This is a genomic window from Kribbella sp. NPDC054772, assembly GCF_053611945.1.
Genome location: NZ_JBSHBJ010000019.1, coordinates 1 through 90,400, shown reverse-complemented (window position 1 = coordinate 90,400; position 90,400 = coordinate 1). Strand labels below are relative to the sequence as shown.

General features: G+C 69.0%; 82 protein-coding genes. 41 read left to right on the top strand and 41 right to left on the bottom strand.

Annotated features, from left to right (window positions below; genetic code table 11):
• Positions 1 to 97: 97 nt before the first annotated feature.
• Both ACWGID_RS26390 and ACWGID_RS26385 read right to left on the bottom strand, forming a co-directional pair.
• Positions 98 to 1,597 (bottom strand): ABC transporter ATP-binding protein, encoded by a 1,500-nt coding sequence (locus tag ACWGID_RS26390; protein ID WP_452200880.1) that lies wholly within the window; start codon positions 1,595 to 1,597, stop codon positions 98 to 100.
• A 93-nt stretch (positions 1,598 to 1,690) separates the two neighbouring features.
• The gene (locus ACWGID_RS26385) at positions 1,691 to 2,770 is read right to left on the bottom strand and encodes a BMP family lipoprotein (RefSeq protein ID WP_452200878.1); all 1,080 of its coding nucleotides are present in this window, start codon (positions 2,768 to 2,770) and stop codon (positions 1,691 to 1,693) included.
• A gap of 296 nt (positions 2,771 to 3,066) precedes the next feature.
• Between ACWGID_RS26385 and ACWGID_RS26380 the strand changes: the two genes are divergently transcribed.
• The gene (locus ACWGID_RS26380) at positions 3,067 to 4,248 is read left to right on the top strand and encodes an amidohydrolase (protein WP_452200876.1); all 1,182 of its coding nucleotides are present in this window, start codon (positions 3,067 to 3,069) and stop codon (positions 4,246 to 4,248) included.
• Positions 4,249 to 4,399: 151 nt separating this feature from the next.
• On the opposite strand, the gene ACWGID_RS26375 is transcribed toward ACWGID_RS26380, so the two are convergent.
• Positions 4,400 to 5,974, bottom strand: a complete 1,575-nt coding sequence (locus ACWGID_RS26375) for an acyl-CoA mutase large subunit family protein (RefSeq protein ID WP_452200874.1) — start codon at positions 5,972 to 5,974, stop codon at positions 4,400 to 4,402.
• 150 nt (positions 5,975 to 6,124) lie between these two features.
• Here ACWGID_RS26375 and ACWGID_RS26370 point away from each other — a divergent pair, with 150 nt between their 5' ends.
• From ACWGID_RS26370 to ACWGID_RS26360, 3 genes are all read left to right on the top strand, one after another.
• Positions 6,125 to 9,217, top strand: coding sequence for a M14 family zinc carboxypeptidase (locus ACWGID_RS26370; protein ID WP_452200872.1), 3,093 nt, complete (start codon positions 6,125 to 6,127; stop codon positions 9,215 to 9,217).
• Between the two features lie 210 nt (positions 9,218 to 9,427).
• Positions 9,428 to 10,552 carry a glycosyltransferase family 4 protein gene (locus ACWGID_RS26365; RefSeq protein WP_452200870.1) on the top strand — a complete coding sequence of 375 codons (1,125 nt, stop codon included), beginning with the start codon at positions 9,428 to 9,430 and terminating at the stop codon, positions 10,550 to 10,552.
• Positions 10,549 to 11,778 (top strand): glycosyltransferase, encoded by a 1,230-nt coding sequence (locus ACWGID_RS26360; RefSeq protein WP_452200868.1) that lies wholly within the window; start codon positions 10,549 to 10,551, stop codon positions 11,776 to 11,778. The genes ACWGID_RS26365 and ACWGID_RS26360 overlap by 4 nt, the downstream gene beginning before the upstream one ends.
• A gap of 108 nt (positions 11,779 to 11,886) precedes the next feature.
• Here ACWGID_RS26360 and ACWGID_RS26355 read toward each other — a convergent pair whose 3' ends face one another.
• Positions 11,887 to 12,702: an MBL fold metallo-hydrolase gene (locus ACWGID_RS26355; protein WP_452200866.1), complete on the bottom strand. Its 816-nt coding sequence runs from the start codon at positions 12,700 to 12,702 to the stop codon at positions 11,887 to 11,889.
• Between the two features lie 223 nt (positions 12,703 to 12,925).
• Between ACWGID_RS26355 and sdhC the strand changes: the two genes are divergently transcribed.
• From sdhC to ACWGID_RS26330, 5 genes are all read left to right on the top strand, one after another.
• Positions 12,926 to 13,303 (top strand): succinate dehydrogenase, cytochrome b556 subunit, encoded by a 378-nt coding sequence (gene sdhC, locus ACWGID_RS26350; protein WP_344237808.1) that lies wholly within the window; start codon positions 12,926 to 12,928, stop codon positions 13,301 to 13,303.
• A 1-nt stretch (position 13,304) separates the two neighbouring features.
• Positions 13,305 to 13,772: a succinate dehydrogenase hydrophobic membrane anchor subunit gene (locus ACWGID_RS26345; RefSeq protein ID WP_452200865.1), complete on the top strand. Its 468-nt coding sequence runs from the start codon at positions 13,305 to 13,307 to the stop codon at positions 13,770 to 13,772.
• Between the two features lie 10 nt (positions 13,773 to 13,782).
• The gene (gene sdhA, locus ACWGID_RS26340; RefSeq protein WP_452200863.1) at positions 13,783 to 15,525 is read left to right on the top strand and encodes a succinate dehydrogenase flavoprotein subunit; all 1,743 of its coding nucleotides are present in this window, start codon (positions 13,783 to 13,785) and stop codon (positions 15,523 to 15,525) included.
• A complete protein-coding gene (locus ACWGID_RS26335; protein WP_387663305.1) occupies positions 15,525 to 16,229 on the top strand; it encodes a succinate dehydrogenase iron-sulfur subunit in 705 nt (234 codons plus the stop codon). Before sdhA ends, ACWGID_RS26335 begins: the two co-directional genes overlap by 1 nt.
• 107 nt (positions 16,230 to 16,336) lie before the next feature.
• On the top strand, positions 16,337 to 17,497 hold the full coding sequence (locus tag ACWGID_RS26330; protein ID WP_452200860.1) for a WD40/YVTN/BNR-like repeat-containing protein: 1,161 nt from the start codon (positions 16,337 to 16,339) through the stop codon (positions 17,495 to 17,497).
• A gap of 3 nt (positions 17,498 to 17,500) precedes the next feature.
• Here ACWGID_RS26330 and ACWGID_RS26325 read toward each other — a convergent pair whose 3' ends face one another.
• Entirely contained in the window at positions 17,501 to 17,923 is a 423-nt protein-coding gene (locus ACWGID_RS26325; RefSeq protein ID WP_452200858.1) for a DUF2000 family protein, read from the bottom strand.
• A gap of 482 nt (positions 17,924 to 18,405) precedes the next feature.
• A complete protein-coding gene (locus tag ACWGID_RS26320) occupies positions 18,406 to 19,233 on the bottom strand; it encodes a M55 family metallopeptidase (RefSeq protein WP_452200857.1) in 828 nt (275 codons plus the stop codon).
• A 23-nt stretch (positions 19,234 to 19,256) separates the two neighbouring features.
• On the opposite strand from ACWGID_RS26320, the gene ACWGID_RS26315 reads away from it, so the two are divergent.
• Positions 19,257 to 20,048, top strand: coding sequence for an AraC family transcriptional regulator (locus ACWGID_RS26315; RefSeq protein ID WP_452200855.1), 792 nt, complete (start codon positions 19,257 to 19,259; stop codon positions 20,046 to 20,048).
• On the opposite strand, the gene ACWGID_RS26310 is transcribed toward ACWGID_RS26315, so the two are convergent.
• The 3 genes from ACWGID_RS26310 to ACWGID_RS26300 form a co-directional block, all read right to left on the bottom strand.
• Complete coding sequence (locus ACWGID_RS26310) at positions 20,020 to 20,256, bottom strand: SCO4848 family membrane protein (protein ID WP_452200853.1); 237 nt, start codon at positions 20,254 to 20,256, stop codon at positions 20,020 to 20,022. The genes ACWGID_RS26315 and ACWGID_RS26310 overlap by 29 nt on opposite strands.
• The gene (locus ACWGID_RS26305; protein WP_452200851.1) at positions 20,257 to 23,019 is read right to left on the bottom strand and encodes an AAA family ATPase; all 2,763 of its coding nucleotides are present in this window, start codon (positions 23,017 to 23,019) and stop codon (positions 20,257 to 20,259) included. It lies immediately after the preceding gene.
• A 230-nt stretch (positions 23,020 to 23,249) separates the two neighbouring features.
• Positions 23,250 to 23,984, bottom strand: a complete 735-nt coding sequence (locus ACWGID_RS26300; protein WP_452200849.1) for an amino acid permease — start codon at positions 23,982 to 23,984, stop codon at positions 23,250 to 23,252.
• A gap of 168 nt (positions 23,985 to 24,152) precedes the next feature.
• Here ACWGID_RS26300 and ACWGID_RS26295 point away from each other — a divergent pair, with 168 nt between their 5' ends.
• The 5 genes from ACWGID_RS26295 to ACWGID_RS26275 are packed head-to-tail and all read left to right on the top strand — an operon-like array spanning position 24,153 to position 29,036.
• Complete coding sequence (locus ACWGID_RS26295) at positions 24,153 to 25,499, top strand: glutamine synthetase family protein (RefSeq protein WP_452200847.1); 1,347 nt, start codon at positions 24,153 to 24,155, stop codon at positions 25,497 to 25,499.
• On the top strand, positions 25,480 to 26,187 hold the full coding sequence (locus ACWGID_RS26290) for a gamma-glutamyl-gamma-aminobutyrate hydrolase family protein (RefSeq protein ID WP_452200845.1): 708 nt from the start codon (positions 25,480 to 25,482) through the stop codon (positions 26,185 to 26,187). The genes ACWGID_RS26295 and ACWGID_RS26290 overlap by 20 nt, the downstream gene beginning before the upstream one ends.
• Positions 26,184 to 27,530: an aldehyde dehydrogenase family protein gene (locus ACWGID_RS26285; RefSeq protein WP_452200843.1), complete on the top strand. Its 1,347-nt coding sequence runs from the start codon at positions 26,184 to 26,186 to the stop codon at positions 27,528 to 27,530. The genes ACWGID_RS26290 and ACWGID_RS26285 overlap by 4 nt, the downstream gene beginning before the upstream one ends.
• Positions 27,531 to 28,307 carry a 3-oxoacyl-ACP reductase gene (locus ACWGID_RS26280; protein WP_452200841.1) on the top strand — a complete coding sequence of 259 codons (777 nt, stop codon included), beginning with the start codon at positions 27,531 to 27,533 and terminating at the stop codon, positions 28,305 to 28,307. It begins immediately after the preceding gene.
• A gap of 9 nt (positions 28,308 to 28,316) precedes the next feature.
• Positions 28,317 to 29,036 (top strand): FadR/GntR family transcriptional regulator, encoded by a 720-nt coding sequence (locus ACWGID_RS26275; protein ID WP_452200839.1) that lies wholly within the window; start codon positions 28,317 to 28,319, stop codon positions 29,034 to 29,036.
• 8 nt (positions 29,037 to 29,044) lie between these two features.
• On the opposite strand, the gene ACWGID_RS26270 is transcribed toward ACWGID_RS26275, so the two are convergent.
• The 6 genes from ACWGID_RS26270 to ACWGID_RS26245 form a co-directional block, all read right to left on the bottom strand.
• Positions 29,045 to 29,956, bottom strand: coding sequence for a carbohydrate ABC transporter permease (locus ACWGID_RS26270; RefSeq protein WP_452200837.1), 912 nt, complete (start codon positions 29,954 to 29,956; stop codon positions 29,045 to 29,047).
• On the bottom strand, positions 29,953 to 30,876 hold the full coding sequence (locus ACWGID_RS26265; protein ID WP_452200835.1) for a carbohydrate ABC transporter permease: 924 nt from the start codon (positions 30,874 to 30,876) through the stop codon (positions 29,953 to 29,955). The genes ACWGID_RS26270 and ACWGID_RS26265 overlap by 4 nt, the downstream gene beginning before the upstream one ends.
• Positions 30,876 to 32,213, bottom strand: coding sequence for an ABC transporter substrate-binding protein (locus tag ACWGID_RS26260; RefSeq protein WP_452200833.1), 1,338 nt, complete (start codon positions 32,211 to 32,213; stop codon positions 30,876 to 30,878). Before ACWGID_RS26260 ends, ACWGID_RS26265 begins: the two co-directional genes overlap by 1 nt.
• 20 nt (positions 32,214 to 32,233) lie before the next feature.
• The gene (arfA, locus tag ACWGID_RS26255) at positions 32,234 to 33,736 is read right to left on the bottom strand and encodes an arabinosylfuranosidase ArfA (RefSeq protein ID WP_452200831.1); all 1,503 of its coding nucleotides are present in this window, start codon (positions 33,734 to 33,736) and stop codon (positions 32,234 to 32,236) included.
• Between the two features lie 123 nt (positions 33,737 to 33,859).
• Complete coding sequence (locus ACWGID_RS26250; protein WP_452200830.1) at positions 33,860 to 36,073, bottom strand: twin-arginine translocation signal domain-containing protein; 2,214 nt, start codon at positions 36,071 to 36,073, stop codon at positions 33,860 to 33,862.
• Positions 36,074 to 36,204: 131 nt separating this feature from the next.
• Entirely contained in the window at positions 36,205 to 37,206 is a 1,002-nt protein-coding gene (locus ACWGID_RS26245; RefSeq protein WP_452200828.1) for a LacI family DNA-binding transcriptional regulator, read from the bottom strand.
• Positions 37,207 to 37,393: 187 nt separating this feature from the next.
• Between ACWGID_RS26245 and ACWGID_RS26240 the strand changes: the two genes are divergently transcribed.
• Both ACWGID_RS26240 and ACWGID_RS26235 read left to right on the top strand, forming a co-directional pair.
• Complete coding sequence (locus ACWGID_RS26240) at positions 37,394 to 38,338, top strand: zinc metalloprotease (protein ID WP_452200826.1); 945 nt, start codon at positions 37,394 to 37,396, stop codon at positions 38,336 to 38,338.
• Between the two features lie 77 nt (positions 38,339 to 38,415).
• Positions 38,416 to 39,576, top strand: a complete 1,161-nt coding sequence (locus tag ACWGID_RS26235) for a D-alanyl-D-alanine carboxypeptidase family protein (protein ID WP_452200824.1) — start codon at positions 38,416 to 38,418, stop codon at positions 39,574 to 39,576.
• On the opposite strand, the gene ACWGID_RS26230 is transcribed toward ACWGID_RS26235, so the two are convergent.
• The 7 genes from ACWGID_RS26230 to ACWGID_RS26200 all read right to left on the bottom strand — a co-directional run bounded on the left by ACWGID_RS26230 (position 39,573) and on the right by ACWGID_RS26200 (position 45,764).
• Entirely contained in the window at positions 39,573 to 40,634 is a 1,062-nt protein-coding gene (locus ACWGID_RS26230) for a YihY/virulence factor BrkB family protein (protein WP_452200823.1), read from the bottom strand. The genes ACWGID_RS26235 and ACWGID_RS26230 overlap by 4 nt on opposite strands.
• A 29-nt stretch (positions 40,635 to 40,663) precedes the next feature.
• Complete coding sequence (locus ACWGID_RS26225; protein WP_452200821.1) at positions 40,664 to 41,176, bottom strand: 2'-5' RNA ligase family protein; 513 nt, start codon at positions 41,174 to 41,176, stop codon at positions 40,664 to 40,666.
• A gap of 6 nt (positions 41,177 to 41,182) precedes the next feature.
• Positions 41,183 to 42,238, bottom strand: a complete 1,056-nt coding sequence (gene trpS, locus ACWGID_RS26220; RefSeq protein WP_452200819.1) for a tryptophan--tRNA ligase — start codon at positions 42,236 to 42,238, stop codon at positions 41,183 to 41,185.
• 146 nt (positions 42,239 to 42,384) lie between these two features.
• On the bottom strand, positions 42,385 to 42,801 hold the full coding sequence (locus ACWGID_RS26215) for a hypothetical protein (protein ID WP_452200817.1): 417 nt from the start codon (positions 42,799 to 42,801) through the stop codon (positions 42,385 to 42,387).
• A 56-nt stretch (positions 42,802 to 42,857) separates the two neighbouring features.
• On the bottom strand, positions 42,858 to 43,547 hold the full coding sequence (locus ACWGID_RS26210; protein ID WP_452200815.1) for a hypothetical protein: 690 nt from the start codon (positions 43,545 to 43,547) through the stop codon (positions 42,858 to 42,860).
• A 48-nt stretch (positions 43,548 to 43,595) separates the two neighbouring features.
• Complete coding sequence (gene ngcE / locus ACWGID_RS26205; RefSeq protein WP_452200813.1) at positions 43,596 to 44,939, bottom strand: N-acetylglucosamine/diacetylchitobiose ABC transporter substrate-binding protein; 1,344 nt, start codon at positions 44,937 to 44,939, stop codon at positions 43,596 to 43,598.
• Positions 44,940 to 44,978: 39 nt separating this feature from the next.
• A complete protein-coding gene (locus tag ACWGID_RS26200; protein ID WP_452200811.1) occupies positions 44,979 to 45,764 on the bottom strand; it encodes a sugar isomerase domain-containing protein in 786 nt (261 codons plus the stop codon).
• 212 nt (positions 45,765 to 45,976) lie between these two features.
• On the opposite strand from ACWGID_RS26200, the gene ACWGID_RS26195 reads away from it, so the two are divergent.
• Positions 45,977 to 46,957, top strand: a complete 981-nt coding sequence (locus tag ACWGID_RS26195; RefSeq protein ID WP_452200809.1) for an N-acetylglucosamine kinase — start codon at positions 45,977 to 45,979, stop codon at positions 46,955 to 46,957.
• Here the strand turns inward: ACWGID_RS26195 and ACWGID_RS26190 are convergent.
• On the bottom strand, positions 46,943 to 47,326 hold the full coding sequence (locus ACWGID_RS26190) for a YciI family protein (RefSeq protein WP_452200807.1): 384 nt from the start codon (positions 47,324 to 47,326) through the stop codon (positions 46,943 to 46,945). The genes ACWGID_RS26195 and ACWGID_RS26190 overlap by 15 nt on opposite strands.
• 139 nt (positions 47,327 to 47,465) lie before the next feature.
• Here ACWGID_RS26190 and ACWGID_RS26185 point away from each other — a divergent pair, with 139 nt between their 5' ends.
• From ACWGID_RS26185 to ACWGID_RS26175, 3 genes are read left to right on the top strand one after another with little or no spacing between them, the layout of a single operon-like run.
• Positions 47,466 to 48,446 (top strand): serine/threonine-protein kinase, encoded by a 981-nt coding sequence (locus tag ACWGID_RS26185; protein ID WP_452200805.1) that lies wholly within the window; start codon positions 47,466 to 47,468, stop codon positions 48,444 to 48,446.
• A 51-nt stretch (positions 48,447 to 48,497) separates the two neighbouring features.
• Positions 48,498 to 49,115 carry an ArsR/SmtB family transcription factor gene (locus tag ACWGID_RS26180; RefSeq protein ID WP_452200803.1) on the top strand — a complete coding sequence of 206 codons (618 nt, stop codon included), beginning with the start codon at positions 48,498 to 48,500 and terminating at the stop codon, positions 49,113 to 49,115.
• A gap of 4 nt (positions 49,116 to 49,119) precedes the next feature.
• The gene (locus tag ACWGID_RS26175) at positions 49,120 to 50,379 is read left to right on the top strand and encodes an MFS transporter (protein WP_452200801.1); all 1,260 of its coding nucleotides are present in this window, start codon (positions 49,120 to 49,122) and stop codon (positions 50,377 to 50,379) included.
• Here ACWGID_RS26175 and ACWGID_RS26170 read toward each other — a convergent pair.
• Positions 50,324 to 51,652, bottom strand: coding sequence for a hemolysin family protein (locus tag ACWGID_RS26170; RefSeq protein WP_452200799.1), 1,329 nt, complete (start codon positions 51,650 to 51,652; stop codon positions 50,324 to 50,326). The genes ACWGID_RS26175 and ACWGID_RS26170 overlap by 56 nt on opposite strands.
• 167 nt (positions 51,653 to 51,819) lie before the next feature.
• On the opposite strand from ACWGID_RS26170, the gene galT reads away from it, so the two are divergent.
• Together galT and galK are read left to right on the top strand one after the other, a co-directional pair.
• Positions 51,820 to 52,866 (top strand): galactose-1-phosphate uridylyltransferase, encoded by a 1,047-nt coding sequence (galT, locus tag ACWGID_RS26165; RefSeq protein WP_452200797.1) that lies wholly within the window; start codon positions 51,820 to 51,822, stop codon positions 52,864 to 52,866.
• Positions 52,863 to 53,990: a galactokinase gene (gene galK, locus ACWGID_RS26160; RefSeq protein ID WP_452200795.1), complete on the top strand. Its 1,128-nt coding sequence runs from the start codon at positions 52,863 to 52,865 to the stop codon at positions 53,988 to 53,990. The genes galT and galK overlap by 4 nt, the downstream gene beginning before the upstream one ends.
• Before the next feature lie 9 nt (positions 53,991 to 53,999).
• Here galK and ACWGID_RS26155 read toward each other — a convergent pair whose 3' ends face one another.
• On the bottom strand, positions 54,000 to 54,812 hold the full coding sequence (locus ACWGID_RS26155) for a DeoR/GlpR family DNA-binding transcription regulator (protein ID WP_452200793.1): 813 nt from the start codon (positions 54,810 to 54,812) through the stop codon (positions 54,000 to 54,002).
• A gap of 78 nt (positions 54,813 to 54,890) precedes the next feature.
• On the opposite strand from ACWGID_RS26155, the gene ACWGID_RS26150 reads away from it, so the two are divergent.
• The 6 genes from ACWGID_RS26150 (at position 54,891) to ACWGID_RS26125 (ending at position 61,540) form a co-directional block, all read left to right on the top strand.
• Positions 54,891 to 56,018 (top strand): GNAT family N-acetyltransferase, encoded by a 1,128-nt coding sequence (locus ACWGID_RS26150; RefSeq protein ID WP_452200791.1) that lies wholly within the window; start codon positions 54,891 to 54,893, stop codon positions 56,016 to 56,018.
• A 147-nt stretch (positions 56,019 to 56,165) separates the two neighbouring features.
• On the top strand, positions 56,166 to 56,828 hold the full coding sequence (locus ACWGID_RS26145) for a GNAT family N-acetyltransferase (protein ID WP_452200789.1): 663 nt from the start codon (positions 56,166 to 56,168) through the stop codon (positions 56,826 to 56,828).
• 95 nt (positions 56,829 to 56,923) lie between these two features.
• The gene (locus ACWGID_RS26140) at positions 56,924 to 57,739 is read left to right on the top strand and encodes a CAP domain-containing protein (protein WP_452200787.1); all 816 of its coding nucleotides are present in this window, start codon (positions 56,924 to 56,926) and stop codon (positions 57,737 to 57,739) included.
• 209 nt (positions 57,740 to 57,948) lie between these two features.
• Positions 57,949 to 58,938 carry a CAP domain-containing protein gene (locus tag ACWGID_RS26135; protein ID WP_452200785.1) on the top strand — a complete coding sequence of 330 codons (990 nt, stop codon included), beginning with the start codon at positions 57,949 to 57,951 and terminating at the stop codon, positions 58,936 to 58,938.
• Positions 58,939 to 59,176: 238 nt separating this feature from the next.
• Positions 59,177 to 61,204, top strand: a complete 2,028-nt coding sequence (locus ACWGID_RS26130; RefSeq protein ID WP_452200783.1) for a CAP domain-containing protein — start codon at positions 59,177 to 59,179, stop codon at positions 61,202 to 61,204.
• Between the two features lie 75 nt (positions 61,205 to 61,279).
• Positions 61,280 to 61,540, top strand: a complete 261-nt coding sequence (locus ACWGID_RS26125) for a hypothetical protein (protein ID WP_452200781.1) — start codon at positions 61,280 to 61,282, stop codon at positions 61,538 to 61,540.
• On the opposite strand, the gene ACWGID_RS26120 is transcribed toward ACWGID_RS26125, so the two are convergent.
• Complete coding sequence (locus tag ACWGID_RS26120) at positions 61,516 to 62,469, bottom strand: GlxA family transcriptional regulator (protein WP_452200779.1); 954 nt, start codon at positions 62,467 to 62,469, stop codon at positions 61,516 to 61,518. The two genes, ACWGID_RS26125 and ACWGID_RS26120, sit on opposite strands and share 25 nt — an antisense overlap.
• Positions 62,470 to 62,551: 82 nt before the next feature.
• Between ACWGID_RS26120 and ACWGID_RS26115 the strand changes: the two genes are divergently transcribed.
• Both ACWGID_RS26115 and ACWGID_RS26110 read left to right on the top strand, forming a co-directional pair.
• Positions 62,552 to 63,310: an MBL fold metallo-hydrolase gene (locus tag ACWGID_RS26115; protein WP_452200777.1), complete on the top strand. Its 759-nt coding sequence runs from the start codon at positions 62,552 to 62,554 to the stop codon at positions 63,308 to 63,310.
• A gap of 116 nt (positions 63,311 to 63,426) precedes the next feature.
• A complete protein-coding gene (locus tag ACWGID_RS26110; protein ID WP_452200775.1) occupies positions 63,427 to 63,897 on the top strand; it encodes a lamin tail domain-containing protein in 471 nt (156 codons plus the stop codon).
• Here the strand turns inward: ACWGID_RS26110 and ACWGID_RS26105 are convergent, their stop codons facing one another.
• Positions 63,898 to 64,746 carry an MOSC domain-containing protein gene (locus tag ACWGID_RS26105; protein ID WP_452200773.1) on the bottom strand — a complete coding sequence of 283 codons (849 nt, stop codon included), beginning with the start codon at positions 64,744 to 64,746 and terminating at the stop codon, positions 63,898 to 63,900.
• Positions 64,747 to 64,804: 58 nt separating this feature from the next.
• On the opposite strand from ACWGID_RS26105, the gene ACWGID_RS26100 reads away from it, so the two are divergent.
• Positions 64,805 to 65,323, top strand: coding sequence for a helix-turn-helix domain-containing protein (locus ACWGID_RS26100; RefSeq protein WP_452200771.1), 519 nt, complete (start codon positions 64,805 to 64,807; stop codon positions 65,321 to 65,323).
• Here the strand turns inward: ACWGID_RS26100 and ACWGID_RS26095 are convergent.
• The 3 genes from ACWGID_RS26095 to ACWGID_RS26085 are packed head-to-tail and all read right to left on the bottom strand — an operon-like array spanning position 65,286 to position 67,205.
• On the bottom strand, positions 65,286 to 66,092 hold the full coding sequence (locus ACWGID_RS26095; protein WP_452200769.1) for a spermidine synthase: 807 nt from the start codon (positions 66,090 to 66,092) through the stop codon (positions 65,286 to 65,288). The two genes, ACWGID_RS26100 and ACWGID_RS26095, sit on opposite strands and share 38 nt — an antisense overlap.
• 16 nt (positions 66,093 to 66,108) lie before the next feature.
• Entirely contained in the window at positions 66,109 to 66,390 is a 282-nt protein-coding gene (locus ACWGID_RS26090; RefSeq protein ID WP_452200767.1) for a glycerophosphodiester phosphodiesterase family protein, read from the bottom strand.
• Positions 66,366 to 67,205: a glycerophosphodiester phosphodiesterase family protein gene (locus ACWGID_RS26085; protein ID WP_452200765.1), complete on the bottom strand. Its 840-nt coding sequence runs from the start codon at positions 67,203 to 67,205 to the stop codon at positions 66,366 to 66,368. Before ACWGID_RS26085 ends, ACWGID_RS26090 begins: the two co-directional genes overlap by 25 nt.
• A 169-nt stretch (positions 67,206 to 67,374) precedes the next feature.
• On the opposite strand from ACWGID_RS26085, the gene ACWGID_RS26080 reads away from it, so the two are divergent.
• A complete protein-coding gene (locus tag ACWGID_RS26080) occupies positions 67,375 to 68,367 on the top strand; it encodes a malate dehydrogenase (RefSeq protein ID WP_452200763.1) in 993 nt (330 codons plus the stop codon).
• 57 nt (positions 68,368 to 68,424) lie between these two features.
• On the opposite strand, the gene ACWGID_RS26075 is transcribed toward ACWGID_RS26080, so the two are convergent.
• The 4 genes from ACWGID_RS26075 to ACWGID_RS26060 all read right to left on the bottom strand — a co-directional run bounded on the left by ACWGID_RS26075 (position 68,425) and on the right by ACWGID_RS26060 (position 74,229).
• A complete protein-coding gene (locus ACWGID_RS26075) occupies positions 68,425 to 71,673 on the bottom strand; it encodes a S8 family peptidase (protein WP_452200761.1) in 3,249 nt (1,082 codons plus the stop codon).
• Positions 71,674 to 71,747: 74 nt separating this feature from the next.
• Positions 71,748 to 72,458, bottom strand: a complete 711-nt coding sequence (locus ACWGID_RS26070; RefSeq protein WP_452200759.1) for a transporter substrate-binding domain-containing protein — start codon at positions 72,456 to 72,458, stop codon at positions 71,748 to 71,750.
• Between the two features lie 53 nt (positions 72,459 to 72,511).
• Positions 72,512 to 73,753: a hypothetical protein gene (locus ACWGID_RS26065; RefSeq protein WP_452200757.1), complete on the bottom strand. Its 1,242-nt coding sequence runs from the start codon at positions 73,751 to 73,753 to the stop codon at positions 72,512 to 72,514.
• 29 nt (positions 73,754 to 73,782) lie between these two features.
• Positions 73,783 to 74,229 (bottom strand): GNAT family N-acetyltransferase, encoded by a 447-nt coding sequence (locus ACWGID_RS26060; protein ID WP_452200755.1) that lies wholly within the window; start codon positions 74,227 to 74,229, stop codon positions 73,783 to 73,785.
• 69 nt (positions 74,230 to 74,298) lie between these two features.
• On the opposite strand from ACWGID_RS26060, the gene ACWGID_RS26055 reads away from it, so the two are divergent.
• Complete coding sequence (locus ACWGID_RS26055; RefSeq protein WP_452200753.1) at positions 74,299 to 74,937, top strand: phosphotransferase; 639 nt, start codon at positions 74,299 to 74,301, stop codon at positions 74,935 to 74,937.
• On the opposite strand, the gene ACWGID_RS26050 is transcribed toward ACWGID_RS26055, so the two are convergent.
• A complete protein-coding gene (locus ACWGID_RS26050; RefSeq protein ID WP_452200751.1) occupies positions 74,925 to 75,845 on the bottom strand; it encodes a helix-turn-helix domain-containing protein in 921 nt (306 codons plus the stop codon). The genes ACWGID_RS26055 and ACWGID_RS26050 overlap by 13 nt on opposite strands.
• 71 nt (positions 75,846 to 75,916) lie before the next feature.
• Here ACWGID_RS26050 and ACWGID_RS26045 point away from each other — a divergent pair, with 71 nt between their 5' ends.
• Positions 75,917 to 76,228: a cupin domain-containing protein gene (locus tag ACWGID_RS26045; RefSeq protein ID WP_452200749.1), complete on the top strand. Its 312-nt coding sequence runs from the start codon at positions 75,917 to 75,919 to the stop codon at positions 76,226 to 76,228.
• Here the strand turns inward: ACWGID_RS26045 and ACWGID_RS26040 are convergent.
• A complete protein-coding gene (locus ACWGID_RS26040; RefSeq protein ID WP_452200747.1) occupies positions 76,225 to 77,214 on the bottom strand; it encodes a pirin family protein in 990 nt (329 codons plus the stop codon). The genes ACWGID_RS26045 and ACWGID_RS26040 overlap by 4 nt on opposite strands.
• Positions 77,215 to 77,381: 167 nt before the next feature.
• Between ACWGID_RS26040 and ACWGID_RS26035 the strand changes: the two genes are divergently transcribed.
• From ACWGID_RS26035 to ACWGID_RS26020, 4 genes are all read left to right on the top strand, one after another.
• Entirely contained in the window at positions 77,382 to 79,457 is a 2,076-nt protein-coding gene (locus ACWGID_RS26035; RefSeq protein WP_452200745.1) for a glycosyltransferase family 39 protein, read from the top strand.
• Positions 79,458 to 79,871: 414 nt separating this feature from the next.
• Complete coding sequence (locus ACWGID_RS26030) at positions 79,872 to 80,729, top strand: bifunctional methylenetetrahydrofolate dehydrogenase/methenyltetrahydrofolate cyclohydrolase (RefSeq protein ID WP_452200743.1); 858 nt, start codon at positions 79,872 to 79,874, stop codon at positions 80,727 to 80,729.
• A 37-nt stretch (positions 80,730 to 80,766) separates the two neighbouring features.
• Positions 80,767 to 81,036: a DUF3017 domain-containing protein gene (locus ACWGID_RS26025; protein ID WP_452200968.1), complete on the top strand. Its 270-nt coding sequence runs from the start codon at positions 80,767 to 80,769 to the stop codon at positions 81,034 to 81,036.
• A gap of 44 nt (positions 81,037 to 81,080) precedes the next feature.
• Positions 81,081 to 81,302: a hypothetical protein gene (locus tag ACWGID_RS26020; RefSeq protein WP_452200742.1), complete on the top strand. Its 222-nt coding sequence runs from the start codon at positions 81,081 to 81,083 to the stop codon at positions 81,300 to 81,302.
• 61 nt (positions 81,303 to 81,363) lie between these two features.
• Here ACWGID_RS26020 and purH read toward each other — a convergent pair whose 3' ends face one another.
• From purH to ACWGID_RS26005, 3 genes are read right to left on the bottom strand one after another with little or no spacing between them, the layout of a single operon-like run.
• Positions 81,364 to 82,923, bottom strand: coding sequence for a bifunctional phosphoribosylaminoimidazolecarboxamide formyltransferase/IMP cyclohydrolase (purH, locus tag ACWGID_RS26015; protein WP_452200741.1), 1,560 nt, complete (start codon positions 82,921 to 82,923; stop codon positions 81,364 to 81,366).
• Positions 82,920 to 83,561 carry a phosphoribosylglycinamide formyltransferase gene (purN, locus tag ACWGID_RS26010; protein WP_452200739.1) on the bottom strand — a complete coding sequence of 214 codons (642 nt, stop codon included), beginning with the start codon at positions 83,559 to 83,561 and terminating at the stop codon, positions 82,920 to 82,922. The genes purH and purN overlap by 4 nt, the downstream gene beginning before the upstream one ends.
• A 10-nt stretch (positions 83,562 to 83,571) precedes the next feature.
• Positions 83,572 to 84,822 (bottom strand): cell division protein PerM, encoded by a 1,251-nt coding sequence (locus tag ACWGID_RS26005; RefSeq protein ID WP_452200737.1) that lies wholly within the window; start codon positions 84,820 to 84,822, stop codon positions 83,572 to 83,574.
• A gap of 185 nt (positions 84,823 to 85,007) precedes the next feature.
• Here ACWGID_RS26005 and ACWGID_RS26000 point away from each other — a divergent pair, with 185 nt between their 5' ends.
• Positions 85,008 to 86,342, top strand: a complete 1,335-nt coding sequence (locus tag ACWGID_RS26000; protein WP_452200735.1) for a hypothetical protein — start codon at positions 85,008 to 85,010, stop codon at positions 86,340 to 86,342.
• Between the two features lie 60 nt (positions 86,343 to 86,402).
• Here ACWGID_RS26000 and sucD read toward each other — a convergent pair whose 3' ends face one another.
• Entirely contained in the window at positions 86,403 to 87,293 is an 891-nt protein-coding gene (gene sucD / locus ACWGID_RS25995; protein ID WP_452200734.1) for a succinate--CoA ligase subunit alpha, read from the bottom strand.
• Positions 87,294 to 87,307: 14 nt separating this feature from the next.
• On the bottom strand, positions 87,308 to 88,480 hold the full coding sequence (gene sucC, locus ACWGID_RS25990) for an ADP-forming succinate--CoA ligase subunit beta (protein WP_452200732.1): 1,173 nt from the start codon (positions 88,478 to 88,480) through the stop codon (positions 87,308 to 87,310).
• 127 nt (positions 88,481 to 88,607) lie between these two features.
• Here sucC and ACWGID_RS25985 point away from each other — a divergent pair, with 127 nt between their 5' ends.
• Complete coding sequence (locus ACWGID_RS25985) at positions 88,608 to 90,269, top strand: glycoside hydrolase family 13 protein (RefSeq protein WP_452200730.1); 1,662 nt, start codon at positions 88,608 to 88,610, stop codon at positions 90,267 to 90,269.
• The last annotated feature ends 131 nt before the right edge of the window (positions 90,270 to 90,400 follow it).

Genomic DNA, 90,400 nt, shown 5'->3' with positions numbered 1-90,400 from the left:
ACCGGCGGGGGGGGGGCGCCCACACGGCTCAGTGACAGCGCCCCACACCGCGCGCACCCAGGGGGGTCGGTTTCGTTCGCGCGGGGTCGTCGCCGGCTTACAGCGGCGCCCCGGCCATCATCAGGCCCAGTTCGTCGCGCGGGGTATCCGACGGTACGACGCCGACCACCTTGCCGCGGTACATCACCGCGACCCGGTCCGCCAGCGCGGCGATCTCGTCCAGCTCCGTGGACACGATCAGGACCGCCGTACCGCGGTCGCGCTCCTCGACGATCCGGCTGTGCAGGAACTCGATCGAGCCGACGTCGACGCCGCGGGTGGGCTGCGAGGCGACCAGCAGCTTCAGCGGGCGGGACAGCTCGCGGGCCAGCACGACCTTCTGCTGGTTGCCGCCGGACAGCGACGACACCGGCAGGTGGATGCCCTGGGTGCGGATGTCGAACTCCGCCACCCGGGCTTCGGCGTTCTTGTCGATCTCGTCGGTCCGCAGGGCCGGCCCGTTGCCGAACGGGGCCTTCCGGAACAGGTCGAGGATCAGGTTCTCGGCGACCGTGAACGAGCCGACGAAGCCGTCGTGCGCCCGGTCCTCAGGGACGTACCCGATGCCGGCCTCCAGCCGGTACCGGGTGGACTTCCCGGTCAGGTCCTGACCGTCCAGGCTGATCCTTCCGGCTGCGATCTGCGTCAGCCCGAGCAGGGCCTCGGCGAGCTCGGTCTGGCCATTGCCCTGGACACCGGCCACCGCGAGGATCTCACCGCCCCGGACCTCCAGGTCGACCTCGTCGACGGCGGTGAACCCGCGCTCGTCGATCACGGTCAGGCCTTCGACCCGCAGTACGGCGTCCTTCGGCTCGGCCGGCTCCTTGTTCACCACCAGGTCGACCGCACGGCCCACCATCAGCTCGGCGAGCTCCGCCTCGGACGCCGACGGCTCGGCCTGGCCGACCACCTTGCCGCGGCGGATCACGGTGATCTTGTCCGCGATCGCCTGCACCTCTTTGAGCTTGTGGGTGATGAAGACGATCGACGTACCGTTCTCCTTGAGCTGGCGCATCACGCCGATCAGCTCGTCGATCTCGGCCGGCGTCAGCACCGCGGTCGGCTCGTCCAGGATCAGCACGCTGGCGTTGTTGGTGAGCGCCTTGATGATCTCCACCCGCTGCTGGACACCGACCGGGATGTCCTCGACCAGCGCCTCGGGGTCGACCTCGAAGCCGTACCGGTCGGACATCTCGGTGACCAGCGCGTGCGCCTTCTTGCGGTCCAGTACGCCGGCGCCGCGGGTGTTCTCGCGGCCGAGCATGATGTTCTCGGCGACCGTGAACACCGGGACCAGCATGAAGTGCTGGTGCACCATGCCGATGCCGTGCCGGATCGCGTCGCTCGGCGAGGTGATCGCCACCTTCTCGCCGTCGATCACGATCTCGCCCGAGTCGGGCTGCAGCAGCCCGTAGAGCATGTTCATCAGGGTGCTCTTGCCGGCCCCGTTCTCACCGAGCAGGCAGTGGATCTCGCCCGGCTCGATCACCAGGTCGATGTGGTCGTTGGCGACCAGCGAGCCGAAGCGCTTGGTCAGCCCGGAGAGCTCGAGATGCATGCGGGAGCCTTCCCTTCAGACGGCGAGCCAGGAAGGCCGGACCTGTGGGTCTGCCTTCCTGGCTCGCACCGTACTACGCCTGTGTGCGACGGTTCAGGATGCCTTGGGCTGAACCTTCGACTCGATGGTGATCTTGCCGCTGATGATGTCGGCCTTGATCTGGTCCAGCTCCGACTTCACGTCGGCCGGGACCTTGCTGTCGAAGTCGTGGAACGGCGCGATCGCCGTACCGTTGTTCTGCAGGGTGCCGGTGAACTGGGTGTTGTCGAACTTGTTGTCGACCACCGAGACCACCGCGTCCTTGACGGCGACGTCCATACCCTTCTCGACGCTGCTCATCAGGACGGAGCAGTACTCCTCGGCGCTCACGCAGCCGTCGGTGTCGACCCAGATCGCGTTCACCTTGCCGTTGCTGGCCTTGGCCGCCTGCAGGCCACCCAGACCCGACGGACCGGCCACCGGGAAGAGCACGTCAGCGCCCTGGGTGATCAGGTTCTGGGCGTTGTTCTGGCCCTTCGCCTTGTCCTCGAAGTCGCCGGTGAACAGGCCCTTCTGCTTCTGGTCGTCCCAGCCGAGCACCTGCACGTTCTTGCTCTTCTGCGTGTTGTAGTACCGCACGCCCTGGGCGAAGCCGTCCATGAAGATGGTCACGGTCGGGATCTGCAGACCACCGAACGTGCCGACCTTGCCGGACTTCGTCATCGCGGCGGCCAGGTACCCGGCCTGGAAGCTGGACTGCGCGGTGTTGAACAGCAGCGGCTTCAGGTTGGCGATCGGGGCCTTCGGCGCCGAGTCGACGATCGCGAACTTGATGTTCGGGTTCGCCTTCGCCGCCGCCTCGGTGGCGTCTTCGAGCTTGAAGCCGACCGCAACGATGACGTTGCACTTGGCGCTCACCATCGCGGTCATGTTGGTCGTGTAGTCGTTGTCCGACTTCGACTCGGCCTTGACCTCGGTCAGGCCCTTCTCCTTGACCGCGTCCTGCAGACCCTTGTACGAGGTCTGGTTGAACGACTTGTCGTCGAAGCCCCCTGAGTCGGAGACCATGCAGGCCTTGAAGTCCTTGTTGGCACTGCTGCCGCCTGCGTTGTTATCGGTCGGCTTGCTGCCACAAGCGGCAACGGCGAGCGTCAGCACGCCCACGATCGCCGTTCCCCGCACGTACTTCTTCACCGGACGTCTCCTTCGTCGACCAGATACGTTTACGGGCACGCCTTCCCCCGCGTGCCATTCGCAGACTATAGGGCGCGTCCCGGCCCGGATTGAACGTCGAGCGGACCTCGATACCGGAAAGTGACCGGCGTTTGCGTCACATTTCGACAACTTCTCCGGTACGGTCACCGCCCGCGCTGCCGAGATCACGGTGAGCACTCTCCGTGGCGACTTTCACCGAGCGTGTCCGTAATCCCGTCGTGATCCGCCTCGGCACTCTGCGCGGGCCCCCGGTCTCCGGGTGCAACAATCGCGGGATGAGTCATCAGTTGCTGGTCGCGGACATCCTGGCGCGCGTCGAGGCGGTGCGCGAGGACATGGTCGGCGTACGGCGCGACCTGCACGCCCACCCGGAGCTCGGGTGGCACGAGGTCCGGACGACCGAACTGCTCGAGAAGCGGCTCGTCGACGCCGGGCTGTCGCCGCGGGTGCTGCCGACCGGGACCGGGCTGATCTGCGACATCGGCGCCGGCGACACGTGCGTCGCGCTGCGGGCCGACATCGACGCGCTGCCGGTGCCCGACGGCGTGGACGCGCCGTGGCGGTCGACCATCGACGGAGTGGCGCACGCGTGCGGTCACGACGTACACACGTCCGCTCTGCTCGGGGCGGCGCTGGTGCTGGCCGGGATGGCGCGTGACGGGCAGCTGGACCGGAGGGTCCGGGTGATCTTCCAACCGGCCGAGGAGGTGATGCCGGGTGGCGCGCTCGGTGTCATCGCGGCCGGCGGGCTCGACGGCGTACGCCGTATTTACGGGCTGCACTGCGACCCGCGGCTCCAGGTCGGCCAGATCGGCCTCCGAGTCGGCGCGCTGACGGCCGCCGCGGACAAGCTGCTGGTGCGGTTGACGGGGCCGGGCGGGCACACGTCCCGGCCGCACCTGAGCGCCGACCTCGTCTACGCGCTCGCGAACCTGGTGACCGAGCTACCCGCGGCGCTGTCCCGCCGCATCGACCCGCGCGCCGGGATGTCCCTCGTCTGGGGGCGCATCACCTCCGGCTCCGCCGCGAACGCCATCCCGTCTCGTGGCGAGGCCGAGGGGACGCTGCGCTGCCTGGACGTCAACGCGTGGCGCCTCGCGGAACAACTCATCCCCGAACTCGCTGCGCAGATCGTCCTGCCGTACGGCGTGGAGGTCGACACCGAGGTCACCCATGGCGTCCCGCCCGTCATGAACGACGCCATCGCGATCAACGTGCTGCAGAACGCCGTACATCAGACGCTCGGATCGAGCGCGGTAGCCCCCACGGACCAGAGCCTCGGCGGCGAGGACTTCGGCTGGTACCTCGAACACATCCCCGGCGCGATGGCCCGCCTCGGCGTCCGCCCGCCAACCCTCGACACCACCGGCGACCTCCACACCCCCACCTTCACCCCCTCCGAAGAAGCCATCACCCTAGGCACCACCGTCCTCACCTCAACCGCCCTGCTGGACTAGGGCGTGGATACCGCGAGCTCACGCTCGACGTCGATGTCGCGGGTAGACGGTCCTGCAGATCACCAGTCGTGGAGATTGGTTGGCCACCCCGCACTCGAGTCGTGGAGCGAGGCTCTGAATTAGCGCCCATCTCCACGATTCGGTGTTGGGGTTAGAAGGTGTCGGCGGGGACGTATACGCCCCAGACGTCTCTTAGGGTGTTGCTGACTTCGCCTACGGTGGCTCGGGATTTTAGGGCTTGTTTCATGGGGTAGAGGCAGTTTTCGTTGCCTTGGGCAGCGGTTTTGAGGGCTGCCAGGGCTTCGTCGACGGCGGCCTGGTCGCGGGTGGCGCGGAGCGTGGTGAGGCGGTCGACCTGCTGGGCCTCGATGGCGGGGTCGACGCGGAGCGGCTCGTACGGCTCCTCCTCCGCGATCTTGAACTTGTTCATGCCGACCACCACACGTTCGGCCGCGTCGATCTCCTGAGCGATCTGGTACGCCGAGCGTTCGATCTCCTGCTTCTGGAAGCCCTTCTCGATCGCGGCGACCGCACCGCCGTACTCCTGCACCTGGTCCATCAGCTCGACCGCGGCGGCCTCGACCTCGTCGGTCAGCGACTCCACCACGTACGAGCCGGCGAACGGGTCGACGGTCGCGGTGATGTCGGTTTCGTACGCGAGCACCTGCTGCGTGCGGAGCGCGAGGCGGGCGGCCTTCTCGGTCGGGAGCGCGATCGCCTCGTCGTACGAGTTGGTGTGCAGGGACTGCGTTCCCCCGAGTACGGCGGCCAGCCCCTGGACCGCGACCCGGACGAGGTTCACCTCGGGCTGCTGCGCGGTCAACTGCACGCCCGCGGTCTGGGTGTGGAAGCGCAACATCTGCGACTTCGGATTGCGCGCCCCGAACTCGTCGCGCATCACCCGTGCCCAGATTCGCCGCGCGGCCCGGAACTTCGCGACTTCCTCGAGCAACGTCGTCCGGGCGACGAAGAAGAACGACAGCCGCGGCGCGAACTCGTCCACGTCCAGACCCGACGCAACCGCGGCGCGGACGTACTCGATCCCGTTCGCCAGCGTGAACGCGATCTCCTGCGCGGGCGTCGCGCCGGCCTCGGCCATGTGGTAGCCGGAGATCGAGATCGTGTTCCAGCGCGGCAACTCCGCCTGGCAGTACGCGAAGATGTCGCTGATCAGCCGCAGCGACTCCTTCGGCGGGTAGATGTAGGTCCCGCGGGCGATGTACTCCTTCAGTACGTCGTTCTGGATCGTGCCGGTGAGCTTGTCACCGGAAACGCCCTGCTCCTCGGCGACCAACTGGTACAGCAACAGAAGCACCGACCCCGGCGCATTGATCGTCATCGACGTCGACACCTGGTCCAGCGGGATCTTGTCGAACAGCACCCGCATGTCGTCGATCGAGTCGATCGCCACCCCGACCTTGCCGACCTCGCCGTGCGCGATCGGCGCGTCGGAGTCGTACCCCATCTGGGTCGGCAGGTCGAACGCGACCGAGAGGCCCATCGTGCCGTGATCGATCAGCTGGTGGTACCGCTGGTTCGACTCGGCCGCCGTCCCGAACCCGGCGTACTGGCGCATGGTCCAGGGCCGCTGCGTGTACATCGTCGGGTACACGCCACGGGTGTACGGGTACTGCCCCGGCTCGCCCAGCTGCGTCGCGGCGTCGAACCCGTCGAGCGGCCCGTACACCGGCGAGAACTCGAACCCCGACTCGCTGCGATGACTCATCCTCCAACGGTATTCCGAACCATTGCCGCACTGGTATGCACGACCGGGTGAGATCGAGCACGCCACAGTCCGCTCACTCTCAGCTATTGACTAGTGATCTGAGTCACAGGACGCTGCCCTGGTATGCACCGTCGACCGGGGAGGGGCGACATGCGCAGAACTCCTGTTCTCATCGCGGTAATGGCCGTCGTAGCGGGGGCTTTCGCCACAGGGCAGGCAGCAACAGCGGTACCGGGCCAGGGTAAGGACGGCCTGGAGGTGTACGTCGGCGATCTGACCGCACAAGAAGTGCAGAAGGTCGTGGACATCGGAGTTGACCGTTCGGATCTGGCGACCGGCCGGGGCGCGGACGGGAAGACCAAGGTCGAGGTCGTCATCTCGAAGCGGCAGGCTGCGAAGCTCCGCTCGGACGGCGTCGACCTGAAGGTGAAGAAGGTCAAGGGGCGGGACGCCTCCGAGGAGGCCGCTCGGCTGACCGCGGCGGGACCGACAGTGTTCCGCCCGTACAGCGGGACCGGCGGTCTGCAGGCCGAGCTGACCCAGACAGCGGCCGCGAACCCAGGCCTCGCCAAACTCGTCACCATCGGTACGACGAGACAGGGCAAGCCGATCGTCGCGGTGAAGGTGACCAAGGACGCCCGGCAGTCGACCGACGGCTCGCGGCCGTCGGTGCTGTATGCCGGCACTCAGCACGCCCGCGAGTGGATCACGCCGGAGATGGTGCGGCGGCTGATGCACTACGTCATCGACGGGTACGGGAAGAACGCCGACATCACCAAGCTGGTGAACTCCACCGACCTCTGGTTCCTGCCGGTGGCCAACCCGGACGGCTACGACTACACGTTCGTCGGCGACCGGTTGTGGCGCAAGAATCTGCGCGACAACAACGGCGACGGGCAGATCGCCCCGGGCGACGGCGTCGACCTGAACCGGAACATGGCGACCAAGTGGGGTTACGACAACGAGGGTTCGTCGCCCGACCCGAGCAGCGAGACGTATCGCGGTCCGGCCCCGGCGTCCGAGCCGGAGACGAAGGCCCTCGACGGCCTGTTCCAGCGTGTCCATTTCACCGAGATGATCAACTACCACTCGGCCGCCGAACTCCTGCTGTACGGCGTCGGCTGGCAGGTGAGCACGCCCTCGCCGGACGACGTGATCTCCGAGGCGATGGCCGGCGACGACGCGAATCCCGCCGTACCCGGCTATGACCCGGACATCTCCGCCGAGCTCTACACGACCAACGGGGAGACCGACGGGCACGCGTCGGCGAAGTACGGAACGATGGCGTTCACGCCGGAGATGTCGACGTGTGAGACCGCGTCGGCGTCGGACCCGAACGACCAGTGGCGGCCCGAGGACTGCGTCAGCGTCTTCAGCTTCCCGGACGACGAGCGCCTGATCCAGGCCGAGTTCACCAAGAACATCCCGTTCGCGCTGTCCGTCGCGAAGTCGGCCAAGGACCCGGACGACCCGGTGTCGGTGGTCGGCAAGAAGGCCGCGGATCTGGTGATCGACCCGTTCGCGGTCTCGTACGGCACCACGCAGCCGGTCGCGGTGATCGCGAAGCGGGCGTTGAAGAACCTGCGCATCAACTACCGCGTCAACGGCGGCGACCCGATCACCGACAAGGCGTCGGAGTGGAAGGGCGGCGAGCGGTACGGCAACACCGACAACAACTACTACGCCGAGTTCCGCGGCACGGTTCGCAGTACCAGACCTGGCGACTCGGTCGAGGTGTGGTTCACCGGTAACAAACCGGGGACCGGCGCGGTGGCCAGCCAGCACTTCACCTACCGCGTCGCGACCGACATCGGTGGGAAGGTGCTGATCCTGGCGGCCGAGGACACCACCGGCGCGAGCCCGGTGCAGGGCGTCGCGACGGCGAAGTACGCCGACAAGTACGCCGCCGCACTGACCGCGGCCGGGATCACGTCCGACGTGTACGACGTGGACGCGAACAACCGGACCGCACCGCACCCGCTGGGCGTGCTGTCGCACTACAAGGCGATCGTCTGGGAGACCGGCGACGACGTCATCACGCGGAAGACCGGCCAGCCTGCCGGTACGGCGGCCGAACTGGCGCTCGACCTGGAACTGTCGGTCCGCGACTACCTCAACGAGGGCGGCAAGCTGCTGTACACGGGTAAGTACGCCGGCTTCGCGAGCAACGCGGACGGGGCGTACTACTACAACCCGTTCCAGGAGCAGCAAGGCGAGTGCACGACGCCAGGTGCGTACCCGTGTCTGCCGTTGCTGAACGACTTCGAGCAGTACTGGCTCGGGGCCTATACCTTCATCGACAACAGCGGTACCGCGAATGGTGACCCGGTCCCGATCAAGGGTGTCTCGGGCGCCTTCAACGGGTTCGACGGGACGCTCAACGGCGGCGACTCGGCGAACAACCAGAACCACACCGGGGCCTTCGTCCTGACGTCGAGCGTGCTTCCACCCGCCCAGTTCCCGCAGTTTGCGAGCTCGGCGCCGTTGAAGTGGCAGCGGCCCGGCGGTGACCCGTACGAGCCGTTCACGGGTTCGCGGTACGTCTACAGCCAGCAGGCGAACATGAGCTACAAGCGGCTGGCCAAGACCGTTGATCTGACCGGGTCCACGAGCGGTTCGCTGTCGTTCAAGTTCTCCTACGACACCGAGGCGAACTGGGACTACGTGATGGTCGAGGCGCACACCGTCGGCCAGGACGACTGGACGACGCTGCCCGACGTCAACGGCCACACGACGCAGAGCACCGGCCAGAGTTGCCCGGCCGGCTGGGTGCAGCAGTTGCACCCGTTCCTCGCCCACTACCAGGGCGCCGATTGTTCAGCCAGCGGTACCACCGGCGCCTGGAACGCGTCCTCGGGCTCGAGCGCGGGCTGGCAAGACTGGAAGGTCGACCTGACGCCGTACGCCGGTCACCAGGTCGAACTGTCGATCACCTATGTGAGTGACTGGTCGACCCAGGGCCTCGGGTCCTTCGTCGACGACGCCACGATCACGAAGGACACCGGCACCGAGGCGACCTCGTTCGAGACCGACCTCGGCGGCTGGACGGTGCCGGGCGCACCGGCCGGCACGGCCGCGAACCCGAACGACTGGGTCCGCACCACGACCGCCTTCGACGAGGGCGCCGGCGTCACCACACCGGACACGGTGTACCTCGGCTTCGGCGCCGAGGGCCTCACAACGCAGGCGATGCGCACCGACCTGGTCCGCCGGTCGATGGCCCACCTGTTCAACGCGCCGTAACTTCGGTGAATCGTCACTGACAGGCGGCCGTCCCGGTCACAGCGACCCGGGGCGGCCGCCGAACCCTTGGCGTTGGTCTGGCCACACACCGAACGCCTCCCGTCGGCAACCTGAAGGACACTTCAAATCCCAGCATCCGTCGACAGGGCATCGACGCGGTGTCACGAGAGCGTCGCCCAGGGTTCATGCGCGGTGAGGAACCTTCGAGATGTGCGAATCGTGATGGTGGCCGAAACCTTCCTGCCGCAGATCAATGGCGTGGCGAACACGGCTCGCCACGTCGCCGACCGGCTGCGTGCCCGCGGACACGAGCTGCTCATCATCGCGCCCGGACCGGGCCCCGACACCTACGCCGACGTCCCGGTCCTGCGGGCGCGGAGCTTCCGCACGCCGGGGTACAAGGAGTACCCGGTCGGTCTGCCGGACCCGTCGATCGAGCGGGCGATGGCCGACTTCAAGCCGGACCTGGTGCACCTCGCCTCACCGTTCATCATCGGTGCCTACGGACTGCGCGCGGCCCGCAGGCTCGGCGTCCCGACGGTCGCGATCTTCCAGACCGACATCGCCGGCTTCGCCCGTCAGTACCCCTGGTACGCCGCCGCGGACCGCGGCATCTGGCGCTGGGTGAGCCGCACGCACTCGCGCGCCGACCGCACGCTCGCGCCGTCGACCTCGGCCGTCGACTCGCTCGTGCAGCGCGGTGTGCCGCGGGTCTACCGCTGGGGCCGCGGCGTGAACCTGGACCTGTTCGACCCGAAGCACCGCGACGAGGACTGGCGTCGGGAGATCTCCCCGGACGGCAAGCCGATCGTCGGGTACGTCGGCCGGCTGGCCGCGGAGAAGAAGGTTCGACGGCTCGCCGAACTGACCGACCTGGACTGCCGGATCGTGATCGTCGGCGACGGTCCGGACCGGGCCGCACTGGAGCACGCGTTGCCAACGGCAACCTTCCTCGGGATGCGCCGCGGCACCGACCTGGCGTCGATCTTCGCCGGTCTGGACGTGTTCGTGCACACCGGCGAGCACGAGACGTTCTGCCAGACGATCCAGGAGGCGCAGGCCTCCGGCGTCGCGACTGTCGGCCCGGCCGCGGGCGGTCCGCTCGATCTGATCCACCCGGGCGAGAACGGGTTGCTGTTCGAACCCGGTCGGCCCGGTTCGCTGCGGAGCGCCGTACAGACGCTGCTCGAGCACCCGACGGCACGCGGGCGGATGGCCGCCAATGGTCTGGAACGCGTGCAGTCGCGCACGTGGCCGGCCGTCGTCGACGACCTGGTCGACCGGCACTACACCGAGGTACTCCGCGACGCGGCGGCCGTACGGCGGGTCGCATGAGCTCGTTGCGGATCGCCCAGCTGGCCAATTTCGTTGGTCCGACTTCCGGTGGGATGCGGACCGCGATCGAGCAGATCGGTCAGGGGTACGTCGAGGCCGGCGTGGACCGGATGGTGATCACACCGGGCGAGCGGGACGAGGTGGTCGAGACCGAGTTCGGCACCGTCGTTCGCGTGAAGGCGCCGAAGGTGAGTGGCGGCTACCGGTTGATCACGACGCCGTGGAACGTGGTCGACGTACTGAAGAAGTTCCGGCCGACGACGGTGGAGATCTCCGACAAGTCGACGCTGCTCCCGGTCGCGCGCTGGGCCCGCAAGAACGACATCGGCACCGTGCTGTTCAGCCACGAACGTCTGGACGCGATGCTGGCACTGGGTGCGGCCCGTCCGGGTCAGCTCGGCGGGCACGACGTACTGCGTCCCGGACGGATGCTCGGCGAGATCAGCCAACGCACCAGCCGCTGGACCGGCGAGAGCGTCCAGCGCCGGGCCGAGGGTGTGAAAGCCAGCCAGCTGCACGTGGTCGCCACCGTCGCGGCGCTCTACCGGATCCTCAGCCGGACGTACGACGCGGTCGTGGTCACGTCCCGGTACGCGGCGGCCGAGTTCGACGAGGTGACGACGCCGCTCGTCCGGATCCCGCTCGGGGTCGACCTCGACACCTTCCACCCGTCGCTCGGTGCGCCGGCCGACGACGGCGTACTCAAACTGGTGCACGCCGGCCGACTCTCGCGGGAGAAGAGCCCGCACCTCGCAGTCGCGACGGCGGCCGAGCTGCACCGCCGGGGCGTGAACCTGCGGATGGACGTGTACGGCACCGGCCCGCACCTCGACGAGCTACTCGAGATCGCCGGCGACGCGCCCGTCACCTTCCACGGGTACGTCGACGGTCGCCAGACGCTGGCCAAGCACCTCGCCGAGGCCGACATCGCACTGTCCGTCTGCCCCGGCGAGACTTTCGGCCTGGCCGTCCTCGAAGCACTCGCCGCCGGTACGCCGGTGGTGACCGCCAACACCGGCGGCGCCCGCGAACTCGTCGACGAGGCCTGCGGCCGCTGGGCCGCCGCCAACCCCGCCGCACTGGCCGACGCGGTCCTCGACCTGTCCCAAATCCCCCACCGCAGAGCCGCAGCCCGCCGACGCGCCGAGCTCTACGACTGGAACACCTGCACCCGCCACATGCTCGCCCTCCACACCCGCCTGGCCCAAACCCGCATCGCGGCCTAGCGAACGGCAGCTCGACAGGACGTGTCGCCTATTCTGGCGCCTTCCGAGGCCCGGCTGAGCGTGGCCCGCGGGCCTAGTGGACCTATACGTACTGTCGAGCTGCCGCCGTCAGGTGAGGTGGTCGTAGTCGCCGCGGACCCAGGCGGCGTGGCGGTCGGCGGAGCGGCGTACGACGGCTTTGGCGTCGACGGGGATCGAGGCGCCGAAGTTGTTGTAGAGGCGGTCGTAGGTGAACGGGTCGAGGGAGCGGGCCACTCGGTCGACGACGGCGCCGGACAGTGGGATGCGGTTCGGGTAGCTGCGCATGAAGCTGACCGAGGTGCGGTCCGGGTTGGCGAAGATGGTGTCGCCGGAGAGGATCGCTCCCTTGCCCTCGGCACCGTCTGCCCAGTGCACGACGGCGCTGCCCGGGAAGTGACCGCCGGGTTGGAGAACGGTCACTCCTGGTAGCGGGGTGAGTTCGCCGGCCCAGGTCTTGATCACCGGGTCCTGGCGGGCGACCCACTCGCGGTCGGCCTCCGCGACGTACACCGGCACGTTGCCGAGACGGTGGCTCCACTCGACCTGGACGCCGTACATGTGCGGGTGGCTGGCGATGATCGCGACCACCTCGCCGAGTTCTGAGACCCGGCGTACGGCGTCGTCGTCCAGGTAACCGATCGGGTCCCAGAGCAGGTTGCCGGCGGACGTTGTCACCAGCATCGACTGCTGCCCGATACCGACCGGCGGCTTCGAGCGGACGCCGTACAGGCCGGGCTCGACCTCGTCGATCGTCACCTCGGTGCCGGCCGCGGCCAGCTCCTCGAGTGTGGTCCAGTGCTGTCCGTCGGCGGGCACCCACTGGCGCTCGTCGGCGCAGATCGCGCACACCTCGACCTGTTCGGAGTGCTCGACCGCACAGGTCGCACAGATCCAGAAACTCACCGTAGTTCTCCCCTCGCAGCGGTAACCGCCAGTGTTTTCGTTCAAGCTCGGTTGAAGTCAAGAGCATCGGAGGCGCACCGTCGAGGGCCATTCGGGCAGCGCTGCCCTGGGCCACCGACGCGACCGATTTCACACCTTTCCGGACATTTCCGGGTCGGCTGCGGGACTAGCATCGAAACGGCCTGGTGTCCGCCAGGTTCGGAACTCCGATCGGAGGATCGGTTTGCCCAGCAAACCAGCCGGCACGCTCTACCGTGGCCGGGAGGGCATGTGGTCATGGGTCGCGCACCGGATCACCGGTGTCGGGATCTTCTTCTTCCTGCTGGTGCACGTGCTGGACACCGCACTCGTCCGGGTCTCGCCGCACGCGTACAACGAGGTCATCGGCACCTACAAGAACCCGGTCGTCGGCCTGCTCGAGGTCGGGCTGGTGGCGGCGATCCTGTTCCACGCGTTCAACGGCATCCGGCTGATCCTGGTGGACTTCTGGGCCAAGGGCCCGCGCTACCAGCGGCAGCTGATGATCGGTGTCGGCGTGCTCTGGGTGGTGCTGTTCGTGCCGTTCGTCATCCGGCACCTGACCCACGTGTTCGGAGGCTGAGATGTCGGAAAACACCCCTGCCATCGCGGCACCACGGTCCAGCTCCCGCGCCCGCTCGCTGAAGGGTGGCGGCCGGAGCCGTTCGGGCCGGACCAACTTCGAGCTCTACAGCTGGCTGTTCATGCGGCTGTCCGGGCTCGCCCTCGTCATCCTCGTGCTCGGGCACCTGTTCGTGAACCTGATGCTCGGCGGCGGGATCACCGCGCTCGACTTCGGTTTCGTGGCCGGCAAGTGGGCCAACCCGCTGTGGCAGGTCTGGGACCTGCTGATGCTGTGGCTGGCGATGCTGCACGGCACCAACGGCCTGCGCACGATCGTCAACGACTACGCCGAGAAGGACCAGACCCGGTTCTGGCTGAAGGCCCTGCTGATCACGGCCGCGGTCGTGATCGTCGTCCTCGGCACCCTGGTGATCTTCACCTTCGACCCCTGCCTCGACCCCAACTCCACGTTGTCGGTCTGCAAATAGTAAGGACGTCATGCAGGTCCATCAGTACGACGTAATCATCGTCGGCGCGGGCGGCGCCGGAATGCGCGCGGCCCTCGAGTCCAGCAAGCGGACCCGGACCGCCGTACTCACCAAGCTCTACCCGACCCGGTCGCACACCGGCGCGGCCCAGGGCGGCATGTGTGCCGCGCTGGCCAACGTCGAGGAGGACAACTGGGAGTGGCACACCTTCGACACCGTCAAGGGTGGCGACTTCCTGGTCGACCAGGACGCGGCCGAGGTGATGTGCAAGGAGGCCGTGGACGCGGTCCTCGACCTGGAGAAGATGGGCCTGCCGTTCAACCGGACGGCCGAGGGCAAGATCGACCAGCGCTTCTTCGGTGGTCACACCCGCAACCACGGTGAGGCCGTCGTACGCCGGTCCTGCTTCGCCGCGGACCGCACCGGTCACATGATCCTGCAGACGCTGTACCAGCAGTGCATCAAGCAGAACGTCGAGTTCTTCAACGAGTACTACGTGCTCGACCTGCTGATGACCGACGGCAAGGCGAGCGGTGTGGTGGCCTACGAGCTGGCCACCGGCGAGCTGCACGTGTTCTCCGCGAAGTCGGTGATCTTCGCGTCCGGCGGGTTCGGCAAGGTGTTCCGGACCACGTCCAACGCGCACACGCTGACCGGTGACGGCATGGGCATCGTGTGGCGCAAGGGCCTGCCGCTGGAGGACATGGAGTTCTTCCAGTTCCACCCGACCGGCCTGGCGGGTCTCGGCGTACTGCTGTCGGAGGCGGCCCGTGGTGAGGGCGGCATCCTGCGGAACAAGGACAACGAGCGGTTCATGGAGCGCTACGCGCCGACCGTGAAGGACCTCGCGCCGCGGGACATGGTCGCCCGCGCGATGGCCAACGAGGTCCGCGAGGGCCGCGGCTGCGGTCCGGACGGCGCGTACGTGATGCTCGACCTGACCCACCTGGAGCCCGCGCACATCGACGCGAAGCTGCCGGACATCACCGAGTTCGCCCGTACCTACCTGGGCGTCGAGCCGTACACCGAGCAGATCCCGGTGTTCCCGACCGCGCACTACGCGATGGGCGGCATCCCGACCAACATCAAGGGCGAGGCGCTGGCCAACAACGACGACGTGATCCCCGGCCTGTACGCCGCGGGTGAGGTCGCCTGCGTCTCGGTGCACGGTGCGAACCGGCTGGGTACCAACTCGTTGCTCGACATCAACGTGTTCGGCCGGCGGGCCGGGATCGCCGCCGCGGAGTACGCCGAGACCGCCAGCTTCGAAGAGCTGCCCGCGGAGCCCGAGAAGTACGTCGTCGACCTCGTCGAGGGACTGCGGAACTCCACCGGCGAGGAGCGGATCGCCGCGATCCGGTTCGACCTGCAGGCCACGATGGACCTGAACGCGCAGGTGTACCGGACCGAGGGCTCGCTCAAGCAGGCGCTGGTCGACATCGAGGCGCTCAAGCAGCGGTTCGCCAACGTCGCAGTACAGGACAAGGGCAAGCGGTTCAACACCGACCTGCTCGAGGCGGTCGAGCTCGGGTTCCTGCTCGACCTGGCCGAGGTCCTGGTGGCCGGCGCGCTGGCCCGCAAGGAGTCCCGCGGCGGGCACTTCCGCGAGGACTACGACAAGCGCGACGACGTGAACTTCATGCGGCACACGATGGCGTACCGCGAGGTCGATGCCGAGGGCAACGTGAACATCCGGCTCGACTACAAACCGGTCGTCCAGACCCGCTACAAGCCGATGGAGCGCAAGTACTGATGGACGTCAAGGTCAAGATCCTCCGGTACAACCCCGAGGTCGTCGACGAGGCCGAGTGGAAGACGTACTCCGTCACGCTGGAGCCGACCGACCGGGTGCTGGACGCGCTGCACAAGATCAAGTGGGAGCAGGACGGCACGCTGACCTTCCGGCGGTCCTGCGCACACGGGGTCTGCGGCTCGGACGCGATGCGGATCAACGGCCGCAACCGGCTCGCCTGCAAGACCCTGATCAAGGACCTGAACCCGGACAAGGAGATCACCGTCGAGCCGATCAAGGGGCTCGCGGTGCTCAAGGACCTGGTCGTCGACATGGACCCGTTCTTCGAGGCGTACCGCTCGGTGATGCCGTTCCTGGTCACCAGCGGTCACGAGCCGACCCGGGAGCGGATCCAGTCCCAGGCCGACCGGGACCGGTTCGACGACACCACCAAGTGCATCCTGTGCGCCGCCTGTACGACGTCCTGCCCGGTGTTCTGGTCCGACGGCCAGTACTTCGGTCCGCAGGCGATCGTCGGCGCGCACCGGTTCATCTTCGACAGCCGTGACGAAGGCACCGAGCAGCGGCTGGAGATCCTGAACGACAAGGAAGGCGTCTGGCGCTGCCGGACCACCTTCAACTGCACCGACGCCTGCCCCCGCGGCATCGAGGTCACCAAGGCCATCCAGGAAGTGAAGCGAGCGCTGATCTTCCGCCGCGTGTGAGCGGGGTGCGGCCCGAGGGCCGTGCCGCGTTTGCACCCGGTTTCGCATAAGATTCGGTCGCCGACCTGACCCCCGATCGGGGGACTCATCTGCGCCCGGGGGTGATCGTGCAGCGCCTGCGTGAGGTCTTCGACCGCTTCTACCGTCGGCTGGTGGAGCTGTTGGAGCGTTGTGGCCTACCCCGCAGCATGCCGCCGCTGCTCGTCCTCGGCATTCTCGCCGCCACGACCTCCGTCGTTCTCGCGGCGACGCTGTGGTCCACGCACCGCAGCGGCGCCGACGACGGTCCGGTGGCGATCGAGCCGGCCGCCGCCGGAAGCCCCGGTACCGCGGTGGTGACCGCCGACCGGGCCCAGGTGCTGTCGATGACGATGGTCACCCGGAACCGCTGGGCGGCCGGCTGGTCCGATTGCACCAGCGGCCCGAACTGCAAGTACGCCGCGGTCATCGACCGGGACGGCGCCCGCGCGACCGCGCCGGAGTGGCCGGTGCCGTACGCGACGCTGAAGTCCGGCGACGAGGCGATCGCGGTCGCCCCGCCGCGCGAGGGCACGCTGACCGGCGACTCGACGATGATGTTCCGGCTCACGTACGACAGCCCGGTGCTGACCCGGCTGCGGTACCGGCTGTCCACCTCGACGTTCCACACCGGCGAGATCCTCACCGACCGGATCGTGCCGGGCCGGATCGTGGTAGTGAACCCGGAGGAGTCGACGGTCCGGATGCTCGACACCCGCGGTACCCGGTCCCCAGTCTGCGACGCCACCGGCCGCTGCTGGATGCTGACCGGGATCGGCCGCACCGACATCATCTGGACCGACGACGGCGGCAAGACCTGGGGCACGCACGGACTCGACCGGCACAACCAGCTCGGCAAGCTCGCCGTCAGCCCGGACGGCCGCACGGTGGTGATGACCTCGGTCCTGGTCGGCGACACCGGGGAGACCGTCGCGGGGATGCAGATCTCCACCGACCGCGGCGCGAACTGGAAGCAGGTCAAGAGCCCGCCGCCGAGCCTGAACGCGCCACCGCTCGCGTTCGACGACGGTACGGCGCTGATGCTCGGCGGGCGCCCGAACGACCGCCCGCGGCTGTACCGCGTCCGCGACGGGGTCGCCAAGCTGGACCGCGGCTACCCGGGGGATCTCGCGATGCTGTCCGGCGACGAGCACCTGATGTACGGGTTCGAGGTCCCGAAGCGCCGTACCACCGAGGTCGTGCTGAGCGAGGACGAAGGCGCCAGCTGGACCAAGTTCGCGCCTCGCTAAGGCTCAGTGGTGCATGGCGGCGCCCTTGGTGATCTTGTCGACGGCGTTCTTCGGGCCGTAGAACGCGATCCCGACCAGATCCAGCGCGGCGGTCGGAACCGCCCGCACCGCGGCCCGGTTGTCCCGGTCGTTGCCGGTGGCAAACAGATCCTGGGTGAACACCGAGTGCTCGACCTCGCGCCGCAGCGCCCGCTCGTGCGCGGTGGCCATGAACTCCTTGGACCCCTCGAACACCATCACCGGCTGCCGGAACATCGGCAGGTACCGCGTCCCGTCCGCGTCCTCGTACGGCTCCCCCACCACCTCGGGATGCGTCCCGGCAATCCCACTCACCAGAAACGCCGTCACATTCAACCGCTGCCACACCGCCAGGTCGTCCCGCAACAACACAGCAATCTTCGTCTCGAACTTGATCGGCTCATCCACCCCCCGATCCTCCAGCCCCCGCCACCCCCAGGTCTTGTACGTTCTAAACCTCTCAGCCCATGTCACCAACCAGCGCGCGAGCTCTGGTGGGTGGGGACAGGATCTTGTGGGTGGAGACCTGTAATACCAGGTCTCCACCCACCAGTTCCTGACACCGGCCCCGTCAGTTCGCGATGCGCGGGCGGTTGGCGGCGGGAGGTACGGCGTACGTCGAGAAGCGCGGGCTTGGGAAGAGCCGGCGCGGGACCGGGACCGGCGTGGGAGCCGCCTCTCGCGCCGGCTGGGGCCGTCGACGGGTGACTGGGGAAGGTTGCGCACCTGAATCGACCAGTAGAGCTCCCCGGTTGGCGGGAACAGACGGTGGCCAGCGGCCGGCTTCTCAGGTGTTGGTGATCTTGGTTAGGAGGGTGGCGCGTTCGAACTGCTCCCGATACCGGGCATCTCCCGCAGCTGGAGAGTCCCGGGCTGCTTCTGGCAGGTTCTCAGCAGTACGGTGGGTTTGAGGTGACTGCTGTGCAGACGCGGAGGAACAGGTTGAACAGTCGGTAGAGCTGCAGCATCTCGCCCTCCACCACGACCGTCCGGTCGTCCCGTCGGCTCACGCCCGGGATGGCGGTCAGGTGAGAGGCGACCGAGGCCGACTGCCAGCGAACCGCGAGCGTCCGGAGACCAGCGGCGGTCGCCGGTGCCTTGAGGTCACCGAGGGCTTCGGCGGTGGTCGTCTCGATCGCCGCCTGCGCTTCGGCGACGGGCACGAGCTGGGCGGCGAAGCGGTCCTTGGCGAACTTGACCGGTACAGTCGCGGCCGCCGGATCCCAGGCCTTCATCTCGTCGCACGCGGCGTCGTCGCCGGTCAGCACCGCCACTGGCGCCCCATAAGCAGCCGCGGCCGCGTGGAACAGCCCGATCTCGCCGGTCACCCGGTCGTCGAGCCAGATGTCCTCGATCTCGTGCCCCATGAAGCTGTGACTCAGTACGCCGAGCACGCCCGCCCGCGCGTGGAACCCGACGCACAGCACGGCGTCGTACTCCGAACTCAGCCCCTCCATCATCCCCATCGGCTTCGGCCGGCCCTTGATCAGCCGGGCCCGCGGGTCGAGCAGGTCCGGGAGCAGGTTGCGCATCGGGCCGTGCGCGTCGTTCACCAGGACGGCGGTGGCACCGGCCGCGTACGCGCCGCGGACGGCGGCGTTCACATCCTCGGTCATCAGTACCCGGCCGCGTTCGTAGTCCCGTCCGGGCGGCTGTACGTCCTCCGCGTCGACGAGTCCGGTGACGCCTTCCATATCCGCGCTCACATAGACCTTCACAAGCAGCAGCGTATGTTCTAACCATGAGCGGCGGCGCCGAGGTCCGGGCGTGGCGACCTGGACTGGCCGGGGTCGTCGAAGTGCTGCACGCCCACTTCCCGTCGCACGCGTACCCGAGCCACACCCACGACGCGTGGACCGTGCTGATCGTCGACGAGGGCGCCGTCCGGTATGACCTGGACCACCGCGAGCACGGCCTCGCCCAGGCGCAGGTCTCACTGCTCCCGCCGCACGTGCCGCACGACGGGCGTTCGGTCCGCCCCGAGGGTTTCCGCAAGCGAGTGCTCTACCTGGCCCCTGACCGACTCGGCGACCACCTGATCGGCGCGGCCGTCGATCAGCCGGAGTACGTCGACCCGCTGCTGCGCCACCGCATTCACCAGTTGCACGGCGTACTCCTGGACGGGCAGGAGGATCTCGAGGCGCAGAGCCGGCTCACTCTGATCGAGGAGCGACTCGGGCAGCACCTGCGGCGCCACGTGATCGCACCACCCGATCGGTACGACGTCGGGGTCGCCTCGCGACTGCGCGACGTACTGGACGCCAACGTGCCCGACGGGATCACGCTGGAGGACGCCGCGCAATTGGTGCACGCTCATCCGGCGCATCTGGTGCGCGCGTTCAGCCGGGAGTACGGGATGCCGCCGCACCGGTACCTGACCGGGCGGCGGGTCGATCTGGCGCGGCGGTACCTGCTCGACGGGTACCCGGCCGCGGAGGTGGCGTCGCTGGCCGGGTTCTACGACCAGTCACACCTGACGCGGCACTTCCGGAAGATGCTCGGGGTCACACCTGCGAGTTTTGCGGCGGGCTGACCTTCGCTGCCTTGTACGCGCGGACTCCCCAGGTGCCGAGCAGCGCCGCGATCAGCAGATTCACGATGATCAGGATCGTGTGCGCGACGTAGTACCCGGTCGGACGTCCTTCGGTGTCCAGCAGTGCCTTGATGAAACGCACGTAGGTGACGACGTTCCAGACCGCGATGGCGAGCAGGATCAGAGCGTGTTTCCGTTCGAGCTTCACCTAACTATTGTGACTCGGGCGGTCCACCATGCGGAGCAGCTGGGTCCGGTTCGCCACACCGAAGCGGCGGTAGAGGCGGGTCAGCTGGGACTCGACCGCCTTCACCGACAGGTACAGCGCCGCGGCGATCTCGCGGTTCGTGGACCCGTCGCGGACCATCGAGACGATCTGTTGCTCGTTGTCAGTCAGCTCCGAGGGCTGCCGGCTCCGGCTCGGTACGTCGAGTCGCGCGAGCTCGGTCTCGGCCACCTCCCGCCACGCGGGCGCGCCGTACGCCTCGAACTGCTCGATCGCGTCCAGGAACGCGGTCCGCGCGACCGAGCGGCGCCGGGCCTGCCGGGCGACTCGGCCGCGGGTGAGTTCGCAGCGTGCGAGGTCCAGCGGGTAAACCCGATCGCCCGCCGTACCGATCATGGTCTCCAGCAGGTCGAGTGCCGCGGCCGGGTCACCCTGCTTGGCGATCAGCAACGCCTCGGCGCGGTCCAGGCCGATCGCGATCACGGCGCGGTCGAGGTTGGCGGCGCGGGTGCGGATCTCAGCGATCAGCGCGGCCGCGTCGTCCAGGCGCCCGGCTGCGACCAGGGCCTCCGCATAATCGGCGTGCCACGGGATCACCGCCGGGTCGTACGGCATCGCGGCCTCGCCCGACTCCGCGATCGCGTCGAACGCCTCGACCGCGCGCTGCGGGTCGCCGGTCAGCACACCGATCTGCCCGAGGCTGGCCAGAGCGGGCCCGGTCCACTCGTCGTTCCCGACCAGGCGGACCCCGTCCAGCGCGGCCTCGGCGAGCTGCCGGCCCGCGGCCGCCGTACCACCGGCCCACTCGGCGCGGCTGGCGATGATCAGACCGACTTCGGGCTCGTCTCCGATGTCCTGCATCAGCTGGTGGCACTCGTGTCCGGCGGCCAGCGCGTCGGCGCCGCGTCCGCTGCGCTCGTAGATCGCGGTCGCCGAGATCAGCGCGGACGCCAGCCAGCGCATGGCGCCCTGGTCGCGGACCTCTTCGACCAGCGCGTTGATCGCGATGATCGCCCGATCGGTGCGGCCGAGGAACAACTCCTGCATCGCGGCCATCTGCCGCGCGTTCACCACGGTCCGCGTTAGCGGCAGACCGTTCGCCAGCTCAGCGGCCTGTTGCAGTACGTCGTCCGCGGACTCGCCCGCGTCGCGAGCCATCAGGACCGAACTGGCCGCGCTCAACGCATCAACAACCGCCTCGGTGTCACCGGCCTCACGCGCCAGCGCCTCGGCGATCCGAGCGTCCTCCTGCGCGTCGTCGAGACTGCGGTCGAAGTAGTGGCTGTGACTGCGCTCGATCCGCACCCGCGCCTCGAGCCGCTGATCCCCCGCGGCCGCGGCGAACGCCTCGGCCAGCAACTCAACGCGCCGCTCCCGCTCCGGCCACACCGCGTCCGCGCACAGCAGCAGCGCCGGCACCTTCGTCTCCGGCGTCCGTGCAGCCTGTACGGCGAGGCGCGCCACGTCGGCCGATTCGGCCAGGTGACCCGCCGCCGCGGCGTCATCCGAGGCCCGGGTCAGTCGGCGCGCCCGCTCGTCCGGCTCGGTGCTCGGCGTCCGATCGGCGCTCAGCCGCCACAGAGTCGCGGCGGCACCCGGAGCTCCTCGCCCAGCGGCAACCGCTGCGGCTTCCTCGATGGCGCCTGCCAACTCCGCGTCGGCCGCCTGCGTGGCGAGGGCCCGGTGGGTAGCGTTCTCGACCGGTTCGTCGACCACGGCAGCCAGTTGGGCGTGCGCCTGCCGACGGGCGGCCGACGTTGCCTCGGCGTACACGAACTCGCGCAGCAATGGGTGGCTGAAGCGCAGGCGCTCGGCGGAGACGTCGATCAGACCGAGCGTCTCGGCCGCGGCCAGGTCGGTGTCGATCGGGCGGCCGAGGGACCGGGCGAGCTGGGTCGTGGTCGGGCGCGGTGACGACGCGGCGTGCAGGAGCAGCTCGTGGGTGCCGGGTGTGAGGTCGGCGAGTCGCTCACCCAGCAGGGTCTTGAGCCGGCTGGAGACCGGGAGCGGGTCGTTGGGCGAGACGCTCTTCGGATGCCGCAGTACGGCCCGGCCGAGTTCCAGCGCCATGAACGGGTTGCCGGCGCTGGCGGCGAAGATCCGGCGCGCGGTTCGCACCGGGAGCGGACTGGACAGCCGCTGGCGGAGCAGACCGAGGACGTCCGGCTCGGTCAGCGGCGGTACCTCGAGCTGGAGGACCGGCTCGGGGCACGCGTCGACCATCATCGGCAGGTCGCCGTCGGCCACCTGTTCGGTAGCGAGCATGTGCACGCCCTCGGAGAGCCGGCGGGCGCAGAAGGTCAGCACCTCGAGGCTGGACGGATCCACCCATTGGATGTCGTCGACGACCAGCAGGACCGGGCCGGTCGTGGCGAGCCGGCGCAGTACATGCAGTACGGCGAGCCGCACCGCGAGCTCGTCACGGACCGTGTCGGGGGCACTCGCCTTGAGCAGGGCGACCTCGAGCGGCTGACGGAGGTGGTCCGGCAGCACCTGCCAGGCGAAGTCGAGCTGGCTGGACAGCAGGTCGAGCAGCGTGACGTACGGGAGACCGGCCTCGGAGTTCGACGGGGCGGCACTCAGGATCCGGCAGCCTCTCCGGCCACGGTCCGCGACCAGCGCCCGGCCGAGCGCCGACTTGCCGATACCGGTCGGGCCATAGAGCAGCACGCTGCCGCTGGTCTCGAGCTGCTTGGTGGCACGCTCGACCAGCCCGGCACGCCCGACCAGCTCGTCGTCAGTCATCCATCTCCTCGAAGGATTACCTTCGCCGATTATCACAGCCAATGACCGCTCGACACGGCGAGTGTCACATGAGGAAAGTTTCTGGTCACCATCCTGTCACCGACTGCTGCCCAGATCCGAGCAGTCGCGGCGGCACGATCGTGCCGGGGCACCGGATGGTCTCCGAACGACTTCGAGCCCCCACCAACTTTTCACACCGCGAAATGGTTGGTGAGGGCTCAGAGAGAGCTTCAGATGGCCTCGAGGTCGCGTTCGATGGCCGCCAGCTCCTCCTCGGTGCCTTGGACCTTGGGGCCGGTGAACCAGCGGCGGGCCGACAGGAACCAGCACGCCGCGGCGAAGCCCAGCACCACCAAGACGACGATCGGGGTGTAGTTGAACGTACTACCGGTCACCGGGCTGACCTGCGGCAGCATGAAGAGGATCGTGATGAAGCAGACCCAGACGATCGCGATCACGCCGATCGGACGGCTCCACCGGCCGAGGTGCCACGGGCCGCGCTGGAACCGGTCGCCCTGGAGCAGCCGGAGCAGGGTCGGTAATACGTAGGCGATGTAGAGCCCGATCACCGCGATCGACGTCACCGCGGCGTATGCCGTCGCGTTCCAGAGATAGGGCAGACCCAGCACGAAGGCACCCCCGGCGGCCAGCCAGATCGCGTTGGTAGGTGTGCGGGTGCGGTGGTTGATCTTGTGCCAGAACTTCGAGCCGGGCAGGGCGCCGTCCCGGGAGAACGCGTAGATCATCCGCGAGTTCGCCGTCACCGAGGACATCCCACAGAACAGCTGCGCGCCGATCACGACCAGCAGCAGGATCTTGCCGGTCACCGCACCGACCGCGTCGATGAAGATCTGCGCGGGCGGTACGCCGGTCGAGCTCTGGTGCAGGCGTAACTCGTCGTCGGTCATGGTGGTGGGCTGGGTGATGGGGTGGGTGGCGGGCTCGGTCCGGTCCTCGTTGCTCACTGCGGCCTCCTGGGAAAACAGCCGTGCGCCTCAATGGTCTCCCCCCAGACCTTTAGGCCATTGAGGCAGCCGGCCGGACGGCTGTCAAGGAGTCGGGTCCGGGATTGACAGCGGCCGGTGTGGTTGAGTCAATGGACTGGAAGCAGACCATTGACCCCGGGAGTGGCTGTGCTGGGTGTGCAGGAGTTGCGGAGGCTGGTCGAGGCCGGCGAGGTCGACACCGTACTGGTGGCGATCACCGACATGCAGGGGCGGTTGCAGGGGAAGCGCTGCGGGGCGCGGTACTTCCTCGAGGAGGTGCTGAAGCACGGCACCGAGAGCTGCAACTACCTGCTCGCCGTCGACGTCGACATGAACACCGTGGACGGCTACGCGATGTCGTCCTGGGCACGCGGGTACGGCGACATGGTGATGGCCCCCGATCTGGACACGCTCCGGCTGGTGCCCTGGCTCGAAGGCACCGCGCTGGTGCTGTGCGACGTGCAGTGGCTCGACGGTACGCCGGTACTCGCCTCGCCGCGGCAGGTCCTCCGGGCCCAGCTCGATCGCCTCGCCGAACGCGGACTACGCGCGTACGTCGGGACCGAGCTCGAGTTCATGGTCTTCGACGACACCTTCGAGTCCGCCTGGGACAACCGCTACCGCGACCTCACGCCCGCGAACCAGTACAACGTCGACTACTCACTCCTCGGCACCTCCCGGATCGAGCCGCTGCTGCGCGACATCCGCAACGGCATGGCCGGCGCCGGCCTCTACGTCGAGTCCGCGAAGGGCGAGTGCAACCTGGGCCAGCACGAGATCGCCTTCCGGTACGACGAGGCGCTGGCGACCTGCGACAACCACTCGATCTACAAGACCGGCGCGAAGGAGATCGCGGCGAAACACGGCAAGAGCCTCACGTTCATGGCGAAGTACGACGAACGCGAGGGCAACTCCTGCCACATCCACCTGAGTTTCCGCTCCACCGACGGCGACCCGGTGCTCGCCGGCGATCGCGACCACGGGTTCTCGCAGCTGATGGAGCACTTCATCGCCGGCCAGCTCGCTTGCCTGTCCGAGTTCACTTATCTGCTGGCGCCGAACATCAACTCCTACAAGCGGTTCGTGGACGGCAGCTTCGCCCCGACCGCGGTCGCGTGGGGGTTGGACAACCGCACCTGCTCGCTGCGCGTGGTCGGTCACGGCGACTCGTTGCGGGTCGAGAACCGGCTGCCCGGTGGCGACGTGAACCCGTACCTCGCGGTGGCCGCGCTCATCGCCTCCGGCCTGCACGGGATCGAGCAGGAGCTGGAGCTCGAGCCGCTGCTAGAGGGCAACGCCTACGAGTCGGACAAGGAGCACGTCCCGGCCACGTTGCGCGAGGCCGCCGCACTGTTCACTGGCTCGAAGCTCGCCCGGACGGCGTTCGGCGACGAGCTGGTCGACCACTACGCCAACGCCGCGCGCGTCGAGCTGGACGCGTACGACGCCGCCGTCACCGACTGGGAGCGGGTCCGTGGTTTCGAACGTCTCTAGGCGCCCCCGGATCGGCATCACGACGTACCTGGAGCCGGCGGCCTGGGGGATCTGGCAGCGGGACGCCGCGCTGCTCCCGAAGGTGTACCTCGATGCGGTGGTCGCGGCCGGAGGGGTGCCGCTGCTACTGCCTCCCGCCGGTACCGATCCGTCGGTACTGGAGATTCTCGACGGACTGGTGATCGCGGGCGGGTGCGATGTCGACCCCGGCGCGTACGACGCGACGCCGCACCCGGAGACCGTCGACACCCGGCCCGGACGGGACGAGCACGAGGCGGTCCTGATCCGCGCGGCGCTCGACCGGGAGCTGCCGTTGCTCGCGATCTGTCGCGGCCTGCAGATCCTGAACGTCGCGCTCGGCGGCACGCTGCATCAGCACCTCCCGGAGGTCGTCGCGCACGACGCACACCGGCCCGAGCCCGCGGTCTTCGGCACCACCGAGGTGAAGGTCGAGCCCGGAACGCTGACCGCCGAGATCCTCGGCGAGCAGGCGGTCGGCAGCTGCTTCCACCACCAGGCGCTCGATGTCCTCGCACCGGGCCTGAAGGTCACCGCCCGCGCGGGCGACGGCACGATCGAGGCGGCCGAGGTGGAAGGCCACGCCTTCGCGCTCGGGGTGCAGTGGCACCCGGAGGAGACTCTCGACGACCTGCGGTTGTTCACCGCGCTGATCAGGAAGGCCCTATGACGTACGACGTGATCAACCCGGCCACCGAGAAGGTCATCCGGACGATCGAGCTCGCCTCGGAGCAGCAGACGGACGCGGCGATCGAGCGCGCCGCGAAGGCCTTCGAAACCTGGCGGAACGTGACGCCGGCGGATCGCGGACTGCTGCTGCGCCGGTTCGCCGCCGCGGTCGACGCGGACCTGGAGAACCTCGCCGCACTGGAGGTCGAGAACGCCGGCCACACGATCGGCAACGCCCGTTGGGAGGCCGGCAACGTCCGCGACGTGCTGACGTACTACGCGGCCGCGCCGGAACGCCTTTTCGGAAAACAAATTCCGGTTGCCGGCGGCATCGATGTGACCTTCCAGGAACCGCTCGGTGTCGTCGGCGTGATCGTTCCGTGGAACTTTCCGATGCCGATCGCGGGTTGGGGTTTCGCGCCCGCGCTGGCGGCCGGGAACACCGTCGTACTCAAGCCGGCCGAGCTGACGCCGCTGACCGCGATCCGGCTCGGGGAACTGGCCCTGGAGGCCGGCCTCCCGCCCGGCGTGTTCGAGGTGCTGCCGGGCAAGGGAACCGTTGTCGGACAACGGTTCGTCACGCATCCGGCGGTCCGGAAGGTGGCGTTCACCGGGTCGACCACGGTCGGGAAACAGATCATGGCGGGCTGCGCCGACCAGGTGAAGCGGGTGACGCTGGAGCTCGGAGGAAAGTCCGCGAACATCGTTTTCGCCGACGCCGATCTGGAGAAGGCGGCCGCGCAGGCGCCGTACGGCGTGTTCGACAACGCGGGGCAGGACTGTTGTGCGCGGTCGCGGATCCTCGTGGAGCGGTCGGCGTACGAACGGTTCATGGAACTGCTCGAACCCGCGGTGAAGAAGTTCCGCGTCGGCGATCCAGCTGACGAGTCGACTGAGATGGGTCCGTTGATCTCGAAGGCACAACTCGAACGAGTCGCTTCGTACGCCGAGGACTGTGCGTTCCAGGGAACAGCACCCAGCGGGCCCGGGTACTGGTTCCCGCCGACCGTCCTGGCGCCGGGCTCCGAGCGCGCACAGCGAGAGGAGATCTTCGGGCCGGTCGTCGCGGTGATCCCGTTCGCGGACGAGGCCGACGCGCTGCGGATCGCGAACGACTCGGAGTACGGGCTGTCCGGCTCGATCTGGACCCGGGACGTCGGTCGCGCGCTCCGGGTCAGCCGCAGTATCGAGGCCGGGAACCTGTCGGTCAACTCCAACGCGTCGGTGCGGTACTCGACACCGTTCGGCGGTTACAAGCAGTCCGGCCTCGGCCGGGAGCTCGGTCCGGACGCGCTGGCCGCGTTCACCGAGACCAAGAACATCTTCATCAGCACGGAGGACTGAATGGACGTGAAGGCGCAGCGGCTCGAGGGCCGGGTCGCGGTGGTGACCGGCGGCGCGAGCGGGATCGGCCGGGCCACGGTACGGCGGTTGGCCGCGGAAGGCGCGCACGTCGTGATCGGCGATCTCGAACCGGCCGCGGGCAAGAACGCGGCGGACGAGGTCGGCGGGCTGTTCGTGGCCACCGACGTCACCGATCAGGTCGCGGTGGAGAACCTGTTCCAGCAGGCCGTCGACACCTACGGCAGCGTGGACATCGCGTTCAACAACGCGGGCATCTCGCCGCCGGACGACGCGTCGATCCTGGACACCGGTCTGGAGGCCTGGCGCAAGGTCCAGGAGGTCAACCTGACCTCGGTGTACCTGTGCTGCAAGGCCGCGATCCCACACATGCAACGGCAGGGCAAAGGGTCGATCATCAACACCGCGTCGTTCGTCGCCGTGATGGGCGCGGCGACGTCGCAGATCTCGTACTCCGCCTCGAAGGGCGGCGTACTGGCGATGAGCCGGGAGCTCGGCGTCGAGTTCGCGCGGCAGGGAATCCGGGTGAACGCGCTCTGCCCTGGCCCGGTCAACACGCCGCTGCTGACCGAGCTGTTCGCGAAGGACCCGGAGCGTGCGCAGCGCCGGCTCGTGCACGTCCCGATGGGCCGCTTCGGCGAACCCGAGGAGATCGCCGCCGCGGTCGCCTTCCTGGCCAGCGACGACTCCTCCTTCATCACCGCCAACACTTTCCTGGTCGACGGGGGAATCTCCGGCGCCTACGTGACTCCCATCTAATGTGGAGGCATGGTCGTTCAGGCAGATGACGCGGTGTTCCGGCCGGTGCGGGCCGGGAACCCGTTCGAGGAGACGGTCGAGCGGTTGCTGCAGGCAATCAAGCTCGGCGTCGTCGTGCCCGGCGACCGGTTGCCGCCGGAGCGCGAGCTCGCGGCCCGGCTGAACGTCAGCCGGGTCACGCTCCGCGAGGCGATCCACGCTCTCACCGAGGCCGGGTACGTCGAGTCGCGCCGCGGCCGGTACGGCGGCACATTCGTCAACGAGCGGTTGCCGAAACCCCGTCGTACGACGGCCAAACGGCGCGCCCGGGATCTCGCCGACGGACTGGACGACGCGCTCACGCTGCGCTTCGTGCTGGAGACGGGCGCCGCCGAGGCGGCCGCGTCCCGGGACCTCACCGACGCCGAACGCGACCATCTCGAACGCTGCCTCGCCGACACGTCGGCAGCCCGGCTCACCGACTACCGGCGCCTCGATTCGCGCCTGCACCTCGCGATCGCCGAGGTGACCGGCTCGCCGTCGCTGACGTCCGCGATGGCCGACGTCCGGATGCGACTGAACGAACTGCTGGACGCGATCCCGCTGCTGGAGCCCAACATCGAGCACTCCAACGACCAGCACCAGGCCGTCGTCGACGCGATCCTGGCGGGCGACCCCGGCGCCGCCCGCCGCGCGATGCACGAGCATCTGGCCGGCACCGAGGCCCTCCTCCGAGCGTTCCTCGCCTAAGAAACGGCCTAGCCCTTCAGGCCGCTGTTGGCGACCCCCTCAATCACGTAGCGCTGGACGACGATGTACAGGATCAGCACCGGTACGGCGGCCAGGGTCGCGCCGGCCATCACCACCGGATAGTCGGTCGTGTACGCACCCTGCAGCGTCGCGAGACCTGGCGCGAGCGTCATCTTCTCCGGGCTGAACAGCACGAAGACCGGCCAGACGAAGTCGTTCCAGGCACCGAGGAAACTCAGCACCGCAAGCGTCACCAACGCGGGTTTGGACAGCGGCAGCACGATCCGGGTGAAGATCGTCCACGAGTTCGCGCCGTCGATCAGCGCGCTCTCCTCCAGCTCCCGCGGGATCGCCAGGAAGAACTGCCGGAGGAAGAACACACCGAACGCGTTGGCCGCACCGGGCACCACCAGCGCCCAGTAGCTGTCCAGCCAGCCGAGGGTGCTCATCGTCAGGTAGTTCGGCATGAAGAAGATGAAGCCCGGGATGAACAACGTCGCGATCAGCGTGCCGAAGAGCAGGTTGCGCCCCCGGAACCGCATCCGGGACAACGCGTACGCCGCCATCGACGCGACCACCAGCACCAGGAGCATGTGCAGGATCGAGACCGCGAACGAGTTCGCCAGCCACAGGTAGACCGGGTTCGCCGCGTCCGCGAAGATCAGCTTGTAGGCCCGCAGCGTCCATTCGCTCGGCATCACCTTGATCGGGATCGACCGCGCGTCGGACTCGGTCTTGAACGTGGTCAGCAGCATCCACAGCATCGGCAGGACGAAGATCAGCGAGATCAACGTCATCGCCACGTAGGTCAGCGGCCCGACACGGGACCGCGAGTACGCGCGGCGCCGGTGCCCGCCGGGTCCCTGGTCGGGCGTGTCCGATTCCTCGCCGACGTACGCCTTGGTCGTGGTCGTCGTCACTTGCGCTCCCTCATCAGCAGGAAGTTGGCGATCGAGACCAACCCGAGGACCAGGGCCAGCAGGTAGCTCATCGCGGCCGCCGTACCCATCCGGAAGCCGCGCAGGCCCTCGTTCGTCATCGCCATGATGGCCGTTGTCGTACTGTCACCCGGGCCACCGTGGGTCAGCAGGTACGGCTGCCCGAACAGGTTGGCGCTGGCCAGCACCGTCGTGATCAGCACGAAGACGAACACGTTCCGCAGGCCCGGGATCGTGATGTGCCGGAACTTCCCCCAGCGGCCGGCGCCGTCCAGCTCGGCGGCCTCGTAGAGCTCCTGCGACAGCGACTGCAGGCCGGCCAGGAAGATCACCGCGTTGAAGCCGATCGTCCACCAGACCGTGCAGATCAGGATCGTGATCCACGCCTGCGGCTGGCTGGTCAGCCAGGCGATCTTGCCGATCCCGAGCCCCGAGAGGATCCCGTTGACGACACCGACCTCGGGGTCGAACAGGTACCCGAACAGCACCCCGACCACGGCAACCCCGAGCACGAACGGCGTGAAGATGATCGCCCGGAAGAACGTCCGGCCGGGGAACTTCTTGTTCAGCAGCATCGACAGCAGCAGCGGGATCGACACCAGGAACGGCACGCTGATCAGCACGAACAGGAACGTGTTCTTCATCCCGTTCCAGAACGGGTGGAAGATCACCGAGGTGGAGTCGAACAGGTCCTTGTAGTTCTGCAGCCCCACCCACGGCTTCCCCTGGAGCATGAAGTCCCAGTTGTGCAGGCTGATCCAGATCCCGAAGACCGCCGGGAACACCAGGAACGCCAGCAACAGGATCACGAACGGCGCGACGAACAGGTACGGCGTGATCGGGCGGTAGTGCCGCAGCGTCGGGCGGCTCATCGCCGCCGGACGCCCCAGGACGGTGGCCATCACCCGTACTTCTTCTTGTTCGCTTCCAGGATCTTGTTGCCCTTGTCCGCCGCGGCCTTGAGCGCGTCCGCGACCGGCTGCTTACCGGTCATCGCCAGGCTCACGCCCTTCGACCACTCGGGGTCGGTGTCGGACATGCCCGCGACGTTCGGCGGGAAGTGCGCCCAGTCGATCATCTTCTCGAACTGCTTGACCTCGGTGTACTGCTCGAACTCCTTCGACTCCCGGACCGACTTGCGCGCGGGCACCATGCCGGCCTCGGCCCAGCCGACCGAGTGCTGGCTCATCCAGTTCACGAAGAACCGGGACGCGTCCGCCTTGTTCTTGTCGTTGCTGGTCTGCCGCGGCAGCGTGAAGCAGTGCGACCCGGCCCAGGTCTGCTGGTCGCCACCGAGCAGCGGGACCGGCGCGCAGCCCCAGTCCAGGCCCTTGGCCTGCTTGCACGGCGTCACCATCCACGGGCCGACGATCATGAACGCGGCCTTGTTGTTGCTGAACGACACCCAGTCGCCGTCACCAGCGGCGTTGGCCGGCGAGTACCCGTTGTCGATCAGGCCCTTGAAGAAGCTGATCGAGTCGATCGCCGGCTGGTCACCGAAGCCGGTCTTGGCACCGTCGTCGCTGATCATGTAGCCGCCGCTCTGGAAGATCATCGACTGGGCGATCAGCCCGCCGACGCTGAGCGCGCTCACCCAGTAGCCCTTGATGCCCTTGGACTTGCACTTGTCCAGGACGGCCATGAACTCGTCCTTGGTGGTCGGCGGCTTGGTGGGATCGGCGCCGACCTGGGTCAGCACCTTCTTGTTGTAGTACAGACCCGCCGGGTGGATGTCGAGCGGAATGGCGTACTGCTTGTCCTGGTAGTGCGCGGACTTCCAGACCGCGTCGGCGTAGTCGGCGGCGGTCAGGTTCAGGCCCTTGACGACGTCGTCGATCGGCTGGATGACCCGCCGGGCGGCGTTCGTCGCGATGTCCGCGGTGTGCATCAGGCAGATGTCGGGCGCCTTGCCGCTCTGGACCGCGGCCGGCAGCTTCTGGAAGAGGTCGGCCCAGGCGATCGAGGTGGTCGTCACCTTGATCTTCGGGTTGGCGTCCATGAACTTCTGGACCAGTTTCTTCATCACCGGACCGTCACCACCGGTCAGACCGTTCCAGTACTGCAGCTGGACGTCCGGTCCGTTGTAACCGTCGGCGCCTCCCTTGCCGGTGGCGGCGGCGCCCGCCTGACCGGGGCCTTTGCTGCCACCGCACGCGGCGAGCGACAGACCGGCCGCGGCAGCACCGGCGGCACCTAGCACTGTCCGGCGGCCGAGCCGCACGGAATCGCGAGAATTCATCGTCAGGTCCTTTCTGGGGATCAATGACAAGCGAGCCGAATGCAGTGCCAGGACGCCGGTGGCATGGCGACGTCCAAGGCGCAGTCGGTGATGCCCGACGTACCCGGGTGCGGGACCACCCGGTCGGGCGCATCCGAGGAGTTGGCCGCGTAGCGGTCGTCCTCGGCGAGGACCAGATGTTCGGTCAGCCGGACGTCGCCGAACGCACCGAGCCGGAGTTTCCAGGAGGCAGGGTCGGTCAGCGATTGATTCACAGCGAAGATCGTCAGCTCGCCGGCCTCGGGATCGTGGGTGGCGACCGCCCAGACCTGCTCGACCTGCCCGTACGCCGGGGTGTCGACCTGACCGTGGTCGCCGGCGAGCCGCAGGACCGTACCGCGGGCGTACTTCGCGGTGAGCGCGAACGGATGGAAGATCGTCTGCCGCCACGCGGCTCCACCGGCGACCGTGAGGATCGGCGCGATCGCGTTCACCAGTTGCGCTTGGCAAGCAACACCGACGCGATCGGTGTTGCGCAGCAGCGTGATCAGCAACGACCCGACAACGACCGCATCGAGTGCGTTGTAGACGTCCTGGATCAACTCGGGAGCCTCGGAGGCCGTACTGCGTTCCTCCTCGCGCTCGCCGTGCCGAGCGGCGAACCACACGTTCCACTCGTCGAAAGAGACGTTGATCTGCTTGCCCGAGTGGCGTTTAGCGGCGACGTGATCGGCCGTGGCCACCACGCCACGGATGAAGCGATCCATGTGGGTCGACGACGCCAGGAACGAGGCCTCGTCGCCGTCGACCGGTTCGTAGTACGCGTGCGCCGAGATGAGTTCGACGTCGTCGAAGCAGTGCTCGAGGACGACGCGTTCCCACTCACCGAAGGTCGGCATCGTGGTGTTCGACGAGCCGCAGGCCACCAACTGGAGATCGGGGTCGAAGGTCTTGTACGCCCGCGCGACTTCCTGCGCGAGCCGGGCGTACTCGAGCGGTGTCTTGTGCCCGATCTGCCACGGGCCGTCCATCTCGTTGCCGAGGCACCACAGTCGCACGTCCCACGGTTCGGCGTACCCGTTGCCGACGCGTTGGTCGGCGTACCGGGTTCCGGCCGTGCCGTTGACGTACTCGAGGTAGTCGACCGCCTCGGACAGGCCGCGGTTGCCCAGGTTGACGGCAAGCATCGGCTGGATGCCGATCCGATTGCACCAGGCAAGGAAATCGTCGGTGCCGACCTGGTTGGTCTCGATCGATTTCCACGCCAGGTCGAGGACCCGGGGCCGCTGTGCCCGCGGGCCGACGCCGTCCTCCCAGCGGTAGTTGGAGACGAAGTTGCCGCCGGGATAGCGGACCACCGTCGCGCCGAGTTCACGTACCAGTTCGGCGACGTCGCCGCGGAAACCGTCGGTGTCCGCGGTGGGGTGGGTGGGCTCGTAGATCCCGGTGTAGACGCAGCGTCCGAGATGCTCGACGAAGGTCCCGAACAACAGGGGGTTGACCTGACCGACGGTGAACGCCGGATCAATCGTGGACGTGATCAATGGGCAGTCCTCACACGACTTCCAACGATGTAACCGCTGAGGTGCCAGGAAGTTTGCACCGCGCGCAAACGGCCTGTCAACGGCTCGGCAGCCAGAAATTTCTATCGTTGAACTGGCGTGACCTCAGCGCGCCTGAGTTCGGTTCGCCCGCTGCCGCTCCGCGAGCGGGATCGCCTCGAGTGCCCCCAGATCAAGGGTTCCGAACGTGTCGACGAAGCGCGACAACGGTTCCACCTCGGCGACCGAGCACCACGGCAGCCAGACGTTGGAGCCGCTGACCACCAGATCGCTGAGTCCGATCGCCTCCTCGACCAGACCGGGTACGGCGTACCCCTGCGACTGGCCCGGAAGCTCGGTGGTCCGTACGCCGGCCGTCAGGATCGTGAGCGCGACATCGCGATAATGCGTATCCCCGGTGAACAAAAAGATCCGGTAGAAGTTCCAGCTCTGGTAACAGATCCAGTTGTCGATGCCCGAATGTCCCGAAGCAATGAACGACAGGCCGAAGGCGCCGTCGCGCGCATACGAACGGCGTGGTGTGGTGATCCGCCAGCGCCACGCGACCAGCCATGTCTCGGTGAAATCGGCGGCCCGTCGGGCGAGGTCGAGCCAACGATCTTCGCCGGTGAGGTCGTACAGCGCAAGGCTTGCGTTCAAAGCCATCCCGCCGGCCTCTTTGTCGAGGACGTTCGGATTGTCGGCCGTCCCACCGATGAACTGCCAGTCCTTCGTGTTGGCGACGTACCACTCGCCGGCAGCGATCGCGGCCTGGCGATAGCGGTCGTCCCCGGTCAGCGCGGCGGTGCTGCAGAGGAAGCGGATCGGGTGCGAGGTGTTGGTACGGGCGTCACTCGCGACCGACCCGTCCTGGTTGTAGGAACGGGCGAACGACCCGTCGGCGTACTGCTCGCGGACCAGGAAGTCCGCGAAGCCGGTGACAGCCTTCTCCCACGTGGCGACAGGCTCGCCACGATCCCGCATCAGCCGGCAGGCGTCAACCATGCCGTCCATTCCGTCGGATGCCACCCGGAGGAAACCCTGGTACCAGTCCCGCCAGCGTGGCTGGTCGCCGTCGATCCACAGGCGCACGAGTCCGTTCGGCAACGGTGCCTCGGTGGCCCAGAAGTCCAGGATTTCCTGGCCTTTCGCCTGTCGCGCCGGGTTACCGTCCCGTAGACCGCTGCGCAGAAGCTGAAAGCCCGCAGGCACCTGCTGGCCGACGAAGCCCATCATGTAGCTCACGGCATCGGCCTCACCGCTGTCGAGGCGAGACCTGAACGGCAGCCCGGGTTTGCCGTTGTACCGGGCGACTTGGCTGTCCAGCAGCGCCAGTCCGGACTCGTGAACCTGCCGGTTACGGTCCTTCAACGGCGTGACCTTGAACAGCTTCCAGTGGTCACGCCAGGCGTCGCGCGCCGCGGTCGCGAACGTCTCGGACTCCGCGGCCGCGATGCGCACCTGGTACTTGTGCGTGAACCCAGGACGCGCCGGGTGACTGCGTCGCGTCCATTGCCCGCCGAGATAGGTGATACCCCCTTCGCTGCCGGGATACGCGAGCGCCAACGCGGTCTTGTGATCCGGAGACTGGTGTACGCCGAGCGATGCGAACTGCACGTCCTCGTGGATCCACCAGGCGTTGGAGTTCTCGGGGTAGAGACCGTTGGTCGCGGTCCGCGGCGCGGCGTCGAGATGCGCCAGCGTGATCGTCCGACCGCTCTGACGATTGCGCAGCGCGGCGAACGGCAGCGTCATCCGCATCTCGCGCACGAGAATCCACTCGGCGGCGTCGTTGCCCGCGATCCCGCCGCCGATCCCCGCGGTACTGCCCGCCCGGATCGCCGGGAGCAGCAGGTCCTGCTCGCTCAGCGGACCAGCAGTTGCCGGCAGGATCTCGAGACTCGACGCGAATCCCATCTCCTGCAGGGGATTCGGCGCGACGGCCGTGACGGATCTGCTGAGCGTGACGGCGGAACCGTCCGTCCGCCATTCGTCGTGGAACTCGTAGCGCCCACCGGTCGCGGCGGTGATCTGCCCGACGCCGGACGCACGCCCGTCGGCGACGACGAGCGAGGCGTACCCGGCTGCCGACCGCACCGGCGCATCGCCGACCTTCACCTCGATCCGGAGCGGATCCCGACACTCCCAGACGACCTCGGTCCCGGCCACCGCACGGATCCCGGCGAGGCCGCCGGCGGACGCCGAAGTCTTCTCCAGTGTCAGCGGTGTCGAGGCGGCCATCGGTGCCGCCTCCGCCGGCAGACCGTCCTGGAGCGGGAGCGCCGCCGCCGCACCACCGGCAGCAGCCGCCATCACGAAGGATCGCCGCGAAACATCCATCTCTTGCTCCTCATCGACGGGGGCGTTCGACAGACAGTGAGAGGTGGGATTCCGGCGTCACCTTCGCACGGCGCTGTGCATCGATGCAAGAGTTCACGACGTCTCCGCCGCGACCGCCGGCCCGGCGCGCGTCAGCTCGAGGCGCGGACGACCAGGCGGAACGGCGTGAGCGTCCGGGTGAACTCGTACGGCATCGGATGGCCGTCGATCTGGTCGACGAGCAGCCCGATCGCACGCTGCGCGAGCTCGTCCAGGTCCGGTGCGATCGTGGTCAGCGGCGGGTCGGAGAACCTGCTCATCACGATGTCGTCGATCCCGGCGATCGCAATGTCGTCGGGAACCGTCAGCCCGCGGTCCCGGATCGCTCGGAGAGCGCCGTGCGCCAGGCTGTCGTTGAACGCGAAGACGGCCTCGGGCGGCCGCGCCCGGCGACGCAGCAGCGCCGAGATCTCGCGGTACGCCCCCTCGGCCGACCACGGCTCGGGAAAGTCCAGGCTGAGCAGCCGACCGAGCCGAGCTCCCGCCATCGCCTGCCGATAACCCTCGAACCGCAGTCTGGCGGTCTCGGTGTCCTGATTGCCGAACGCCAGGATGCGGTGATGCCCGCGGTCGATCAGATGCTGTACGACGGTGCGCGCCGCGGCCACGTTGTCGATCCCGACGTGCGGCGTGTTCGCGACCGGCGGCGATTCCCCGAGCAGCACCGTCGGGAGGTCCGGGTTGCCCTCGTGATCAGCGGCGACCGCGTTGACGAGCACCCCGTCGACCATCTTGGTGAGCGACCCCTGGAGGATCTCGCGTTCGATCTCGGGGTCGTTGCCGGTCGTCTCGATCAGCACGTTCAGCCGATGCTCGCGGGCCGCCTTGATCACGCTCTCGGCCAGCGCGGCGAAGTACGGCTCGGCCAGGCTCGGGACGACCAGCGCGACGAACCCGGTGCGCCCCGAGCGGAGGCCTCTGGCCAGGTAGTCCATCTGGTAGCCGAGCTCGTCGAGCGACTTCTGCACCCGGGCGCGCATCTCGTCGCTGACGTAGGCGTAGTTGTTCACGACGTTGGACACCGTGCGCGGAGAGACCCCGGCATGCGCGGCCACGTCCTTCATCCGCACCCGGCGAGCTCGACGTTGCGCCACGCCCGCATCATGCCACGAAAGCGACGGATTCTCTTGCATCGATGCATTCCGGATCGCGCCCGGCGTACGGCGTGCTGGTGCCGTGGCACCGGTCGGACAGCGAACCGGTTGGCAGCGCGCGGAGTGGTGCGGAAAATGCCGGGATCCGGCCGCACCGCCCAAGCGGCCCGATCTGTGGAGGACCGCTATGCGATCTTTCGTTTCCCGCCCCCGCGCCCTGGCCGTTCTGCTGGCCGGTACCGCGCTCGCGTTCAGCCCACTCGGAGGACAGGCGACCGCCAAGTTGCCCGTCGACCAAGTCGGAAATCCGGCGTGCTTCACGCCCGAAGAAGGTGCTGCGGCCCGTGGCGGCCACGGCGCCGACCATCGCGAGTTGTCGGCCGCCGAGCAGAAGGCCATCGACGCCCGGACCGCGCAGATCCTGAAGGCCAAGGCCGCGCGCGGTCTCGCCCCGAAAGCCGGCCAGTTGGCGGCCGCGAGCGTGCCCGTCTACGTGCACGTGATGCGGAGCAGCACCGGCGCCGGTGACGTCACCGACACCCAGATCTCCCAGCAGATCGCCGAACTGAACCAGGACTACGCCGGCGGCGAGTCGTCGCAGGCCGCGAACACCGGCTTCACCTTCTACCTGGCCGGCACCGACCGCTTCAACAACAACCAGTGGCACAACGACCGGCAGAGCACGCAGTACCGGTCACAGACCCGCAAGGGCGGCAAGAACGCCCTGAACATCTGGCTGGTGGACTTCTCGTACCTCGGGATCGCGACCTTCCCGTGGGACTACGCGAGCAACCCGGGGATCGACGGGATCCGGGTGCAGTACACCTCGCTGCCCGGTGGCTCGGCGACCAACTTCAACCTCGGCAAGACCGCGTCCCACGAGGCCGGCCACTGGTTCGGGCTCTACCACACGTTCCAGGGCGGCTGCACGAGCACGAACGACTCGGTGTCCGACACGCCCGCGCAGAGCAGCGCCTCCAGCGGCTGCCCGACCGGGCGGGACTCCTGCTCGCTGCCGGGCCTGGACCCGATCCACAACTACATGGACTACTCCTACGACACCTGTTACAACCAGTTCACGCCCGGTCAGTCGACCCGGATGAGCAACATGTGGACGGCCTACCGTGCCTGACGGTGCCTGACGATGCCTGATCGCGGCATGAGACCCGACTGTGACATCTGCACCGTCGGCCAACTAGAGTGCCCGCGATGCGTTTGCTTCTGACGGCCTGCGCAACCACCGCACTGGTGGTCGCCGGCCCGCTGACAGCGACCGCCGCCGGCCAGGGCCCACAAGGCCCGGTCGGCGGCGACCAGCTGACCGCGAAGCCGACGGTGGTCGCCAACGGGGCGTCGCCGCCGGCGGTGCAGGCATCGGCGTTCGTCGTGGCCGACCTGGACACCGGTCAGGTGCTGGCAGCGAAGGCCCCGCACGCGAAGCTCCGCCCGGCCAGCACGCTCAAGACGCTGACCGCGCTGGTCCTGCTGCCGCGGCTGAAGAAGACCGATCCGGTGATCGGCAGCGACGCGGACGCCGGGATCATCGGCAGCAAGGTCGGGGTGTACCCGGGCCTGCACTACACCGTCGACCAGCTGTTCCAGGGCATGTTCCTGGCCTCCGGGAACGACGCGGTGCACGCATTGTGCGCCCATGACCAGGGCGGCGTACCGGCGACCATCCAGCGGATGAACGCGAAGGCCAAGGAACTCGGTGCGCTCGACACGAGCGTGACCGACCCGACCGGCCTGGACGCCGACGGGCAGTACTCCAGCGCCTACGACCTGGCCCTGTTCGCGCAGGCCGGGCTGCAGCGGCAGGACTTCGCGAAGTACGCCTCGACCAAGTTCACGAACTTCCCGAACGTGGGGAACAAGGGCAGCTACCAGGTCGCGAACCAGAACAAGCTGCTGTTCAACTACGACGGCGCGATCGGGGTCAAGACCGGGTACACCACGCTGGCCAGGAACACGTTCGTCGGTGCCGCCAAGCGCAACGGGCACACGCTCGTGGTGACGATGATGAACGCGCCACACGGCATCACCCAGGACGCCAGCAACATGCTGACCTGGACGTTCACGAACTACGACAAGCTCAAGCCGGTCGGCACCCTGGTCAAGGCCGAGGCGCCGCCGAAGACCCAGGCACAGGGCAAACCGGGCGTCGAGACCAAGCCGACCGCCGGTACACCGCGGCCGCCGCGCAGCCGCACCGTCCTCAACCCCGGCCAGGCCGTCCAGTCCATCGCCTTCCGGGTGCCCGCCTGGGCGTACGCCGGACCGCCGGTCCTGCTCCTCGGGCTGTTCCTGCGCCGCCCGCGCAGCCTCCGCCGCCGTCGATCGGCGATGGCCGTCAGCTCACGCCGGCACTAACGACGGACGGCCCGTACCGCGCGGACCGTCTGGACGGCCAGCGTGGTGAGAGTGGCGCCCAGCACGGCCCCGGCGGCGACCGCGACGGTGTCCGCCTTGCGCTCCGGGATCGGGATGACCTTGTACCGCTTCCCCGGCGGCCCGAGCAGCAGCGGCTCCTGCTCGACCGCGCGACCGGTCCCTTCGGCTGCGGCGGGCTCTTCCTCGGGCTGTTCCACGGCCCGGGCGTCGAGCGTGGCTTCCTTCGTCCACGCCGCGATCAGCATGATCACCCGCGTCATCAGGTAGATCCAGACCAGCAGCGCCAGCGGCACCGCGAGCGCGCCGTACGCCGCGTTCGTGCCGATCACGTGGCCGACGTACAGGTTGCCGAGCCGTTGGGCCAGGTAGAACACGATGCCGCCGGCCAGCGCCGCGATCCCGGCCACCTTCCGCGGCAGGATGATCCGCGGCAGCGCGGTCTGCATGTAGAGAAACAGGACCGCGCCGGCCGCGATGCCGACGACGATGCTGAACAGGTTGATCCCCCAGCTCGCCAGCCAGGTGCCCTCCAGGTCGGCGGCATGCACGATCCGCTTGGACAGACCGGTCAGGATCGAGGAGGCGGCGGTCGCGATCATGCCAATCAGGCCGAGACCGATCAGCGCGGCGAGATCGACGACCTTCAGCTTGATGGCGTTGCCCGGCTCGTCGTCCAGCTCGTGCATCGAGCGGATCGAAGCACGCAGCGAGTCGATCCAGCCGAGACCGGTGAACAGCAGGCCGATCGCGGAGATCAGTCCGATGGTGCCCGCGTTGGCGATCAGGGCGTCGATGTCGATCCGGTCGCCGATCCCGGGCAGGTACTGGTGCAGGGCCTTCTTCAGCGCCACGATCGCCCGGTCGCCGAGCAGCGGCCCGATGATCGCCGCGGTCAGCACGATCAGCGGGAACAGCGACAGGAAGCCGAAGAAACTGGTGGCCCCGGCCAGGCGGTTCCCGCGCCGGTTGCCGTACCGGTTCCAGGCGCGCCACAGCTGCGTCCGGCTGAACCACTGCCAGACCGACTTGATGTTCATCACTTCTCCTGTACCCCGAACGAGGAGACTCAGCCTGCCAGCGGGAACGACCGTTGTGGGCGCCACACGCCGTCGGCACCGTGCTCGTACCGGCTGAAGTACTCGACGTCGAAGGCGCAGTCGTACTCCGCGAGGGCGTCGTACGCGTTGTCGAGGGCGGCCTTGTCGAGGTCGTGCGCGACCGTCACGTGCGGGTGGTACGGGAACCGGAGGTCGACCTGCAGCGGGCCGGACCGGACCTGGGACTGCAACACCTCGCAGGACGAGATGCCCTCGGCCAGCGGCACGAACACCACCGGCGAGATCGGCCGGAACGTCGCCGTACCGCGCAGCCGGATCCGGAAGCTCGGGAACCGCGCCGCGACCGCGAGCAGGTGCTCGTCGATCTTCTCCAGGTCCGCCGCGTCGATCTCGGTCGGGGGCAGCAGCGTCACGTGCGTCGGGATCGACCCGGCCATCGGATCACCGAACTCGGCCCGGTACTTCTGCAGCTCCGAGCCGTACGGCTCCGCGATCGGGACCGCGACACCGATCGTGGTCATCGCGGCCTACCGGCCCTGGGGCGGGCCGGCGACGAACCCGAGGCGGTCGTAGACGCGGGCCAGGGTCGGCTCGGTGACCGCGCGGGCGCGCTCGGCGCCGGCGGCCAGGATCGCGTCCAGCTGCGCCTTGTCGTCGAGGTAGGCCAGCGTCTGCTCGCGGAACGGGGTGACGAACTCGACCACCACGTCGGCGAGGTCCTTCTTGAAGTCGCCGTACCCGCGGCCGGCGTACTCGTCCTCGAGCTCGCTGATCTTGCGGCCGGTGAGCGCGGAGTAGATGGTTAGCAGGTTCGCGACGCCGGGCTTGTTCTCCTGGTCGAAGATCACGTCCCGGCCGGAGTCGGTGACCGCGGAGCGGATCTTCTTCGCGCTCACCTTCGGGTCGTCGAGCAGGTCGATGATGCCGGCCGGCGACGAGCTGGACTTGCTCATCTTGGCGCTCGGGTCCTGCAGGTCGGAGATCTTCGCGGTCTCCTTGACGATGTACGGCTCCGGCAGCCGGAAGGTCTTGCCGAACCGGTGGTTGAACCGCTGCGCGAGGTCGCGGGTCAGTTCCAGGTGCTGGCGCTGGTCCTCACCGACGGGGACCCGGTCGGCCTGGTAGATGAGGATGTCGGCGGCCTGCAGGATCGGGTACGTGAACAGGCCGACGGTGGCGCGGTCGGCGCCGCCCTTGGCGGACTTGTCCTTGAACTGCGTCATCCGGCTGGCCTCGCCGAACCCGGTCAGGCAGCCCAGCACCCAGGCCAGCTGCGCGTGCTCGGGCACGTGCGACTGGACGAACAGGGTGGAGCGCTCCGGGTCGATCCCGGCCGCGAGCAACTGCGCCGCGGACCGGCGGGTGCGCTCGCGGAGCGCCTTCGGCTCGTAGTCCACGGTGATCGCGTGCAGGTCGACGACGCAGTAGAACGCCTCATGGTCGTCCTGCAGGGCCACCCATTGCCGCAACGCGCCGAGGTAGTTGCCGAAGTGGAAGGAGTCCGCCGTCGGCTGGATCCCGGAGAGCACGCGGGGGCGCCGCTGGGAACCGGCTGCGGAGGGGTCAGACGCAGCATGGGACATAAGGGCGATTCTGCCAGCGGCTCTAGTTCACTCCACACCCGGGCGGGTCGCGACCCTCCATAAGCTCAGAGTTATGCCCGCCTCGCTTCGCTCGGCGGGGTGAGGGAGGGGGCACCCGGCGCGGTGGGGTGGGCTGGGGTGCGGGGTTACCAGGACCAGCCGCGGGCGGCTAGTTCTTGTTCTTCGTGCCAGCGTTTGGCTTCGGAGCGTTGTTGTTCGGGTTCGCCGGGGACGCCGGCCAGGCGGCACGCTTCGTCGAGAAGGTCGTCGTACGCCGCCTCCAGTGCCATCAGGCGATGGGCCCGGGCGTAGATGTGCGGCGTGGACTCGACGCTGCGAATCTTGCTGGACAGGTGACCCAGGCGGGTCTGCAGGCGGAGCGTGTCGAACGGATCCGGCTCGACGACGGCCCGCCGATGCAGGCGCGACGTGACACGAGCGGTCCGCTGCTCCAGCCCACGCCGCCAGCGTCCCTGCGGCGGGTGCGGCAGCAGCAGGCTCAGAAGCAGGCTCAGCAGGGCGCAGAGCAGCAGAAACACACCCGCCGACAGCAACCACGCCATAGCTTTCACTCCCACTTCCGAGAGTACGGCGAGCGGGACCCGACGGCGACGGGGAATTACGCGTTCGTGGCGGGGTCGCCGTCCACCGCGGCCGCCAGCTTCGGCACCAGCTCGTCGAGCACGATCGGCAGGCTCAGCACGGACACGAAACTCGTCGCGCCGTACAGCTGGTCGTCGTAGTCCTCCTCGACGAACACGTCCCGTCCCTCGGTACGCACTCTGAGGTTCTTGTACAGCGGGTCCGCCTTCAACTTCGCCGTACCGCCCTTGGTCGGGAACCACACCAGCGCCTGCTGATCGAGCAGCGCGATCCGCTCCGCGCTGATGTTCGCGCCGAGCTTCTTGTAGTCGTCTGCGGAGATCCCGGAGTACAGCCCGATGATCAGGTCCGGCCGCAGCGCCGCGATCTTCTCGAACTGCAACCCGTCCTTGTCGCTCAGCACCTGCGGCACGGCCGCGTCCCCGAGCTTCGCCTTCGCCCACGGGAACAGCGCGCCCGGCTTCTCCCCGAACCACTCGGTCGTCCCCACCGGCGCGACGCCCAGCGCGAGCAGCGCGTCCTGCTCCACCAGCCCGACCGTCACGACCCGCTGCGGCGCCGCCTTGACCACGGTGTCGCCGTACTTGTTCTTGATCGTCACCGGGAACGCGCCACCACCCGGCGAACTCGCCGCCTCCGGCTTGTCCTCGGACCCGCAGCCGCTCAACCCGAGCAGGAGAACGATCAGGACCACCAGGCGGCGCATAGAGACCTCACAAGATTCGAGTTAGGTTGCCCTAACCTAACCCAGCTCTCAGTCGCGGTGGTACTTCGTCACCTCGGCGTCCTGTTTGAGCTTGTCGGCCGCGGCCTGGATGCGGGCGGTCCACTCGGACTGCTGGACACCGCCCGCCATGAACTGAGCCGTCGTCGTGGCGGCCGTGGTGGCGAACGCGGGGTACCAGGTGTCGAAGTACCAGGTGATCACCTGATCGCCGGCGGCCGACAGGAGATCGCGGGCCGAGCGGAGCGCCGTACTCATCTCCAACCCGTCGGCCGCGCCGCGGACGATCGTGAGCTGACTGGACTCCGAGCTGACCTGCGCCGCCACGTCCGCGGACAACAGCGCCCGCAGGTACTCGAGCCCGCCCGCCTTGTTCTTCGCCTTCTCGGGCACCACGAGCGGCGCCGTCGCGGCGACATGCAGTCCGCTGGCGAGCGCCGGCGAGTTGTCGAGCGGCGGTACGGCGAACATCGTCAGCCCGAACCCTTCCGGGACCAGGCCTTTCATCTCGTTCTCGAGCCAGTTGCCGCACGGCAGCATCCCCGCCTTCGAGGCCAGGAAGCGCTTCTGCGAACCGATGTGGTCGTACTGCGCGGTCCCGGGGGCGAGCAGGCCGCGCTTGGTCAGCTCGCCGACCGCGGCGATCGCCCGGGTGACGCTCTCGTCCTTCCACGCACCGTCGTCGAGGTTGTCGATCCGCTTGAGCACGTCCGGTCCGCCGGTCTTGGCGGCCAGCGTGAGCACGAGTTCGAGGAGGTAGTACGGGTGCGTGCCGGCGTACATGAACGGTCCGAGACCGGCCGCCTTCATGTCGGTGCCGAGCGCGAGCAGATCCGGCCAGCTGTGCGGGACCTCCCAGCCGTTGCGCTGGAACAGGCCGGCCGAGTACCAGATCCCGTAGACGGTCGCGACGTAGTTCAGGCTGCGCTGCGTACCGTCGTACCGTCCGACGTCGAGCATGCCGGACAGCAGCTGGTCCTTGACCTTGGCGTCGTGGTTGTCCCAGGAAGGTGCGTCGAGCAACTGTTGCAGATCGGCCAGCGCACCGTCCTTGACCAGCCGGCCGAGCTCGAGGGCGCTGTCACCGGCGCTGAGCACCACGTCAGGCGGGCTGCCCGCGGCGAACCGGGGCAGCAGCTCGTCCGACAGTTGCCGCGTCACCTTGGGCGTGACGACGGCGCTCGCGTACTTCTTCCGGTACGCCGACGCCGCGAACCCGCCGTACTCCTCGCTGACCACCACGTCGAGCGGTGCGTTCCCGTCGACGGTGAACGGGTTCTCCGGTGACACCGGCGGCGCGGCCGGGGCGCCGGAGCATCCGCTCACGACGGCACCGGCCAGCGCCGCTTGCAGTAACGTCCGCCGTTTCAGCACCTGGGCAGGCTAGTACTTCAGGGTGCTTCCGGGCTGTTGTCAGGCGGTGCGGCGGATGCGACCGGTGTAGAGGGCTTCCAGGGCGTGGTTGTGCTCGTCGCCACCCGGGATGTTCGCGGACAGGTACACCGGCGGGGTCTCGCCGGCCTCGGTCATCCGGCGGAGCACCTCGGCGACCAGCATCTGGGCGATCAGCGCGGCGGTGATGGACGAGACCGCGCACACCTTCCCACCACCGGGCAGGTCGAGCACGGAGTCGCCGTACGGCGCCTCGTTGTCGAGCACCACGTCCGCGAAGTCGATGAGCTTCTTGCCGGACGGGTGCCGCGAGTCCATGCCGCCCGTGTGCTGCAGCGAGGTGATCGCGATCAGCGGGTGGCCCTTCTCCTTCACCACGCTCGCGAGCTCGACGATCGAACCGTTGACGCCGGAGTTGGAGGCGATGATGAACAGGTCGCCCTCGCGGGCCGCGGACAGTTCGTAGAGCTTGCGCGAGTACTGCGGGTCGCGCTCGAGCTCCGCACTCCGCAGCAGCTCCGGCGGCTCGCCACCGAGCAGGACCAGGTCGCGCAGCGCGATCCGGTTGCTGGCGATCAGCCCGCCGGCGCGGCCGGCGATCTCCATCGCGAGCGCCTCGGAGTGGCCGGAGCCGAAGGCCTGGATGACGCCGTTCGCCCGCAGCGAGGCGACCATCAGGTCGGCGGCCTGCTGGATCGGGCCGTCGATCTGCGTGGTGACCGCGGACAGGATCGGCATCAGCGTCTGAACGTAGGCCTGCGCGCTCACGCCGCCCGTGGTGCTCTCCCCCGTAGTACTGCTGGCCATCAGCGGGCCCACCCCTCGGCTAATCTGCACGCTTCGACACTCCTCGTGCCGACAACTGCGCAAGTTTGCGGTTTGCTGGACAGAACTTTTCTCAACTGGCAGCTTAAGTCAAGGCTGCTCATCCGTGGGATCTCCCTCGCTCGGGACCGTTGCGTGACCTTGTTCTGTTGTGCTTGACATTAGGCTCGTTTGAGCAGTTTGGAGCATCGCGTATGTCGGTCGACCCACTGGTGCTCGGCGGAGATCTGGGCGGGACCTCCACCCGGATCGTGATCGCGGACTCTGAAGGCAACGTAGTCGGTCGCGGAGCTGCCGCGGGCGGAAACCCGACGAGCCACCCGGCAAGCGCGGCGGCCAACTTCGGTCAGGCGCTTCACGCGGCCCTCACCGGGCTGGACCCGAGCGCCGTCCAGGCAGGCGTCGTCGGCATGGCCGGCGGAGTGGCACTGGGCCGCCCCGACGTGGCCGCCCAGTTCGAGGCCGCTTGGACCGGCGCAGGCCTGACGGTGCCACCGGAGTACATCGGTGACCTGGAGGTCGCTTTCGCCTCGGGTACGCCGGAACCGGACGGCACCGTGCTGATTGCGGGCACCGGCAGCAACGCCGGACTCGTGCGGAACCACCAATTGCTCCGCACGGCCGGCGGCCACGGCTGGTTGCTGGGTGACGATGGATCGGGGTTCTGGTTCGGCCGGGAGGCAGTGCGCAGCGTGCTGCAGGCGCTTGACCTGCGCGAGCCACTCGGGGTCCTCGGGCAGGCCGTCGTACAGGCGCTCCTGCCGGAGCGGGACGAGAACGCGACCGGACTGCGGGAAGGGTACGACGCGTTGCGCGACGACCTGGTGCGGACCGTGAACAGCCGCCCGCCGGTGATGCTCGCCGAACTGGCGCCGACCGTGATGGCGGCGTACGCCCAGAACGACGAGACTGCTCAGACCCTGGTGAAACGCGCAGCCGAGTTGCTCACCGAAACGGTCGCCCGCCTGAAAACCACCTCGGACAAGGGCCCGATGGTGCTGGCCGGCAGCGTCGCCGGCGAATCGTCCCCCGTCGGCCAGCTGATCCGCCAACACTTCGCCGGCGAAGTCCGCACCGCCAAAGACGGCGTGGGTGGCGCCACCTGGCTGGCCCTAGGCACCCTCGACCCAGCCCTGGCCACCACCCAGAACCACACCCGCCTAGTCGAACACTGAGACCGGGCGTACTTCTACCGCGAAGAACTCGGCCTCAGGGATGGTGGCAGCGATCTCCTCCGCCCGCTCGGGGGTCTCCACGTCGATGAGGAAGACCCCGGCGAGCTGCTCCTTCGCCTCGGAGTACGGCCCGTCGGTCGTCGCGCGGACACCTTCCCGGACCCGGACCACGCGGGTCTTCGACGGTGGATCGAGTGGCACCGCGTTGATCAGTTCGCCGGACTTGTCGAGCTCGGTGAGCAGGTCGTCGAGCTGCGCGGTGAGTGCGTCACGGGCCTTCTTCGGCAGCGCCTTGCCCGCTTCGGTGTGCAGGAACGACGGGTGGCCCCAGGTGATCGGGTTGCTGTGGATCATCAGCAGGTACTTCATGACCGGTTGTCCTTTCGGGTACGGCTGACTGGATCTTCGCAGCAGACGTCGGCGCCGCCCGGTGGGACTCGACATTTCGATCCTGACTCAACATCACAATCACTGAATCGTCAGCGACCAACGTGGGTACCGGCCGGATGTGCTGCTAGCGGGGCGGTATCGCACCAAGGAGATCCTCGGCCACGGTGGGATGGGCGAGGTCTACCACGGGTACGACGAACTTCTCGGCCGACCGGTGGCGGTAAAGCTCCTGCGACCCGATCTCCGGGACCCGTTCGCGACGGCGCGGTTCCAGCGGGAGGCCCGGGTCGCCGCCGTCGTGAAACACCCGCACGTCGTCGCGGTCTACGACTTCGGCCACTCCAACGGCGAGTACTACCTGGTGATGGAGCTGGTCGAGGGTCGCAGCGTGACCCACGAACTCGCATTGCACGGCCCGCTGGAGACGCAGCGGGCCGTCGCCATCGTCCGGGAGGCGGCTTCCGGCCTGGCCGCCGCGCACCGGCACGAGATCGTGCACCGCGACATCAAGCCGGACAACCTGCTGATCGACCTCGACGGTTCGGTGAAGGTGGCCGACTTCGGCATCGCCCGCTCGCCAGGCACTTCGTCGCTGACCACCACGTCGTCCGGGACGATCCTCGGCACCAGCTACTACCTGGCGCCCGAGCGGGCCCTGGGCCACTCGGCCACACCGGCCTCGGACGTGTACGCGCTCGGCTGCGTGTTGTACCAACTGCTCGTCGGGCGCCCGCCGTTCGAGGGCGACAACCCGACCGCGATCCTCTACCAGCACGTCGAGGTCGAGCCGGCCCTTCCCGCGGATCTCCCGGCGCCCGTCGGTGATCTCCTCCGCTCCCTGCTGGCCAAAGACCCCGACGACCGGCCCACGGCCACAGAGCTCGCCGCCTGGACCGGCTCCGACCGGTCAACCGCGCGGACCACTGAGCTCACCGCGGCTCCACGCTCCCTACTGCGCCGGCTGCTCGCGGTTCTGGCCGGGCTGCTCGTCGCCGGCGCGGCCGGGACCGCCGGTGTGTTCATCGACCAGGCGGGCAACGCCCCGACGATCACCCCGACGCCCACCGCGAGCGACCAGGGGGACGACAGCCAGAACTGACATTCCAAGCAACGGCTTGACATCGCATCCGGCGTACCGCATATTCCAAGCATGTCTTTGGAGAAGGATCCGCGGCGGTCGCGGTTGCTGAACGATCCGCTGGCGATTCGCGCGATGGCGCATCCGGTCCGGCTGGACCTGCAGTCGCTGCTCGGGCGGGAAGGGCCGATGACCGCGGCCGACGCGGCGCGGCAGCTCGGGATCAGTCAGGCGCTGGCGTCGCATCACCTGCGACAGCTCGCGAAGTACGACTTCGTCGAGCCGGCGCCGGGGAAGGACAACCGTGAGCGGCCATGGCGGCTGGTGTCGACGTCGCAGTCCTGGCGAGACGCCGCCGCGACCCCGGAGGGTGCCGCGGCCGCCGACGTCCTCGAGCAGTTGCTGGCCGAGCGGGCGCTCGACTCGCTGAGCCGGTGGCAGCTGCAGCGGCCGGCCGAAGGCGTCGAGTGGCGCGACAACACCGGCATCGGGCAGAGCGGTTTCTATCTGACGGCCGACGAGCTCACCGAGTTGGTCACCGAGATCGACGCCCTACTACAGCGCTGGATCGACCAGCGACCCATCGACGACAAGTCCGCCCGCCCGCCCGGCAGCCGGCATGTCTCCATCACCCAGATCGTCACAGTCTCCCCGGAGAACGGACCGGAATCGGACAACGAAGCGGAGTAAGCAGATGAAGGACTTGTGGGGCGTCCTCGCACGGCAACGTGACTACCGCCTGATGCTCAGCGCCGGCCTGATCTCACTGATCGGCGACTGGCTGCTGCGTACCGGTCTCGCGTTCCAGGTGTACGTACTGACCGGATCGACGCTGGCCTCGGGTGGACTGCTGCTCGCGTCCTTCCTCCCGGCCGTCGTCTTCGGCTCGCTGGCCGGCGTCTTCGTCGACCGGTGGAACCAGCGGACCACGATGATCGTGACCAACGTGCTCAACGCGCTGGTGCTGATCCCGCTCGTCGCCGTCCACGACGCGAGCATGATCTGGATCGTGTACGGCGTCGTACTCGCGCAAAGCTGTCTGCAACAGTTCTTCACCCCTGCCGAACAGTCGCTGGTCCCAGTGCTCGTGAACCCCGAGCAACTGGTGACGGCGAACGCGCTGAACAGTCAGATCCGCGACCTCGCCCGCCTGATCGGCGCCGCGCTCGGTGGTGTGCTCGCGGCCGCGGGCGGGCTGACGCTGCTGGCCTTCGGGGACGCCGCGACGTTCCTGATCGCTGTCGTCCTGGTCGCCGCGATGCGATATCGGCACCAGCGAACCGTCACCGAAGAGCAGACCACCGGCGGGGCGATCAAGCGCCTGAAGACCGAATGGACCGAGGGGCTGCGGCTGTGCGTCGCCAGCCCGGCGATGCGGTTGTTCTTCGTGTTCTCCATGGTCACCGGGGTCGGTGAAGGGATCATGAGCACGCTCTTCGCACCGTTCGTCAGCGCCGAGATCGGCGGCGACGCGAAGGTCTACGGCCTGATCGTGTCCTCGCAGGCGATCGGCGGGATCGTCGGCGGCCTGATCGCCGCCGCGATCGGCTCCCGCTGGCCGGCCGCGACCCTGTGGGGCATCGGCGCCTTCGCCTTCGGCCTGATCGACGTCACGCTGTTCCTCTACCCGCTGGTGTCGAGCAGCGTGGTCCCGGCGTTCGTCTGCATGATCGTCGTCGGCCTGCCCGGCGCACTGGCCGTCGCCGGGATGATGACGGTCTTCCAGCACCTCACCGTCGACGGCACCCGCGGCCGGATCTTCGGCGCGGTCGGCGCCGCCGAGAGTGTCGCGGTGCTGATCGGCATCACCGCGGCCGGGTTCCTCGGCGACGCCGTTGGCATCATCCCGGTCCTGGTCTTCCAGGGCCTCGGGTACGTCGTGGGTGGGCTGGTGGTGCTCAGTCGGCGGCAGGTGCTGGCGCGTCGGCCGGAGGCGGCTCCGCTCCCGGCGTGACCAGGTGCAGCCGGACCCGGGCGACCCGGCGGCCGTCCATCTCGGTGACGGTCAGCGTGTGGGCGTCGAGCGGCACCTCGTCGCCGGTCGACGGGACCTTCCCGAGGCTGGCGGCGAGGAACCCGCCGACGGTCTCGTAGGGGCCGTCGGGGAGCTCGATCAGGGTCGCGTCGGCGAAGTCGTCCAGGTTCAGCAGGCCGTCGACCTCGATGTCGCCGCTGCGCAACCGGGTGGTCTCGGCCGGCTCCTCGTCGTACTCGTCCTTGATGTCGCCGATCAGTTCCTCGACCAGGTCCTCGAGCGTGACGATGCCGGCGGTGCCGCCGTACTCGTCGAGGACGATCGCGAGGTGGGTACTGCGGCGGCGCATCTCAGTCAGCGTCGGCAGCAGTTTCGCGGTGTCGGGCAGCATCAGTACGTCGCGCGCGAGGTCGCCGACGCGCACCGAGCGGGTCGCGACGGCCGGGTCGAACAGGTCGCGGACGTGCACGAACCCGACGATGTCGTCGGCGGAACCGTTCATCACCGGGTACCGCGAGTGCGGCCGCTCGGCGGCGAACTTCACCGCCTTGTACGCCGGCATCTCGGCGTCGACGAAGTCCACCTCGGTGCGCGGCAGCATCAGCTCGCGGAGCTGGCGGCTGCCGGCCTCGAAGACGTCGTCGACGATCTTGCGCTCTTCCTCACCGAGCGACTCGTGCGCCGAGACGAGGTCCCGGAGCTCCTCGTCGGTCATCACCTCGCGGTTCGCGTTCGGGTCGCCGCCGAGGGCCCGCACGACCACGTCGGTCGACTTGGAGAGCAGCCAGATGACCGGCCGGGCCCCGGAGGCGATCCGGTCGACCAGCGGCCCCAGGCCGAGCGCGAACGTCTCGGCGCGTTGCAGCGCGAGCCGCTTGGCCGCGAGCTCGCCGAGCACGATCGAGACGTAGGAGATGCAGATGGTGATCAGCACCAGCGCGACGGTGTTCGCGACCGACTCGGGCAGGCCGAGGTTGCGCAGGTGCGGGGCGAGGGCGTCGGCCAGCGTCGCGCCACCGAAGGCGGCGGACAGGAAGCCCATCAGGGTCACGCCGATCTGCACGGCGGACAGGAACCGGTTCGGGTTGGCGGCGACCTTCGCGACGATCGCGCCACGCTTGCCGCGGTGCGAGAGTGCCTTCAGCTGGCTCTCCCGCAGTGACACGAGGGCCATTTCGGCGGCGGCGAAGACACCGCCGATCAACACGAAGACCAGAATCAGAACGATGTTCAGCAGCAGGGAGTCGTTCATGGGTGGAGTTTCCTAGCGCCCTCTCGTCAGACCACGAGAGGGCGGGCGTAGGGCGTAGTCGTCCATCTACCAAGCCTAGCGGGCGCTCGGGCCGCCGTGCGTGTTCGAGTTTGTTGGTTTACGATGATTCCTGGCCGGACGCGTCGTACGGCCGGGAGGGTCACACGATGAACACACCCCGCGGTGTCCGCCGGACCGACACCAAACTGTCGGACGGGCGCGAGCTGATCTACTACGACCCGGCCGACGCGCCGCCCCGGGTGCCGCTCGAGGACACCCGTGGCCTGCCCGCACCGCAACCGCAGGTCGAGCTGCGCACCGACCCGCTGACCGGTGACGTGATCACCTACGCGACGCACCGCAACACCCGCACGTACCTGCCGCCGGCCGACCAGTGCCCGCTGTGCCCGAGCAAGCCGGGCAACCCGACCGAGATCCCGGACCACGACTACAACGTCGCCGTCTTCGAGAACCGGTTCCCGTCCTTCGCCGGCCCCGGCCGGACCGAGGTGGTCTGCTTCACCAGCGACCACAACCGCTCGTTCACCAACCTGTCCCAGGGCCAGGCCCGGCTCGTCGTCGACACCTGGGCCGACCGGACCGCGGAGCTGAGCGCCCGCGACGACGTCGAACTGATCTTCCCGTTCGAGAACCGCGGCCGCGAGATCGGCGTCACGCTCAGCCACCCGCACGGCCAGATCTACGCCTACCCGTTCGTCCCGCCGCGGATGCGGACCCTGCTCGCCCAGGCGCGCAAGCACCAGGAAGTGGCCGGCAGCAACCTGTTCGCCGACGTCCTGGCCGCCGAGCGCAAGGAGGGCACCCGGGTTGTCGCGGAGAACGGCAACTGGACCGCGTTCGTCCCGGAGGCGGCCCGCTGGCCGGTCGAGGTGCACCTGTACCCGCACCGTCAGGTCGGCGGGATCGACGAGCTGTCGGTCGGCGAGCGCGACGACTTCGCCGAGCTGTACCTCGACGTTCTGAACCGCCTCGACGGTCTGTACGGCGAGCCGCTGCCCTACATCGCCGCCTGGCACCAGGCACCGGTCCGGATCGACCGCGAACTCGGCTACCTGCACCTGGAGCTGTTGTCGATCAAGCGGGCCGCGGACAAGATCAAGTACCTGGCCGGCTCCGAGTCCGGTATGGGCGCGTTCATCAGCGACACCCGGCCCGAGGACGTGGCCGAGACTCTGCGGAAGGTTGGCTCGTGAGCTTCGAGGATCTCTTCGGTACGGCGCCCGACGGCACCTGGCGCGCTCCCGGGCGGGTCAACCTGATCGGCGAGCACACCGACTACAACGACGGCCTGGTACTCCCGATCGCGCTGCCGAACCGGATCCAGATCACCGCCTCGAAGCGCGACGACGGCCGGATCGCGGTCGCGTCCAGCGGGCACCCGGGCACCATCGAGTTCGCGATCGACGAGCTGGCTCCCGGTTCGGTCGGCGACTGGGCGGCGTACCCGGCCGGTGCCGCGTGGATCCTGCGCGAGACCGGCTACCCGATCGGCGGCGCGAACCTGCTGGTCGACTCCGACCTCCCGTCCGGCGCGGGGCTCTCATCGTCGGCCGCCTTGCTGTGCGCGACGTTCGTGGCGTTGCTCGGCCTGCGCGACATCGAGGTCGACCCGGCCGAGGTGGCGCGGCTCGCCCAGCGGGCCGAGAACCAGTACGTCGGTGCGCCGGTCGGACTGATGGACCAGATGGCCTCGATGTGCTGCACCGCGGGCCACGCACTGTTCTTCGACATCCGCGCGATGTCGACCGACCAGATCCCGTTCGACCCGCCGGCCGACGACCTCGCCCTGCTGGTCGTCGACGTGAAGGCACCGCACCGGCACGTCGACGGTGAGTACGCCGCGCGCCGGAAGAGCTGCGAGCAGGCCGCGGCCGAGCTCGGCGTACCGGCGCTGCGGTCGATCGCCTTCGAGGAGCTCGACGACGCGCTGGCGCGGTTGTCGGACGACGTCGTACGGCGCCGGGTGCGGCACGTGGTCACCGAGATCCGCCGGGTCGAGGACGCGGTCGCGCTGATGCGGGCCGGCAAGCTGCGTGAGGTGGGCCCGCTGTTCACCGCGTCGCACGCCTCGCTGCGCGACGACTTCGAAATCACCGTGCCGGAGCTGGACGTTGCCGTCGACACCGCTCTCGAGGCGGGCGCGCTCGGTGCGCGGATGACCGGTGGCGGCTTCGGCGGCTGCATCATCGCGCTGGTCGAGGCCAGCGCGGCCGAATCGGTCCTGGCCGCAATCGAGAAGGCGTTCGCGGAGCACGGCTTCAACGCGCCGACCTCGCTGGCCGCGACCCCGTCGGCCGGGGCATCCCGGGTCAGCTGACGCCGTACCTCAGGAAGCGATCACCAGGTCACACCCGGTGTCGCGCATGGCCTTGCGGGCAGCGGTCGACAGGCCGTTGTCCGTGACGATCACGTCCAGGTCCGCCCAGGTCGCGAACGTGCTCAGACCGACGGTCCCCCACTTGGTGTGATCCGCGACCACGACGATCTCGCGGCTGGCGGCGATGAACGACCGGTTGGTCTCGGCCTCCATCAGGTTCGGCGTGCTCAACCCGTGCTCGGCATCGACACCGTGCGCGCCGAGGAACAACAGGTCGAGGTGCAGCGACGCCAGCGCCGCGGTCGCGATCGGCCCGACCAGCGCATCCGACGGCGTCCGGATGCCACCGATCAGTACGACGGTGCGGTCCGAGCGACCGTTGCCGTGGAACACGTCCGCGATCCGCGCCGAGTTCGTGACGACTGTCAGGTTCTCCACCCGCAAGAGCTGCCGGGCCAGCGCGTACGTCGTCGTACCGGCGCCGATGCCGATCGCGCTGTCCGGCTGGACGCGGGTGGCGGCCTCGGCAGCGATCGCTTGTTTGGCCGCGGACTCCTGCGTCAGCTTGGCGTCGAAGCCCGGCTCGTGCGCGCTGCGCAGACCGACCGACGTCGCGCCGCCGTGCACCTTGTGCAGCAGGCCGCTGGAGTCGAGGGCGTCGAGATCGCGGCGGATCGTCATGTCCGAGACACCGAAGCGGTCGACGAGTTCGGCCACCGTGACCGCACCCCGACTGTTGACCTCGGCAACGATCGTGGCCTGCCGCTGGGCGGCCAACTGACCCCCGCGGCCGCGTGGCGGCTCTGCTCCGGCTGCGTTCACCTTCACAGCCTACTTTCGAAATGTCTCGCTGTCAGGGAAATGCGTTGCCCAGCCGGTGGCTGCGCGTCACCCTGAAGCATGCGATTCCCCGAAGACGTCCCCGTGCTGACCGATGGTGTGGTGACGCTCCGTGCCCACACGGCCGAGGACGTGGAGCCGGTCTTCCGGATGTGCCAGGACCCGACAATGCAGCAGTGGACGACCATCCCGGTCCCCTACGGGCACGAGCACGCGGTGCACTTCCTCACCGAGGTGATCCCGAACGGCTGGCGCGCGAACACCATGTGGGCGTGGGCGATCGAGTACGACGGCCGGTACGCCGGCACCGTCGACCTCGGCGACGGTGAGGGTGGCGTCGGTGAGGTCGGGTTCGCCGTCACACCGAATGTCCGGGGCAACGGTGTGATGACCCGGGCGCTCAAGCTGGCCGTGCGGTACGCGTTCGACGAACTCGGCTGGCAGCGCGTGATCTGGCGGGCGTTCGTCGACAACTGGGCGAGCCGGCGGGTGGCGTGGAAGGCCGGCTTCCGTGGGCTGGTGACGATCCCGGGCGGCGGCCGGGCGCGCGGCGTACGTAAGGACGAGTGGGTCGCGTCGGTCGGCCGCGACGAAGAGCTCGAACCACAGGGCAACTGGTGGCGCGTGCCCGAGCTCGAGGGCCGCGGGATTCGCCTGCGGGCGTTGCGGGAGTCGGACGCGCAGCGGGTGATGGAGGGGTGCAGTGACGAGCGGACGCAGTACTGGCTGGCCGGCTTGCCGTCGCCGTACTCGCTCGAGGACGCCCAGCGGTTCATCACGGGCCGGCTGCAGATGCTCGCGGACGGCGTGGGCGTCTCGTGGGCGGTCGTCGACGCGGCGACCGACGAGTTGCTCGGGAACGTCAGCATCTTCGACCTGAACCACCGGATCGATCCGACGCTGGGCGAGATCGGGTACTGGGCGCACCCGGACGCGCGCGGCCGCAAGGTGATGAAGACCGCCGTCGAACTAGTGATCGCGCATGCGTTCACTCCGATCGCGGACGGTGGGCTCGGGCGCCGGCGGCTGGTGGTGATGGCCGCCGAAGGCAACAGTGCGTCCGCGCACGTTGCCAAGGCCAACGGCTTCACGCAGGTCGGTCACGAACGTCGCGCCAGCCCACTCCGGGACGGCGCGTACGTCGACCTCCTGGTCTTCGACCTGCTGGCGAGCGACCGACCCGACTGATCGGTCAGGAACCCGCGCCGAGGGGTTGCGGCCAGGCTGCTCCGAGCGGTAACGGTGACCCGCTGTTGACGGCGGAATACGGCCAGTTGGTGACAAACGACACCCGTCCCTCTCGCCGTCGCGGTGCCGGGCTGCTTGAATCGACGGGTGAGAGATCGTGAGGAACTCGTCCGCCGTTGGCAGGCCGGGTGGTCCGTCTCGCGGGGCTGGACCACGGTTGAGGACGACAACGACGGCATCCTGATCGTCCGGGCAGGCGAGGAGAACAGGCCGACCGAGTACGTCGTACTGGATGCCGACGACAAACCGGAACGGGTGGAACGTGCCGCCCAGCTCGCCCTCCAGCACGGCGGTGGGCGGGGCGCGGGCTGGATCACGCTGGCCACCGACGACAAGGAAGCCCGGATCGAGCAGCTGGAGGATCTCGGCCTCGAGGTCCAGCAGGACCAGGACTGGCTGATGACGATCCAGCTGTCGGAGCAACCGGCCCTGAAGCTGCACGAGCGGTACGCGTTGCACACCGAGCTCGAGGACGACCTGATCATCACCCGCGCGACCTTGCACGGCGGCGTGGTGTCGAGCGGCCGGATGGCCGTCGTCGGCGCGGACGCGGTCGCGGACCGGATCGAGACCGACCCGGCGCACCGCCGGCGCGGACTCGGCAGCGCGGTGATGGCGTCGCTGGTCGAGGCGGCCGCGGCGAAGGGTGCCAAGCGCGGCATCCTGATCGCGTCGATCGACGGCCTGCGGCTGTACCGGAGCCTGGGCTGGAAGGTGATCGCGGACATCGTGATCGCCCGCTCGCGGTGACTCGGTCGTTTCAAACGACTGGGATAGTCAAAGGTTCGTGAAGTGCATGTTCTCGCAGGAGTGGGCAACCGCCGTCCCGGGCAAGGCTGCAGACCATGACGAACCACAGACGGCCATCCGTGAGCGGTGTGGCCGGGCCTCTCATCGCGTCGCTGTCGGCTCTTGTGCTGCTCGCCGGTGTCGGATGGTTCGTTCTGCGACAGACCGGTACCAGCAAGGTCACCAGCCAGGAGACCCCGGTCACCTCGGTCGCGCCGGTCAGCGACGACACGTCGCCGACACCTTCGGTCATCCCGACGAGCCCGTCGTACACACCACGCCGTACGACGCCTGCGCCGACGCCCACGCGGTCGACGACGAAGAGCGTGACGCCGAAGCCGACCAGGTCGACGACCGCACCGAGCCGGGGCAGCACGCGGACACCGTCGCCCACGACGTCGAAGTCCACCCCGAAGCCGAGCCACACCGCGACACCGACACCGACGAAGACCAAGACCACCAAGCCGAGTAGTGGATCCGGTCCTGCGGAGTCACAGGTGCTCTCGCTCACCAACGCCGAACGGGCGAAGGCCGGCTGTGGACCGCTGCGGACGAACAAGGCCCTAACCAGGGCAGCCGACGCGCACGCCGCCGACATGGTCGCCCAGCACTACTTCGCCCACGACAGCCTGGACGGGCGCAGCCCGTTCGACCGGATGAAGGCGGCCGGGTTCGCCGGTGGCGCGATGGCCGAGAACATCGCCGTCGGCTACACGAGTGCGGCAGCGGTTGTGGAAGGGTGGATGAACAGTGCGGGACATCGCGCGAACATCCTCAACTGCACCTACACGATGATCGGCATCGGCTACGACAGCGGAGTTGTGAAGGCCGGCCTGGGCAACGGCAGCTGGGTGCAGGACTTCGGCGGCTGACGGTCCCACCCCACTCACTCAATCGTTTTCTTCAGGAATTGTTAAGAGGGTTCACGCCTCTGTAACGATGACCTCGCGCGTCGGTTAAGGTCGCTGTTCGGTGACCAGGGGGGACCTGGCTGTGTTGCCTGTGCTGTCTGTAATCGCTCTACCACGGGGAAACGACGCGCTACTCGGCACGACGAGAACGAAGAGGATTCGCCCATCCCATGACGGATTCGCCTACCCCCCGGCGGCACCGCGGCAGTAGACGAGCTCCCCGACGGAGCCGTGGCCTGGTCGGCCCGGCCGTCAGCGCGCTCTCGGTCCTGCTCGCCATCGGCCCGGTGGTCTGGCTGATGTCCCGCGACACCTCCCGCGTCGACGAATCCGCCAAGGTGCTGAACGTCTCCGAGGACACCCGCGTCGACGGCAGCACGGCGGTCGAGGGTACGACGGCCGGCACGCCGCTGATCACCGTCACCAAGACCCTGCCGAACGGCCGCACCACCACCGCGGTCGTCGGTACGCCGGCCCTCGGGGCGGCCGTCACCTCGACCTCCACGTCGCTCACTCCGAGCACCTCGGGGACGCCGAGCGACACACCGAGCAACTCGCTGACCACGCCGACCGCACCGACCGTCGGCGTGACCACCGTGACGGTGACGCCGACCGCGTCGCGACGTACGGACAGCGGCAACAGCAAGCCGAAGCCGACCCGGACGTCGTCGACGAGCAAGACGCCGTCCAGCACGCCGACCAAGACCCGGACCACCGACACGCCGCAGGACACCCCGGAGCCGCCGACCGGCGGTGGCGGGACGAACGCGCAGGAGCGGCAGGTCCTCGACTACACCAACCAGATCCGTCAGCAGCAGGGCTGCGGCCCGCTCCGGCTGGACAGTGCGCTCGTCGAGGCGGCCGGGAAGCACGCGTCGGACATGGTCCGGCGGCACTACATGGACCACACCAACCCCGATGGTGAGGACCCGGGCGACCGGATCAAGGACGCCGGGTACCGCGGGTCGGGCTGGGGCGAGAACATCGCGGCCGGCTACGACTCCGCGCAGAAGGTGGTCGCTGCCTGGATGCAGAGCGACGGCCACCGGAAGAACATCCTGAACTGCCGGTTCACCGCGATCGGCATCGGGTACGACCCCGGCCAGGTGCGGTCCGACTACGGACCGGGCAGCTGGGTCCAGGACTTCGGCCGGAGCTGAACGGGTGCTTCGTGGTGAACACACTTCGAGGCACCGGACGTGAGGTCCGCTGCCGGCGCGCTGTCATTGTGCCGAGCACACCGAGTGTGGCCGGGATGTTGTCCCAGAGCCACAATGTCCGGCCGGTTCACGGCCGGTCGCCGCGGGTAGATCCGATCGTGTCCTGCTGCCGGACGTTCCTGGGGGGCTCCGGCTGGACGGTTGATGAGGCACGTCCTGGGAAGGGAACAACGAAATAATGTCCGAGTCCGGTAACGGCCGGTACAAACCACGCCGGAAGGCGACCCGGGCCGCGTCCCGCTCGTCGCGATCCGGCAACCGGTCCACCCCGCCCGCGGAAACCACCCCGCCCCCGCCACCCGAACCACCCCGCTACGCGCCGCGCTCCAGCGACGAGTCGCCGTACTGGGCGAGCCCGCAGAACGCCGGCACGTCCAGCGAGTCGCCGTTCTGGGCCGGCAGCAACCAGTCGCGCCCGGCCACCCCGCAGTACGCGCCACGCACGGCCCTGCCCAGCTACACGGCCCCCGACCAAGCGACCCCGGACCACGCGACCCCCGGACACCCAGCCGCCGATTACCCGGCCATCAGCTACCCGGCCGCCGGCTATCCGGCCGCCGACGCCGGCCGCCCGTCCGAAGACTCCGCGTCCGGTCTCTCGGGCCGCCGCGCCGCCGGTACGCCGTCGTGGGTCGAGCAGTCGATCGTGGGCGACCCCGAACCCCCGGCCCGCGCCCGCCGCACGGCCCGGCGCCCGGAAACCCCCGCGGACCAGGACCTCGGCGAAACCGCCGGCACCTGGTCCACCCGCCGAGCCGCCGACGACTGGGCCTCCCTAGGCGCCACTACCCCTGCGGCCGACCCGCAGCCAAACACCCCCAGCGGGCCCACTGCAGGAACCTCAGCCGCGGCGGCTTCCGCGGCCGACGACCTGGCAGCCGCCGCCCGCGGCTCAGCCGCCCGCCGCGCCTCCGCAGCCCCGGTCGACACCCCGAGCAACACAGCACCCAGCACCGGCAGTTCCGAGCTCCCCGCAGCCCGCCTCGGCGGCACCGGCGACGGCACGGACCGTCGCAGCGTGCGCATCGATCGAGCAGGCAGTGCCGGGCTCGGGGTGGACCGCCTCGGTGGTGCTGGTTACAGCGCGGCGGCCGGCATGGGGAGCGACCACGTTGGCAGCGCCGGGCTTGGTAGTGAGCGGCTTGGTAGTGAGCGGCTTGGTGGCGAGCGGCTGGATGGCGAGCGGCTGGATCGGGTCGGGGGTGCGGCGGGGGCTGCTGGGCTTGCTGGTGGGCGGGCGGGTTCTGGGCCTGGCCGTTCCGGGGCCGGCGGTTCCGGGCCGGGCGGATCTGGACCTGGTGGTTCAGGGCCCGGGAGGCCTGGGGCTGGTGGGTCTGGGGCCGGTGGGCCGGGGCGGCGGGCTGCGGCTCGGTCGGCGGCGGCTGGGCGGTCCGCTCGGGGGCGGCGGACGGTGATTGCGATCGCTTCCGTGATCCTGGTGATCACGCCGATCTCGTGGATCCTGCTGCACCAGCCGCAGAACGACGACGCCGACGCGTCCGTACCGATCGTGACGCGCACCGACGACACCTACATCACCCCGTCGACCAAGGCCGCGGCCTCGACCCCGACGACCCGGCCGACCGTCGCGCCGACGGCGACCCCGACCGTCACACCGACGACCACGCCGACCGCGACCCCCACCGACACCCCGACGGACACCCCGACCGACTCGACGTCCCCGACCACGGTCCCCTCGCGCACTCCGAAGACGACCGAGCCAACGTCGACACCGACGACCGAGCACTCCACGGTCGCGCCCACCACCCCGGGTCGCACCATCGACTCCCCCAAGCCGACCAAGACCACCACCACCACCCCGCCGCCACCGCCAGAGGACGGCGGCTCGATGCAGCCGATCGAGCTGCAACTGTTCAACATGATCGACAGCGCACGCAAGAGCAACGGCTGCGCTCCGCTGAAGCGTGACAGCGACATGACGGCGAGTTCGCGATCGGACGCCGGCAGCCGGTCGAAGTCCGCCAGCCGCCTGACGGCGAGCGGTGGATCGATGAGCGCGGCGGGCGGCGACGACTGGACGGCCAAGCAAGCGTTCGACCAGATGATGGCCCAGAGCAGGAGCACGATCCTCAACTGCGGGTTGACGACCGCAGCGGTGGGCTACGGCTTCACCGAGCACTGCAAGATCCTGCTGTGCCTGACGGGTACCGCCGATCGCAACGCGTGGGTGGCGAACTTCTCGTAGTGGGTGGAGCGCTCTTGCTGAGGGTTGGTGCGACCATGGTTTGACGACCTGGTCCACCAACCTGCGGGAGGCTGGATGTTTTCCGAGCGTGATGATGTGGATCGGGCCGGGCCGGCGCATTTCGGGATTCATCCGGACGCGTTCGCGGAGGAGCGTCCGGATCCGCGACCCGAGGAGGCCAAGCGGATGGGGTTGAGCCGGCACACCGAAGAGGGTGCCGTGCTGTACTTCGCCTCCGCGCTCGACCGCGGCAAGACGGGTCACCGGATGATGGCCTGGATCCTGCTCGTCACGTTCGCGGCGCCGGTGATCTACATCCTGCTCGTGCTGCTGTAGAACTCCTGCCGATGCCGCTGCGGCGTCGTCCCCAGCAGGGTGTGGAAGTGGTGCCGCAACGCGTCGCTGCTGCCGAACCCGCTCTCGTTCGCCACCCGGTCGACCGACAGATCCGTTGTTTCCAACAACAACCGCGCCCGGTCGAGCCGCTGCCGCAGCAACCACGCCTGCCCCGAGCTCCCGGTCCGGGCCCGGAACTGCCGCGTGAACGTACGCCGGGACAACGCCACCGCCCCGGCCCAGTCGTCGAGTGACACCGGCTGGTCGAGCCGCGCCCGGGCCCACACCATCGCCTTCTCGATCACGTCGTCGCTCGGGTCCGGCGGCACCGGCACCGGGATGTACTGCGCCTGCGACCCGCTGCGATGCGGCGCCACCACGATGTCGCGGGCAACCTTCTCCGCCATCTCGACCCCGTGATGCGTCCGCACCAGGTGCAGGCAGCAGTCCAGCGAGGCCGCCGTACCCGCGGATGTGATGACGTCGCCCTGATCGGACCACAGCACGTCGGCGCGTACGTTCAGCGACGGGTACCGCGACCGCAGCTCGTCGGCGAATCGCCAGTGCGTCACGACCTCGCGCCCTTCCGCGATCCCGCTCTCCGCGACCAGGAACGCCCCGACGCACAACCCGACCACGGTCGCGCCTCGCGCGTGCGCCCGCCGGATCGTCTCCAGCAGTACGTCGGAAGCGACCAGCCCCGGCTCCCAACTCGGAAGGACCACGACGTCGGCCCGGTCCATCGCCTCGAGCCCGTGCTCCACGGTGATCCCGTACCCGGCGTTCGTCGGCATCGTTCCCGGTTCCTCGGCGCAGACGAGTACGTCGTACCGCTCGGGAAGTCCGCGTCGTTCGCCGAGGACCAGGCACGGCACCGAGAGGTGGAACGGGCTCATCCCGCCGTACGCGAAGACCGCTACTGTGCGCATCACACCAGTATGGCCCGATCTTCGGTAACTATGGCTCCCGGGCCAATGGCCGGACGCTCCGCGGGGGCGCAGGATCGTGGTCATGAAGATCACGCACATCGGCGGCCCGACCGCCGTCCTGTCCCTCGGCGGCCTGACGTTCCTGGTCGATCCCGCCTTCGACGAGCCCCGCGACTACCAGCTCCCGGGCCGGGTGATGACCAAGCTGATCGGCCCGGCGATCCCGGCCGCGGAGCTCGGTCCGTTCGACGTCGCGCTGGTGTCGCACGACGAGCACAAGGACAACCTCGACGACGCCGGGCGGGCGTTGCTGCCGTCGATCCCGACGGTGCTGTCGACCGAGGGCGCGGCGGTGCGCATCCCCGGCGTCCGCGGGCTGAAGAACTGGGAGTCGATCGAGCTGCCGCGGCCCGACGGCGGCGTACTCACGGTGACCGGCGTACCGGCGCTGCACGGCCCGGAGGGCGCCGAGGCGGTCGTCGGATTCGTGACCGGGTTCGTCCTGGAGGGCGAGGGGCTGCCGACGGTCTACGTGTCAGGGGACAACGCGTCGCTCGGTCTGGTGAAGGAGATCGCCGACCGGTTCCCGGCGATCGACGTCGCGGTGCTGTTCGCGGGCGCCGCGCGGACCGGTCTGCTCGACAACGCGAACCTCACGCTGACCTCGACGGACGCGGTCGAGGCCGCCCGCATCCTCGACGGGGCAACCATCGTCCCGGTCCACACCGAGGGCTGGACGCACTTCTCCGAGGGCCCGGACCAGCTGATGACCGCGTTCCGTGACGCCGGCCTGGAGGACCGCGTGAACCTGCTGCCGCACGGCGTCCCCACGCACGTGTGATTGAGCGCTTGACGAGCACGGAGAGTTACGACTAAGGTTTGCGCCGCCGGGGGGACCGGCAGTCATTCTCATTCGGGCCGGGGGATCATCGGCCCACTGCCCAAGGGGACATTCCTATGCTCGTACGACGTTTCCGCCTGCTCTTCTCCGCCGCCACGGCCGCCGTGGTGCTCGCCGGCACGGCGATCCTCGCACCGCTTTCGGCCGAGGCGGCGATCACCGTCGTCCTCGGCGGCATCCAGTACGACCCGCCGGGCGCGGACACCCGCACCAACGCCCAGCTGAACAACGAGTTCTTCACGGTGCGCAACATCAGCACCCGGCCGATCAACCTGTCCGGGTACCGCGTCGCTGATGTCGCGAACCACGTCTTCGTGTTCCCGCGCGGCTACGTGCTGCCGGGCCGGTCGACGGTCATCGTCCGGACCGGCAAGAACCGCAACCGGGCCCTGACCCTGTACTGGAACCAGAGCTGGTACGTCTGGAACAACACCGGCGACACCGCCCGCTTCCAGACCCCGGCCGGGAAGACCTTCGACACCTGCTCCTACAAGGCCGTCGCCGGTCGCGCCCGCGTCGCCTGCTAGTTACTGCGCGGGATCAGTGCCGTCCGGGATCCATTCCCGGACGGCGATCTCGTCGCCCACCCGAACGATGCCGGGGGCAAGCACCGCGGCCTTCACCCCGAAGCTGACCCCACCGCCATAGGCGGGTTCCCGCCGGTACGTCGCCAGGGTCCGCGTCGGCTCCGGCCCCGACTTGGCACCGGTCGCCTGATCGACAGTCGGTACGGCGCAGCGGATCCCGCGCGCTGAGTACCCGATCTCGACCGCGCCGGCGGTCATCCGCAGTACCTCGTCCTCGGTGTGCGGGTCCGACCAGCCGGACACCACGATGTTCGGCCGGAAGCGGTTCATCGGGATCGCATCGCCGCCGCGTTCGAGAATCCGCGCGTTCAGCCCGTCGAGTGACGCCTGCGACGTGATCATCAGCGCGTGCGCGTCGCCGTACCCGGTGAGCCCGCGATGCGCGCCCCAGCCGGGCCGGTCGTGCTCGGGCGTGACCCGGACCAGCGCGGCCGACGTACCGAGTCGTTCGGTGAACCACGCGTCCGCGGCCGGGTCCTGCACCACGCCCTGCCCGAACCACTTCCCGAACAGGCTGACGTCGCGCCGCTTCCCGTCGTACCTGATCTCGATGTCGAGGTCCGGGGCGTCCGGCGCCGACAGCCGCAGTACGTCGCCGTCGAGCGCGGCCCGCAGTGTCGCCATCGCGGGCAGCTTGCGCTGGCTGAGGAACGTCCCGTCCGGCTCGACCAACATGAACAGCCGGTCGTTCAGCAGACCGGTGGGACCGACCTCGGCGGTCTCCACGGGGACCCCGGCGAGACCTTTCACCGGGTAGTAGGCCAGGGCGGCAACCTTTGCAACAGACACAACCGCAAGCCTAGCCCGACCTTGAACTGTTGAAACATGTTGAGTTATGTTTGAACACGTGGAGGATGTCGAAAGGTTCGCCGCCGCGCTGCATCGCGTCCGCCGCCAGGCCGGCCTCAGCTACCGCCAGTTGGCGGACCGGGCCCACTACTCGCACCCCCACCTGATCCGCGCGGCGAGCGGCAAGCAGCTCCCGACCTGGGACGTCGCCGCCGCCTACCTCACCGGTTGTGGAGTGCCGGCGGACCTGCTCCCCGTGTGGCATCGGCGCTGGCAGGAAGCGAGCCGCGATCCACGCGACATCGTCGGACTGCTGGACGATGCCGAGACCCTCGAAGACCTCGGTGACGCCGTCGCGGCCCTCGCTCGGCCGCGCTCGCTCCGCACCCTCGAACAGCTGACCGGTATCCCCCGCGCGACGATCCAGGCCTGGCTCCAGGGCACCCGTCTCCCCGGACGCGACCGCCTGGACCACCTGGTCAGAACAGTCGGCGCGACTCCGGCCGAGCGTTCTGCCGTCGCTCAAGCAGTCGACCGACTCAGCTCCGGAAGACTGAGGCCGGCGCCCGCGGCGTGACGAAGCCTTCCGCATCGGTCAGCGGCGCGGCTTTCCCCGCCAACTCCCCCAGCGACATCACGTCGTACGGCGGTTGCGCCCGCCGTCCCGCGTCGATGAGATCGGGCACCGGCTGCGGCGACGCGACCATGATGACGTTCCCGAACCCCTTGCCCCGCAGGATCTTCCGCTCCGCGACCACAACGCCTGAACCAACCGCGGCGGCCACCGTCGCGGCAGTCCGCCGGATGAACGGCAGGCCGGTCTTCCCGTCGATCAGGTTCGCGACGAGCACGCCGGTCGGTCGCAGGACGCGCACGCACTCGGCGAAGAACTCGGCGGTCACCAGGTTCGCCGGGACCGCCTCGTGTTCGAAGGCGTCCAGGATCACCAGGTCCATCGAGTCGTCGTACAGGTCGGTGATGCCGGCCCGGCCGGTGACCGGGCGGACCTTGATCCCGGACCGCTTCGGCAGCGGCAGCGCCTCGCGGACGAAGTCGGTCAGGTCCTCGTCGGGTTCGAGCACGATCTGCCGGGACCGCGGGCGGGTCGCGGCGACGTACCGCGGCAGGCTCAGTGCCGCGCCGCCGATGTGCGCGACCGCGACCGGCTGACGTCGCGGCGCGACCGCGTCGACGACGTCGCCGATCCGGCGCATGTACTCGAACGACAGGTTGGTGGGGTCCGCGAGATCGACCTGCGACTGGGGTGACCCGTCGACGCGCAGCACGAACGTGCCGTCGGCCTCGGCCTCCACACTCGCGAGCCCGGAGGCCGTCCTGCGTTCCACCCGCCCATCATCCCAGCTACTTGGCCTCGCGCTCCTCCGCCACTGCCACATCGGTGTTGTCGGTGAACAAACCGTCGATCCCGGCCTTCCGGTACGCCGCGATCTCGCCGAACAGGTTGCCGGAGTCGTTCGGGTTCGTGGAGCTGTCGAAGTCCGCCGGGAGGAAAGTGTTCTCGACCCGGAACGTGTACGGGTGCACGACCAGGCCGGCCTTGTGCGCGTCGGCGACCAGCGCGGTCGGCTTCCCGAGCTTGCCGGTCGCGTCCAGCGGGATCACCTGGTCCTTGCTCGGGCCCACCCCGGCGGCGTACGTCGCGACCTCGCGCAGACCGTTCGCGCTGACCACATCGGCGTAGTGCGCTTGTCCCCGGACACCACGAAGTCGTACGGCGCCCCGCTCGCGCTGGTCAGCTGGACCAGCGGGACCCGCAGCTCCTTGTGCAGTGCCTTCAGGTTCGACACCTCGAAGGACTGGACGAAGACTTTGGCGTCCTTCTTGTTCAGGCCGTTGCGGTCGAGCGTCTTGACCAGCTCGGGCTCGAGCGGCAGACCCTGCTGCCGGAAGTACGTCGGGTGCTTGGTCTCGGGGTAGATGCCGATCGGGCGGCCGAGCTCCTTGGACAGTCGCTTGCTGAGGTCGATGACTTCCTGGAACGTCGGGATCTGGTAGTGCCCGTTGAAGATCGTGTTGTGCTGTCGGACCGCCGGGATCCGCTCCTTGGCCCGCAGCGTCTTCAGTTCGGCGAGGGTGAAGTCCTCGGTGAACCAGCCGGTGGTGGCGACGCCGTCGAGCAGCTTGGTCTTCTTGCGGTCCTTGAACTCCGGGTGGTCCGCGACGTCCGTCGTACCGCTGATCTCCGGCTCGTGGCGGGTGACCAGGACGTGGTCCTTGGTGGTGACCAGGTCGGGCTCGATGTAGTCGGCGCCCATCCGGGCGGCCAGCTCGTACGACGCCAGCGTGTGCTCCGGGCGGTAGCCGGACGCACCGCGGTGGCCGACGATCACGAAGTCGTCGTGATGGCTGGTCGCGTCGACGGACTGCGGGACCAGGACCGAGGTGGCCACCGCTAGCGCCGAGACAGTCACCGGAATCAGCCGGCCGGTCAGCTTCATGAGGTTCTCCTAACACGTCAGGGGACTGGCGCCAATCTCCGGTACTCCGGCGTACGCCACGTAGCCGCTCGATGAACGATCGCGCCGAATGTGAGCAACCCAGCGTTGGACACGAGCGCGGAGCTTGCTAGCGTCCGAAGCACACAATCTGATGAGCTAGGAGCTGGTCGTGAGCACTACACCGGTGAAGGTGGCCGTTACCGGGGCCGCAGGGAATATCGGTTACAGCCTGCTGTTCCGGATCGCGAGCGGAGCGCTGCTCGGGCCGGACACGCCGGTGGAGCTGCGGCTGCTGGAGATCACCCCGGCGCTGAAGGCGCTCGAGGGCGTCGTCATGGAGCTCGACGACAGCGCGTTCCCGACGCTGGCCGGGATCCAGATCGGCGACGACCCGAACGTGGTCTTCGACGGCGTCAACGTCGCGCTGCTGGTGGGTGCGCGGCCGCGCACCAAGGGGATGGAGCGCGGTGACCTGCTGGAGGCCAACGGCGCGATCTTCACCGGCCAGGGCAAGGCGCTGAACGACCACGCCGCGGACGACATCCGGATCACCGTCACCGGCAACCCGGCGAACACCAACGCCCTGATCGCGAAGAGCAACGCGCCGGACATCCCGGCCGAGCGGTTCTCGGCGCTGACCCGCCTGGACCACAACCGGGCGCTGGCGCAGCTGTCGAAGAAGACCGGTGTGCACGTCACCGACCTGAAGAAGATGACGATCTGGGGCAACCACTCCGCGACGCAGTACCCGGACATCTTCCACGCCGAGGTGGCCGGCAAGAACGCGGCCGAGGTCGTCAACGACCAGGCCTGGGTGGAGAACGACTTCCTGCCGACCACGCAGAAGCGCGGCGCCGCGATCATCGAGGCCCGGGGTTCGTCCTCGGCCGCCTCCGCCGCGGCCGCCACCATCGACCACACCCGCGACTGGCTGCGCGGCACCGCCGACGGTGACTGGGCCTCGATGGCGGTCGTCTCCGACGGTTCGTACGGCGTCGCCGAGGGCCTGATCTCGTCGTTCCCGGTGACCACCAAGGACGGCAACTGGGAGATCGTCCAGGGTCTGGACATCAACGAGTTCTCCCGCGGCAAGATCGACGCCTCGGTCGCCGAGCTCACCGAGGAGCGCGACGCGGTGAAGGCGCTCGGCCTGATCGGCTGACCCAGCACGTTGACAGCAGGGCCCCCGAGACGCGTCCCGGGGGCCCTGCTGCTGTTCTCACCGCAGCGTGTAGGCGGCGATCACCGTTTGCGTGGTGCTGTTGCCGGCCGCATCGGTCGCGGTCGAACGCAACGACACGGCCTGACCGGCAGGCGTCGGAAAGATCGCCTTGCCACCCGTGGCCGGCGCCTGATGCCAGGTGGCACCCGCGTCACCGGAGTACTCGATCTTCACCTTCGTCACCGGACCGCCGGTGACCTCGAACGGCAGGACCGTGACCGGCTTGCGCACCATCGTGTTGTTGCCGTCGACATCCGGCCGGAAGCGCACGGTGTGGATCGGGACGCTCGACTGATCCGCGGACGACGTGAAGGTCGCTTCCAGGTCGGTCCGGGTCGAGAACGGCCAGACCGCCTGCGTCCCGGTCGTGACCAGCTTGTACGCCGCCTTACCCGCCGGCAGGCCCGCGACGTCGACGAAACCGAACTCGTCCGACGATCCGACCTCGGTCCCGTCCCGGAAGAGCTTGGTGCTCTGGGACGTCCGGTCGATGAAACCGCGGTGACCGTCGGCGTCGCTCAGCCCGTACATGCTGATGGTCAGCTTGTCGGCGGACCGCGTCGCGGCATACACCGACGGGACGAACGTCGCCGCGTTCCAGCGTTCCGTGTACTGCCGCCCGGCCTTGTAGATCACCGGGTCGCCCACGAGGCGCCAGCGCGGGCTCGGGAAGTCCGGGCCGTCGGTGTCGTCCTGGGTATCGCCGGCCCAGCCGTACGGCGTCTGGTCGACGTAGTACCGGATCGTCCGTGGCGGGTCGAGGCGGATCACTCGGGCCCACCCGCCGCCCGGCCCCTGTGAGGACAGCATCTTGAACAGTCGTGCGCCGTCGGCCGAGTTCACCGTGCTGTCCACGGTCGCGAGGTCGGACTGCTGCACCAACCGGTCGAAACCGGTCGGGAAGTCGCCCGGAAAGTAGTTCGCGATCCCGTACAGGTACGGCGTGTTCGTGAAGTACCCGTCCACACCCGGCACACCCCACTGCGACGTCACGTGCCCGGTCAGCTCGGCCGCCGTCAGCTTCGGCCCCGCGTTGTAGGTGAAGAACTTGCCGAGCTTGAAACCCGCGGCGGTGTAGCTGTACGTGCTGTCCTTGATCGTCCGGTCGAACCCGATGTCCGAGAACGCGTCGACAGCGTCGGCCTTCGGTACCGAGGTGGTGACCGGCTTCGCCTTGCGTGCATCGAAAACGATCGTCTGGTCGGCGGTGAGCTTGATGCTGGGCGCGAGCAGCGTGAAGAAGATCCAGTCCTCGGGTCCACGCTCGAACTCCTGGAACTGGTTGAGCACGTACTCGCCCTGCGGCACCCTGATCGTCACCGTGCCGTCCGCGTCCGGGCTGTAGATCTCGTTCCGGTCGTTGTCGACGCCGTGCAGGTACACCGGGTAGTCCGGATCCGGCGCCCCGTCCCGCCGGATCGACTTGACCGTCAGGGTGTACGTCGGCACTTCCTTGTCCACCCCCAGCGGTACGACGACCGTCTGGCCGCCTCCCGTGGCGGTGATGCGACCGCTGTACAGCCCGTCGGCGCCACCGAGTGTGGTGTCCGATGTCGCCTGCACGGACGCCGTACCGCCGGCTGGGACGGTGACCGAGTCGGCGCTCAGCTTCAGCGCACCGCCCGGAGCCGCCGCGCCGTCCGGACCGGTCAGCACAGACGACAACGACAACGTGACCGCCGCGTCGCCGAGGTTCCGGAAGGTCACCGCGCGAGTCACCGGCTGGTCGTCGGTGTGCGGGTACGACGCCTTGCCGAACGACACGCTGCCCGGCTCAGCGACCACGGACTGCTTGATCGCGGTGGTCAGGTCGATCCGGCCAGCGCCCTGCTGGAACGACGTCTGGCCGGCCGCGACCTTGGCCGAACCCATCAGCGCGGCCTTCAGCTCGGCCGGCGTCCAGGACGGGTGCTCCTGCAGCAGGATCGCGGCGGCGCCGGCGGTGTGCGGCGTGGCCATCGACGTCCCGGAGAGCCGCAGGTACTGGTCGCCGACCGGTTCGCCGATCGACGAGTCCTTCGACTTCGCGGCGACGATGTCCGTACCGGGAGCGGTGACGTCCGGCTTCAGGGCGCTGTCACCGATGCGCGGTCCACGACTCGAGGTCAGGTTCAGCTGGTCCTGCTTGGTGACGTTGCCGACGGTCAGCGCCGCGTCGGCGCTGCCCGGCGAGCTGATCGTCGCGTCACCGGCACCTTCGTTGCCTGCAGCAACTACGAACAGGGTGCCGGTCTCGGCGGTCAGCCGGTTCACGGCCTCCTCGACCGGGTCGAGGTCCGGCGTGTCCTGGCCGCCGATGCTGAGGTTGACGATCTTCGCCTTGACGTCGCGCGCGGCCCACTCCATCCCGGCCAGGATCGCGGAGTCCTCGCACCCCCACACCTCGCAGATCTTGCCGTTGTAGATCCGCGCGTCCGGCGCGACGCCCTTGTAGCGTCCACCCGACGCCGCGCCCGTACCGGCAATCGTCGATGCGACGTGCGTACCGTGGCCGACGAGGTCGTCGGCGGACTCGGTGGTGAAGTTCTTCTCCCCCGCGATCTGCGTCGCGAGATCGGGATGGGTCGCGTCGACACCGGTGTCGAGCACCGCGACCGGCACTCCCTTCCCGGTGTACCCCGCCTGCCACGCGACCGGTCCACCGATCTGCGGAACCGACTGGTCCAGCATCAGCTTGCGCTTGCCGTCCAGCCAGAGCTTGCTGAACCCGGCCGAACTCAGGAACGTCTTGGCGCTGCTCTTGCTGACCTTCAGCGCCGCCCCACCGATCGACGGCAGCTGCCGGGTGACCTTGGCCCCGGCCGGTACGGCGCGCTTCGCCGCGGCGGCCCCGGAGTACGTCGTCAGGACCGGGATGGTGCTCGTCGACGCGTCGTCGTACCCGTCCTTGAGCAGCTCAGCGACGTCGAAGAGCCGGCGGTCGATCCGGCCGTCGCCCACCTGCTTGGTGACGTCGGCCGGGATCACATACATGTGGTCCTTGGTGCGGTGTGTGGTGAAGCCGACGTCCTGCCGGCCGGCACCGGGTTCGACCGTCGCCTTGGTCAGGTCGCCGCCGCGCAGGACGACGCGGTCACCGGTGATCAATGTGACGCGGATGTCCTTGGCTGCCGTGTGGACGGTGGCCGACTGGCCGGATGGTGCCGCCTGCGCCGGTGCTTGACCGGCCAACGTACTGGCGGCAAGGCCCGCGACCGCCAGAACGGCGATCGCGGGCGTTGCTCTACGCGTAGATCTCGAACTCACTCAGGGCCTCCCCAGAAGACGGTTGTCTGCGCACTCTTAGAACGCCGCAACCGGCCTCAGGGGTTGCCTCAGTTTCAGGCAGGTGGTGCGACCAGTCCGCTGTCCTGGCCGGCGGCGGCCAGTGAGGCGGCGATGAAGCCGGTGGACTTGAGGTCCTCGATCAGGTCGTGAAGGTACGCAACCGTCTCGGGCTGCTTCGCCTTGGACGTCCCGACGGCCTGCTGGATCTGCATGAACCGCTCGTCGATCAACCGCAGGTCCGCGTGCTCGGCGACGTACTGCGAGATCGGCTGCCGGATGCCCGCGGCCACCTCCAGCCCTTCGGCCCGGAACACGTCGACACCGTCCACACCCCGCACCACCGTCGCCTGCTGCAAGGTCCTGGTCAGGTACAGGTCGTACGCCGAGCCCTGCTTCACCCCGATCCGCACGCCAGGCGCGTCCACGTCGGCCACCGCGGTCAGCGCCGAGTCCCGCGGGACGGCGAAGACTCCTTCGATCACGACGTACGGGCTGGTGAACGCCACCTCGGCAGCGCGGGCGGGCTCGATCGCGAGGAAGCAGAGGTCCGCCTGACCGGTCGTCATCGCCTCGAACGACTTCCGTGCCGCGTCAAAACACAGCAGCTCCAGCGGCAGGTCCAGCCGCTTGGCCAGCTCCCGCGCGATGTCGACGGTGACGCCGCCGGGCGCGTCCGGGGTGCCCTGCGCGAGGACCGGGTTACCGAGGTTGATCGAGGCCCGCAGGACACCGGTCGGCGCCAGGTCGGTGGCAACAGTCGTCATAGCGGCGACCTTATCCGCCCGCCTTCGGCCCGGCTGACGACTGACGGATCTCGTCAGTCGTGATCTCGCAGGGTCGCCGCGGCGGCGCGGGTGGCCGGGGCCAGCTCGTCGTCCTTGGATGGCGCGAACACGGTGGTCGTCGGCGCCGGATGCGCGCGGAGCAGACGGGTGCGCTGCCAGGTCGGCGGATGCTCCGCGTCACTGCGCCCGTTGCACGCCCGGTCGACCCGCACCAGTCGCGCGAACTCATGGTCGGGGATCTCGGCCGCGGTACGTCGTACCGCGTCGAGCGGATCGCCCGTGCGATCGAACCGAACGGCGCGCTCGAGTGCGCGATAACAGATGCCGGCGAGCAGGACCCGCTCCAGGGACGCGGCGGTCGGCTCGGAGCCGACGAGCTCGGCCACGCGCCGGTCGATCCGGTACTCGCGCCGTTGCCGCCCGGCCAGATCGAGCCGACGCAGCAGCCGGTGGTACGCGCGGATCGGCGGGCCGAGGACGGCGTTCGCGATCTGGGTCATCCGATGGTGCGCGATCTGGCCCTCGCCACGCCCGACCACGACATCCACACCTTCGGAGTGCTTGGCCCGCCACTCACCGGCCGAGTCGAGTGCACCGGGGGACACAGTCGCCGCCAGTTCACCGATGACGTGCTGGGCCGCGCCGAGGACGCGGTCGTGCACGCTGCGCTGGTCGTCGTACAGGGCGTGCGCGAGGGCGGCGTACCGCTCCTGCGGTCCGAGGACGGTCCACGACGGGAGACCGAGCCGGAGGGTACGGCGGTAGCTCAGGCCGATGCGGTCGATCGCGATGCGGGTGTCGGTGGTGACCACGACGCTCTGCAGTTTCGGCGTCCCGGTCTGACCGGCGAGGCGGTCGAGGACGTCGTACAGCTGGGGAGCCTGTTCTCTGGTCACCGGCTGGGCGCTGTCCGGGAGGCGGGTGATGCGCGGGCGGAAGATCGCGGTGATGACGAAGAGGATCGCGGCGAACGGGACGCCGAACAGGAACGGGCGGTAGAACACGAGCAGCGCGAGTCCGCCGAGCAGCCCGGGAAGCGGCACCAGTAGCACCGGCAGCGACAGCAGGAAAGCGCTCAGCGAACGTTCCGGTCCGGACGCGGGTCGCTCGGCCAGGGCATCCGCCAGTTTGCGCTCGCGCTCGACCTGCCGGTCCGGCTGCGCGGGCGCCGGCTCCAAGTTCCACTCACAGTGCCGGCACCAGATCGCGTAGCGCGCGTCGGTCGGCAACGGGCGGCCGCACTGCGGGCAGTCGACCGCGCTGTCCATCGTCATGGGGCAAGAATGCGACTCACCAGGGCCATTCAGAGCGTTTTCTCGAACAACACGCGACGGCGATCGAGGATGGTCTCCCGACCGGTCTCGACGTACCCGTGGCGCGGGTAGTAGCTGAGGTTCTCGGTCATCGCTTCGTTGGTACACAGGGTGATGCGGCGGTATCCGCGCTCGCGGGCCTGATCCTCGGTGAACGTCAGCAGGGCGGAGCCGAGGCCGGTGCCCTGGGCGTCCGGCGCGACGGCGAGGACGTCGAGCAGGAGCGAGTTGGGCTCGTCCTCCAGCAGTACGAAACCTCTGACGGCCCCACTGTCGTCATCGGTGGCGACCCACACCTTGGCGCCGTTGACGGCCGCGGTGTAGTCGATCGTCATCGGGATCGGAGGCAGGCCGATCCGGGGGATGTAGTGCTCGAAGGCCGCCCGGGCGATGGCCGTGACGACCCCCGCGTCGGCCGGCGTCGCGGGTCTGATCATGGGGGCATCCTTGGTCGGTGTGCAGAAATAGCCTAGATCGCTCGGACGTCGCACCGTAGCCTCCGGCGAGTGGACCTCACTGCTCTCCAGGATCGGTTCGGCGCCGATCGCGCCGCACCGATCGCTCTGGGTTGCTCCGAAGCGACCGTCGTCCGGCTCGACCGCGGCTCGGAACGCCTGTATTACAAGGAAGGTCAGGTCCTGGACGCCGAGGCCGATCGGCTGGCCTGGCTCGGCTCGACCGGTTTCCCGTGCCCACAGATCGTTGATCGCGGCAACAACTGGCTTCTGACCGCCGAGTTGCCCGGCCGGGACGCGTCCCAGGACTGGCCCGCCGCCGACCGCCCGGCCGTGCTCGCCGCGATGGCCGCCGGCCTGCGCGCACTGGACGAGCTCACCGACTGCCCGTTCGCCTCCCCCTTCCCCGGCGACGGCTCGGCCGTGACCCATGGGGACTACTGCGCACCGAACGTTTTCATCGACCCTTCGACGCTGCGTTTCACCGGAGTGCTCGACGTGAGTTGGCTCGGCACCGGCGACCGGTACGTCGACCTCGCGCTCATGTTCCAGAGCCTTCGCGGCACCCTGAACCCGCAGTACGGCGGACCACCCGCGGCGCGGCGCTTCGTCGAGTTGTACGGCGGCGATCCGGACGATCCGCGGATCGAGCAGTACATCGCGGTCGACACCGACGACTACTTGCCCTGATACGCCCGGCGGTACGCGCTCGGCGTGGTGTGCAGTGCGGCGCGGAACCGCCGGCGCAGATTGGTCGCCGAGGACAGACCGACGCGGGTCGCGATCGTGTCCACGGAAAGTTCTGTTTCCTCGAGCAGAAAACGTGTTCTGGCGATTCTCTGGGCGAGCAGCCACTGCCCTGGCGCGACCCCGAGTTGTTCCGCGAACCGGCGGGCGAGAGTTCGTGCGGAAACGTTGGCGCGACCTGCGAGATCCTCGAGCGTGATCGTTTCCGCGAGATTTTCCGTGGCCCAGTCGAGCAGTTCGCCGAGTGATTCCACGGGCTGCTCGGGCTCGTCGCGGTACTGCACCTGACCGCCTTCGCGATGCGGCGGCATCACCATCCGCCGGGCCACCCGGGACGCGTACGCCGCGCCCTGATCGTTGCGCACCAACTGCAGGCACAGATCGATACCGGTCCCCGATCCGCCGCTCGTCGCGACGTCACCGTGATCGATGTACAGCACGTCCGGATCCACTTGGACCGCGGGGAATCGGCGTTGCAGCTCGTCGGCGTACCGCCAATGGGTTGCGGCGCGACGACCATCGAGCAGGCCGGTCGCGGCCATCACGTACGCGCCCGAGCAGATACTCACCAGGCGCGCTCCGCGTCGGTGGGCACGCGTCAGCGCTCTCGTCACGGCCGCTGTCGGCTCGCGATTGATCGGCAGCCACCCCGGTACGACGATCGTGTCGGCCCGGTCGAGGGCACGCAGACCCGAGGCGACGACCATGTCGAAACCCTCGGTGGTCCGCACGTTCCCCGGCCGCTCGGTGCACACACTGAAGCGGTACGGCGCCTCGCGGAAGACCGCCGCCGCGCACCCGAGTTCGAAACTCGCCTGCGGCTGACTGACCAGTGCGACCACACGATGCATGGCAAGAAAGTACCTGATCAGGACTATCCAGACACTGGGGAAAGACCTTTGGACAACGCGAGGATCGGGGTATGCAGAACTACGAGTGGGCGTCGGTCGCCGACGCACCGGTCCGCGAACTCTTCCCCGGCATCAAGCTGCGACCCCTGTGGTCCGGGGAGGTCGCCAAAGCGTTCGTGTTGCAGATGGAACCCGGGTCACGCTGGGAGGGCATCGACGTACACGACCCGGGTCCGGAGGAGGTGTTCGTCGTCGACGGGGTCTTCAACGACGGCGATCGCGACTACCCGGCCGGTTCGTTCATCCACGCCCCGGCCGGGTCGTCACACGTTCCGCAGTCCGCTCAGGGCTGCACGCTGTTCCTCTTCTACCCCGAGGGTTAGTTGTCGGTACTGCGCAGTTCGGTCGGGGCACCGTGCACGGCGGGGATGCTGCCGAGCTTGCCGGCCTGGAAGTCCTCGAAGGCCTGGACCACCTCGGCGCGGGTGTTCATCACGAACGGCCCGGCCATGGCGATCGGCTCCCGGATCGGGCGGCCGCCGATGACGAGGACATCCAGGTTCGGCTCCGCCTGCGACTGCGACGTACTGGCCGCCGTACGGATGGTGTCGCCGGGGCCGAAGACGGCCAACTGACCCTTCCGAATCGCCCGCCGCTCAGCGCCAACGGTGCCCTGACCGGCCAGGACGTAGACGAGTGCGTTGTAGTCCGGCTGCCACGGCAGCACCATCTCGGCGCCCGGGCTTACGGTGGCATGCACCAGGCTGATCGGGGTGTGCGTCGAGCCGGGGCCGTCGTGACCGTCGACCGAGCCGGCGATCACCCGGATCAGCGAGGCGCCGTCCGGCGTGGTGAGCAGCGCGGAGTCGCCGCCACGGATGTCCTGGTAGCGCGGCGGGGCCCATTTGAGCGCCTTCGGCAGGTTCACCCAGAGCTGGACACCGTGGAACAGGCCACCGCTCAGCACCAGGTGCTCCGGCGGGGTCTCGATGTGGAGCAGGCCCGAGCCGGCGGTCATCCACTGGGTGTCACCGTTCGAGATGACGCCGCCACCACCGTTGGAGTCCTGGTGCTCCATGATCCCGTCGAGCATGTAGGTCACGGTCTCGAAGCCGCGGTGCGGGTGCCAGGGCGTGCCCTTCGGCTCGCCCGGCGCGTACTCGACCTCGCCCATCTGGTCCATGTGGATGAACGGGTCCAGGTCGCGGAGGTCCACACCCGCGAAGGCCCGGCGGACCGGGAAGCCCTCGCCTTCGTAGCCGCTCGGCGCCGAGGTCACCGACTTGACCGGGCGCTCGCGCACGACGGCGGGATCCTGCGGGCTGATCCGGGGCAGGACGGTGATGTCGCTGACGGTCACGGCGGGCATAGTGTGCTCCTCGCTGGTTGGTAGTTCAAGAATAAACTATCTGCCCGAACCGCGGCAAGACCGCCCGCATTCCCGGTTCACAGCGACCTCCCAGCCGCCGTCCAGGGACGCCGAAGACCCACTTGTCATCGTCGCCAGCGGAACCGATCCGCGAACTGGAGACGATCATGACGACGCTGCTCGACCGGCCCCGAGGGCCGCAGGACCCACCCGCCGACCCGCCGGTCCGACCGCCCGGCAGACTCCGGCGAGTGCTTCGCGGGCCCGCCGAGCAGGCGGCGTACGTCCGGCCGGCCGCGCTCGCGATGCTGGTCGGTACGGCGTTCCTCTACCTGTGGAACCTGACCGCGTCGGGGTACGGCAACAGCTTCTACGCCGCGGCCCAACTCGCCGGGACACAGAGCTGGAAGGCGTGGCTGTTCGGCTCGCTCGACGCGGGGAACGTGATCACGGTCGACAAACCACCGGGTGCGTTGTGGGTGGCGACGGCGTTCGCGCGGGTGTTCGGGTTCAACAGCTTCACGGTGCTCGCCCCGCAGGCGTTCATGGGGATCGCCGCGGTCGGACTGCTGTACCTGACCGTCAAGCGGGTGGCCGGCCCCGTCGCGGGGTTGATCGCCGGTAGTGCGCTGGCGCTGACGCCGGTCGCCGTACTGATGTTCCGGTTCAACAACCCGGACGCGTTGCTCGTGCTGCTGATGGTGGCCGCGGCGTACTTCGTCGTACGGTCGCTGTCGCGTGCATCGGCCCGGTGGTTGATGTTGGCGGGTGTCGCGATCGGGTTCGCGTTCCTGACCAAGATGATGCAGGCATTCCTGGTGCTGCCGGCGTTCGGGCTGGTGTATCTGATCGCGGCGCCGACCTCGCTGCGGCGGCGATTGCTGCATCTGCTCGGGGCGTTGGGCGCGGTGATCGTCAGCGCCGGGTGGTACGTCGCACTGGTGGAGCTGCGGCCCGCGTCGAGCCGGCCGTATATCGGTGGGTCGACCAACAACTCGCTGCTGGAGCTGGCGCTCGGGTACAACGGTCTCGGGCGGTTGCTGGGCGGCGAAGGCAACGGCGGCGGGGGCGGCGGCGGTATGGGTGGCGGCGGGAACACCGGGTTCGGTGGGACCGCGGGGATCACGCGGATGTTCGGTGATTCGTTCGGCACCGAGATCACGTGGTTGTTGCCGGCGGCCCTGATCGCGTTGGTCGGCGGCTTGTGGGTGACGCGCCGGGCGCCGCGGACCGATCTGCTGCGCGCCGGGCTGGTGCTGTGGGGCGGCTGGTTGCTGGTGACCGCGGGCGTCTTCAGCTTCATGAGCGGGACCGTGCATCCGTACTACGCGGTTGCGCTGGCACCGGCCATTGCCGGCCTGGTCGCGCTGGGCGCTTGGATCGGGCGGCGACAGCGGTGGTTGCTGGCCGCAATGATCGTGCCGACTGCGGTGTGGGACTACGTGCTGCTGACCCGTACGCCGGACTTCGCGCCGTGGGCGAAGTACGCCGTCCTCGCGGCCGGCGCGATCGCCACGCTCCTACTGCTCGCCGGGCGTCGGCTGCGGCGGGCGTTGCCGGCTCTGGTGCTGGCGGTGGTGGTGTCGCTCGGGCTCGGGAGCACGGCGTACGCGGCAGCCACCGCATCGCAGGCGCACAACGGGTCGATCCCGACGTCCGGTCCGAGCAGCAGCGCAATGGGCGGCGCGACGCGCGGAGACGGCGGCCCTGGCGGCACCCCGCCAACAAACTCCACCGGCGCTCCCCAACCCCCAGGCACCAGCACTTCAAACTCCACCGGCCAGACCGGCACCGGCTCCGGCACCGGCACCGGCTCCACCGGGGCCACGGGATCCACCGGGTCGACGGGGTCCGCAGGGGCTTCGGAGGCTGGTGGGCCTCAGGGCGGGCGTGGGATGGGCGGCGACGCGTCGGCGAGCAGTGAGCTGACGGCGCTCCTCGAGAAGACGACCACGCCGTGGGCGGCGGCAACCAGCGGTTCGCAGTCGGCGGCCTCGCTCGAACTCGCCACCGGCAAGTCCGTCATCGCCATCGGCGGCTTCAGCGGCACCGACGACGCACCGACCCTTGCGCAGTTCAAGCAATGGGTGGCCGAAGGCAAGATCTCGTACTACATCGCCGGCGGCCAAGGCGGCGGCGGACGCGGCGGCTCCTCCGCGGCGAGCGAGATCCAGTCCTGGGTCGAGTCCACCTACACAGCCACCACAGTCGGCACCACCACCGTCTACAACCTGACGAGCTGACAAGGCGGACCTCCAGCCCATCACAATCCCCACCTCGGCCGGGCGCCCCACGGGAGCGCCCGGCCAACCCCCGATTGTGATGGCCTGGCGCTCCGCACCTCCCCCCAACCCGCTGGCCCCGCACCCCTCAACCCGCTGGCCCGCGCCCGCCAACCCCGGCGGCCCTGGCACCACCGCACCCATCAACCCCGCCAGCTCCGCACCCCGGAGTTCGCCGGCCCCACCCCGCACAACCAGCCGGCGCCCTATCTCGAGCCGTCGGGCTGGTGGGTCGGATCTGTGGCACTCAGCAACTGGGGGAAACGGGGTTGGCGGGTGGGTTTTGCGGTGGGAGGGCGGGTGGGGTGGTGGAGTTGGTGAGTGTTGGCGGTCCGGGTGTGGGGTGGGGTCGGGGGCGTGGCAGACTCTGGAGTCGTGACGGCGCAGATTCTGGACGGTAAGGCGACGGCGGCAGCGATCAAGGACGAGTTGAAGGTCCGGGTCGCGAAGCTCGCCGAGCAGGGCGTGGTGCCCGGGCTCGGCACGATTCTGGTCGGCGACGACCCGGGCAGCCGGGCCTACGTGGCCGGCAAGCACCGCGACTGCGCGGCGGTCGGGATCTCCTCGATCCAGGTCGAGCTGCCGGACACCGCGACCCAGGACGAGATCGCCGCGAAGGTCCAGGAGCTCAACGAGAACCCGGAGTGCACCGGCTTCATCGTCCAGCTCCCGCTCCCCAAGCACGTCGACACGAACACGATCCTCGGCCTGATCGACCCCGCCAAGGACGCCGACGGTCTGCACCCGATGAGCCTCGGCAAGCTCGTCCTCGGCCAGGACGGTCCGCTCCCGTGCACCCCGAAGGGCTGCGTCGAGATCCTCCGGCGGTACGACGTCCCGATCGCCGGCGCGCACGTGGTCGTCGTCGGCCGTGGAGTGACCGCCGGCCGGCCGATGGGCCTGCTGTTCACCCGGCGGAGCGAGAACGCGACCGTCACCCAGTGCCACACCGGCACCAAGGACCTCGCCGCCGTGGTGCGCACCGGCGACATCGTGATCGCCGCCGCTGGTTCGGCCGGCCTGATCACCGCGGACATGGTGAAGCCCGGCGCCGTCCTCCTCGACGTCGGCACCAGCCGCAACGCCGAGGGGAAGATCGTCGGCGACATCGAGACCGCCGCCCGCGAAGAGGCGTCCTGGATCGCCCCGATGCCCGGTGGTATCGGCCCGATGACCCGCGCGATGCTGCTCACCAACGTCGTCGAGGCCGCTGAAGCGAGCCTTGCCCAGTGAGTTCCCGCGGGCTGGCTGAGACGAGTGTGACGTGCTGATGGCGGGCGAGGCCAAGCCGCGCAGCCAATGGCCGCTCGCGTTGTCCTTGCTGGCCGGTCTCGCCGGCCTGGTCATGCTGTGGTTCTACAACTGGCGCAACGGCGTGCTGGTCTTCGCCGGTGCCGTTGGCCTGGCAGGCCTGCTCCGAGCCGCGCTCTCCGACAGCGCCGCCGGGCTGCTGCGCGTCCGCAGCCGCATGTTCGACATCGCCTTCCTGTTCCTCACCGCCATCGCAATCGCCGTCCTGGGCCTGATCATCCCCAACTGACAATCCGCGTGCAGCCGGCACTCGGCGGCGGAATAATCCGGCGGATGGTGACTCTTCGCCCCGCCTCCACCGCCGACGGTCCGCAGGTCGCACGCGTGTACGTCGACTCCTGGAACGACGGCTTCGGCAACCTCATGCCACCCGCCGTCCTCGACGACGGCCGCATCGCCCGCTGGTCCACCACCCTTGCCACCGGCAACTGGTGGGTCGCCGAGAACGGCCCCAACGGCCACCAGGTCGCGTACCGGCTGAGGTTCCTCGGATAGCAGTTGGGGACTGTGGACAAGCAATTGCTTGTTCACAGTCCCCAGCGGGTGAGCTCGCCTGTTAGTGGAAGAAGTGGCGGGTTCCGGTGAAGTACATGGTGATGCCGGCCTTGGTGGCGGCTTCGATGGCGGCTTCGTCGCGGATGGAGCCGCCGGGCTGGACGACGGCCTTGACGCCGCCCTCAATCAGGACCTCGAGGCCGTCGGGGAACGGGAAGAAGGCGTCCGAGGCGGCGACCGAACCGGCTGCGCGCTCGCCGGCGCGGGAGACGGCCAGGCGGCAGGAGTCGACGCGGTTGACCTGGCCCATGCCGACGCCGACCGAGGCGCCGTCCGCGGCCAGCAGGATCGCGTTCGACTTCACCGCGCGGCAGGCCTTCCAGGCGAACGCCAGGTCGGCGAGCACCTCGGGCGAGGCGGCGTCGCCGGCCGCGAGCGTCCACGCCGACGGGTCGTCGCCGGGCGCCTGGAAGCGGTCGCGGTGCTGGAGCAGCAGGCCGCCGCTGATGGCGCGCAGCTCGACCGGCTCGCTCTGGTCGACGGCGGGCGCCACGAGCAGGCGGATGTTCTTCTTGCCCTGCAGGATCTCGACCGCGCCCTCGTCGTACCCGGGAGCGACCAGGACCTCGGTGAAGATCTCCGCGACCTGCTTGGCCATGTCCACCGAGACCGGCTGGTTCGTCGCGATCACACCGCCGTACGCCGACACCGGGTCGCACTCGTGCGCGCGCCGGTGCGCCTCGGCGATGTCCTTGCCGACCGCGATGCCGCACGGGTTCGCGTGCTTGATGATCGCGACCGCGGGCTCACTGAAGTCATACGCGGTACGGCGAGCCGCGTCGGCGTCGACGTAGTTGTTGTACGACATCTCCTTGCCGTGCAGCTGCTCCGCGGCCGCGAGTCCACCGCGGCCGTTCAGGTACAGGGCCGCGGGCTGGTGCGGGTTCTCGCCGTAACGCAGTACGGCGGACTTGTCCCACGACGCACCGATCCAGGACGGGAAGCCCGAGCCCTCGCTGCTGTCGGTGAGCACGTTGCCCATCCACGACGCGACCGCGATGTCGTACTCCGCGGTGTGCACGTACGCGGCGGCGGCGAGCTTCTGCCGGTCCTCCAGCGAGAAACCGCCCTCGTCGAGTACGGAGTACAGCAGGTCGTACTGCGCCGGCGACGTCACGACCGCGACGTTCGCGTGGTTCTTCGCGGCGCCGCGCACCATCGACGGCCCGCCGATGTCGATCTGCTCGACGCACTCGTCGACCGACGCGCCGGACGCGACCGTCTCCGCGAACGGGTACAGGTTGCTGACCAGCAGGTCGAACGGCTCGACCCGCATCTCGCGCAGCTGCGCGACGTGCTCTTCGCGGCGGACGTCGGCGAGCAGCCCGGCGTGCACCATCGGGTGCAGCGTCTTGACCCGCCCGTCGAGGCACTCCGGGAACCCGGTCAGCTCCTCGACCTTGGTCACCGCGACACCCGCGGCGGCGATCCGCGCCGCCGTCGAACCGGTGGACACGATCTGCACGCCCGCCGCGGACAGCGCGGAAGCGAGCTCCTCCAGGCCGGTCTTGTCGTACACGCTGATCAGCGCTCGCCGAATCGGCCTGCGGTCGGTGCTCACTTCAGTCGAACCTTTCGTCCGGTGATGGTCCAGCCGTCACGGACCAGCCGGCCGACCCACTCCACCAGCTGGCGGCGTTCGACCTCCTTGATCCGCTCGGTCAGGGTTTCTTCGGTGTCGTCGTCCTCGACGTCGACCACGACCTGCGCGATGATCGGCCCGGTGTCGACGCCGCCGTCCACGAAGAACAGCGTCGCGCCGGCCACCTTCACGCCGTACTCGATCGCGTCCCGGGGACCGTGGATCCCGGGGAAGGCGGGCAGCAGCGCGTTGTGGGTGTTGATGTACCGGTCGCCGAAGGCGCCGAGGAAGTCGTCCCCGACCAGCTTCAGGAACCCGGCCGACACCACCAGGTCGGGCTTGTGCTCCGCGACCGACGCGGTCAGCGCCCGGTCCCAGTCGACCCGCTCGGGGTACTCCTTGACCTTGTGGACGAACGTCGGCACCCCGGCGGCCGCGGCGCGGTCCAGCCCGGCGATCCCGTCCCGGTCGGCACCGACGGCGACGACCTGGGCGCCGTACGCCGGGTCGGCGCACGCGTCCAGCAAGGCCTGCAGGTTCGACCCCGACCCCGAGACGAGCACGACGAGGCGTGCCTGCCCGGAATCAGACACAGCGGAGTCCGCAGCAGAAGTCACGGCGGGAAGCCTATCGCTCGACTTCCCCTGCATCGTCAGCCGGTCGGCGTGCGGACGCCACGGCGGCCGTGATCGCGGCCCCGATCGCCATCCCAGCCGCCAGCAGACCGGCCGCCGACAGCGCGGCCGGCACCCCGATCGCGGACATCCGGCCCGGCCCGGCCGAGCCACCCGACAACGCCATCAGCACGTACAGCACGACCCCCGCGAGCAGCGCCGACATCCCGCCACGCAGCGCGAACGCGTCCCAGCCGAGTGCGTTCGCGTCCCGCTCCGCGAGCCCACGCCGTACGACGACCAGTCCCGCGACCACGCCGGCGATCAGCGGTACGACGGCCGTCAGCGCCAGCACGTACGACGGAGTGGAGCCGTCCTCGGGCACCGCGGCCAGCAGCGGGAGGGCCGGCAGGTTCCCGACGTCCACGCCGGTCGGCGCGATCGTGGTCCCGGTCCCGAGCTGGAAACCAGGCCCGGCGAGGAACGCGACGACGTACAGGATCATGTTCGGCACCAGCATCAGGCAGATCGCGAACAGCACGACCGACCCGATCACACCGGCGTTCAGGAGTTCGAGCATCCCGGTGATCCGGGAGAAGTGGATCGCGAGCAGTACGGCGTACAGCACCGCCGCGAGCGCGATCACGGTCAGCACGGCGGCGAGCGCAGCCGGTACGGCGTCCCGCAGCCCAGCCGGTGTCGCGTCGGCGATGTCCTCACCCGCACCGGACTCGACGACGATCCCCGCCGCACCGGCGACCAGGGCTAGGCAGAAGGCGCCGAGGAACGCGGACAACGGGGAGACCTTCAGCGGTCCATCCGCCGTGAACAGCGCCACAACGAGCGCACCGAGGGCGTAGATCAGCGCGAAGGCGCCGGCCAGCATGAGCAGGTCCCTGGTCCGGTCGGCCGCGCTTGAGCGGGCGGCGGACTTACCGCCGCGGTACAGGCACCAGGCGAGGAACAGAGTCAGACCGAGCGGTGCGACGCTGATGTGGCCGGTGCCGAGCGTGACGCTGGCCTTGTGCGCGACCAGCCAGGCTGCCGCACCGGCCCGGACCGCACCCGAGGCGCCGCCGAACGTCGCCGCCAGCCAGCCGATCACGGCAACCGCGGCGCAGGTGAGCAGACCGGTCAGCAGGCAGGCTCCGGCTGAGATCACGGCCGACACGACCAACGGCTTGGTCTGGGCGGCGATCTCCGACGTCGGCGCTGTATTCGATTCACCGTCCCGCGCGCCCGGGCGGCTCAGCATGTCGGTCATCTGACCCCCATGGTCTCTCCGCACCCGGATACCGCTCGTCCTGACACGCCGGGTGTGGGAGACTTCAGCCCGCTCGCTCACGCTCAGTTCACCGGTGTTCACTCGTGTTCGCCTGGTGGTTGCGGAATGGGAGCGGCATGGGTCCACCGGGTACTGTCGGGTGGAATCAGTCAGGAGGTCGAGCTTTGGCCGGTTCCCACCGTGCACAGCGCGGCGGCGGTCGCGCCGCTGCCCGGGAAGCGCGTCGGCAGCAGGCGCGCAAGCGGAACCAGACGATCGCCGCAGGGGTCGCGGTCGTGGTGCTGGTCGGCGGCGGCGGTGTCGCTGCCCTGAACGCGTTCGGCGGCGACAAGTCTCCCGGACCGAAGGTCGGCAAGGGGCCGTCGGACGACAAGCCGACCGAATCCCCCGTGCTGGCCGACGACAAGGCGCTGCTCGACGTCACCGGCGCGAAGGCGCTCGGCGCCACCGGCGCCTGGGCGGTCGCCAAGACCGCGGACGCCGACTCCGCCCCGGACACCGCGTTCGTCTGCCAGCCGCAGCGGTTCGCCGACCCGTCCGGCCTTCGCACCTGGGTGCGCACCTTCCAGAACGCGACCACCAAGGACACCGCGGTCCAGTACGTCGACGTCTCGAACGACAAACCCACCGCCGCCAAGACGTATGCCGCGGTCGTGCACTGGTTGAGCCAGTGCAACACCCCGCAGACCCGGTTGTCGGCCGGTTACGTGACTACGGGCGTCGGCCAGGCCGGCGTAATCGCCGTGTTCGGGTCGGTGCCCGGCGCGAAGACGACGAAGTACAAGACCGTCTCGGTCACGCTCGCCGGGCAGGCGACGATGGTGATCGAGCACGACACGCTGGCGAAGACGCCGCCGCGGCCGGACGCCGTACTGGCCGCGACCAGCGCCGCGACCAAGAAGATCTGCGCCCAGACCGGCGGCTGCTCGACCGCCGCCCCGCTCGCGAAACCGGCGCTGCTGCCGAACGTCGACACTCCTGGATTCATGGCCTCGGTCGACCTGCCGCTGCTGACCGAGATCAACAAGACGTGGGTGAGCGCCACCGCGAAGACCACCGCCGGCACCGGCTGCGAGAAGCTCGACTTCAAGAAGGCGAAGGCGACCAAGTTCGGCACCGTCACCTACGTGACGCCGGACGCCAAGGTGCCGACCGAGTTCGGGCTCGACGACACGGTGGCCACGTTCGCCACCCCGGCGGCCGCGTCGGACTTCGTCAGCCAGGTGCGGAAGAACATCGACGCCTGCGGGAAGAACGTCTCGAACGCCAAGGTCGAGTCGACCGGCACGGTCCAGACCGGCACCATCAAGGGCAAGAGCTGGAAGGCGACGTACGACACCGGGGACGGGAAGAAGTTCGTCTACCGGATCGGGGTCGCCGGGGCCGGAAACCGGGCGGTGTACGTGCTGTTCCCGGTGCTGAAGGAACTGGACCTGACCGACGACGCCTTCAACGAGACGCTGTCCCGCGCGGCCGACCGCTCAGCGGCGTACAAGTAGGACAAGCAGAAAGCGGGACCCGCCCCGAGGGGCAGGTCCCGCTTTCTGTTACCCGGGCAGTTACTTGCTCAGGCCCTGCATGATCTCGCGCATCAGGTTGGCGGTCTCGGACGGCGTCTTGCCGACCTTCACGCCGACGGCCTCGAGGGCGTCCTGCTTCGCGGCCGCCGTGCCGGACGAGCCGGACACGATCGCGCCCGCGTGACCCATGGTCTTGCCCTCCGGCGCGGTGAAGCCCGCGACGTACCCGACGACCGGCTTGGTCACGTTCGCCTTGATGAACGCGGCCGCCCGCTCCTCGGCGTCACCACCGATTTCACCGATCATCACGATCGCATCGGTGTCCGGGTCGTCCTGGAACGCCTGCAGCGCGTCGATGTGCGTGGTCCCGATGATCGGGTCACCACCGATACCGATCGCGGTGGAGAACCCGAAGTCCCGCAGCTCGTACATCATCTGGTAGGTCAGCGTGCCGGACTTCGACACCAGACCGATCCGGCCCTGGCCGGCGATGTCGGCCGGGATGATGCCCGCGTTCGACGACCCCGGGGTGATGATGCCCGGGCAGTTCGGCCCGATGATCCGGGTCTTGCCGGACGCCTGCGCGGCGGCGAAGAACGCGGCGGTGTCGTGCACCGGCACGCCCTCGGTGATCACCACGACCAGCGGCACCTCGGCCTCGACGGCCTCCAGTACGGCGTCCTTGGTGAACTTCGGCGGGACGAAGATGACCGACACGTTCGCGCCGGTCTCCTTGACGGCGTCCGCGACGGTGCCGAAGACCGGCACGGCCTTACCGTCGAAGTCCTGGCTCTGGCCCGCCTTGCGCGGGTTCACGCCGCCGACGATGTTGGTGCCCGAGGCAAGCATCCGGGTGGTGTGCTTGGTGCCCTCGGAGCCGGTCATGCCCTGGACGATGACCTTGCTGTCCTTGGTCAGGAAGATAGACATTGTTCGGCGATCCCTTACTTCGCAGCCAGCTCGGCGGCGCGCTTGGCGGCGCCGTCCATCGTGTCGACCCGCTCCAGACCGGCCAGCCCGGCCTCGTCGAGGATCCGGCGGCCCTCCTCGGCGTTGTTGCCGTCCAGCCGGACGACCATCGGCTTGGTGACGGCCTCGCCCCGGCTCGACAGCAGCTCGAACGCCTGCACGATGCCGTTCGCGACCGCGTCGCAGGCGGTGATGCCGCCGAAGACGTTCACGAACACGCTCTTCACCTGCTGGTCGGAGATGATGATCTCCAGGCCGTTCGCCATCACCTCGGCGCTCGCGCCACCACCGATGTCCAGGAAGTTCGCGGGCTTCTGGCCGCCGAACTCCTCGCCCGCGTAGGCCACCACGTCGAGGGTCGACATGACCAGGCCCGCGCCGTTGCCGATGATGCCGACGGAACCGTCGAGCTTCACGTAGTTCAGGCCCTTGGCCTTGGCAGCGGCCTCCAGCGGGTCGGCCGCCGAGACGTCCTCGAACTCGGCGTGGTCCGGGTGCCGGAAGCCGGCGTTCTCGTCCAGGGTGACCTTGCCGTCCAGCGCCTCGACGTTGCCGTCCTCGAGCTTGACCAGCGGGTTCACCTCGACCAGCGACGCGTCCTCGCTGAGGAAGACCTCGTACAGCTTGACGATCTCCGGGACCACGGCGTCGATCACGTCGGCCGGGTACTTCGCTGCTTCGGCGATCTCCCGGGCCTTCGCCTCGTCCACACCGGTGGCCGGGTCGATCGAGATCTGCGCGACCGCGTCCGGGTTCGTGTGCGCGACCTCCTCGATCTCCATGCCGCCGGCGGCGGAGGCGATGCAGAGGTAGTTGCGGTTCGCCCGGTCGACCAGGAAGGAGAAGTAGTACTCCTCCGCGATCGCCGCGGCCGGGACGATGTTCAGGATCTTGACGACGTGGCCCTTGATGTCCAGCCCCAGGATCTCGCGGGCCTTCTCCTCCGCCTCGTCCGGGCTGCTCGCCAGCTTGACGCCGCCGGCCTTCCCGCGGCCACCGGTCTTCACCTGAGCCTTCACGACCACTCGGCCGCCGATCTTCTCGGCTGCCGCGCGGGCTTCCTCCGGAGTCGTGACAACCGCACCCACGGTCGTCCGCACTCCGTGCTTGGCGAAGACCGTCTTCGCCTGGAATTCCATCAGATCCACGAGTGTGGTCCCTCTCTCGCCTGTACGGATTCCTGACACTAGCCACCCCTGAGCCGAGAGCAACAGCCGGGGTACTCCCTGAGACGACTGTCACAGACTCTCGCGGCGTCGTGCGACGCTTGTCCGCATGACCGATTCCCAGCCTGACGCAGTGCCCGCTCCGGGGACCAGACCAGCTGACGACTGGTGGCGTTCCGCCGTCGTCTACCAGGTGTACCCGCGCTCGTTCGCCGACGCCGACGGAGACGGCACCGGTGACGTGAACGGCATCCGCGCCCGCCTGGAGTACCTCGCCGACCTCGGCGTGGACGCGATCTGGATCAGCCCGTGGTACCCGTCCCCGCTGCTCGACGGGGGCTACGACGTCGCCGACTACCGCGACATCAACCCGGAGTTCGGCACGCTGGCCGACGCCGACGCGCTGATCGCCGAGGCGCACGCGCTCGGTCTGCGGATTCTGATCGACCTGGTGCCGAACCACTGCTCCTGGGAACACCCGTGGTTCAAGGCGGCGCTGGCGGCGGGTAAGGGCTCTCCGGAGCGCGACCTGTTCTGGTTCCGCGACTCCGAGGACGGCAAGCCGCCGACGAACTGGCCGGCCGCGTTCGGTGGCCCGGCCTGGCAGCAGATCGACGACGGCCAGTGGTACCTGCACCTGTTCGACATCTCCCAGCCGGACTGGAACTGGGACCACCCGAAGGTGATCGAGGAGTTCGACGCGATCCTGCGGTTCTGGTTCGACCGTGGCGTGGACGGGTTCCGGATCGACGTGGCCGACTCGATGGCGAAGGACGCGACGCTTCCCGACGTACCGCTGGAGAACGGTCAGCCGACGAAGGAGAAGTACGTCGGGAACCCGTTCTACGACCAGCCGGGGGTCCACACCATCCACCAGCGCTGGCGGGCGATCGCCGACGAGTACGCCGACACGCCGCAGGGTCCCCGGGTGTTCGTCGCGGAAGCCTGGTTGTCGCCGGCAGAGCGGCTGGCGCAGTACGTGCGGCCGAACGAGCTGCACTCGGCGTTCAACTTCGACGCGCTGCGCTGCGCGTGGGACGCGAAGGAGCTGCGCGAGGTCATCGACCACACCACGGAGAACCTGTGGGCGGTCGGGGCGCCGGCGACCTGGGTGCTGAGCAACCACGACACGATCCGGCACCGCACCCGGTACGGCCGGGCCCGGCGGGACGCGCTGGAGGGCGCGGGCGTCGTACCGACGGATCTGGAGCTCGGGTTGCGCCGGGCGCGGGCCGCCGTGCTGCTGGAGCTGGCGCTGCCCGGTGGCGCGTACGTCTATCAGGGTGACGAGCTCGGGCTGCCCGAGGTCGAGGACCTGCCCGAGGACGTGCTCGACGACCCGACCTGGGAGCGCTCGGGTCATACGGTCCGCGGCCGCGACGGTTGCCGGGTCCCGATCCCGTGGTCCGGCTCCGAGCCGCCGTACGGGTTCGGCCCGGGCACCGGTCAGCCCTGGCTGCCGCAGCCCGCCGACTGGTCGGGCCTGACCGCGGAGGCGCAGGCCGGGAAGCCCGACAGCCACCTCGCTCTGTACAAGGCGGCGCTCCGGATCCGCCGCGAGCACCCGGCGCTCGGCGAAGGCCGCCTCGCGTGGGACCAGGAGGCGCCCGAGGGAGTCCTGTCTTTCACCCGCGACCCCGGCTTCCGCTGCGTGGTCAACGTGAGCGACGCCCCGGTCACCCTCCCGCCGCACCAGCGGATCCTGGTCGCCAGCGAGCCCCTCGACGGCGACGAACTCCCCGTCGACGCGACCGTCTGGCTCGAAAGCTGACCTGACCAAGCGAAACGGGGGGGGGGGGGGGTGCCGCGCGGGGGGTGGTTTTTGGGGGTTTTTTAGTGGGGGCAAAACCATACTAGCCGGGGGCCCACAGAGGGGGGCGCGCGGGCGCCCCGGCGGGGGCG

Coding starts and splice junctions, on each gene's coding strand:
- ACWGID_RS26390 (WP_452200880.1), bottom strand. CDS start 1,597: ATGCATCTCGAGCTCTCCGGGCTGACCAAGCGCTTCGGCTCGCTGGTC.
- ACWGID_RS26380 (WP_452200876.1), top strand. CDS start 3,067: ATGAGTCATCAGTTGCTGGTCGCGGACATCCTGGCGCGCGTCGAGGCG.
- ACWGID_RS26375 (WP_452200874.1), bottom strand. CDS start 5,974: ATGAGTCATCGCAGCGAGTCGGGGTTCGAGTTCTCGCCGGTGTACGGG.
- ACWGID_RS26370 (WP_452200872.1), top strand. CDS start 6,125: ATGCGCAGAACTCCTGTTCTCATCGCGGTAATGGCCGTCGTAGCGGGG.
- ACWGID_RS26360 (WP_452200868.1), top strand. CDS start 10,549: ATGAGCTCGTTGCGGATCGCCCAGCTGGCCAATTTCGTTGGTCCGACT.
- ACWGID_RS26345 (WP_452200865.1), top strand. CDS start 13,305: ATGTCGGAAAACACCCCTGCCATCGCGGCACCACGGTCCAGCTCCCGC.
- sdhA (WP_452200863.1), top strand. CDS start 13,783: ATGCAGGTCCATCAGTACGACGTAATCATCGTCGGCGCGGGCGGCGCC.
- ACWGID_RS26335 (WP_387663305.1), top strand. CDS start 15,525: ATGGACGTCAAGGTCAAGATCCTCCGGTACAACCCCGAGGTCGTCGAC.
- ACWGID_RS26315 (WP_452200855.1), top strand. CDS start 19,257: ATGAGCGGCGGCGCCGAGGTCCGGGCGTGGCGACCTGGACTGGCCGGG.
- ACWGID_RS26305 (WP_452200851.1), bottom strand. CDS start 23,019: ATGACTGACGACGAGCTGGTCGGGCGTGCCGGGCTGGTCGAGCGTGCC.
- ACWGID_RS26285 (WP_452200843.1), top strand. CDS start 26,184: ATGACGTACGACGTGATCAACCCGGCCACCGAGAAGGTCATCCGGACG.
- ACWGID_RS26280 (WP_452200841.1), top strand. CDS start 27,531: ATGGACGTGAAGGCGCAGCGGCTCGAGGGCCGGGTCGCGGTGGTGACC.
- ACWGID_RS26275 (WP_452200839.1), top strand. CDS start 28,317: ATGGTCGTTCAGGCAGATGACGCGGTGTTCCGGCCGGTGCGGGCCGGG.
- ACWGID_RS26265 (WP_452200835.1), bottom strand. CDS start 30,876: ATGGCCACCGTCCTGGGGCGTCCGGCGGCGATGAGCCGCCCGACGCTG.
- ACWGID_RS26260 (WP_452200833.1), bottom strand. CDS start 32,213: ATGAATTCTCGCGATTCCGTGCGGCTCGGCCGCCGGACAGTGCTAGGT.
- ACWGID_RS26250 (WP_452200830.1), bottom strand. CDS start 36,073: ATGGATGTTTCGCGGCGATCCTTCGTGATGGCGGCTGCTGCCGGTGGT.
- ACWGID_RS26240 (WP_452200826.1), top strand. CDS start 37,394: ATGCGATCTTTCGTTTCCCGCCCCCGCGCCCTGGCCGTTCTGCTGGCC.
- ACWGID_RS26235 (WP_452200824.1), top strand. CDS start 38,416: ATGCGTTTGCTTCTGACGGCCTGCGCAACCACCGCACTGGTGGTCGCC.
- ACWGID_RS26230 (WP_452200823.1), bottom strand. CDS start 40,634: ATGAACATCAAGTCGGTCTGGCAGTGGTTCAGCCGGACGCAGCTGTGG.
- ACWGID_RS26225 (WP_452200821.1), bottom strand. CDS start 41,176: ATGACCACGATCGGTGTCGCGGTCCCGATCGCGGAGCCGTACGGCTCG.
- trpS (WP_452200819.1), bottom strand. CDS start 42,238: ATGTCCCATGCTGCGTCTGACCCCTCCGCAGCCGGTTCCCAGCGGCGC.
- ACWGID_RS26215 (WP_452200817.1), bottom strand. CDS start 42,801: ATGGCGTGGTTGCTGTCGGCGGGTGTGTTTCTGCTGCTCTGCGCCCTG.
- ACWGID_RS26210 (WP_452200815.1), bottom strand. CDS start 43,547: ATGCGCCGCCTGGTGGTCCTGATCGTTCTCCTGCTCGGGTTGAGCGGC.
- ACWGID_RS26200 (WP_452200811.1), bottom strand. CDS start 45,764: ATGGCCAGCAGTACTACGGGGGAGAGCACCACGGGCGGCGTGAGCGCG.
- ACWGID_RS26195 (WP_452200809.1), top strand. CDS start 45,977: ATGTCGGTCGACCCACTGGTGCTCGGCGGAGATCTGGGCGGGACCTCC.
- ACWGID_RS26190 (WP_452200807.1), bottom strand. CDS start 47,326: ATGAAGTACCTGCTGATGATCCACAGCAACCCGATCACCTGGGGCCAC.
- ACWGID_RS26180 (WP_452200803.1), top strand. CDS start 48,498: ATGTCTTTGGAGAAGGATCCGCGGCGGTCGCGGTTGCTGAACGATCCG.
- ACWGID_RS26175 (WP_452200801.1), top strand. CDS start 49,120: ATGAAGGACTTGTGGGGCGTCCTCGCACGGCAACGTGACTACCGCCTG.
- ACWGID_RS26170 (WP_452200799.1), bottom strand. CDS start 51,652: ATGAACGACTCCCTGCTGCTGAACATCGTTCTGATTCTGGTCTTCGTG.
- galT (WP_452200797.1), top strand. CDS start 51,820: ATGAACACACCCCGCGGTGTCCGCCGGACCGACACCAAACTGTCGGAC.
- ACWGID_RS26150 (WP_452200791.1), top strand. CDS start 54,891: ATGCGATTCCCCGAAGACGTCCCCGTGCTGACCGATGGTGTGGTGACG.
- ACWGID_RS26140 (WP_452200787.1), top strand. CDS start 56,924: ATGACGAACCACAGACGGCCATCCGTGAGCGGTGTGGCCGGGCCTCTC.
- ACWGID_RS26135 (WP_452200785.1), top strand. CDS start 57,949: ATGACGGATTCGCCTACCCCCCGGCGGCACCGCGGCAGTAGACGAGCT.
- ACWGID_RS26130 (WP_452200783.1), top strand. CDS start 59,177: ATGTCCGAGTCCGGTAACGGCCGGTACAAACCACGCCGGAAGGCGACC.
- ACWGID_RS26125 (WP_452200781.1), top strand. CDS start 61,280: ATGTTTTCCGAGCGTGATGATGTGGATCGGGCCGGGCCGGCGCATTTC.
- ACWGID_RS26120 (WP_452200779.1), bottom strand. CDS start 62,469: ATGCGCACAGTAGCGGTCTTCGCGTACGGCGGGATGAGCCCGTTCCAC.
- ACWGID_RS26115 (WP_452200777.1), top strand. CDS start 62,552: ATGAAGATCACGCACATCGGCGGCCCGACCGCCGTCCTGTCCCTCGGC.
- ACWGID_RS26110 (WP_452200775.1), top strand. CDS start 63,427: ATGCTCGTACGACGTTTCCGCCTGCTCTTCTCCGCCGCCACGGCCGCC.
- ACWGID_RS26085 (WP_452200765.1), bottom strand. CDS start 67,205: ATGAAGCTGACCGGCCGGCTGATTCCGGTGACTGTCTCGGCGCTAGCG.
- ACWGID_RS26070 (WP_452200759.1), bottom strand. CDS start 72,458: ATGACGACTGTTGCCACCGACCTGGCGCCGACCGGTGTCCTGCGGGCC.
- ACWGID_RS26065 (WP_452200757.1), bottom strand. CDS start 73,753: ATGACGATGGACAGCGCGGTCGACTGCCCGCAGTGCGGCCGCCCGTTG.
- ACWGID_RS26060 (WP_452200755.1), bottom strand. CDS start 74,229: ATGATCAGACCCGCGACGCCGGCCGACGCGGGGGTCGTCACGGCCATC.
- ACWGID_RS26050 (WP_452200751.1), bottom strand. CDS start 75,845: ATGCATCGTGTGGTCGCACTGGTCAGTCAGCCGCAGGCGAGTTTCGAA.
- ACWGID_RS26045 (WP_452200749.1), top strand. CDS start 75,917: ATGCAGAACTACGAGTGGGCGTCGGTCGCCGACGCACCGGTCCGCGAA.
- ACWGID_RS26040 (WP_452200747.1), bottom strand. CDS start 77,214: ATGCCCGCCGTGACCGTCAGCGACATCACCGTCCTGCCCCGGATCAGC.
- ACWGID_RS26035 (WP_452200745.1), top strand. CDS start 77,382: ATGACGACGCTGCTCGACCGGCCCCGAGGGCCGCAGGACCCACCCGCC.
- ACWGID_RS26025 (WP_452200968.1), top strand. CDS start 80,767: ATGGCGGGCGAGGCCAAGCCGCGCAGCCAATGGCCGCTCGCGTTGTCC.
- ACWGID_RS26020 (WP_452200742.1), top strand. CDS start 81,081: ATGGTGACTCTTCGCCCCGCCTCCACCGCCGACGGTCCGCAGGTCGCA.
- ACWGID_RS26005 (WP_452200737.1), bottom strand. CDS start 84,822: ATGACCGACATGCTGAGCCGCCCGGGCGCGCGGGACGGTGAATCGAAT.
- sucD (WP_452200734.1), bottom strand. CDS start 87,293: ATGTCTATCTTCCTGACCAAGGACAGCAAGGTCATCGTCCAGGGCATG.
- ACWGID_RS25985 (WP_452200730.1), top strand. CDS start 88,608: ATGACCGATTCCCAGCCTGACGCAGTGCCCGCTCCGGGGACCAGACCA.